The organism is Aquabacter sp. DMC10 (genome assembly GCF_056314145.1).
Genome location: NZ_JBQUYX010000001.1, coordinates 448796 through 561276 on the forward strand (window position 1 = coordinate 448796; position 112481 = coordinate 561276).

The 112481-nt window shown below is 68.3% G+C and carries 102 protein-coding genes, 2 tRNA genes and 2 riboswitches (2 of these 106 running past the window's edge); of the genes, 52 read left to right on the top strand and 52 right to left on the bottom strand.

Translation table 11 applies throughout. The features are described from left to right. From ACT54L_RS02085 to ACT54L_RS02130, 10 genes are all read left to right on the top strand, one after another. Positions 1-177 carry the 3' portion of an HK97-gp10 family putative phage morphogenesis protein gene (locus ACT54L_RS02085; RefSeq protein WP_476083877.1) on the top strand. The gene continues 216 nt to the left of window position 1, outside the view, so only the last 177 of its 393 coding nucleotides appear in the window; its start codon lies off the left edge, out of view; it ends in the stop codon at positions 175-177. A gap of 3 nt (positions 178-180) precedes the next feature. Then, positions 181-642 (top strand): phage tail tube protein, encoded by a 462-nt coding sequence (locus ACT54L_RS02090; RefSeq protein ID WP_476083878.1) that lies wholly within the window; start codon positions 181-183, stop codon positions 640-642. Next, entirely contained in the window at positions 642-983 is a 342-nt protein-coding gene (locus ACT54L_RS02095) for a hypothetical protein (protein ID WP_476083879.1), read from the top strand. Before ACT54L_RS02090 ends, ACT54L_RS02095 begins: the two co-directional genes overlap by 1 nt. Before the next feature lie 2 nt (positions 984-985). After that, entirely contained in the window at positions 986-1216 is a 231-nt protein-coding gene (locus ACT54L_RS02100) for a hypothetical protein (protein WP_476083880.1), read from the top strand. Further along, positions 1213-1614 carry a DUF3168 domain-containing protein gene (locus ACT54L_RS02105; protein WP_476083881.1) on the top strand — a complete coding sequence of 134 codons (402 nt, stop codon included), beginning with the start codon at positions 1213-1215 and terminating at the stop codon, positions 1612-1614. The genes ACT54L_RS02100 and ACT54L_RS02105 overlap by 4 nt, the downstream gene beginning before the upstream one ends. After that, positions 1611-1940 carry a head-tail adaptor protein gene (locus ACT54L_RS02110; RefSeq protein WP_476083882.1) on the top strand — a complete coding sequence of 110 codons (330 nt, stop codon included), beginning with the start codon at positions 1611-1613 and terminating at the stop codon, positions 1938-1940. Before ACT54L_RS02105 ends, ACT54L_RS02110 begins: the two co-directional genes overlap by 4 nt. Positions 1941-2054: 114 nt before the next feature. Next, complete coding sequence (locus tag ACT54L_RS02115) at positions 2055-2459, top strand: phage terminase small subunit P27 family (RefSeq protein WP_476083883.1); 405 nt, start codon at positions 2055-2057, stop codon at positions 2457-2459. Further along, positions 2428-4026 carry a terminase large subunit gene (locus ACT54L_RS02120; RefSeq protein ID WP_476083884.1) on the top strand — a complete coding sequence of 533 codons (1599 nt, stop codon included), beginning with the start codon at positions 2428-2430 and terminating at the stop codon, positions 4024-4026. Before ACT54L_RS02115 ends, ACT54L_RS02120 begins: the two co-directional genes overlap by 32 nt. Further along, complete coding sequence (locus ACT54L_RS02125) at positions 4026-5888, top strand: phage tail tape measure family protein (protein WP_476083885.1); 1863 nt, start codon at positions 4026-4028, stop codon at positions 5886-5888. The genes ACT54L_RS02120 and ACT54L_RS02125 overlap by 1 nt, the downstream gene beginning before the upstream one ends. 162 nt (positions 5889-6050) lie before the next feature. Continuing rightward, complete coding sequence (locus tag ACT54L_RS02130) at positions 6051-7346, top strand: hypothetical protein (RefSeq protein WP_476083886.1); 1296 nt, start codon at positions 6051-6053, stop codon at positions 7344-7346. 143 nt (positions 7347-7489) lie between these two features. On the opposite strand, the gene ACT54L_RS02135 is transcribed toward ACT54L_RS02130, so the two are convergent. The 6 genes from ACT54L_RS02135 to ACT54L_RS02160 form a co-directional block, all read right to left on the bottom strand. Next, positions 7490-7566: transfer RNA gene (locus tag ACT54L_RS02135), tRNA-Arg, on the bottom strand. 183 nt (positions 7567-7749) lie between these two features. After that, the gene (locus ACT54L_RS02140; protein WP_476083887.1) at positions 7750-8430 is read right to left on the bottom strand and encodes a potassium channel family protein; all 681 of its coding nucleotides are present in this window, start codon (positions 8428-8430) and stop codon (positions 7750-7752) included. Positions 8431-8624: 194 nt separating this feature from the next. Further along, positions 8625-11861: a hypothetical protein gene (locus tag ACT54L_RS02145; RefSeq protein WP_476083888.1), complete on the bottom strand. Its 3237-nt coding sequence runs from the start codon at positions 11859-11861 to the stop codon at positions 8625-8627. 275 nt (positions 11862-12136) lie between these two features. Further along, positions 12137-13798 (bottom strand): OFA family MFS transporter, encoded by a 1662-nt coding sequence (locus tag ACT54L_RS02150; RefSeq protein ID WP_476083889.1) that lies wholly within the window; start codon positions 13796-13798, stop codon positions 12137-12139. A gap of 336 nt (positions 13799-14134) precedes the next feature. Further along, positions 14135-16159, bottom strand: coding sequence for a sensor histidine kinase (locus tag ACT54L_RS02155; protein ID WP_476083890.1), 2025 nt, complete (start codon positions 16157-16159; stop codon positions 14135-14137). Then, entirely contained in the window at positions 16143-17546 is a 1404-nt protein-coding gene (locus ACT54L_RS02160; protein WP_476083891.1) for a sigma-54-dependent transcriptional regulator, read from the bottom strand. The genes ACT54L_RS02155 and ACT54L_RS02160 overlap by 17 nt, the downstream gene beginning before the upstream one ends. A 182-nt stretch (positions 17547-17728) precedes the next feature. Between ACT54L_RS02160 and ACT54L_RS02165 the strand changes: the two genes are divergently transcribed. The 4 genes from ACT54L_RS02165 to ACT54L_RS02180 all read left to right on the top strand — a co-directional run bounded on the left by ACT54L_RS02165 (position 17729) and on the right by ACT54L_RS02180 (position 20501). Further along, positions 17729-19048, top strand: coding sequence for a diguanylate cyclase domain-containing protein (locus tag ACT54L_RS02165; protein ID WP_476083892.1), 1320 nt, complete (start codon positions 17729-17731; stop codon positions 19046-19048). A gap of 125 nt (positions 19049-19173) precedes the next feature. Further along, positions 19174-19326 (top strand): hypothetical protein, encoded by a 153-nt coding sequence (locus ACT54L_RS02170; RefSeq protein WP_476083893.1) that lies wholly within the window; start codon positions 19174-19176, stop codon positions 19324-19326. A gap of 14 nt (positions 19327-19340) precedes the next feature. Continuing rightward, complete coding sequence (locus ACT54L_RS02175; RefSeq protein ID WP_476083894.1) at positions 19341-19871, top strand: flavin reductase family protein; 531 nt, start codon at positions 19341-19343, stop codon at positions 19869-19871. A gap of 69 nt (positions 19872-19940) precedes the next feature. After that, positions 19941-20501: a hypothetical protein gene (locus tag ACT54L_RS02180; protein ID WP_476083895.1), complete on the top strand. Its 561-nt coding sequence runs from the start codon at positions 19941-19943 to the stop codon at positions 20499-20501. Between the two features lie 111 nt (positions 20502-20612). Here ACT54L_RS02180 and blaOXA read toward each other — a convergent pair whose 3' ends face one another. The 3 genes from blaOXA to ACT54L_RS02195 all read right to left on the bottom strand — a co-directional run bounded on the left by blaOXA (position 20613) and on the right by ACT54L_RS02195 (position 22956). Further along, entirely contained in the window at positions 20613-21410 is a 798-nt protein-coding gene (gene blaOXA, locus ACT54L_RS02185; protein ID WP_476083896.1) for a class D beta-lactamase, read from the bottom strand. A 78-nt stretch (positions 21411-21488) separates the two neighbouring features. Continuing rightward, positions 21489-22316 carry a 3-methyl-2-oxobutanoate hydroxymethyltransferase gene (panB, locus tag ACT54L_RS02190; protein WP_476083897.1) on the bottom strand — a complete coding sequence of 276 codons (828 nt, stop codon included), beginning with the start codon at positions 22314-22316 and terminating at the stop codon, positions 21489-21491. 70 nt (positions 22317-22386) lie between these two features. After that, positions 22387-22956: an NnrU family protein gene (locus ACT54L_RS02195; RefSeq protein WP_476083898.1), complete on the bottom strand. Its 570-nt coding sequence runs from the start codon at positions 22954-22956 to the stop codon at positions 22387-22389. A gap of 428 nt (positions 22957-23384) precedes the next feature. Between ACT54L_RS02195 and guaB the strand changes: the two genes are divergently transcribed. The 5 genes from guaB to ACT54L_RS02220 all read left to right on the top strand — a co-directional run bounded on the left by guaB (position 23385) and on the right by ACT54L_RS02220 (position 29926). Beyond that, positions 23385-24905 (top strand): IMP dehydrogenase, encoded by a 1521-nt coding sequence (guaB, locus tag ACT54L_RS02200; RefSeq protein ID WP_476083899.1) that lies wholly within the window; start codon positions 23385-23387, stop codon positions 24903-24905. A gap of 243 nt (positions 24906-25148) precedes the next feature. Continuing rightward, entirely contained in the window at positions 25149-26141 is a 993-nt protein-coding gene (locus ACT54L_RS02205) for a Bug family tripartite tricarboxylate transporter substrate binding protein (RefSeq protein ID WP_476083900.1), read from the top strand. Between the two features lie 92 nt (positions 26142-26233). Further along, positions 26234-26704: a tripartite tricarboxylate transporter TctB family protein gene (locus ACT54L_RS02210; protein ID WP_476083901.1), complete on the top strand. Its 471-nt coding sequence runs from the start codon at positions 26234-26236 to the stop codon at positions 26702-26704. Positions 26705-26712: 8 nt separating this feature from the next. Beyond that, complete coding sequence (locus tag ACT54L_RS02215) at positions 26713-28212, top strand: tripartite tricarboxylate transporter permease (protein WP_476083902.1); 1500 nt, start codon at positions 26713-26715, stop codon at positions 28210-28212. Between the two features lie 106 nt (positions 28213-28318). Beyond that, a complete protein-coding gene (locus ACT54L_RS02220) occupies positions 28319-29926 on the top strand; it encodes an ATP-binding protein (RefSeq protein ID WP_476083903.1) in 1608 nt (535 codons plus the stop codon). Positions 29927-29980: 54 nt separating this feature from the next. Here the strand turns inward: ACT54L_RS02220 and metH are convergent, their stop codons facing one another. Genes metH through ACT54L_RS02235 form a run of 3 tightly spaced genes read right to left on the bottom strand, consistent with a single transcriptional unit; the run spans position 29981 to position 35718 of the window. Next, positions 29981-33709 (bottom strand): methionine synthase, encoded by a 3729-nt coding sequence (metH, locus tag ACT54L_RS02225; protein ID WP_476083904.1) that lies wholly within the window; start codon positions 33707-33709, stop codon positions 29981-29983. A gap of 45 nt (positions 33710-33754) precedes the next feature. Then, positions 33755-34672, bottom strand: coding sequence for a methylenetetrahydrofolate reductase [NAD(P)H] (gene metF / locus ACT54L_RS02230; protein ID WP_476083905.1), 918 nt, complete (start codon positions 34670-34672; stop codon positions 33755-33757). Next, positions 34672-35718, bottom strand: coding sequence for an ArsR/SmtB family transcription factor (locus ACT54L_RS02235; RefSeq protein ID WP_476083906.1), 1047 nt, complete (start codon positions 35716-35718; stop codon positions 34672-34674). The genes metF and ACT54L_RS02235 overlap by 1 nt, the downstream gene beginning before the upstream one ends. A gap of 262 nt (positions 35719-35980) precedes the next feature. Between ACT54L_RS02235 and ACT54L_RS02240 the strand changes: the two genes are divergently transcribed. The 3 genes from ACT54L_RS02240 (at position 35981) to ACT54L_RS02250 (ending at position 38798) form a co-directional block, all read left to right on the top strand. Beyond that, the gene (locus ACT54L_RS02240) at positions 35981-37261 is read left to right on the top strand and encodes a L,D-transpeptidase (RefSeq protein WP_476083907.1); all 1281 of its coding nucleotides are present in this window, start codon (positions 35981-35983) and stop codon (positions 37259-37261) included. A 160-nt stretch (positions 37262-37421) separates the two neighbouring features. Then, complete coding sequence (locus tag ACT54L_RS02245; protein WP_476083908.1) at positions 37422-37994, top strand: HdeD family acid-resistance protein; 573 nt, start codon at positions 37422-37424, stop codon at positions 37992-37994. 27 nt (positions 37995-38021) lie between these two features. Further along, positions 38022-38798 (top strand): SGNH/GDSL hydrolase family protein, encoded by a 777-nt coding sequence (locus ACT54L_RS02250; RefSeq protein ID WP_476083909.1) that lies wholly within the window; start codon positions 38022-38024, stop codon positions 38796-38798. Between the two features lie 9 nt (positions 38799-38807). Here ACT54L_RS02250 and dapB read toward each other — a convergent pair whose 3' ends face one another. The 6 genes from dapB to ACT54L_RS02280 form a co-directional block, all read right to left on the bottom strand. Next, positions 38808-39623: a 4-hydroxy-tetrahydrodipicolinate reductase gene (gene dapB / locus ACT54L_RS02255; protein WP_476083910.1), complete on the bottom strand. Its 816-nt coding sequence runs from the start codon at positions 39621-39623 to the stop codon at positions 38808-38810. A gap of 64 nt (positions 39624-39687) precedes the next feature. After that, positions 39688-40326 (bottom strand): DUF1330 domain-containing protein, encoded by a 639-nt coding sequence (locus tag ACT54L_RS02260; RefSeq protein WP_476083911.1) that lies wholly within the window; start codon positions 40324-40326, stop codon positions 39688-39690. A gap of 20 nt (positions 40327-40346) precedes the next feature. Next, positions 40347-41081 carry an orotidine-5'-phosphate decarboxylase gene (gene pyrF, locus ACT54L_RS02265; protein ID WP_476083912.1) on the bottom strand — a complete coding sequence of 245 codons (735 nt, stop codon included), beginning with the start codon at positions 41079-41081 and terminating at the stop codon, positions 40347-40349. Continuing rightward, positions 41078-41659 (bottom strand): histidine phosphatase family protein, encoded by a 582-nt coding sequence (locus tag ACT54L_RS02270; protein ID WP_476083913.1) that lies wholly within the window; start codon positions 41657-41659, stop codon positions 41078-41080. The genes pyrF and ACT54L_RS02270 overlap by 4 nt, the downstream gene beginning before the upstream one ends. Before the next feature lie 55 nt (positions 41660-41714). Continuing rightward, the gene (locus ACT54L_RS02275) at positions 41715-42317 is read right to left on the bottom strand and encodes a class I SAM-dependent methyltransferase (protein ID WP_476083914.1); all 603 of its coding nucleotides are present in this window, start codon (positions 42315-42317) and stop codon (positions 41715-41717) included. Between the two features lie 118 nt (positions 42318-42435). Then, the gene (locus ACT54L_RS02280; RefSeq protein WP_476083915.1) at positions 42436-43332 is read right to left on the bottom strand and encodes a UTP--glucose-1-phosphate uridylyltransferase; all 897 of its coding nucleotides are present in this window, start codon (positions 43330-43332) and stop codon (positions 42436-42438) included. A 262-nt stretch (positions 43333-43594) separates the two neighbouring features. On the opposite strand from ACT54L_RS02280, the gene galE reads away from it, so the two are divergent. Beyond that, positions 43595-44590, top strand: coding sequence for a UDP-glucose 4-epimerase GalE (gene galE, locus ACT54L_RS02285; RefSeq protein ID WP_476083916.1), 996 nt, complete (start codon positions 43595-43597; stop codon positions 44588-44590). A gap of 45 nt (positions 44591-44635) precedes the next feature. Here galE and ubiG read toward each other — a convergent pair whose 3' ends face one another. The 4 genes from ubiG to murJ all read right to left on the bottom strand — a co-directional run bounded on the left by ubiG (position 44636) and on the right by murJ (position 49312). Further along, positions 44636-45379, bottom strand: coding sequence for a bifunctional 2-polyprenyl-6-hydroxyphenol methylase/3-demethylubiquinol 3-O-methyltransferase UbiG (gene ubiG / locus ACT54L_RS02290; RefSeq protein WP_476083917.1), 744 nt, complete (start codon positions 45377-45379; stop codon positions 44636-44638). Between the two features lie 142 nt (positions 45380-45521). Continuing rightward, a complete protein-coding gene (gene trpS, locus ACT54L_RS02295) occupies positions 45522-46556 on the bottom strand; it encodes a tryptophan--tRNA ligase (protein WP_476083918.1) in 1035 nt (344 codons plus the stop codon). A 240-nt stretch (positions 46557-46796) separates the two neighbouring features. Next, positions 46797-47660 (bottom strand): alpha/beta fold hydrolase, encoded by an 864-nt coding sequence (locus ACT54L_RS02300; RefSeq protein WP_476083919.1) that lies wholly within the window; start codon positions 47658-47660, stop codon positions 46797-46799. A 92-nt stretch (positions 47661-47752) separates the two neighbouring features. Beyond that, entirely contained in the window at positions 47753-49312 is a 1560-nt protein-coding gene (gene murJ / locus ACT54L_RS02305; protein ID WP_476083920.1) for a murein biosynthesis integral membrane protein MurJ, read from the bottom strand. Positions 49313-49586: 274 nt separating this feature from the next. Between murJ and ACT54L_RS02310 the strand changes: the two genes are divergently transcribed. Continuing rightward, positions 49587-50840: a D-amino acid dehydrogenase gene (locus ACT54L_RS02310; protein WP_476083921.1), complete on the top strand. Its 1254-nt coding sequence runs from the start codon at positions 49587-49589 to the stop codon at positions 50838-50840. Between the two features lie 99 nt (positions 50841-50939). Continuing rightward, positions 50940-52163, top strand: a complete 1224-nt coding sequence (locus ACT54L_RS02315; protein WP_476083922.1) for an extensin-like domain-containing protein — start codon at positions 50940-50942, stop codon at positions 52161-52163. A gap of 143 nt (positions 52164-52306) precedes the next feature. On the opposite strand, the gene ACT54L_RS02320 is transcribed toward ACT54L_RS02315, so the two are convergent. Next, entirely contained in the window at positions 52307-53197 is an 891-nt protein-coding gene (locus tag ACT54L_RS02320; protein ID WP_476083923.1) for a LysR family transcriptional regulator, read from the bottom strand. A gap of 107 nt (positions 53198-53304) precedes the next feature. Between ACT54L_RS02320 and ACT54L_RS02325 the strand changes: the two genes are divergently transcribed. Continuing rightward, positions 53305-53715, top strand: coding sequence for a DoxX family protein (locus ACT54L_RS02325; RefSeq protein ID WP_476083924.1), 411 nt, complete (start codon positions 53305-53307; stop codon positions 53713-53715). A gap of 65 nt (positions 53716-53780) precedes the next feature. Here the strand turns inward: ACT54L_RS02325 and gcvPB are convergent, their stop codons facing one another. The 14 genes from gcvPB to ACT54L_RS02395 form a co-directional block, all read right to left on the bottom strand. Beyond that, on the bottom strand, positions 53781-55361 hold the full coding sequence (gene gcvPB, locus ACT54L_RS02330; RefSeq protein WP_476083925.1) for an aminomethyl-transferring glycine dehydrogenase subunit GcvPB: 1581 nt from the start codon (positions 55359-55361) through the stop codon (positions 53781-53783). After that, positions 55358-55495: a hypothetical protein gene (locus ACT54L_RS02335; protein WP_476083926.1), complete on the bottom strand. Its 138-nt coding sequence runs from the start codon at positions 55493-55495 to the stop codon at positions 55358-55360. The genes gcvPB and ACT54L_RS02335 overlap by 4 nt, the downstream gene beginning before the upstream one ends. Further along, positions 55492-56835: an aminomethyl-transferring glycine dehydrogenase subunit GcvPA gene (gene gcvPA / locus ACT54L_RS02340; RefSeq protein ID WP_476083927.1), complete on the bottom strand. Its 1344-nt coding sequence runs from the start codon at positions 56833-56835 to the stop codon at positions 55492-55494. The genes ACT54L_RS02335 and gcvPA overlap by 4 nt, the downstream gene beginning before the upstream one ends. Before the next feature lie 22 nt (positions 56836-56857). After that, a complete protein-coding gene (locus ACT54L_RS02345) occupies positions 56858-57331 on the bottom strand; it encodes an OsmC family protein (protein WP_476083928.1) in 474 nt (157 codons plus the stop codon). 36 nt (positions 57332-57367) lie between these two features. Continuing rightward, positions 57368-57745, bottom strand: coding sequence for a glycine cleavage system protein GcvH (gene gcvH, locus ACT54L_RS02350; RefSeq protein WP_476083929.1), 378 nt, complete (start codon positions 57743-57745; stop codon positions 57368-57370). Between the two features lie 3 nt (positions 57746-57748). Next, the gene (gene gcvT / locus ACT54L_RS02355; RefSeq protein ID WP_476083930.1) at positions 57749-58906 is read right to left on the bottom strand and encodes a glycine cleavage system aminomethyltransferase GcvT; all 1158 of its coding nucleotides are present in this window, start codon (positions 58904-58906) and stop codon (positions 57749-57751) included. Between the two features lie 57 nt (positions 58907-58963). Beyond that, positions 58964-59066, bottom strand: a riboswitch (glycine riboswitch). A gap of 2 nt (positions 59067-59068) precedes the next feature. Then, positions 59069-59177: riboswitch (glycine riboswitch) on the bottom strand. Positions 59178-59319: 142 nt separating this feature from the next. Beyond that, the gene (locus ACT54L_RS02360) at positions 59320-60273 is read right to left on the bottom strand and encodes a hypothetical protein (protein WP_476083931.1); all 954 of its coding nucleotides are present in this window, start codon (positions 60271-60273) and stop codon (positions 59320-59322) included. A gap of 146 nt (positions 60274-60419) precedes the next feature. Next, on the bottom strand, positions 60420-61715 hold the full coding sequence (locus ACT54L_RS02365; protein ID WP_476083932.1) for a M16 family metallopeptidase: 1296 nt from the start codon (positions 61713-61715) through the stop codon (positions 60420-60422). A 131-nt stretch (positions 61716-61846) separates the two neighbouring features. After that, positions 61847-63217, bottom strand: a complete 1371-nt coding sequence (locus ACT54L_RS02370; RefSeq protein WP_476084401.1) for a M16 family metallopeptidase — start codon at positions 63215-63217, stop codon at positions 61847-61849. 159 nt (positions 63218-63376) lie between these two features. After that, positions 63377-64039: a hypothetical protein gene (locus ACT54L_RS02375; RefSeq protein ID WP_476083933.1), complete on the bottom strand. Its 663-nt coding sequence runs from the start codon at positions 64037-64039 to the stop codon at positions 63377-63379. Between the two features lie 143 nt (positions 64040-64182). Continuing rightward, on the bottom strand, positions 64183-64683 hold the full coding sequence (lspA, locus tag ACT54L_RS02380; RefSeq protein WP_476083934.1) for a signal peptidase II: 501 nt from the start codon (positions 64681-64683) through the stop codon (positions 64183-64185). Positions 64684-64685: 2 nt separating this feature from the next. Next, positions 64686-67706 (bottom strand): isoleucine--tRNA ligase, encoded by a 3021-nt coding sequence (gene ileS / locus ACT54L_RS02385; protein WP_476083935.1) that lies wholly within the window; start codon positions 67704-67706, stop codon positions 64686-64688. A gap of 1656 nt (positions 67707-69362) precedes the next feature. Further along, a complete protein-coding gene (rpoH, locus tag ACT54L_RS02390; RefSeq protein WP_476083936.1) occupies positions 69363-70265 on the bottom strand; it encodes an RNA polymerase sigma factor RpoH in 903 nt (300 codons plus the stop codon). A 177-nt stretch (positions 70266-70442) separates the two neighbouring features. Next, a complete protein-coding gene (locus ACT54L_RS02395) occupies positions 70443-71528 on the bottom strand; it encodes an RluA family pseudouridine synthase (RefSeq protein WP_476083937.1) in 1086 nt (361 codons plus the stop codon). On the opposite strand from ACT54L_RS02395, the gene ACT54L_RS02400 reads away from it, so the two are divergent. The 4 genes from ACT54L_RS02400 (at position 71527) to ACT54L_RS02415 (ending at position 74384) form a co-directional block, all read left to right on the top strand. Next, positions 71527-71871, top strand: a complete 345-nt coding sequence (locus tag ACT54L_RS02400) for a hypothetical protein (RefSeq protein WP_274778109.1) — start codon at positions 71527-71529, stop codon at positions 71869-71871. The genes ACT54L_RS02395 and ACT54L_RS02400 overlap by 2 nt on opposite strands. Before the next feature lie 66 nt (positions 71872-71937). Beyond that, complete coding sequence (locus ACT54L_RS02405) at positions 71938-72666, top strand: SDR family NAD(P)-dependent oxidoreductase (protein WP_476083938.1); 729 nt, start codon at positions 71938-71940, stop codon at positions 72664-72666. Between the two features lie 3 nt (positions 72667-72669). Then, positions 72670-72843, top strand: a complete 174-nt coding sequence (locus tag ACT54L_RS02410; RefSeq protein ID WP_476083939.1) for a DUF2256 domain-containing protein — start codon at positions 72670-72672, stop codon at positions 72841-72843. Then, a complete protein-coding gene (locus ACT54L_RS02415; protein ID WP_476083940.1) occupies positions 72840-74384 on the top strand; it encodes a cryptochrome/photolyase family protein in 1545 nt (514 codons plus the stop codon). The genes ACT54L_RS02410 and ACT54L_RS02415 overlap by 4 nt, the downstream gene beginning before the upstream one ends. Positions 74385-74404: 20 nt before the next feature. Here ACT54L_RS02415 and ACT54L_RS02420 read toward each other — a convergent pair whose 3' ends face one another. Both ACT54L_RS02420 and trxA read right to left on the bottom strand, forming a co-directional pair. Continuing rightward, the gene (locus ACT54L_RS02420) at positions 74405-75079 is read right to left on the bottom strand and encodes an LON peptidase substrate-binding domain-containing protein (protein ID WP_476083941.1); all 675 of its coding nucleotides are present in this window, start codon (positions 75077-75079) and stop codon (positions 74405-74407) included. A 9-nt stretch (positions 75080-75088) separates the two neighbouring features. Continuing rightward, positions 75089-76015 carry a thioredoxin gene (trxA, locus tag ACT54L_RS02425; protein WP_476083942.1) on the bottom strand — a complete coding sequence of 309 codons (927 nt, stop codon included), beginning with the start codon at positions 76013-76015 and terminating at the stop codon, positions 75089-75091. A gap of 331 nt (positions 76016-76346) precedes the next feature. Here trxA and smc point away from each other — a divergent pair, with 331 nt between their 5' ends. The 7 genes from smc (at position 76347) to ACT54L_RS02460 (ending at position 84454) form a co-directional block, all read left to right on the top strand. After that, positions 76347-79799: a chromosome segregation protein SMC gene (smc, locus tag ACT54L_RS02430; RefSeq protein WP_476083943.1), complete on the top strand. Its 3453-nt coding sequence runs from the start codon at positions 76347-76349 to the stop codon at positions 79797-79799. 347 nt (positions 79800-80146) lie between these two features. Next, positions 80147-80347 (top strand): AtpZ/AtpI family protein, encoded by a 201-nt coding sequence (locus ACT54L_RS02435; protein ID WP_476083944.1) that lies wholly within the window; start codon positions 80147-80149, stop codon positions 80345-80347. A 61-nt stretch (positions 80348-80408) separates the two neighbouring features. Further along, positions 80409-81161, top strand: a complete 753-nt coding sequence (locus ACT54L_RS02440) for a F0F1 ATP synthase subunit A (RefSeq protein ID WP_476083945.1) — start codon at positions 80409-80411, stop codon at positions 81159-81161. Positions 81162-81208: 47 nt separating this feature from the next. Next, positions 81209-81436, top strand: a complete 228-nt coding sequence (locus ACT54L_RS02445) for a F0F1 ATP synthase subunit C (protein WP_476083946.1) — start codon at positions 81209-81211, stop codon at positions 81434-81436. A gap of 188 nt (positions 81437-81624) precedes the next feature. Then, positions 81625-82230, top strand: a complete 606-nt coding sequence (locus ACT54L_RS02450) for a F0F1 ATP synthase subunit B (RefSeq protein WP_476084402.1) — start codon at positions 81625-81627, stop codon at positions 82228-82230. Positions 82231-82294: 64 nt separating this feature from the next. Next, positions 82295-82789: a F0F1 ATP synthase subunit B family protein gene (locus ACT54L_RS02455; RefSeq protein ID WP_476083947.1), complete on the top strand. Its 495-nt coding sequence runs from the start codon at positions 82295-82297 to the stop codon at positions 82787-82789. A 372-nt stretch (positions 82790-83161) separates the two neighbouring features. After that, entirely contained in the window at positions 83162-84454 is a 1293-nt protein-coding gene (locus ACT54L_RS02460; protein ID WP_476083948.1) for an SGNH/GDSL hydrolase family protein, read from the top strand. A gap of 193 nt (positions 84455-84647) precedes the next feature. Here ACT54L_RS02460 and ACT54L_RS02465 read toward each other — a convergent pair whose 3' ends face one another. Further along, positions 84648-85133, bottom strand: coding sequence for an Hsp20 family protein (locus ACT54L_RS02465; RefSeq protein ID WP_476083949.1), 486 nt, complete (start codon positions 85131-85133; stop codon positions 84648-84650). A gap of 318 nt (positions 85134-85451) precedes the next feature. Between ACT54L_RS02465 and ACT54L_RS02470 the strand changes: the two genes are divergently transcribed. Together ACT54L_RS02470 and ACT54L_RS02475 are read left to right on the top strand one after the other, a co-directional pair. Next, complete coding sequence (locus ACT54L_RS02470) at positions 85452-86000, top strand: hypothetical protein (protein ID WP_476083950.1); 549 nt, start codon at positions 85452-85454, stop codon at positions 85998-86000. A 136-nt stretch (positions 86001-86136) separates the two neighbouring features. Then, complete coding sequence (locus ACT54L_RS02475) at positions 86137-87177, top strand: alpha/beta fold hydrolase (protein ID WP_476083951.1); 1041 nt, start codon at positions 86137-86139, stop codon at positions 87175-87177. A gap of 46 nt (positions 87178-87223) precedes the next feature. Here ACT54L_RS02475 and hisN read toward each other — a convergent pair whose 3' ends face one another. From hisN to ACT54L_RS02490, 3 genes are all read right to left on the bottom strand, one after another. Then, complete coding sequence (gene hisN / locus ACT54L_RS02480; RefSeq protein WP_476083952.1) at positions 87224-88009, bottom strand: histidinol-phosphatase; 786 nt, start codon at positions 88007-88009, stop codon at positions 87224-87226. A 930-nt stretch (positions 88010-88939) separates the two neighbouring features. Continuing rightward, on the bottom strand, positions 88940-89185 hold the full coding sequence (locus tag ACT54L_RS02485) for a hypothetical protein (protein WP_476083953.1): 246 nt from the start codon (positions 89183-89185) through the stop codon (positions 88940-88942). Between the two features lie 529 nt (positions 89186-89714). Next, entirely contained in the window at positions 89715-90602 is an 888-nt protein-coding gene (locus ACT54L_RS02490; protein WP_476083954.1) for an N-formylglutamate amidohydrolase, read from the bottom strand. 287 nt (positions 90603-90889) lie between these two features. Here ACT54L_RS02490 and cpdR point away from each other — a divergent pair, with 287 nt between their 5' ends. Together cpdR and ACT54L_RS02500 are read left to right on the top strand one after the other, a co-directional pair. Then, positions 90890-91249, top strand: coding sequence for a cell cycle two-component system response regulator CpdR (gene cpdR / locus ACT54L_RS02495; RefSeq protein WP_209098765.1), 360 nt, complete (start codon positions 90890-90892; stop codon positions 91247-91249). A gap of 125 nt (positions 91250-91374) precedes the next feature. Beyond that, positions 91375-91449: transfer RNA gene (locus ACT54L_RS02500), tRNA-Val, on the top strand. A 99-nt stretch (positions 91450-91548) separates the two neighbouring features. On the opposite strand, the gene ACT54L_RS02505 is transcribed toward ACT54L_RS02500, so the two are convergent. From ACT54L_RS02505 to ACT54L_RS02520, 4 genes are all read right to left on the bottom strand, one after another. Continuing rightward, positions 91549-92397 (bottom strand): SDR family NAD(P)-dependent oxidoreductase, encoded by an 849-nt coding sequence (locus ACT54L_RS02505; protein ID WP_476083955.1) that lies wholly within the window; start codon positions 92395-92397, stop codon positions 91549-91551. Between the two features lie 69 nt (positions 92398-92466). After that, the gene (locus ACT54L_RS02510) at positions 92467-93270 is read right to left on the bottom strand and encodes a heme ABC transporter ATP-binding protein (RefSeq protein WP_476083956.1); all 804 of its coding nucleotides are present in this window, start codon (positions 93268-93270) and stop codon (positions 92467-92469) included. Continuing rightward, on the bottom strand, positions 93267-94346 hold the full coding sequence (locus ACT54L_RS02515) for a FecCD family ABC transporter permease (RefSeq protein ID WP_476083957.1): 1080 nt from the start codon (positions 94344-94346) through the stop codon (positions 93267-93269). The genes ACT54L_RS02510 and ACT54L_RS02515 overlap by 4 nt, the downstream gene beginning before the upstream one ends. After that, positions 94343-95296 carry a heme/hemin ABC transporter substrate-binding protein gene (locus ACT54L_RS02520; protein ID WP_476084403.1) on the bottom strand — a complete coding sequence of 318 codons (954 nt, stop codon included), beginning with the start codon at positions 95294-95296 and terminating at the stop codon, positions 94343-94345. The genes ACT54L_RS02515 and ACT54L_RS02520 overlap by 4 nt, the downstream gene beginning before the upstream one ends. Before the next feature lie 337 nt (positions 95297-95633). Here ACT54L_RS02520 and ACT54L_RS02525 point away from each other — a divergent pair, with 337 nt between their 5' ends. The 4 genes from ACT54L_RS02525 (at position 95634) to ACT54L_RS02540 (ending at position 100485) form a co-directional block, all read left to right on the top strand. Next, positions 95634-97829: a TonB-dependent hemoglobin/transferrin/lactoferrin family receptor gene (locus tag ACT54L_RS02525; RefSeq protein ID WP_476083958.1), complete on the top strand. Its 2196-nt coding sequence runs from the start codon at positions 95634-95636 to the stop codon at positions 97827-97829. A 49-nt stretch (positions 97830-97878) separates the two neighbouring features. Further along, positions 97879-98208 carry a heme-degrading protein HmuQ gene (gene hmuQ / locus ACT54L_RS02530; protein ID WP_476083959.1) on the top strand — a complete coding sequence of 110 codons (330 nt, stop codon included), beginning with the start codon at positions 97879-97881 and terminating at the stop codon, positions 98206-98208. Positions 98209-98468: 260 nt separating this feature from the next. Further along, positions 98469-99563: a ferrochelatase gene (hemH, locus tag ACT54L_RS02535; protein ID WP_476083960.1), complete on the top strand. Its 1095-nt coding sequence runs from the start codon at positions 98469-98471 to the stop codon at positions 99561-99563. A 466-nt stretch (positions 99564-100029) separates the two neighbouring features. Beyond that, positions 100030-100485 (top strand): acyl-CoA thioesterase, encoded by a 456-nt coding sequence (locus ACT54L_RS02540; RefSeq protein ID WP_476083961.1) that lies wholly within the window; start codon positions 100030-100032, stop codon positions 100483-100485. A 32-nt stretch (positions 100486-100517) separates the two neighbouring features. Here ACT54L_RS02540 and ACT54L_RS02545 read toward each other — a convergent pair whose 3' ends face one another. The 3 genes from ACT54L_RS02545 to ACT54L_RS02555 all read right to left on the bottom strand — a co-directional run bounded on the left by ACT54L_RS02545 (position 100518) and on the right by ACT54L_RS02555 (position 103378). Further along, positions 100518-100922: a (deoxy)nucleoside triphosphate pyrophosphohydrolase gene (locus tag ACT54L_RS02545; RefSeq protein ID WP_476083962.1), complete on the bottom strand. Its 405-nt coding sequence runs from the start codon at positions 100920-100922 to the stop codon at positions 100518-100520. Next, on the bottom strand, positions 100919-102160 hold the full coding sequence (gene argJ / locus ACT54L_RS02550; protein ID WP_476083963.1) for a bifunctional glutamate N-acetyltransferase/amino-acid acetyltransferase ArgJ: 1242 nt from the start codon (positions 102158-102160) through the stop codon (positions 100919-100921). The genes ACT54L_RS02545 and argJ overlap by 4 nt, the downstream gene beginning before the upstream one ends. Before the next feature lie 252 nt (positions 102161-102412). Beyond that, on the bottom strand, positions 102413-103378 hold the full coding sequence (locus ACT54L_RS02555; RefSeq protein WP_476083964.1) for a peptidylprolyl isomerase: 966 nt from the start codon (positions 103376-103378) through the stop codon (positions 102413-102415). 412 nt (positions 103379-103790) lie between these two features. On the opposite strand from ACT54L_RS02555, the gene rpmF reads away from it, so the two are divergent. The 3 genes from rpmF (at position 103791) to ACT54L_RS02570 (ending at position 106759) form a co-directional block, all read left to right on the top strand. Next, on the top strand, positions 103791-103976 hold the full coding sequence (gene rpmF, locus ACT54L_RS02560) for a 50S ribosomal protein L32 (RefSeq protein ID WP_274776185.1): 186 nt from the start codon (positions 103791-103793) through the stop codon (positions 103974-103976). 389 nt (positions 103977-104365) lie between these two features. Continuing rightward, complete coding sequence (locus tag ACT54L_RS02565; protein ID WP_476083965.1) at positions 104366-104770, top strand: hypothetical protein; 405 nt, start codon at positions 104366-104368, stop codon at positions 104768-104770. A 297-nt stretch (positions 104771-105067) separates the two neighbouring features. After that, complete coding sequence (locus ACT54L_RS02570) at positions 105068-106759, top strand: EAL domain-containing protein (protein WP_476083966.1); 1692 nt, start codon at positions 105068-105070, stop codon at positions 106757-106759. Positions 106760-107008: 249 nt separating this feature from the next. On the opposite strand, the gene phaR is transcribed toward ACT54L_RS02570, so the two are convergent. Further along, positions 107009-107605, bottom strand: coding sequence for a polyhydroxyalkanoate synthesis repressor PhaR (gene phaR, locus ACT54L_RS02575; RefSeq protein ID WP_476083967.1), 597 nt, complete (start codon positions 107603-107605; stop codon positions 107009-107011). Positions 107606-107836: 231 nt separating this feature from the next. Between phaR and ACT54L_RS02580 the strand changes: the two genes are divergently transcribed. The 4 genes from ACT54L_RS02580 to leuB all read left to right on the top strand — a co-directional run bounded on the left by ACT54L_RS02580 (position 107837) and on the right by leuB (position 112181). Then, complete coding sequence (locus ACT54L_RS02580) at positions 107837-109015, top strand: acetyl-CoA C-acetyltransferase (RefSeq protein WP_476083968.1); 1179 nt, start codon at positions 107837-107839, stop codon at positions 109013-109015. A 174-nt stretch (positions 109016-109189) separates the two neighbouring features. Continuing rightward, positions 109190-109912 (top strand): acetoacetyl-CoA reductase, encoded by a 723-nt coding sequence (gene phbB, locus ACT54L_RS02585; RefSeq protein ID WP_476083969.1) that lies wholly within the window; start codon positions 109190-109192, stop codon positions 109910-109912. A 138-nt stretch (positions 109913-110050) separates the two neighbouring features. Continuing rightward, positions 110051-110944 (top strand): aromatic amino acid exporter YddG, encoded by an 894-nt coding sequence (gene yddG, locus ACT54L_RS02590; protein WP_476083970.1) that lies wholly within the window; start codon positions 110051-110053, stop codon positions 110942-110944. 133 nt (positions 110945-111077) lie between these two features. After that, positions 111078-112181, top strand: a complete 1104-nt coding sequence (gene leuB / locus ACT54L_RS02595; protein WP_476083971.1) for a 3-isopropylmalate dehydrogenase — start codon at positions 111078-111080, stop codon at positions 112179-112181. 60 nt (positions 112182-112241) lie between these two features. On the opposite strand, the gene ACT54L_RS02600 is transcribed toward leuB, so the two are convergent. Then, positions 112242-112481 carry the 3' portion of a (2Fe-2S) ferredoxin domain-containing protein gene (locus tag ACT54L_RS02600; protein ID WP_476083972.1) on the bottom strand. 123 nt of this gene lie beyond the right edge of the window, so only the last 240 of its 363 coding nucleotides appear in the window; its start codon lies off the right edge, out of view; its stop codon occupies positions 112242-112244.

The window sequence follows — 112481 nt, forward strand, 5'->3', positions numbered from 1 at the left end:
ATCACCGTTGGCGACAGCGACACCCGATACCCCCACTTGGTCGAGTACGGGACCAAGCGCAGCAAGGCCCAGCCCTTCTTCTGGCCAGCCTTCCGCCTGGGCCGAAAGAAGGCCGCCCAATCCATCCAACGCGCCATTTCCAAAGCCGTCCGCAAGGGCGCCAATTCCGGAGTTTGATCCATGGCCACCAGCACGTCCGCAGGTGCGAAGTTCTACATCGGCACCACCACCGCCGCCGAAACCCTCGCGCAGTTCCAGGCAGACACCTATGTCCGTGTGCATGAGATCGAGGATCTGGGGGAGTTCGGCGACGAAGCCACTGAAGTGTCCTTCAGTACCCTGGATGACAATCGCATCCAGCGCCGCAAGGGCTCGCGCGATGCGGGCATGTTGACGCTCACCTGCATCCGCGACCCCAAAGACACGGGACAGAAAGCGATGCTCGCTGCGACCAAGTCCGACAGCGAATACAACATCAAAATCAGTGCCGATGACGTTCCTGATGGCGGAACGCCCACCGTCTTTTACGCCCGCGCAGTCATCATGTCTGGAAAGGTCAACTTCTCCGGCGCGGATGATCTTACGCGGGTGGTGTTTCAGATCGCTATCAATTCCGAGATCCTGGAAGTGGAGGCGACCTGATGCTTGAAGGGCACGTCTCCATCACGCTTGCCGGTGCGCCCGCCACCCTGGCGCCCACGCTGGGGGCCGCGCTGCACCTCACGGCCTTGCACGGCAACTTCGGCTCGCTCCTGGCCAAGCTGGAGGCTTACGACCTCAAGGCGGCGTCTGACGTTGTGCACCACGGCCTCGGCCGCACCGATGCCGAGAAGCCCCGCACCACGGAAGAGGTGTTCAGCACCGGCTTGGTGGGGCTCACGCCCGACCTGATCGGCTACGTGATCCGCCTCGCCAACGGCGGGAAGCCCCTCTCCGATACTGAGGAGGGTGTCGGGAATGGCGACGCCCCTTTCGGCGTGTGACCATGGCCGAGTATTTCGAGCACCTGTTCAAGATGGGCACGGGCTGGCTTGGGTGGGCTCCTGCCGTGGTGCTGGGGACGCCCATTCCGCAGCTTGAGCTTGCCATCACCGGCCGGCGCGAGCTCCTGCAATCCATCTTCGGCGGGCCTGAGAAGAAGGTGCCCCTTGGCCGGAAGGTGCGCGGCATCCTCGGCATGCGCGGAACCACCAAGGTGAAGGGCGAACAGCCATGACACCGGACCTCGCCTTGCAGCGCGCCTTGATCGCCAGGCTCACGGCCACCACCGACGTGACGGCCCTTGTCCCTGCATCGGACATCATAGACGGCCTGCCCACGCCTGCCCGCTTCCCCTCCATCCTGATCGGAGAAGGGCAAGTGGTGAGGGAGGCGAACACCCTCGCTGCGAACCACCGGCGCGTCTATGCCACTCTTCACGTTTGGGCCAAGGCCATGCCGCAAGCCCGTGCCATCGCAGGCGCCATCACATCGGCAGTGGAGCACCAGCCCCTTACGCTCGCCACGGGCTATCGCGCCATATCAGCCGTGATCGCCTCTGCCCGCTTCATGCGTGATGAGGAAGAAGCCCATGGTGTCGTGACCGTGGATAGCCTGGTCGAGGTGACAGCATGAAAGCCGGGAGCCTTGATCGCATCATCACGGTGCAGCGCTTCACCGAGGAACGCGATGACCTCGGACAGGTGACGGCCACATGGGCAACCATCGCCACCCTGCGAGCGCAGAAGATCCAGGCGAGCACAACGGAATACCTCAAGGGCGAAGGCTTCAAGGGGGAAGCCGCAGTCGTCTTCCGCGTGCGCTGGCTGGACGGGCTCACGGTGAAGGACCGCGTGCTCTCCGATGGCATCGCCCACGACATCAAGGAGCTCAAGGAGATCGGCCGCCGCAAGGGCCTGGACATCCGCACCGTCGCCAGCGGCGCCACGGCGCCAGCCTGACCCCGGGGGGTGGTTGCCGACTTGCCCGAGTGGCCTGGGGACCGGCGGAGGGGTTTTGCGCGTGATGGAGCCCTCACAGCCTTTTCAGGCCCAAACGGTAACAGAGGAAGCATTATGAAGGGCCGCAAGCCGAAAGAGACCCTCCCCGGTTCCTCCCCGGTGACGAGCCTTCCGACGCCTCCCGCCTGGTTGTCGAGGGATGCGAAGGGCGAATGGCGCCGCGTCGCGCCCATCCTGATCAACGAGCGCCGGACGCTGACCGTGGCGGACCTGGCCATGCTCGAAAGCTACTGCACCGCCGTGGGGCTGGTGGCCGAGGCCTCCCGGATCATCGCGAAAGAGGGGCTTATCTACATGAGCGCGACCGGGCCGAAGAAGCACCCGGCCGTTGCGATCCGCTCCGATGGCATGACGCAGGCGCGGCAGATCGCTTCCGAGCTCGGCTTGACGCCGGCCAGCCGCTCGCGCCCCGCCGTGAGGAACGATGATGACCAAGACGCACCCGACCTGGATCTTTGACGGCTCGCCGATCCCCGATCCGTTCGGCTATGGCGATCGGGCGGTGCGGTTTCTGCGGGCGTTGAAGCACCCCAAGAGCACCGTCCCCGGCCACGCCTTCCGGCTCGATCCCTGGCAAGAGCGCATCGTGCGCCGCATCTATGGGCCGCGCCACGAGGACGGCACGCGCATCGTGAAGACCGTCCCCATGCTTCTGCCACGCGGCAACCGGAAGACCTCGCTCGCCGCGGCCCTGGCATTGCTTCACACGGTGGGACCGGAACGGGTCCCCGGCGGCGAGGTGATCAGCGCGGCCGCGGATCGAAAGCAGGCCCGGCTTGCCTATGTGGAGGCCGTTGGCATCGTGCGCGCCACGCGGGCGGTGTCCAAGGTGTCGGCGCTCCAGGACTACAAGAACCGGCTGGTGAGCACCCGGCATGCCAGCTTCTATGAGGCGATTTCCTGTGACGCCGGCACGCAGCACGGGCGCACGCCGGCCTTTGTCCTCGCCGATGAATTGCACGCGTGGAAGAAGCGCGACCTCTGGGATGTGCTCCGGTCCGGCCTTGTGAAGACGCCCGGTTCCCTCCTGGTGGTGGCCACCACCGCCGGCCGGGGACAGGAGAACATCGCGTGGGACATCATCGACTATGCCCGGAAGGTGGCACGCGGCGAGATCGATGATCCCTCCTGCCTGCCGATCCTCTTCGAGGCGGATCGCGATTGCGATTGGACGGACGAGGCCGTGTGGCGCGCCGTCAATCCGGGCCTTGCCCACGGCTATCCCGACATTGCTGGCCTGCGGCAACTGGCACGGGAGGCGAAGGAACGCCCTGGCGACCGGGAGGCCTTCCGGCAATTGAACCTGAACATCTGGCTCGATCACTCGGCCGATCCGTTCGTGGATATGGCCGTCTATGACGCCGGCGCCGGCCCGGTGGACCTCGAGGCGCTAGAAGGCGCGCCGTGCTGGCTTGGTGTGGACCTGTCTTCCACGGGTGACCTCACCTGCATCGTGGCCGCCTGGCGCGACGGGGAAGACGGCTATTTCGTCCACCCCTGGTTCTTCTGTCCCGAGGACAACCTTCGCGCCCGGGCCGAGCGGGACGGCGTGCCCTATCCCACGTGGGCGGAACAGGGCTTCATCACGCCCACGCCTGGCAACGTGGTGGACTATCGCCACGTCGAGACGGTGGTGCGCGACCTTTGCCAGCGCTTCGAGGTGCGCGAGATCGCCTTTGATCCGTACATGGCGCGCAACACCCTGAACAACCTCCTGGAGGACGGCCTTCCCGCCGTCGAGATGCGGCAGGGCTGGGTGACCATGGCACCGGCCGTGAAGGAACTGGAGCGCGCCATTCTCGGCCGGCGCTTCACGCACGGCGGCAACCCGGTGCTGCGGTGGAACTTCGACAACATCGCGACCCAGAAGGACAGCGCCGGGAACCTCTTCTTCAACAAGGGCAAGAGCCGCGACCGCATTGACGGCGCCGTGGCCTGCGCCATGGCCGTTGGCCGCGCCAGCTTCGGCGAAGGCGGCTCCATCTACGATAGCGACGACTGGTCGCCCGAACTCATGGTGATGTGATGGCCGCAGCCGCAGAGGAACGCCTTGTCGTCGCGCTCGAAGCCCGCATCCGCGACTTCGAAAAGAACATGGCGAAGGGCCGCAAGATCGCCAATGACAACCTGCGAGCCATCGAAAAGCGGGCGCAGGAATCCGCGCCGCGCCTCGAAGCCGCAATGGCCAATGCTGGCAAGGGGCTGGCGGCGGGCCTTTCTGCGGGGTTGAACGCAGTCGGAATCGGTGGCGCCGGTATCGCGGGCGTTCTCACCACCATCAAGCAGGCCGTCAGCGAAGTGGCTGAGATGAGCGCGGAAGCCAAACGCGCCGGACTTGGCGTCGAGGCCTTCCAGGAACTCAAGTTCGCTGCGGAACAAGCCCGCGTTGGCGTGGACGGCCTGACGGACGGCATCAAGGAGATGCAGCTTCGCGCGGACGAATTCATTGTCACCGGCGCCGGCGGCGGCGCGGAGGCCTTCCAGCGCCTGGGCTACACGGCGGACGAGCTCAAGAAGAAGCTGAAAGACCCGGCCGCCCTGTTCGGCGAGGTGATCGAGCGGCTTCGCGACCTGGACAAGGCTTCGCAGATCCGCGTGTCTGATGAGATATTCGGCGGCACCGGCGGAGAGCAATTCGTGCGCTTCCTGGAAATGGGCCGCAACAGCATCGAACGCATGCGGCAAGAGGCGCGCGACACCGGCGCCGTGCTGGACGCTGAAATGGTGAAGCGGGCCGAAGAGATAGACCGGCGCTTCCAGGCGCTCGCCACCACCATCGGCACCAAGGTGAAGGGCGCCATCCTTGGCATTATCGAGCTTCTCCAGGAGATGCAGAAGCACCTTCCGACGCCCGACGAACTGCCGCAGCGGTCCCCCGCATCGTCGCAGGCGCAGCCGCAGCCCACGCCTCGCACCCGCGCCACCACCTTCGACGTGGGCTTGCCCTCTGGAAACACCGCTTCCGCCACCGTACCCTTACCCACGCCCCGCCCGGCTGGGCTCGCCGGTCAAGGCGATTTGAGCAACGTCAAGCGCGCGGGCGAGACCCTGAAGCGTGGCTATGCCGACCTCCAGGCGGCGGCACAGCAGCGCATCGCCGACCTCCAGACGGAACAGGCCGCGCTCAGCATGACGACGCAGGCGGCCGAGGCCTATCGGTTCAAGCAACAGGCCATTGCCGAGGCGCAGCGGATGCAGATCACGTTGACGCCGGCACAGACGCAGCAGCTTGATGACCTGGCCGAGCAATACGGCACCCTCTCGGCCGCGCTCGAAACGGCCTATGCCGATCAGCAGCGGCTCAATCAGGCACAGCAGGAACTGGGCAACATCGCCTCCAGCACCATTTCCGGCCTGATCGACGGGACGCAAAGCTGGGGCGAATCGCTTGCCAACATCACCAAGCGCCTCGCCGACCTGGTGCTTCAAGCCGCGCTTCTGGGGGACGGCCCGCTGGGTGGCTTGTTCGGCTCCGCTGCTTCCGGCGGCAAGGCGGGTGGCCTGATCGGTTCGCTCTTCTCCATGTTCGGCTTTGCCGAGGGTGGCGTGATGACGGCGCAGGGGCCGCGCCGGCTGAAGCGCTACGCCAACGGCGGCGTGTCGCGGACGGCGGCCATCTTCGGCGAGGCGGGCCCGGAAGCCGCCGTGCCCCTGCCGGACGGAAGACGCATCCCGGTTGACCTGCGAGGCGGTGCGCCGGCTGCGCAACAGAAGATCACGGTGGCGCCGGTGCTCCAGATCGACGCGCGCGGGGCCTCGATGACAGAGGATCAGGTGCGCACCCTGGTGGCGCCCATGCTGCAACAGACGACCCGCGAACTGGTGCGCCAGATGCCCGGCATCATCGAGCAAGCGCGCTCCCGCTCAATCCGTGGACAGAGGACATGAAACGATGACGGAATTACCCAACAGCACCAACGACCCAGCTCCGCAGGCAGAAACGATGCCAAGTGCCGATGATCTGGAGAAGCTCGGCATCCTTATCCGGCCCGGACCGGGGTGTGAGATCGACCTAGCCAGGGGCTTCACTCTTATCGTGAGCGATCCGAAATGAGTACACCGCGCCTCATCATCGGAAAGTTCGATGGCATCGGCCGGGTGCGGTTCTCCAAACCCGGCTATGACGTCACGGACCTGGATCTGACCAACGAGCAATTGGTGTTCGATAGCGCGTGGTCCGAGATCCTGGGCGTTCACAAAATGTCCTATGACACGGGCGACCTGAGCGTGACGCTCCGCACATATGGGAGCTATCGTCGCTTTACAGCGGACGTGTCATTCCCCACGCTCCCATTTGCACCGCTCGCCCTGGCCTGGAAGGTTGACTATAATATAAAGAACTCCTTCCAAGACTTGGTATATCTAAAAAGATATATGCCGGCATGCGTTTGCACATCCCCCAATTACATCAGAATGACAAGCCCGTCCGATAACTATTCGGCCTCTAAATTTGCATATTACGTTTTCAATAAGCCGATCTTCGGCGCTGACCCCCGGGAATTAGACATGGGAGGCGGCAATTCGATGATCATGGGGAACCACCCCTCCAGACCTTCGGGCCTTTACATTTCCCGACGCGGCGCGAACGTGCTCACCTGCGGCGACGACGATCTGACGCTGTCCACGCTTCGCCCCATGCTTCAGGTGGCCGAAAGCGGGGTGGCGTCGGGTTATGTGAGAGTCAGCAATTTCGCCAACCATCTGGTGGGGGAAATCGTCACCGCGCGGAGCTATCCGCATCGGCCGCCGGTGCTAATGCGCGGCGCGACCCAGCCTTGGGGCCTGGGCAATGCAAGCGCCATCGCCACCAGCGAGTACGGATGGCGAAGCGACAACACCATCCACTTCGAGCTGACCGGCGGCGGCACTGCGGATCCGCTGCACTGGACCATTCTCGACTACGACAGCACCTATGTCCCTGGCGCTGACCTCGCCCCAACGCCGAGGGTAGAGCTCAAGGATGGCGTACTGAAAATCTCACAGAAGAACATCGATGTGCGGACAGCCGACGAAAGCAGCCTCTTGCTGCGCACGGATCGCTCGGTGCTTCACGTCAAAGACCGCGTGTACAAGGCCTTCCTGCCAGGCGCTGCGGCGGGAAATATCCCTTTGTCCACCAACATCAGCGCACCGCCCATCGTCATTTTCGGGCTGAACTGGAACGGCGAAAACTATTGCCGGCCGGTGGGCGTGAACACCACACCGCTGAACACGGATTGGCGCATAACGGGGGTGAACACAGCCGACAACGTGAGGGCCAACGCCACCAACTCGAATCAGATCAGCTTCCTCGGCACTGCGGCGGCGGGCGACAACTTCTATGCTGCGGTGATCGAGCATAGCTAGGCGAAGGTGGGGAATTTCGCCGCGCGCCCCATGTTCGGAGTTTGTGTCGCCCGGAACGGTGGGAATTTCCCACCTTTGCTTCCTATGTGCTTCCTGCTGGTCGGAAGCAGAAAGAAGCGAAGCATCTAAGTGATTGAAAAGACTGGCGCACCCGGCACGATTCGAACGTGCGACCTTTGCCTTCGGAGGGCAACGCTCTATCCAGCTGAGCTACGGGTGCCTAGTCGATGTTGCCTCTCCTACCCCATCGGCCGGCGCCTGACAATCCGGGGGAGAAGGATTGGGCCTGGCCGTGCACAGGGGCGGGGGGACCGCATGGGGCGGGCAGGATGGCTTGCGGGAGCGGCGGGAGGATGGGCGGCGGCGGGCATCGAAGCCGGAGCCAGGGGCGGCGGGGGACGGGTCAGTCGGCGGGGGGCGCGTCGGGGGCGTAGAGATTGGTGAGGCGCGCCACCAGGATGGCCACATAGAGCACGCCGACCATCTGCTCCACGATGGCGAAGGACTGCACCTGGTGGGAATTGGGCACGATGTCGCCATAGCCGGTGGTGGTGATGGTGGCGTAGCTGAAATAGAGGAAATCGTAGAAGGGCACGGTGGCCCGCTCGATGGTGCTGTCGAAGCGGAAGGACCGGGGCTCCAGCACATAGAGCGCGCGATAGATGAGCGCCCAGAACAAGGCCATGGTCATATAAGCGGTCAGGGATGCAAAGATGCGGTCGAGCGTGATCCGGCCGGGCGACAGGACGTATTTCAGCATGTTGTAGATGGCAAAGAGGACGAAGCCGCAGAAGAAGAGCGAGGAGAGCAGCAGGAAATTGCGCTCCGGGGAAAACACCGCGTAGAGATCGAGCACCACCGCGGCCACGCCGAGCAGAACCAGGGGCATGCGGTGCCAGCGCCGGCGCACGGAGCCGGTGGAGACCATATGAATCGCCAGAAGCATCATGGCGAGATCCAGGAGCGTGAGGGCCGCAACGCCGCTGCTGATATTCTCGATGGCCGGGAAGACCAGGATGGACCCCAGCATCAATATGGTCATCTTGATGTAGAAATGCCGATAAACGCTGAAAACGACCCTCATTCGCTCCGCCCGGTCCGCTGGACTGTCGATTCCAGCATCATAGAGCAGTTTCGGTGAACTCCCCTTCACCAAACGTGCGCCAACTCTTTGTTTCAACCCAATTCCGACGCGAACCCGGCATCCCCTTTCGCAGGAACTGCTCTATACCAAACGACCGTCCCCGGTTGGCCCGGGCCGAACGCGCCCCTTGCCCCTCAGATGTGGGGCACGAGGCGCATGACCATGTCGTTATAGTCGAAGTCCGAACCCTCGGCGGCGCTGAGATCCTCAAATCCGAAGGTGTTCTCGCCGAAGATGTGGATGTATTCCTGCCCGCCCGCATTGCCCGCGCCGGGCAGGAACACCTGCCCGGAGGGGGTGACGAGGACCGGGGCGTAATAGCCGTCGGAGCCGGCGACGGTCCAGGCAGAAGAGGCCTGGAAGGTGCCGCCGCCATGCTGGGCCAGATAGCCCGCATCAAGGCTGGCCAGCACCGCGGCGTGAAACTCCGGCGTGTCGCCATATTCTACCCCGCCGACGCTCCAGCCGCCGGTCGCCGGGTTCACGTCGATCTTCACAAAGGCGAGTTGGTTGGTGTTGGCGCAACTGCCGCCCACGTCCACCTCCAGCGTGGCGCCGTGGGTGAGATAGGTCAGAGCCTCGTTGGAGGCACGCTGCGGGGTGGCCAGTTCCGCCCCGTCGGACAAGGTGTTCTCCACCATGGCAGACAGGTGCACGCCCCCCACCTGGAGCGCCACGCTCCCCGCCCCGGTGGAGGTGGCGGACACGGCGGGCGTGACATCGACCGCATTGGCGCCGGTCTGGAGGGCGAACCGCAATTCCTGGCCAAGGCCCAGATAGACCATCTGCGACCCGTTGAACAATGTGGCCCCGGTGTCGGACACGGCGGCACCCAGCGTCCCGATCACGGCGTCGTCCAGCGTCACGTCGGCCCCGGCGTGGCCATCGCGCGCCACCAGCTCGCCCTGGGCGTTCACCACATAGAGCAGCACGCTGGTGGACTGGGGCAGGCTGGAGGCCTGCACGGCAAAGCGCAGCCAATTGCCGGCGGTGGCGGAAGCATCGTCCAACAGGGCCAGCCCATGGCCGGCGGTGGCCTGGACCTGCAGGTCGGACAAAGCGACGGTCAAGGTCAGGGCCGTGCTTTGCGGCCCGAGCGGGGTGGCAAAGCCGGTATCGGCCTGCGCATATTCGGTCATGGTGACCGCATAGGTCCCATTGCCCAGGGTCGCGGCGGCGGAGATCCATTGCCCGTCGATGTCGGCCGCCGCGCCGAGCGGCGCGAAGGGAGTGCCGCCGCCGGCTTCCACCACCGACAGCACGCCCCAGTTCAGGGCGCCCACCTTGTTGGTGTAGCCCGAGATCCAGGAAGGGGTGCCGGCGGCGGTGTTGGTACCGGTCCAGCCGAAGGCGATCGCCCCCTCGGACACCGTGATGGCATTGGTGGTGGGCGTGTCCTGGTCCGGCGCGGCGGTGAAGACCGTGCCGCTGAGCGTGCCCGCCACGGGGGCAAAGGGCACCGGCCGGGTGCTCACATAGGTCCCTGCGGTGTTCTGCTCCAGCAGCGCGGCATCGAGCGAGGTGGAGGCGCCATAAAGGAAGCTGATGGAGAAGGTGGAAATGGTCTGCGCGGTGGAGGCGGTGGGGGTGGCAAGTGCCAGGCCATCAATGGCAAGGCTCCCCTCCTGGCCCGCATAGGCCGGGTTTTCCAGTTCGCCGCCGGTGACATTGGCATAGAGGTTATAGGTCTTGGCCGCCGCGCCCGTGCCCACCACGATCTGATACCAGGCGGTCCCAGTCTCGGGCTTCGGCAGGTTGTTCACCAGAAGCGTGCCCACCGGCTGCGATGAGCCGGAGACCGGGCTCGCCGCATAAGTGCCGGCGCCGGCGTCATAGGTGATGTTCCAGTTCTGCCAGAGCGAGACGCCGGATGCGGCCTGGAGCGTCACATCCTGCCACTGAGCCACCCCCGCATTCATGCCGGCATAGATGCGCAGCACGATGGGCGTGTCCTCCACCAGCACCATTTCCTGGTTGGCGAAGGTCATCACCACATTGGTGCCGTCGCCGCTATAGGTGGGCACCCCATAGCTGCCGCCGACGGGCGCGATGTAATTGTAGAGGACCGGGGTGGTATAGCCGGTGGGCTGCTCGGTGTCGTCGAAGATGGTCAGCGCGATGGTGGTGACATCGGTGCCGAGCTGGGAATCCCACACCGAGATGAGAGGCCCGCCGACACTGTATTGCCGCATCAGATTGTCGGAATAGCCCGACCCGTAGGAATTGGAGTTATAGAAATAGATCTGCGAATAGGGGTCCATATAGACCGGCTGCGCCGAGGTCAGGTTGTGGCCGAAGGCGTAGGTGGGGTCCCAGTTCCAATTGGCATTGAGGTCGACCGGCGTGGTCACGGCCGAATTGGGGGAGGCGCCGGCGGTGGCGTAATAGCCGGCGGTGAAACCGGTCAGGAACTGGGTAAGCACCTCGCCCCATTGGTTGTTGAGGCCGGTGTTCATCTCCGGCGAGGTGCTGCCGAGGATCTGGTAAGGCGTGGCGTCGGTCTGGTTGGTATAGATTTCCACCGTTCCGAGCGTCGAATAGATGCTATCCGCCAGATTGTCGGGGGTGATCTTGATATAGCCCTGGACATTGCTGCTGGCCGTGGGCGCCAGCCAGAAGACGCTTTGCGTCGCGTCCCATTGCAGCTGGTAGGAGAAGAAGGCCTCGTTGTGATAGATGCCATTGGCATCGGCCCCGCCGTTGAAATAGCCGGCCAGCGTGACGGCGGAAGCGGCGGAGGTGGTTTCCAGGCTCTGGATATAGGCGTCCCAGTCGGAGGCCTGGAAGGCGGGATTGGGCGGCGTGAGGCCTACCGCCTGCGAGGGCGAGATGCCCGCCCGGTGGTCCCCGGAGAGCGGCCCGGACGTATAGTCATAGACATAGGTCTTTGAGGCATCGATGGCGGCGATCTGCTGGAACACCGCGCTGCCGGTGATGCCATAGCCGACCGAGGCACTGGTGCCGTTGGAATAAGTGATGCCCACCGACATGGGCAGGCCGAAGCCTTCCACGGAGGTCAGATTGCCCGCATCGCCGGGCGCGCTCAGCAGCGAGACCTCGAAACTGTCGTAGCGGAAGTCGTAGCTCTGAGCGCTCGACCAATTGATGTTCTGCTCGCCGGTAATCAGCGTGGTCAGATCATAGGGCTGCGAGGGATCCTGGCTCTGGATCAGGAAATAGACCTTGCCGCCGTTGAAGCTGGTGGGCAGGGCAATGTCGAGCGCGCCGGCCGTGGTCTGAAGCACGCCATTTTCCACCAGCGGGTTCCAGACCGGGGATGCGCCGTCGAAATAGACGGCATAGGCCCAGATGCCCTGCTGCTGCAGCGTCGTCTGCAAGCTGGACGTGAGATTGACGTTGAGGGTGGTCATTTTTCTATCTCTTCCCGCGCAGACGCAACCTTAGCGGTCGGAGCTTTCGGGAAGGCGGCTACCCCATACCTTCCGGTGGGGAATGACCGGTCTTTTCGTGCCCATTTGGATGAGGTTCTACAGGCCCCGGGGGGAGAGAACGTCCCTCCCCCGCCGCCGCAGCGCTCTGTCTCCTTGCTTCAGCGCATTTTCTTCACGCGCGCCGATCCCCCCGTCGCTTGCACATGCTCCGGTCGGGCGCGCCGCCGGGCACGCCCGACCGCTCGGCGCTGGGATCAGCCGGCGCGGAACAGGATGGCGGCGCTCTGCAGCGTGATCCACACGCCCCACAGCATGGGAATGCCCACCGCCGCCCAGGCCAGCGCCGCCTTCAGGTCGAGCCCGCCCCGGCCGATGCCGAACGAGCCGGACGGACCCTTATGAGCCGCCGCGCTCTTGGCCTGGAGGGCGGCTTCCTCCGCCTCGCTCATGTACCAGCGCTCCGGCAGCGGACGCACCAGGGCATTGGCCAGGAGGCCCAGCACCAGCATGCCGGCGAGGATATACATGGTGAAGTCATAGACCTGCGCCCGCGGGATGCCGGCATTGAGCTGCGCCTCGCGGATATAGTTCACCACCACCGGGCCGATGATGCCGGCGGTCGCCCATGCGGTCAGCAGCCGGCCATGGATGGCGCCCACGAAATGGGTGCCGAAAATGTCGGCCAGATAAGCCGGCACGGTGGCGAAGCCGCCGCCATACATGGACAGGATAACGCAGAAGATGGCCACGAACGCCACCTGGCTGCCCATGTGCGCCGCCGTGGGAGCGAGCGCATAGAGGGCGATGCCGAGGATGAAAAAGGTGTAGTAGGTGTTCTTGCGGCCGATGCGGTCCGACAGGGAGGCCCAGAAGAAGCGGCCGCCGATGTTGAACAGCGACAGCAGCCCCGCAAAGCCCGCCGCGATGGCGGCGATGGCCGCCTTCTGGGAGGCGTCCAGCTGATTGAAGGTGAGGTCCGGCAGGCCGATGAGGCGGCCGGCGAAGATCTCCTGGAGCATGGGCGAGGCCATGCCGATGACGCCGATGCCAGCGGACACGTTGAGGCACAGCACCGCCCAGATCAGCCAGAATTGGGGTGTCTTGTGGGCATCGCGCAGATGCACGTTGCGATGGGTGATGAGGGCGGACTTGGCGGCCGGCGCCGTCCAGCCTTCCGGCCGCCAGCCGGACGGGGGCACCCGATAGCCGAAGGCGCCGGCCATCATGAAGACGAAATAGCCCGCCGCCATCACCAGGAAGGTCTGCCACACGCCCACCGTCTCGGCGGTGCGGAAATGGGTCATGAGCAGGTTGGCGAGCGGGGCGCCGATCATGGCGCCGCCACCGAAGCCCATGATGGCCATGCCGGTGGCCATGCCGCGCCGGTCGGGGAACCATTTGATGAGGGTTGAGACGGGGGAAATGTAGCCGAGGCCGAGGCCGATGCCGCCGATCACGCCGGCGCCCAGCCACATCAGCCACAATTGATGGATGGCGACCCCCAGCGCCGCGAGCGCGATGCCGCCGCACCAGCACAGGGCCGCCACCACGCCCGCCTTGCGCGGGCCGGCCTTTTCCAGCCAGCCGCCCCAGATGGCGGCGGAGGAGCCCAGCAGCACGAAGAAGAGGGTATAGATCCAGCCGAGATCCGCCACGCGCCAGTCGCAGCTGCGGGTGAAGAGGGCGCCCACCAAGGTGAGGTCGGCGCAGGCCACCGACTGGGAGACGCCCAGCGAGCGCGTCAGCGGCAGCCAGAAGACGGAAAAGCCGTAGGCCATTCCGATGCACAGGTGGATGGCCAAGGCGGCCGGCGGCACCATCCAGCGGTTGAAGCCGGGACGGGCGATGATGCGCTCCCGGTCCAGAAGCCCAGCCTCCTTGGCCGCGCCGTGATAGGTCTCGATACCAGCAGTCATGCGTTTCCCCCGAGAGTGCCCTCGATGTGATTGATGCCGTGCGCCGCCGGCCTGAAGCCGCGCGGGGCACGATTGAGCTTTCGTGAATGCCGGCTCCGCGTCCGCGCCGGCCATGACGGCCGGGAACGCGGAGAAGCGGGGCTTTTGCGGACGTGTCCTCCGGTTTTTTCTGCGTTTTGTCCGGGACACCTTCCGCAAGCGCCGTGCCACATGCCGCACGCGGGGAAAGATCAGTGTTTTCAATCACCCGACGGGAATGACCGCCCAAAGGCGGGCGGCCGCGCGGGACATTTCGTCCGGCGCGCGGGACAAATTGTCCAAACGGGCGGGAAAGGCTCAGTTGGCCTCGGGCAGAAAGATGGAGAAGGTGGTGCCCTCCCCCGGCGTGCTGCGCACGTCGATGGCGCCACCCTGCTGGGCGATGAGCTTCTGGGTGATGGACAGGCCGAGGCCCGTGCCCTGCTGGCGCTTGGTGGTGAAGAAGGGGTCGAAGATGCGCGCCAGCACCTCCTGGCTCATGCCCACCCCCGTATCCTCCACCTCGATGCGGATGCCCGGGCGCCCCTCATGCTCGGCGTCCTCAGTCCGCAAGGTCAGGCGCCCGCCCTGGGGCATGGCGTGGACCGCATTGACGATGAGGTTCACCAGCACCTGCTGCAATTCGGTGCGGTTCATGACGATGAGCCGGGTCGCCGCGTCCTGCCGCGCCAGCGTGATGGCGGAACGGTTCAGAAGGTGCTGGACCAAGGGCAGGCAGTCGGAAATCACCTCGGCGGGGGCGTTGGTCTCCACGAAGCCGGCATATTCCTCGGGCCGGGCGAATTGCAGCAGCTTGTTGACGATCTGGGTGATGCGGTCGATCTGCTCGTCAATGAGCCGGAACTCCGTGCGCCCCCGGTCGGGATGATCGGCCAGGACATCGCGCAGCACATCCAGATTGCCCTGGATGACGGCGACGGGATTGTTGATCTCATGGGCGACGCCCGCCGTCACCTCGCCGATGGCGGCCAGCTTCTCCGACATGATGAGCTGGCGCGTGGTGGCCTCGATCTGGCGGTTGGCGATCTCCAGGTCGCGGGTGCGCTCGGCCACCTTCACGTTCAGCTCGTCGTTCCAGCGCACCAGTTCGCGCTCGCGCTCGGCCAATTGGTCGAGCAGATGGTCGAGATGGAGCGCCACCCGGCCGATCTCGTCGTCGGCATGCTTCAGGCCCGTGCGCGCCTCGCGCTCGCCGGTCTCCACCGCCGCGATGGTGGCGTTCATGCGTTCCAGCGGCCGGAAGATGCCCCGCGCCCAGCGCAGGAAAAGCGGCACGCTCGCCGCCGCCACCACCAGGAAGGCCAGCACCACGGAGAGCACGGTGGAGAGCTTGGCCTCGAAGAAGGGCCGCTCCAGGAAGCCCACATAAAGCATGCCCACGCGCGCCCCGAAGCTGTCGGTGATGGGCTCGTAGGCGGACATGTACCAGTCGTTCACCACGAAGGCGCTGCCGAGCCAGATATGGCCCTCCTCCAGCACCTGGGTGCGCACCGCATTGGAAACGCGGGTGCCCAGCGCCCGCTTGCCCTCGAACAGGCGCACATTGGTGGAGATGCGCACGTCGCCCAGGAACAGCGTCGCCGTGCCCTGGCTGCCCTCCGGCAGGCTGGCGGCGCGGTAGACAAGGTCGTTGATGGTGTCGATGAAGACGAGGTTCTGGTTGAGCAGGATGCCGCCCACCAGCGCCCCCACCCGCCCATCCTCGAACCGCACGGCGGCGGCGGAATGGACGACCATGCCGGAGGTTTCCGCCGCCCGGTCCGTGGGCCGGGCATTGGGGGTGGGCACCAGTTCGATGCGCGCCCGCTCGGCCATGTGCGGGGAGAGCGCCTCCAGCTCCGGGCCGGAGAAAATGTCGATGGCGGTGCGCAACTCACCGCGCAGGGCCGCCTCGATCACCGGCCAGTCGGCCTTGAGCGGGAGACCCGTGGCGGGCGGGGCTGCGGCGGAAACCTCGCCGCCGGGGTCGATCACATAGAGAAAGTCTAGCCCCAGCGCGCGCCGCCGCGTCTCCAGCAATTCCGAGAGGTCGCTGTCCTGCCGCCCCGCCGCCACGTCGCGAAACAGCGCGGAGAGGCCGAGCGCCTGCACATGGTCGCCGGTGATTTCCAGCAGGCGGGCGAGATATTGGTGGGCGATGGTGAGGTCGCCATGGACCTTGGAGGCCAGCAGCGCATCGAACTTGGCGTTCCAGCGGGCCATGGTGGCGCCCAGCAGCAGCGGCACGACCACAAGGGTGGGCAACAGCGCGATGGCGAGGAGCCGGAAGCGGACGGAGCGCCCGCGCGGGCGCGGCCCCGCCCCTTCAAGGCTCACGGACATTCCAGCGCGCGCATTTGCGGTCGATGGTCTTGCGGGAAATGCCGAGCCGCCGGGCGGCCTCGGTGCGGTCGAAGCCGCAGGCCTCCAGCACGGACAGGATGTGCCGCTGCTCCACCTCGTCCAGGCTGTTGCCCAGCGCCTCGCGCCGCAGCGGCGCGCGGCCGGGGAAATCGTCCGGCAGGCGGCCGAGGATCAAGGTGCGCTCGATGACATTGCGCAATTCCCGCACATTGCCCGGCCAGGCATAGCGGGCGAGCGCGGCGGAGGCGGCGGCATCCAGCGGCACCGGCGGCACGCCCAGCTGGCGCGACAAGGTGCGCATGAACATGGCGGCCAGCTCCGCCACGTCTTCGCCACGGGCGCGCAGCGGCGGCAGGTCGATCTTCATCACATTGATGCGGTAGAAGAGATCGGCCCTGAAGCGCCCCTCGCGCACCTCCCGCTCCAGATCGCGATTGGTGGCGAAGACGAAGCGCAGGTCCACCGGCACCTCGCGCTCGGCCCCCACCGGCCGCACCCGGCGGTCCTCCAGCACGCGCAGGAGCTTGGATTGGGTGGCGGGGGGCAGTTCGCCGACCTCGTCCAGGAACAGCGTGCCGCCATTGGCATGGAGGAAGAGCCCGTCCCGGCCCGCCAGCGCGCCGGTGAAGGCGCCCTTCAGATGGCCGAAGAGTTCGCTTTCGATCATGTCGGGGGGAATGGCGGCGCAATTGACCGGCACGAAAGGCTTTTCGGCGCGCTCCGAGAGCGCATGCAGCGAGCGCGCCGCCACTTCCTTGCCGGTGCCCGATTCCCCGGTGATCAGCACCGTGGTGGGCAGGCGGGCGACGCGGGAAAGGGTATCGCGCACCTGGGCGATCAGCGCGGATTCTCCGATCAGCCGATCCCGCAGCACGCCATGATTGGCGCTGAAGCGCAATTCGTGCTGGAGCATGAAATTCTCGTGCTGGAGCCGGATGCGATCCAGGCACCGCGCCACCGCATTGAGGATCTGGTTGGAGCGGAAGGGCTTCAGCACGAAATCCACCGCCCCGGCCCGGAGCGCTCGAATGGCAGTCTCCAGGTCCGCATAGGCGGTAATCAGGATGGCGTCGGCGAACAGGCCCACCGAGCGCTGCTCGGCCAGCCACTCCACCCCGCTCTTGCCGGGCATCACATTGTCGACGATCACCACGTCGAAATGCTGGGCATCGAGCTTGGCGGAGGCTTCCTGCGTGTCCGCCGCCTCCTCCACCAGCTTGCAGCGGGGCGCGAGGGTGCGGACCAGGAAGTTGCGGATGCCCGGCTCGTCATCCACCACCAGGATGGAGGCCTGGGCCAGCCAGGGGCCGAATTCGGGATGGCTCGATGCGTCCCGCAGCCGACGCGCCGCTGCTTCCGACTGCACCGATGATCCTCCCGCTTCTCTTGGTTGACGCGATTATGACGGCCCGCACGCGGCCTGTCGATGGCGGCACATGCCTACCCATCGGGCCGCGTCCCTTCCGCGCCCGCCACATCCTGGGGTTCAGCGCTTGCGGCGCCAGGACAGCTCGGGAATGGTACCTTCGGAGCGAGGGATTCGCGCAGATGGGGCAAGAGGTGGGCCGGACCGAGAGCGGAGACGCCAGCGCGGCGGACCTTGCCCGCGCGCTGTGCGCCACGGCCCGCCTCACGCTCGGTGCGGAGCTGGCCGGCCTGCTGACCGAGGGCGCGCCGGTGCTGGAGGGGGGCGGCGTCGACGCCCTGGCCCGGCTCACCGCGCTTCTGGCCCAGCTTGACGCCAGCGAAGCCCCCCTGCCCTTCACGATGCCGATCGATGCGTCCGGCCTCTTTGTCGGGCGCGCCTTGCGGGCGGAAGACGGCACCCGCCTCGGCCACTTCTTCCTCGTCCGCCGGACCGCCGGGGGCCTCTCCGAAGCGGAGGAGGCGGTGTTCACCGGCTTTGCGGAGATGGCGCAGGCTCACGCCCGCATGCGTTACGCGCTCGACGCAGCCACCCGGCAGGCGGCGCTCTATCGGCTGTTGGCGGACACCACCACGGACACCATCGTGCGCGGCACGCTGGATGGGGTGCGCACCTATATCTCGCCCTCCGTGCGGACCTTGCTGGGCTATGAGCCGGAGGAGATGATCGGCCGCCGGGCGGCGGAGATCGTTCATCCCGACGATGCCGAGGCGTTCGGCCGGCTGATGGCCGACATGCGGGCGGCCCGCATCGGCGTGGCGGTGAGCGAGATGCGCCAGCGCCACCGGGACGGCTCGTGGGTCTGGATGGAGGCCTTCGTCAAGCTCACCTATGACGCGACCGGCAAAGCCGACGGCTATGTCACCTCGGTCCGCGACATCTCCCGCCGCAAGGAAGCGGAGCTGAAGCTCCTGCATATGGCCTCCCATGACAGCCTGACGGGGCTGCCCAACCGCGCGCTGCTCAAGGCCCGCCTGGAAGACTGCCTGTCGCGCGGGGCCGCGGTGCCGGGCTTTGCCCTGCTGTGCGCCGATCTCGACCATTTCAAGCGGGTGAATGACGCCTCAGGCCATGCGGCCGGCGATGCTCTGCTATGCGCCATGGCGGACCGTTGCCGGGCCGAGCTGGGGCCGGACGACCTCATGGCGCGGCTGGGCGGCGACGAATTCGCCATCCTGCACACTGGCGCCCGGGCCGGCGAAGAACCGGGCATCGTGGCCTCCGCCAGCCGCCTCGCGGAACGCCTGATTGCAGCAATGGCAATGCCTTTCGAGCTGCCGGCGGGTCCCGCTCAGGTGGGGCTGTCGGTGGGCATTGCCCTACCGCCCGCCGGCTCCGCGGATGACCTGCTGCGGCGGGCCGACCATGCCCTTTATTGTGCAAAGCGGCAGGGCCGGGGCACGCTGGTGATCGCGGAGCCCGAACCGCCTGCGACCGTTTGACCTTGCGATTTTGATGCAGCGCAACAAAAATAGGGGAAATCGGGCCTCTGATTGGCCCGTTCGCTAAGCGTCCTACCGCACTGCAGCAGGACGCGCCGGCAAGGTTTGCCGGCAAGGAGAGTGTCATGTCCCCGCTTGTTCTTTCCATCGTCGGCTTCACCGCAGCCTTCACCGCAGGCCTGGCGGCCTTTGAGCAGATCGCCGTGGCCCTTCTGGCCCCCTCGGCCTCGTGGCTCCCCCGCTCCCGCACCATCCAGGCCCAGCGCCCGCAGGGGTGAAGCCTGAAGGCGCCATGAAGGTCCTGCCGCTCGCTGAGGTCTACCAGCTCATCGAGCCCGGTCCCGTGGTGCTGCTGGCGACCAGCGGCAGCACCGGCGACAATGTCATGACGCTGTCGTGGCACATGATGGTGGAGTTCACGCCGCCCCGCATCGCCTGCGTGGTGTCGGGCGGCGACTTCAGCTTCACGGCCCTGCGCGCCAACCGCGCCTGCGTCATCGGCATTCCCCCGCTGGCCATGGCCGAGCGGGTGGTCAAGATCGGCAATTGCTCCGGCCGGGACGTGGACAAGTTTGCCACCTTCGGCATTGCCAGATCCCCGGCCACGCAGGTGAAGGCGCCGCTCATCGGCGGCTGCCTCGCCAATCTGGAATGCGTCGTCATCGACACGCGCCTCGTCAACCGCTTCAACCTGTTCGTGCTGGAAGTGGTCGCGGCATGGCAGGACCCTGCCATCACCGACCGGCGCACCATCCACCACCAGGGCTACGGCCGCTTCGCCGTGGATGGCGACCAGATCACGCTGCCCTCCCGCATGCCCTGAGGCCCCGCTGGCAGGCGCGCGCAAGCTGTGCCATTCCGGTCCGATAACCAAGCGCTTGGGAGGCAGGCCATGAGCGGACCATCCAGCGGCGTCACGCCGGACATTCTCCAGATCCGCATCGGCCAGACGGCCCAGATGTTCAACATGCTGGACCCCTGCCCCTTCGGCGAGCGGGATCTCGACCCGGCGGCGGAAGCCTATCTGGTGGAATGGGTGGAGGAACTGCCCAAGGCCAGCCCGCTGCGCCTGGTGGTGCGCATGCCCGCCGAGGAGGCGGACACCCCGGAGGCCGGTGCCCTGCCCGATGCCGTCCGCAACTATTTCGCCGGCCGCGCGGCGGAGATGACCCGCGAATTGCGGGAGTTGTTCCGCCTCGGCCGCATCTCGCTGCTCATCGGCCTGTGCGTGCTGGGCGCCTGCCTGCTGCTGGCCCAGGCCATTTCCGGGCGGTTTGGCGAGGCGCGGTTCGTGACCTTCATCGAGGAAAGCCTCGTCATCGTCGGCTGGGTGGCCAATTGGCGGCCCATCGAGATCTTCCTGTATGACTGGTGGCCCCTGGTGCGCCAGCGCCGCACCTTCACCCGCCTCGCCCAGGCGGATGTGGAGGTGCGTGCCGAGGCGGACGACTGAGGCCGCCTCCGAGAGCATTTCCGAGCAAAGCGGGAACCGGTTCGCGTGAAGGAAATGCGTGAGAACAAAGAGATAGAGCGTTTCAGTGTTTCCATGAAACTCTGAGACGCTCTACTTCTCCTGCGCCGCCAGGATGGGCTCCAGCGCCTTCACCGCCTGCCGCCGGGCCAGGGGGCCGAGCGGCTCGGGCGGGTTGTAGTCCAGCGTGAGGAAGCGGGCGAAGGCGAAGCGCCGGTCGCCTTTCTCCGCCCAGCCGATGAACCAGCCGAAGGGGCGCTGCCGGTCCGGCGAGCCGTCCGCCAATTGCTGGAAGCCAGTGCCCGTCTTGCCATAGAGATCCCAGCCGGCCGGGCTCTCGGGCACCTTCAGGATGGTGATGGTCTTGTCCACCGCCTCGGGCGAAACGGGCAGTTCCCCCTTCAGCATGCGGCGCAGGAAATCCACCTGCTCGCGGGGCGAGATGCGCAGGGAAGAGGAGAGCCAGGCGCGGGTGAGGCCATTGTCCTTGCCGGGATCGCCGGAGAGGTTCTGGTTGCCATAGTCGAAGCCGCGCACATAGGCGCGGAAGCGGTCCATACCCAGCTCCTGGGTCAGGAGCTGGGAGTACCAGACCACCGAATATTGCATCCAGCTCTTGGGGGTCTGCGGCCCCTTCCACTGCTCCATCCAGTCGGGCATCCCCGCCTTGGAGGTCCAGACGGGCGCGTCCGGGCTTTTCAGGATACCGGAATCAAAGCCCATCAGGGCCAGAGGCACCTTGAAGGTGGAGGCCGGGGACTGGCGCGTGGCGCACAGCCCCTGCTTGGCCGCCACTTGCCCGGTCTTCACCTCCGCCACCAGAAAGCATTCCTCCACCGCGCGGGCGGGCGCGGCGGCAAGGAGCACCGCCGCCAGGGCCGGAACGGCCAAGACGGCCAGAACGGTCCGGCGGACCCATCGGGGGGAGTGACGCAGGCGCGCCGCGGGACGCAAGCCGACCGTCACCGCTCAGGCCTTCGGCGCCTTGGGGGCATAGACATGCTCGGGCCCCGGGAAGGTGCGGGCACGCACCTCGTCCGCATAGCGGCCCACCGCCTCCTCGATGGCCGGGCCCAGCTCGGCATATTTCTTCACGAACTTCGGCACCCGCTGGCCGAGGCCCAGCATATCCTCCAGCACCAGGATCTGGCCGTCGCAGGCGGGGCTGCCGCCGATGCCGATGGTGGGCGGGGCGACCTCTTGCGTGATCCGGCGGGCCACCGGCTCGGCCACCGCCTCCACCACGATGGAGAAGGCGCCCGCCTCTGCCACCGCGCGGGCATCGTCGAGAATGACTGAGGCCTCGCCGTCGTCGCGGCCGCGCGCCTTGAAGGAGCCGAGCGTGTTGATGGCCTGGGGAGTGAGGCCCACATGGCCCATCACCGGCACGCCGCGCTCCACCAGGAAGCGGACCGTATCGGCCATGCGGCGGCCGCCTTCCAGCTTGACGGCGCCGGCGCCGGTCTCCTTCAGCACGCGGGCGGCGGTGTGGAAGGCTTCCACGGGGCTGGCCTCATAGCTGCCGAAGGGCAGGTCCACCACGATGAGGGCATGCCGGGTCCCGCGCACCACGGCGCGGCCGTGCACGATCATCATTTCCACCGTCACCGGCACCGTTGTTTCCAGGCCGTGCATCACCATGCCCAGGCTGTCGCCCACCAGGATCACATCCACATGCCGGTCCAGGAGCTGGGCGGTGTGGGCATGGTAGGAGGTCAGCGAGACGATGGGGGTGCCGCCCTTGCGCGCGCGGATCTCGGGCGCCGTGATCCGGCGCACGTCGGACTGGATGGACATGATGCGTTCCTCGATGTTCTGTTTTGGTTGGTTATGACTGGGCCGGGCGCTTTCGCCCCGCCGCTCCGGCTCAGCCGATGACCGGCACGCCGATGATGTGGGGGTGGAACCAGAAGGCCAGCACCCCGTAAAGAACGAGCCCGCCCACCACGGCGATCATATCGCCGCCATAGCCGGCCGGGGCCGGCGGCACCGGCGCGCCGCGCCGCTTGGCCATGATGCGGGCAAAGACCGCCCACACCAGGATGGAGCCGAACAGCACCATGGAGGCGGCATCCCCATTGGCCAGGAGATGGCCGAGCGCCCACACCTTCACCGCCGCCAGCAGGGGATGCTTGAGAAAGGTGCGGATGTGGCTGGGCACATAGGCCGCCACCGCCGCAATGGTGACGAAGACCATCAGCAGCAGCACCAGATGGCGCAGCCCCATGGGCGGGTCCCAGATGGGCGCGGAGCCGGCCGCCCGCCACAGGGCGAAGCCATAGGCGGTGAGCCCCACCCCCGCCACCGACAGCAGCGAGAAGAAGCCCTTGTACTGCCCCTCGCCCAGCGCGGCGATGAGCTTCGACCGCACGCCGCGCAGGCTGGCGATGAGATGCACGCCCAGAAACACCACAAGGCCGATCAGCATCACCACCATGGTCGTCCCGCCTCCGCCAAACGCCCGCGTCCGCGCCACCCCGTGCCAGGGGCCGCTCCGGGCGGGGCGACTTTAGAGCAAGTCGAGGCGTGGAGTCGACCCGCAATTGCGCCGCACCAAATCCATAACACAATGATATATCTGTGTTATTTTTTGCAACTGAGGATCGCCGTCGGCCCATGTGTCCCGCCGCGCCACCGCTCCCGGCGCGCACGGCCCCAAAATCCCGCCTTGCCCTGCGCAGCTTCGGCCTGCCTCCCCTGCGCCCGACGCATGCCCAAGACCGATGCCGGGTCTTCTAATCGTCGTGTGCCCATGGTATGGGCCACCGCCAACTCGAAACGCCGGCCGCACATGCTCCGGCGCGGATTCGATCACTGCCGGCGGACACTTCTACGCCAGTCCGCAAGGCCATAAGGGAGTTGGCGATGTCGACCCTCAATCCGTCCGGCGCGATCCCCCCTTTCTCCGGTTCGCCCTTCCGTGAGGCCCTGACCTTCGACGACGTGCTGCTGCAGCCCGGCCCGTCCGAAGTGATGCCCGGCCAGGTGTCGCTGGTCAGCCGCCTGACCAAGACCATCAATCTCAACCTGCCCATCCTGTCCGCCGCCATGGACACGGTGACGGAATCCCGCCTCGCCATCGCCATGGCCCAGGCCGGCGGCATCGGCGTCATCCACCGCAACCTGACGCCCGAGATCCAGGCCGAGCATGTGCGGCAGGTGAAGAAGTTCGAGTCGGGCATGGTGGTGAACCCCGTCACCATCCACCCCGACGAGACCCTGGCCGACGCCCTCGCGCTCATGAAGCGCTTCGGCATTTCCGGCATCCCGGTGGTGGAACGCGGGCCCAATGGCCGCGCCGGCAAGCTGGTGGGCATCCTCACCAACCGCGACGTGCGCTTCGCCAACGACCCCAATCAGCCGGTCTCCGACCTGATGACCAAGGACCGGCTCATCACCGTCAATGAGAGCGTGAAGCAGGACGAGGCCAAGCGCCTGCTGCACCAGCACCGCATCGAGAAGCTGCTGGTGGTGGATGCCGACTATCGCTGCGTCGGCCTCGTCACCGTGAAGGACATCGAGAAGGCGGTGGCCAATCCCGACGCGGCCAAGGACGAGCAGGGCCGCCTGCGCGTCGCCGCCGCCACCACCGTGGGCGATGACGGCTATGAGCGCACCGAGCGCCTCATCGATGCGGGCGTCGATCTCGTGGTGGTGGACACCGCCCACGGCCATTCCAAGAAGGTGCTGGACCAGGTGGAGCGCATCAAGCGCCTGTCCAACGCCACCCAGATCCTGGCCGGCAACATCGCCACCGCCGAGGGCGCCAAGGCGCTGATCGGCGCCGGCGCGGACGCCATCAAGGTGGGCATCGGGCCGGGCTCCATCTGCACCACCCGCATCGTCGCCGGCGTGGGCGTGCCCCAGCTGACCGCCGTCATGGACGCGGTGGAGGCCTGCGCCGCCACCGACACCCCGGTGATCGCCGATGGCGGCATCAAGTTCTCCGGCGACCTGGCCAAGGCGCTGGCGGCGGGTGCGTCCTGCGCCATGGTGGGCTCGCTGCTGGCCGGCACGGACGAGAGCCCCGGCGAGGTGTTTCTCTACCAGGGCCGCTCCTACAAGGCCTATCGCGGCATGGGCTCGGTGGGCGCCATGTCCCGCGGCTCGGCGGACCGCTACTTCCAGGCGGAAGTGCGCGATGCGCTGAAGCTGGTGCCGGAAGGCGTCGAAGGCCAGGTGGCCTATAAGGGCCCGGTCTCGGCGGTGCTGCACCAGTTGGCCGGTGGCCTGCGCGCCGCCATGGGCTATGTGGGCGGCAAGGATCTGGTCGAGTTCCGCCAGAAGGCCCGCTTCGTGCGCATCTCCTCCGCCGGCCTGCGCGAGAGCCATGTGCACGACGTGACCATCACCCGCGAGAGCCCGAACTATCCCTCCGCCGTCTGAGGCACGGGCACCGCTTGAAACCAAAGGCCCGCGCCCTCCGGCGCGGGCCTTTTTCATTGGCGCAGGCGGCGCAATCACATGCCGCTAGGGAAGCATAATTGACGTTAAAAATCAGGCGGATATGACCTAACGCCACTTCCTTCCGGCAGCGGAAGCCGGCAAGCTCCCTGTTCAAGGTCGCAACGCCCCGGCGCAAGACGGCCACACGGACGTCTCAGCGATCCGATCAGGGAAGGAAGCCATATGTCGCCCCATCGCCTTGCCCGCCCCACCCGCCGGCTGGTCGCCGGCCTCGGCCTTGCCTTGCTCGCGGCCCCGCTGGCCCTGACGCCCGCCGCCGCGCAGATGGCCGAATTGAAGATCATGGCGCCCGCCTCGCCCGGCGGCGGATGGGACCAGACCGCGCGCTCCATGCAGCAGGTGCTGGTGTCCTCGGGCATCGTGCGGAGCGTGCAGGTGACCAATGTCACCGGTGCCGGCGGCACCATCGGGCTCGCCCAGTTCACCACCGGCGCCAAGGGCGATCCCAACCAGCTCATGGTCATGGGCTTCGTCATGGTGGGCGCCATCCTGACCAACAAGGCACCGGTGAATCTGGACCAGGTGACCCCCATCGCCCGGCTGACGGAAGAGACCGAGGCCATCGCCGTGCCCGCCTCCTCCCCCATCAAGACCATCCAGGAGCTGGCCGCCGCCATCAAGGACAACCCGGCCAAGGTCACCTGGGCCGGCGGCTCGGCGGGCGGCGTCGACCATATTGCGGCGGCTCTGTTCGCCCAGGCGGCGGGCGCCGATCCGGCCAAGATCAACTACATCCCCTTCTCCGGCGGCGGCGAGGCGCTGGCCGCCGTGCTCGGCGGCAAGGTGACGGCGGGCATTTCCGGCTATGGCGAGTTTGAGAGCCAGGTGAAGGCGGGCAAGCTGCGCGTCCTGGCGGTGACCGCCGCCGAGCGCCTGCCGGGCGTGGACGCCCCCACCCTCAGCGAGGCCGGCATCGCGCTGAAGATCACCAATTGGCGCGGCGTCGTCGCCCCGCCCGGTATCACGCCGGCCCAGCGCGACACGCTCATCGCCACGGTGGAGAAGATGGCCAAGTCTCCCGCCTGGGCCGAGGTGCTCAAGCAGAAAGGCTGGGACGATGCCCTGGTGACGGGCGATGCCTTCGCCACGCTCCTGAAGCAGGAAACGGCGCGCACCGCCGACGTGCTGAAGACGGTGGGGCTGGTGAAGCCCTGAGCGGCACGGGAAGCCTTGGGGGGCGCCGCGCGGCGCCCCTTTTCGTCTGGCAGGGATGCACCCGGTTGGGGGGAGCCATTGGGGGGAGCCACATGGACAGCAAGGTGAAGGGGCCGGACAAGGCGGGCATCGCGATCGCCGCCGCGCTTGCCGGCATTGCCGGCGTCATCTGGTGGGACGCCACCAAACTGAGTGCCCTCTCCCCCTATGGCCTCGGGCCGGATGCCGCGCCCAAGGTGGTGGCGGCGGGGCTCGCGGTGCTGGCGGTGGCCAATTTCATCAATGCCTGGCGGGGCACCATGCCTCACCGGGAGCCCGGTGACCTCGGTGCCATCCTTTGGATCGTGGGGGGCCTTGCGGCGCTCATCGCCCTCATTGCCTTCGGCGGCGGCTTCATCATCGCCACCGCCGTGCTGTTCGCCGCCACCGCCCGCGCCTTCGGGCGGCGGGCGCTGCTGGTGGATTTCGGCATAGGTGTGGGGCTGGGGCTCGTGGCCTACCTGCTCTTTGCCAAGCTGTTGTCGCTCACCTTGCCCACCGGTCCCCTCGAACAGCTGATCTGAGGCCCGCCATGGACACTTTTGCCCAGCTTCTCAATGGCCTCAGCTTCGCCATTGCGCCCTCGAACCTCCTGTTCGCCCTCATCGGCGTGCTGCTCGGCACGGCGGTGGGCGTGCTGCCGGGCATCGGGCCGGCGCTGACCGTGGCCCTGCTTTTGCCGGTGACCTACAAGCTCGATCCCACCGGCTCGCTCATCATGTTCGCCGGCATCTATTATGGCGGCATGTATGGCGGCTCCACCACCGCCATCCTCATCAACACGCCCGGCGAGAGCGCCTCCATGGCCACCGCGCTGGAAGGCAACAAAATGGCCAAGGCCGGCCGGGGCGGGCCGGCGCTGGCCACCTCCGCCATCGGCTCGTTCGTGGCCGGCACCATCGCCACGCTCGGCCTGACCTTCCTGGCGCCCACCTTGGTGGAGATCGCGGTCAAGTTCGGGCCGGAGGATTATTTCGCCCTCATGTGCGTGGCCTTCGTCACGGTGTCCGCCACCTTCGGCGATTCCCCCGTGCGCGGGCTCACCAGCCTGTTCATCGGCCTCGCTTTGGGCCTCGTCGGCATCGACAAGCTCACCGGGCAGGCGCGGCTCGGCTTCGGGGTGCCCGAATTGCTGGACGGGGTGGAAATCACCACCCTGGCCGTGGGCCTGTTTGCCGTGGGCGAGGCGCTGTTCGTCGCCTCCCGCCGCCAGCACGCCCCCGAGGAAGTGCTGGCGGTGAAGGGCTCGCTCTGGATGAGCCTCGACGACTGGCGCCGGTCCTGGAAGCCGTGGATTCGCGGCACCTTCCTGGGCTTTCCCATCGGCGCCTTGCCGGCGGGCGGCGCGGAAATCCCCACCTTCCTATCCTATGCCATCGAGCGGCGCCTCACCAAGCACCCGGAAGAGTTCGGCAAGGGCGCCATCGAGGGCGTTGCCGGGCCCGAGGCCGCCAACAACGCCTCCGCCGCCGGCACCTTGGTGCCGCTGCTGACGCTGGGCCTGCCCACCTCCGCCACCGCCGCCATGATGCTGGCCGGCTTCCAGCAATATGGCCTCAATCCCGGCCCGCTGCTGTTCGCCGACCATCCGCAGCTGGTGTGGGGGCTCATCGCCTCGCTCTATATCGCCAATGTCATGCTGCTGGTGCTGAACCTGCCGCTGGTGGGCCTGTGGGTGCGCCTGCTCGCCATTCCCCAGCCCTGGCTTTATGCGGGCATCCTGGTGTTCGCCACCATGGGCACCATAGCGGCCAAGCCCTCGGTGGTGGAACTGAGCATGCTCACCGCCTTCGGCATCCTGGGCTACCTCATGCGCCGGTTCGACTATCCCATCGCCCCGGTGGTGGTGGGGCTGATTCTCGGCCCGGTCGCGGAGGCGCAATTGCGGCGGGCGCTCTCCATCAGCCTCGGCGATCCCATGGTGCTGGTGGAAAGCCCCATCTCCGCCACCCTGCTGGCCATCGCCGCCCTGGCCCTCGTCGCGCCTTTCTTTCTCAAGGGTCTCGACCGGTTCAAGGCGGAGGAGGACTGAGCCCGAACCGCCAAATGGCCAGTTTGTGAAGTGGTTTGGGTAGCCGGTTTTCCTTCTGCGGCGTTATCATCTCCGTCCCATCTCGCATGGAGCCGGAAGATCAAGAATGGGCCGCCGGCCGATCCCCGCCCAGCCCAAGCTGGACCCTCAAAGCCCCCTCGCCGCTCTGGGAACCGAGCAGCAATTGCGCATCCTCTTCGAGGGGGTGAGGGATTGTGCCATCTTCATGCTCGACGCCAACGGCCGGGTCTGCACCTGGAATCCGGGGGCCGAGCGCATCAAGGGTTATACCAGCGCCGAAATCATCGGCGCCCCCTATGCCCAGTTCTTCACGCCGGAGGACGTGGCCGCCGACGAGCCGGACCGGGCGCTCGCCACCGCCGCGCTCACCGGCAAATATGAAAAAGAGGGCTGGCGCGTCCGCAAGACCGGCGAGCGCTTCTTCGCCTCCGTGCTGCTGGATGCGGTGCGCGACAAGGACGGCGTCCTCATCGGCTATGCCAAGGTCACCCGCGACATCACCGAGCGGCGCAATGCCCAGCTGGCGCTGGAGGAGACCCGCGAGGCCCTGTTCCAGGCCCAGAAGATGGAGGCGGTGGGCCAGTTGACCGGCGGCATCGCCCACGACTTCAACAATGTGCTGGCCGGCATCATGGGCTCGCTGGAATTGTTGCGCGCCCGGATCGCCGCCGGGCGCATCGCCGAGGCGGACCGCTATGTGGAACTGGCGCTCACCGCCGCCGAGCGCGCCGCGCGCCTCACCCAGCGCCTCCTGGCCTTTGGCCGCCGCCAGCCCTTGAAGATGCAGGCGGTGGACATGAACGCCACGCTGGTCTCCATGCAGGACATGCTCGCCCGCACGCTGGGCGAGAGCATCGCGGTCACGCTGCGCCTCGCGCCCGATTTGCCGCTCGCCTGGACCGATCCAAACCAGCTGGAAAATGCGGTCCTCAACCTCGCCTTGAATTCCCGCGACGCCATGCCCGCCGGCGGCCGCCTCACCATCGAGACGGCGCTGGAGACCGAACGGGACGGCAAGCCGGATATCATCGCCCTCACCATCGCCGATACCGGCCAGGGCATGAGCCCGGACGTGCTGGCGCGGGCGGTGGAGCCTTTCTTCACCACCAAGCCGTTCGGCCAGGGCACCGGGCTTGGCCTGTCCATGATCCACGGCTTCGCCAAGCAGAGCGGCGGCAACCTAACGCTGGCCTCAACCACCGGCGAAGGCACGCGGGCCGTGCTGCATCTGTGCGTGGCCGAGGCCGGCACGGCGCGCCCGGCACCGGTGCCGGCCGGCGCCCATCAAGGCCATGGGGAGCGCCTCCTCCTGGTGGAGGACGAGCCGCAGGTGCGCCATCTGGTGTCGGAGATCCTGACCTCGCTCGGCTATGATCCCATCGCCGCCGAGGACGGGCCGGAGGCGCTGGCGCTGCTGGGCGACGGCCTGAAGGTGCGCGCTTTGGTGACGGATATCGGCCTGCCCGGCGGCATGGACGGCCGCCAGCTGGCGGATTTCGTGCGCCAATTGCGACCGGGCCTGCCGGTCCTGTTCATCACCGGCTATGCGGCCGATGCCGCCCAGCGCCCGGATTTCATCGCCGAGGGCATGGACCTGCTGGTGAAGCCCTTCACCACCGACACTCTGGCCGCCCGGCTCCATGCCCTGCTGGCGGAAAAGTCCCTGCTGGCGGAAAAGGGCAGCGGGCGATAGGCCTCCCGCTGTCGTTTTGACACCCGACCCGCCGTGGGACGGCGGACGGTCTCCTCACTCCGCCGCGGCGCGGCGGGCGGGGTCGTAATTGAGGATGGGGGCGAGCCAGCGCTCGCCCTGCTCCACGCTCCAGCCCTTGCGCACGGCATAGTCGGCCACCTGGTCGGCCTCGATGCGCCCGACGCCGAAATAGGCGCTCTCGGGGTGGGAGAAATAGAGCCCCGACACCGCCGCGCCCGGCCACATGGCATAGCTCTCGGTCAGTTCGAGGCCGATCTTGTTGGTGGCGTCCAGCAAGGTGAAGAGCGTGCCCTTCTCCGTATGGTCGGGCTGGGCGGGATAGCCGGGCGCAGGACGGATGCCGCGATAGCGCTCGGCGATCAGCTCCTCATTGCCGAGGCCCTCGTCGGGAGCATAGGCCCACAACTCCTTGCGCACGATCTGGTGCATGCGCTCGGCGAACGCCTCGGCGAGGCGATCGGACAGGGCCTTCAGCAGGATGGCGGAATAATCGTCATTGGCCGCCTTGAAGGCGTCCGTGCGCGCCTGCTCGCCAATGCCGGCGGTGACCGCGAAGCCGCCCACATAATCGGGCAGGCCGCTTTCCACCGGCGCCACAAAGTCAGAGAGCGCCAGATTGTGGCGCCCCTCCCGCCGCGCCAGTTGCTGGCGCAGGGTGTGCAGGGTGGCGAGCGGGGTCTTCCGCGTATCGTCCCGGAACAGGATGATGTCGTCGCCTTCCGCATTGGCGGGCCAAAAGCCCACCACCGCGCGGGCGGTGACCCACTTCTCCTCCACCATACGCTTCAGCATGGCCTGGGCGTCCGCGAACAAGGCCCGGGCGGTGTGGCCCACCGTGGCGTCGTCAAGGATCTGCGGATAGCGCCCCGTCAACTCCCAGGAGGCGAAGAAGGGCGTCCAGTCGATATAGGGAACGAGGTCGGCGAGATCATAATCCTCGAACACGCGGGTGCCGAGGAAGGTGGGCTTGGGCGGTTGATAGCCGGCAAAGTCCAACTTCAGCCCGTTCTCCCGCGCCTTGGCCAGCGGCACCCGCTGCTTGGCGGCATCGGCGCGGGCATGGGCGTCGGCGAGCTTCACATATTCCGCCTTCAGGTCGGCCTTGTAGGCGTCGCGGGTGGCGGGGTTGAGCAGGTTGGAGACCACGCCCACCGCGCGCGAGGCATCGGTCACATAGACCGCCTGGCCGCGCTCATAGCGGGGGGCGATCTTCACCGCCGTATGGACGCGCGACGTCGTCGCCCCGCCGATGAGAAGCGGCACGTCGAAGCCCTCGCGCTCCATCTCGGAGGCGACGCCCACCATTTCGTCAAGCGAGGGCGTGATGAGGCCGGAGAGGCCGATCACGTCCACCCTCTCCTTGCGGGCCACGTCCAGGATCTTGGCGGTGGGCACCATGACGCCGAGGTCGATGACCTCGTAATTGTTGCACTGCAACACGACGCCCACGATGTTCTTGCCGATGTCGTGCACATCGCCCTTCACCGTGGCCATGAGGATGCGACCGGCGGCCGAGCGCTCGGACCCGCCATTGGCGGCCTTCTCGGCCTCCATGTAGGGCATGAGATAGGCCACCGCCTGCTTCATGACGCGGGCGGACTTGACCACCTGGGGCAGGAACATCTTGCCGGCGCCGAACAGGTCGCCGACCACGTTCATGCCGGCCATCAGCGGCCCCTCGATCACATGCAGCGGACGTTCGGCGGCGGCGCGGGCCTCCTCCGTGTCCACCTCCACAAATTCGGTGATGCCGTTGACGAGGGCATGCTCCAGGCGCTTTTCCACCGGCCAGGTGCGCCAGGTGAGGTCTGCTTCCTTCTTTTCCTTGCCGGCGCCGCCCTTGAAGGTCTCGGCCAGAGCCAGCAGCCGCTCGGTGGCGTCCGCGTCGCGGTTCAGCACCACGTCCTCGCAGGCCTCGCGCAAAGCGGCGGGGATCTCGTCATAGACGGCCAGCTGGCCGGCATTGACAATGCCCATGTCCATGCCCGCCTGGATGGCGTGGTAGAGGAACACGGCGTGCATGGCCTCGCGCACCGGCTCGTTGCCGCGGAACGAGAAGGACAGGTTCGACACGCCGCCGGAAATATGGGCGTGGGGCAGGTTCTGCCGGATCCAGCGGGTGGCCTCGATGAAGAAGACGCCATAGGGGGCGTGCTCCTCGATGCCGGTGGCCACCGCGAAAATGTTGGGATCGAAGATGATGTCCTCGGGCGGGAAGCCCAGTTCATTCACCAGGATGGCATAGGCGCGGGCGCAGATCTGGGTCTTGCGCTCGAACGTGTCGGCCTGGCCCTGCTCGTCGAAGGCCATCACCACCACGGCGGCGCCATAGCGGCGCACGAGGCGCGCCTGGGCGCGGAAATTCGCCTCGCCTTCCTTCAGCGAGATGGAATTGACGATGCCCTTGCCCTGTATGCACTTCAGGCCGGCCTCGATGATGTCCCACTTGGAGCTGTCCACCATCACCGGCACCTTGGCGATGTCCGGCTCGGAGGCGACCAGGTTCAGGAACGAGACCATGGCCGCCTGGGAATCCAGGAGGCCCTCGTCCATGTTGATGTCGATCACCTGGGCGCCGCTTTCCACCTGGTCGCGGGCAACCGCGAGGGCGGCGGGGAAGTCCGCATTGGTGATGAGCTTGCGGAAGCGGGCGGAGCCGGTGACGTTGGTGCGCTCGCCCACGTTCACGAACGGGATTTCCGGCGTCAGCTCGAACGGCTCCAGGCCCGAGAGGCGCAGGCGCGGGACGAGGGTCGGGATCTCGCGCGGCGTGTGGGGTGCCACCGCCTGCGCAATGGCGCGGATATGGGCGGGCGTGGTGCCGCAGCAGCCGCCGACAATGTTCACGAGGCCGGAGGCGGCGAACTCGCCCACCAGCGCGCCCATGGCCTCCGGGCTTTCATCGTAAAGGCCGAACTCGTTGGGCAGGCCGGCATTGGGATAGGCGCACACCAGCGTATCGGCCACCCGGCCGATCTCGGCGATATGGCCGCGCATCTCCTTGGCACCGAGCGCGCAATTCAGGCCGATGGAGAAGGGCTGCGCATGGCGCAGCGAATACCAAAAGGCGGTGGGGGTCTGGCCGGAGAGGGTGCGGCCGGACAGGTCCGTGATGGTGCCGGAAATCATCACCGGCACGCGATAGCCCAGTTCGTCGAACAGGCCCTCGATGGCGAAGATGGCCGCCTTGGCGTTCAGCGTGTCGAAGATGGTCTCGATGAGGATGAGGTCGGAGCCGCCGTCGAGAAGGCCGCGGGCCTGCTCGCCATAGGCGATGGCCAACTCATCGAAGGTCACGGCCCGGAAGCCGGGATCATTCACGTCCGGGGAGATGGAGGCGGTGCGGTTGGTGGGGCCGATGGCCCCCGCCACGAAGCGGCGGCGTCCATCCTTCTCCTGCGCGAGCTTCGCCGCCGCCTTGGCCAGGCGCGCGCCCTCCACGTTCAGCTCATAGGCCAGCGCCTCCATGGCATAGTCGGCCTGGGCGATGGTGGTGGAGGAAAACGTGTTGGTCTCGACGATGTCGGCACCGGCGAGGAAATATTCCAGGTGGATGTCCCGCACCGCGTCCGGCTGGGTGAGGTTGAGAAGGTCATTGTTGCCCTTCACATCCCGGTTCCAGGACGCAAAGCGCGCCCCGCGATAGCCGGCCTCGTCCAGCTTCAGGCCCTGGATCATGGTGCCCATGGCCCCGTCGAGCACCAGGATGCGCTCGCGGGCGGCGGCGGTGAGGGCGGCGAAGGTGTCGGTCTCGCGGGTCATGGCAGGCTCGTCTTGGCCGGTGCGCCGGCGGAACATGAAGGGATACTAGACCGCCACCGCTTGCGGCGGAGCCGCCGGCCGGTCGCGCAGGCCCAGCAGGTGGCAGATGGCATAGACCAGGTCGGCGCGGTTGAGCGTATAGAAATGGATCTCGCCCACGCCGCGATCAACCAGATCCGTCACCTGATCGGCGGCCACCGCCGCGGCGATCAGCTTGCGGGTCTCCGGGTCCCCGTCCAGCCCCTCGAAGCGGCGGGCGAGCCAGGCGGGCATGGAGGCGCCGGTGCGGGCGGCAAAGCTCGCGGCCTGCTTGAAATTGGTCACGGGGAGGATGCCGGGCACGATGGGAATGGTGATTCCGGCGGCCCGCACCTTGTCCAGATAGCGGAAATAGACATCGTTCTCGAAGAAGAACTGGGTGATGGCGCGGGTGGCACCCGCATCCACCTTGGCCTTCAGATAGTCGATGTCGGCGTCGATGGAAGGGCTTTCCGGGTGCTTCTCGGGATAGGCCGAGACGGAGACCTCGAAATCCCCTTGCTTGCGGATGCCCGCCACCAGGTCGCAGGCATGGGCATAGCCCTCCGGGTGCGGCTCATAGGCGGTGCCCACCCCGGTGGTGGGATCGCCCCGCAGCGCCACGATATGGCGCACGCCCGCCCGCTTATAGGCCTGCACGACATCGTCGATCTCCGCCCGGCTGGCGGCGACGCAGGTCAGGTGCGCGGCGGGCTGGAGGTCGGTCTCCTCCACTAGGCGGGCCACGGTGGCATGGGTCCGCTCGCGGGTGGAACCGCCGGCGCCATAGGTGACGGACACGAACTTCGGCCCGAGCGGGGCGAGCCGGGCGATGCTCGCCCACAGATTGCGCTCCATCTCCTCCGTCTTGGGCGGGAAGAATTCGAAGGAGACGCTCACGGGGCTCCTGCCCAGTTCTCGGCTGGCCCGGATGGGGGTGGTCATCAGGCGATTTCCTTCTTTTCTCGGGCGGTCTTGTCCATGTCGGCGGGCCGGTTCACCGCCGGCGGCAGGGCACGGCCCAGCCAGAGCGAGACGGTGAGCGTGTCGGCGCCGCCGCCGGAGGGAGCGAGGGTGCGGTGAAGCGCGGGCACCAAGCCGGCCTGCGCCATCCAGCCCGCCACCGTATCGGCGGAAAACCCCAGGCGACGGTGGGCATGGGCCTCACGCAAAAACTCAAGGTCGTGGGGTGCGAAATCCACCACCAGGAGGCGGCCGCCCGGCCTCAGCAGGCGCGCCGCCTCGCGCAGCGCGCGGGCGGGCTCGTCCAGAAAGTGCAGCACCTGGTGGATGATGATGGCGTCAAAGCCCCCCTCGGCGGCCGGCGGGGCATAGATGTCGCCCTGGCGGACCGAGCAGTTGCGGATGCCCGCCTTCTCCAGATTCACCCGCGCCACCCCCAGCATGTCGGGCGACAGGTCGATGCCGAGCCCCCGGCCGATGCGCGGCGAGAAGATCTCCAGCATCCGGCCGGTGCCGGTGCCCAGATCCAGGAGGGTGCCGATGGGCTCGGGGCCGAGCGCCTCAAGGATGGCGCCTTCCACCTGGGCCTCGGGCACGTGCAGGGAGCGGATGGCGTCCCAGCGGTCCGCATGGGCGGTGAAATAGGCCTGGGCCTGGGCGGCGCGCTGGGCGCGCACTTCGGCAAGGCGGGCCCGGTCGCGGGCCACCACGGGATCGGCGGGGTCCAGCAGATCCAGCAGCCGGGCCGCCACCTGCCCGCCCGGCCCGGTTCCGGCGCGGCGATAGAACACCCAGCTGGCCTCCCGGTGCCGCTCCACCAGCCCGGCTTCCGCCAGCAGCTTGAGATGGCGGGAAATGCGCGGCTGGGACTGGCCCATGATCTCGGTCAGGTCGGTCACCGTCAGCTCGGCGGCATCCAGCACCGCCAGCAGGCGCAGGCGCGTATCCTCGCCGGCGGCCTTGAGGCCGTCCAGCAAGGCGGAATAGGAGAGCGGCGCGGGGCGCTCGAAGGACCGGCCTAAAGACATAAAGATATGTTTATATTCATTCGGACCGCGATTCAAGCGCCGCCTTTCTGCAACGTGTCCTGACAAAATCGCGATGTGGCGCCCTGCGCTTCGCCACCGCGTTGCACCCCTCCCCCCAGAGGTTTAAGGGTGCCTTCAGGAACGCACGGCAATTGGGCTGAACGGAACCCAAATGGGCCGCGAGAGCTTGACGCCAGCAAGGCGGAAAAAAAATCGCAGGCCGTTTCCAATTTCGTCACGTTTCAGGATTAGCACCGAGTCCATGATGCTGCGCACCACTCTCTTCACGGCCCTCGGGGTCTCTGTCCTCGCGATGTCCGCCCACGCCCAGTCGCGTGTGCCGTATAACTACAGCACGTCGACCGTGCAGGCGCAGGCGGACGAGGAAGCCACCGGCACCATCACGTCCGAATCTCCCGGCGCCACCGGCGTCGTGCCGTCCGGCTCCGTGCCGGGCTATAACGACCCTTACGCCCGCGACCCCTATTCCCGGCAGCAGGCCGTGCAGAGCGCGCCCATCGCGCCGCCGGCCGGCGTGCAGGGCCAGGTCCAGGGCAGCCAGGGCAGCCAGAGCGGCTACGTGCAGCCCGGCTATGGCTACCAGCCCGGCGCCCAGCAGGCGGCCGCGCCCAGCAACCAGCCCATGGCCATCACGCCCCCCGGCGCCACCGGCTCCATCCCGGCGCAGCAGCCGGCGGGCTATCAGGGCCAGGGCGGCTACCAGCAGGCCCAGCCGTCCTACCAGCAGCAGCCCGCCTATCAGGCGCAGCCCGGCTATGCGGCGGCCCAGCCCGCCGAGCCGCCGCCGGCCGGCGGCTATGCCGGCTCCTACCAGCAGGACCAGCTGCTCCAGCAGGCGCGCGCCGGCCAGCAGGCGGTGGCCCCGGCTCCGCAGGGCGTCTCCTATGCGCCGGGTGGCTATGTGCGTGATGCCGCCCCGCCCGCCGGTGGCTCCTATGCCTCCAACGCCCCCGTGGTGCCCGGCACCACCCAGGCCCCGTCTGGCCCCCGCATCGAGAATGTGGACCCGAGCGAGCCGGTGGATGCCCGCTTCCGCCGCCAGACGGTGGACTATGTGACCAGCCAGCCGGCCGGCACCATCATCATCGATACGCCCAACACCTACCTCTATTACGTGCTCGGCGGCGGCAAGGCCGTGCGCTACGGCATTGGCGTCGGCCGCGAGGGCTTCACCTGGCAGGGCACCGAGAAGATCACCCGCAAGGCCGAATGGGCCGATTGGCGTCCGCCGGCGGAGATGATCGAGCGCCAGCCCTATCTGCCGCGCTTCATGGCCGGCGGCCCCGGCAATCCGCTGGGCGCGCGCACCATGTATCTGGGCAGCACCATCTATCGCATCCACGGCACCAACGAGCCGCAGACCATCGGCAAGTTCGTGTCCTCCGGCTGCATCCGCATGCTGAACGACGACGTGGAAGACCTCTACGAGCGCGTGAAGGTGGGCACGAAGGTGGTCATCATGCCGAAGTCCGGGTCCCAGTCCGCGTCCGCCCAGACCGGTACGCCCACCGCGCAGCGCTGAGCCCAGCCAGCTTTCCGTTTCGATCAGGGCGCCCCTTGGGGCGCCCTTTTCGTTGGGGGAGCGGCCACCGGCTGCAGGGGGAGGGCGCCAATTTCCTCCCGGCCCTGACGGGAATGTGATAGCAAGGCGAACAGCTTCCCTGCCGTTCGGAGTTCCCTCCATGCCCACCACCATCCCGACGCCCGGCTCAGCCACGCGTGACCAGCTCACCTCCATCAAGGCCGGCTGGGGCTGGTTCGTCGCGCTCGGCGTCGCCTTCGTGATTCTCGGCTTCGTGGCGCTGGGGCATCTCCTGGCCAGCACGGTGGCCACCGCCCTTTATGTGGGCGCCATGGTGCTGGTGGGCGGCGTGGTGCAGGTGCTCCATGCCTTCCGGGTGCAGAGCTGGGGCCGCTTCCTGTTCTGGGCCCTGGGCGGCGCGCTCTATGTGATCGCCGGCGCCCTCATCATGTACCAGCCGCTGCTGGCGGCGGGCATCATCACCCTCTTCATCGGTGTGTCCCTGGTGATCGGCGGCATCTTCCGCATCTTCGCCAGCTTCGGCGCCCGCCCGGCCAAGGGCTGGGGCTTCCTGCTTTTCTCCGGCATCATCACGCTGCTTCTGGGCATCGAGATCATCGCCGGCTGGCCGGTGAACTCGGTCTTCATCCTCGGCCTGTTCCTGGGCCTCGACCTCATCATCAACGGCGTGGCCACGGCCGTGTTCGGCCTCTCGCTCAAGAACCACGGCTGACCCTTCAGACCACGCAAGGACCCGATCATGGCGGCGCGGACCTTCGGCTTTCCCCTCGGCGGCGCGGCGATGTGCGCTGCGCTGGTGTTCACGGGGCCGGCCGTGGCCCAGCAAGGCCAGCCGGCTTGCGTCACCACCCCGGCGGAGGCGGCGCTATCCGTGCCGCACGCGGCCGAGGTGCTGGCCAAGCAGAAGAAGCTGACCATCGTGGCCATCGGCTCCTCCTCCACCACGGGGGTGGGCGCCTCCAGCGCGGAGCGGACCTACCCGGCCCAGCTCCAGGCGGACCTGCGGGCCCGTTATCCCGGCGCCGACATCACCGTCTATAATCGCGGCGGCAATGGCGAGGATGCGCCGGAAAACCTCTGGCGCTTCGAGCGGGACGTGCGCGACCTGAAGCCGGACCTGGTGCTCTGGCAGGTGGGCACCAATTATGCGCTGCGCAGCCTGGGCGTCGGGCGCTTTGCCGAGCCGCTGAAACAGGGCATCGACCTCATCCGCTCCTGGGGCGCGGATGTGGTGCTCATCGACCTGCAATATTCGCCCTGGGTCAATCTGGACGCCGACACTCCCGCCATGGTGGCCACCATCGCCACCGTCGGACGGGAGGAGAAGGTCTCCGTGTTCCCGCGCTACAAGGTGATGAAGCGCTGGGTGGAACAGGACAAGGTGCCCATGTCCTCGGTCATCATCCTGGACGGCCTGCACCTGACCGACTGGGCCTATGCCTGCTTCTCCAAGAGCCTGGCCATCTCGCTGGCGGCGGGCCTCGGCTCGGGCGGCACCAAGGCGGCCGCCCGGTAAGCGGGCGGCTCAGATGGCGGCAATGTCCAGCACATCCGCCATGGAATAAAGGCCCGGCGTCTTGCCCTTGCCCCAGCGCGCCGCCGTGAGCGCGCCATTGGCGAAGATGCCCCGATCCTCGGCCTTGTGCACCAGTTCGATGCGCTCGGACGGGCCGGCGAAAATCACCACATGCTCGCCCACCACCGAGCCGCCCCGCAGCGAGGCGAAGCCGATGTCGCCCGGCCGACGGCTGCCGGTATGGCCGTCGCGGCCGCGCGCGCTGTGGCTTTCAAGGTCCACCCCGCGCCCGTCCGCGGCCGCCTCGCCCAGCAGAAGCGCGGTGCCCGAGGGGGCATCCACCTTGCGGGAATGGTGCATCTCGACGATCTCGATGTCGAACTCGGTGCCCAGCGTCGCCGCCACCCGGCGGGTGAGCGCGGCGAGCAGGTTGACGCCGAGGCTCATATTGCCCGAGCGCACGATCACGGTGCGCTGCGCGGCCACGGCGATGTCCTGGAGATCGGCACTGGAGAAACCGGTGGTGCCGATCACATGCACCACCCCGGCCTCCGCGCAGGCCCGCGCCATGCGCACCGAGGCGGCGGGGGAGGAGAAGTCGATGAGCGCATCGGCCCCCTTCAAGCTAGCCGCCACATCCGCGCTGACCTCGATGCCATTGGCGCCAAGGCCGGCGAGAAGGCCGGCATCCTCGCCCAGATGGGTGCTGCCCTCGTGTTCCAGGGCGCCCACAAGGCGCAGGCCCTCCCCATCCATCACATTGCGCAGCAACACCCGGCCCATGCGGCCGCCGGCCCCCGAGATGACGATGCGAAGATCGGACACGGTGTCTCCTTGCGCCGCGCGGCGCGGTTTCCTGTGCGCCGGAGCGCGGATGGGCGGTGCGGCGTCAGCCGGGCTGGGGTCCCTCATAGCCGGGAATGAGCAGCAGATCGACCTCCGTCGCCCCCTGGCGCAGCGCAACGGCGCGCTGATAGTCCGGCGCGTTGTAACAGGCGAGGGCCTGCGCCACATCGGTGAAGGCCAGCACCACCTGCCGCGCGCGGCCGCTGCCTTCCACCTGCTCCTGCCGTCCGCCCCGCACCAGGAAGCGCGGCTTATAGGCAGCGGTGCCGCCGGCAGCCGCATAGGCGCGATAGCCCTCCGGGTCGATCACGTCGATGCCCATGATCCAATAGCCGGGCGCGGGCACACCTGCCGCCGGCGCACCTGGCTCGGCCACTGGCGCGGGCTCGCGCGCATCCGCGCCTTCCACCACCACCAGGTCCGCCACCGCCACCGGCTGGCGCAGCGCCACGGCGGCCTGGTAGCCGGGGCTGCGATAGCAGGCGATCGCCGCCTCGAAGGAGGGGAATTCCAGCAGCACATTGCGCGCGCGGGTGCGCCCCTCCAGCGCCGTTACCGGCCCGCCGCGCACCAGGAAGCGCCCGCCATGGGCGGCGATGGGCGCCGCATTGGCCGCCACATAGGCCTGGTAGGCCACCGGGTCGGACACATCCACCCGGCCGATCCAATATCCCCTTGGCATGTTCCCCTCCCCGCTCGCCTTCACAGGAAGGGCTTGATCTCGTCCAGGATGGCCCGCGCCGCCGCGCCGGGATCGGCGGCGGCGATGATGGGCCGGCCCACCACAATGCCGTTGGCGCCGGCCGCGAAGGCATCGGCGGGGGTGGCGAAGCGCTTCTGGTCACCCACCGCAGAGCCGGCCGGGCGGACGCCGGGCGTCACCACCAACTGTCCGGGCGCCAGAAGGGGCCGCACCCGCGCCGCGTCCGTGGGGGCGCAGATGACGCCGGCCACCCCGGCCTCGCGCACCTGGCCCGCGCGCAGGAGGACCGTCTCGTCCACCGAGCGGGCATAGCCGGCAGTGGCAAGGTCGGCATCGTCATAGGAGGTGAGCACCGTCACGCCCAGCACGTTGAGCGCACTGCCGGCCGCGCCCCGGGCGGCGGCCGCCAGCGTCTTGGGATAGGCATGGACGGTCAGTATGGTGAAGCCGCGCTCGGCGGCGGCCGCGGTCGCCCGCTCCACCGTATTGTCGATGTCGTGGAGCTTGAGGTCCAGGAACACCTTCTTGCCCGCGCCGATGAGATCGGCGGCCAGATCCAGCCCGCCGGAGACGGTCAGTTCCAGGCCGATCTTATAGAAGGTCACGGCGTCACCCAGCTGCCAGACCATGGCCTCGGCGGCGGCAATGGAGGGAAAGTCCAGCGCCACGATGAGGCGGTCGCGTGGATCGGGACCGAACGGAGAGGGCGGAAGGATCGGGGCGGATGCACTCATGGGTTCGGGCCTTCCTCCATGGCGCGCCATCGATCGGGCGGCCGGCTATTGGTCCAACCATACCAGCAGCCGCCGCCGACGGGGGGCTGATCGTGGACGCGGGAAATGGGCATGTCAGCCAGATGGCACAGCAGCAGCGTCCCAACCCCGCCATGGCCGACGAAAATGGTCGGCGCGTCCGGCGCGCGGGCGATTTCCTCGGTCACGGCGCGCACGATCCGAGCCTGGGCGTCGCGCGCCCGCTCCCAGCCGCGCACGCTCGTTTCGGGATCGGCGAAGAAGGCGTCGGCGACCGCCTGGAACTCGGCCTCGGGCAGGAAGCCGGTGGCGGAGCGGTCATTCTCGTGCATGTCGGCGCGCACCTCGACGGGCACACCGAGCACCGCAGAGAGAAGGGCCGCCGTCTCCTTGGCCTTGCATTCGTCGCTGGAGATGATTCGCGCCGTCCCGGCCAGATCGGCCCGGCCGGCGAAGGCGGCGGCGCGGGCACGGCCGACGTCGGAAAGCCCCCAGTCCGGCACGGGAACCTTCGGGTCCACCTTCACCTGGGGATGACTGACATAAAGGAAGGCGGTCACGGCCGGCGCTCCCCCCTTGGGGCGGCGGGCAGCCTCCCCCTTGGGAGGCGCGCGATCACGGCCGGCGATAGGCCCAGACCCGGGCGGGGGGCAGGTTCAGCCACACGCGGGGGGACCGCTCGCCATGGATCTGGCCGGGCTTCAGCGGCACCGGAGAGACCACGGCATAGGTGAACTGCACGAAGGGCGCGTTGGGCACGGACAGGTCGAAGGCTTCCTCCACCATGCGCTCGCGATCCGCCGGCGAGCGGGTGAAGAGCGGCAGGGAGGAGATGACGCCCACGGCCGGCCCGGGCAGGCGGCCCTTCAAGGTGTCGGCCATGGCATAGGCATCGCCATGCAGCACCGTCACGCCGGGATAGCGCAGGCGCAGCAGCGAGCAGAACTCGCGGTTATATTCGATCAGGAACAGGCGCTCGGGGGCAAAGCCACGGTCAAGCAGGGCCTTGGTGACGGGGCCGGTGCCCGGCCCGAGCTCGATGACCGGGCCGGGAATGGCCGGATCGAGATAGGAGGCCATCATCTTGGCAAGGGCCCGCCCGGAGGGCGAGACCGCGCCGGTCTTCAGGGGGCTCTGGAACCAGGACTGCAGGAACCGGATTTCATCGTCGAACTTCGGCTTCGCAGGCGCGTAGTGACGATCTTGGGACTGCAGCATGCGGTCGACTCCACTCCTGGGGAGGACAGGTGGGTCGGCGATTAGACGGGAACGGGGGCTGGGTCAAGGCGCGCGGCCCCGCCAGAGCGCCTTCCCCCCGCCCCTTCCCTTCGGTCTTTCAGTCGCCGTTACCGCTCTGCAACATCTCGCCGAGCGCCGTGCGGAACTCGGGCGCGATGTCCGGGCGGGACAAAGCATAGGCCACATTGGCCATCAGGAAGCCGATCTTGGAGCCGCAGTCATAGACCGGACCGCCGAAGGTGACGGAGAAAAAGCGCTCCCGTTCCATCAGCTTGAGCATGGAATCGGTGAGCTGGATCTCGCCGCCCGCGCCGCGGTCCTGCCGGGCAAGCAGGTCGAAGATGGTGGGCTGGAGGATGTAGCGGCCGGAAATGGCCAGATTGGTGGGGGCGGTGCCGAGCGCCGGCTTTTCCACCATCTGCACGATTTCGTTCACGCCGCCGGCGGCCGGGGCCGTGCCGACGATGCCGTACTGGTTGGTCTGGTCCTCCGGCACCTCATAGACCGAGATGACGTTGCCGCCGGTGCGGTTATAGACCTCCACCATCTCCGCAAGGCAGCCCTTGCCGCCATTCTTGGGCAGATGGAGCATGTCGGGCAGCAACAGCGCGAAGGGCTCGTCGTCGATCAGGTCGCGCGCGCACCATACCGCATGGCCAAGGCCCAGCGGCAGTTGCTGGCGGGTGAAGGAGGTGGTGCCCGCCTTCGGGGTGTCGCGGTCGAGCTGTTCCAGCTCCTTGGTCTTGCCGCGGTCCGAGAGGGTCTTCTCCAGCTCGAACTGGCGGTCGAAATGGTCTTCGATGACCGCCTTGTTGCGGCCGGTGACGAACACGATGTGCTCGATACCGGCGGCGCGGGCCTCGTCCACCACATGCTGCACCACGGGGCGGTCCACCACCGTGAGCATCTCCTTCGGCACCGCCTTGGTCGCGGGCAGGAAGCGCGTGCCGAGACCGGCGACCGGGAGAATGGCTTTACGCAAAGGCTTGGGCATCGATGCTCACCAATCTTGTGACGTCCGAATTTCCCTAAAGCCCCGGCGCTCTCAAGGGAAGCGCCAAGGTGAAGGTGCCACCGCTCCAAAAGTCGCGGTTCGCGGCTTCAGCGCAGCCATGACAAAAAAGATACAGCCCCACCCGGCGGAAGCATGGCCGGGCCGTGTCGCGGTGAGGAACGCTGCAGGCCCTGGATTGTTTCTTCGCATTGACCAGGCGGCATGCCTGCTCCAGGGTCTGGCCGCACACGGAGACGGGAAGATGGCGGTTCTGGTGACGGGTGGCGCTGGCTATATCGGCAGCCACATGGTGCTTGCGCTTCTGGATGCGGGCGAAAAGGTGGTGGTGCTGGACGACCTGTCCACCGGCTTTCGCTGGGCGGTGGCGCCGCAGGCCACCTTCATCCTGGGCGATGTGAGCGACCCGGACCTCGTGGCCCGCATCGTCGACGAACATGCCATCGACGCCGTCATCCATTTCGCCGCCCGCATCGTGGTGCCCGATTCGGTGGCCGATCCGCTTGGCTATTACCTCGCCAACACGGTCAAGACGCGCGCGCTGCTGGCGAGCGTCGTGAAGGCGGGCATTCCCCACTTCATCTTCTCCTCCACCGCCGCCGTCTACGGCATGGTGGGCATCGACCCGGTGGCTGAGGACGCGGTGCTCTCGCCCATCTCGCCCTATGGCCGTTCCAAGCTCATGAGCGAGTGGATGCTGCAGGACACGGCGGTGGCGACGCCCCTGCGCTATGTGGCGCTGCGCTATTTCAACGTGGCAGGGGGCGATCCCAAGGGGCGCACCGGACAGTCGACGGCGGGGGCGACCCATCTCATCAAGGTCGCCTGCGAGACCGCGCTGGGCAAAAGGGCCGGCATCCAGGTCTATGGCACCGACTATGAGACCCCCGACGGCACCTGTCTGCGGGATTATATCCATGTGGCCGACCTGGTGGCGGCCCATCTGGACGCCCTGCGCCATCTGCGGGCGGGCGGGGAGAGCGGCACCTATAATTGCGGCTATGGCCGCGGCTATTCGGTGCTCGAGGTGCTGAAAGCCGTGAAGGAGGCCTCCGGCGTTGACTTCAAGGTGGACTATGCGCCTCGCCGGGCGGGCGACCCGGCGGCCGTGGTGGCCAAGGCCGACCGCATCCGCGCCGCGCTGGGCTGGACGCCCAAGCTGGACGACCTGCCCACCATCGTCGCCCACGCGCTCGCCTGGGAACGGCAGTTGGACGATCGTCTGCGCACGGTGGCGTGAAACAGCCAAGGCCGGCGGTCAGCCGGCCGTCTCAGCCGCGAGATGTCAGGCGGCCTTCTCGGCCGCCAGGAAATAGTTCACGTCCATGTCCGGCGAGAGGCTCCAGGACCCCGACAGGGGATCATAGACGAAGCCGATCATCTCCACCGGGGAGAAGCCGCAGGCGGCGAGCCCGGCTTCCATCTCGGCCGGCGTGACAAATTTCTGCCAGCTGTGGGTCCCCGGCGGCAGCCAGCGCAGGATGTATTCCGCGCCCACAATGGCGAGCGCGAAGCTCTTGCCCGTGCGGTTGAGGGTGGAAAGGACAATCACCCCGCCGGGCGCCACCAGCGCGGTGGTGGCGCGCAGGAAGGCCGCCACGTCCGACACATGCTCCACCACTTCCAGCGCCAGCACGGCATCGAAGGTCTCGCCCGCATCCGCCAGTTCCTCGGCGGTGGCGGCGCGATAGTCGATCTGAAGCCCGCTCTGCTCCGCATGGAGGCGCGCCACGTCCACATTGCCGGGCGCGGGATCAACCCCCACCACATCCGCGCCCATGCGGGCCAAAGGCTCGGACAGGAGCCCGCCGCCGCAGCCGATGTCCAGCAGGCGCAGGCCCTTCAGGGGCCGCATGGACTTGGGATCGCGGCCGAAGCGGCGCACCAGCAGGTCGCGCAGGAAGGCAAGGCGCGCCGGGTTCATGCCATGGAGGGGGGCCATCTTGCCCTTGGGGTCCCACCATTCGGCGCCGAGCGCCTCGAAGAAGGCGACCTCAGCGGGATCGACCGTGGTGCGCGCCTCGTTCATGGCTCTCTCCAATGTGCCGGCCCCTTCCACCTAGGGAGGCGCGGACGGCCCGGCAAGGGCGGCGAAGCGGGGCGTTTCGCCCCGCCTTGAAGGCACAGCGGCCCGCACCCGCATTGCGCTGGGCAAGATCGCCCCGCGCGTCTCAGCGCACCATGCCGACGATGTCCTTCACGTCGCGGATGGTGGCCTCGGCAATCACGCCTGCCCGCTCGGCGCCATCCCGCAGAATGGCGTCGATGGCGGAGGTGTCGGCCATGAGGCGCTGCATCTCGCCGCCGATGGGGCCGAGCTTGGCCACGGCCAGATCAACGAGCGCCGCCTTGAAGGTGGAGAACTGGGCGCCGCCATATTCGGCCAGCACCTTCTCCTTGGTGGCGTCGCTCAGCGCCGCATAGATGCCCACCAGATTGTCCGCCTCGGGACGGGTCTTCAGGCCGGCTTCCTCTGAGGGCAGCGGCTCGGGATCGGTCTTGGCCCGGCGCACCTTGCCGGCGATGGCGTCCGCATCGTCGGTGAGGTTGATGCGCGAGAAGTCGGAGGCATCCGACTTGGACATCTTCTTGGACCCGTCCCGCAGGCTCATGACGCGGGTGGCGGGGCCGGCGATGAGCGGCTCGGTCAGCGGGAAATAGCCGTCAGTGTGGCCGAGGGCCGCGATGGACGGGGCGAAATCCACGTTGAACTTCTGCGCGATGTCGCGGGTCAGCTCCAGGTGCTGCTTCTGGTCCTCGCCCACCGGCACATGGGTGGCGCGGTAGAGCAGGATGTCGGCGGCCATGAGGGTCGGGTAGGCGAACAGGCCCACCGAGACATTCTCGCGGTCCTTGCCGGCCTTCTCCTTGAACTGCGTCATGCGGTTGAGCCAGCCCATGCGGGCGACGCAATTGAAGATCCAGGCCAGTTCGGCGTGGCCGGACACCTGGCTCTGGTTGAAGACGATGTGCTTCTTGGGGTCGATGCCGCAGGCGATGAAGGCGGCCGTGACCTCGCGGGTGTGGCGCTTCAGCTCCTCGGGCTCCTGCCAGACGGTGATGGCATGCAGGTCCACCACGCAATAGATGCAGTCGTGGCTCTGCTGGAGCTCCACGAAGCGCTTGATGGCGCCGAGATAATTGCCGAGATGCAGATTGCCGGTGGGCTGAACACCGGAGAAGACGCGTTCCGCGACCGCCGCCATGGCGACCTCCTCAGGGACGGCGCTCCCCTGCGGAGCAGACCGTCCGACACGACGGGACGCGGGCGAGACTGCCCACGCCCAACAGAAGATGCGGGCGCGCCGCGCCGACGCCGATGGCGCACCGCGCAACGCCCGCTTGGACGAGCCGCCTCATGCCACGCCCGATGGGGCGCGGCAAGGGGCGGCATGCGGGGAGACGCGGCGGACGCTTAGCCGGCGGGCGCGCGGTGCTGCCGGCCGTCAGACCGCCTCTTCGATCCGCGCAAGGAAATTGGCAATCACCTTGTGGCTGCGCGCATCCCACAACAGCGGAGCATGGCCCTGGCCGTCCACGGTGTAGACCTCCGTTCCCCGGTGCCGGTCGGCCATGGCCTCCACCGTGGCGGAGGACAGCACATCGGACAGGGCGCCGTGAATGACCAGGAGCGGTTTGTCGGCCAGGGCGTCGAAGCCCTCCCAGAAGGCGGGCAGCGGCTTGGTGGGGTCGAATTCCTTGAAGGCCTCGGCAATGGCCGGGTCATAGGCGAGCTTGGGCACGCCGTCATGGTCGGCATAGATCTGCCGGGCATAGCGCTCCCATTCCTCGGCGGTGAGGCGGGGAAAGAGCGCGCCCTGCTCGGCCTTCAGCCGGGCGATCAGGTCCGGCCAGGCGGGGGGCGGCGGAGCGCCCACATAGCCGGTGATGCGGGCGATGCCGGCGGTTTCCACCACCGGGCCGATATCGTTGAAGATGCAGCCCCCCAGCAGGTCCGGCGCGGTGAGCGCCAGCACCATCATGACAAGGCCGCCCCGCGACGTGCCGAGGAAATGGGCGTTGGTGATGCCGAGGCTGGCGAGGCCCTTCACCGTGTCGCGGGCCTCCTGGGCCACATTATAGGTGGTGAAGGGCGCATAGGCCGACCCGCCCCGGCCGCGAAAATCCAGCGCCACCACTTGCCGGCCCCGCTCGGCCAGCGCCTCGGCGAGGGCCTCGAAATCGGTGGAGGAGCGCGTCAGACCGGGCAGGCAGACGAGCGGGGTCTCCTTGCTCTCCTCGCCCCAGCGGCGGCCGAACAGAGCGTGGGCATCGTCGCTGGCATAGGCGAAATAGCTGCACGTGGTCATGGCGCCATCCTTGGTGCGAGAGGGGGAACGGCCGCGCGGCCTGCCCCTGCCCATCGATAAAGCCCGCCGCCCGCCCTGCAAAGCCTTCGGTGTCATTGTCTGGAAACCGCGTGATCCTTAGCCTTGGAAAGCACCACCCGGCCCAGAAGCCAGACGCCGCCATAGGCCGCCATGCCCAGCAGGACGAGGCCGCCGAGCCGCAGCAGCCCGGCCAGCGTGCCCGCCGCCGGCGCCGGCCAAGCCGCCGCGCCCGCCGCCACCAGGCCGGCCATGGCGCCGCCCGCAAGCAGCAGCGTCGCGCCCTGCCGAAGGATTGCCCCGGTCAGCGCCAGATGCCCCCGCCGCACCAGAAGGGCGAGCATGGCCAGCGCCGAGGCGAAAGCGGAGGCGGCCACCGCCCCTGCCGCCCCCTCGGGCCCGAACAAGTGGAAGGCCGGCACGGCCAGCCCCAGCGCCAGCACCAGGGAGGCGAGGCCGATGCGCTCCACGGGCTTTTCCAGGCCATGGCTCATGGCGGTGGCGCACAGCACCCGCTCCAGGCCCTGGGCGGGCAGCGAAAGCGCCAGCATCTGCAGCAGGCCGGCGGTCAGCAGCGTATCGTCCGCCGTGAAGCTCGCCCGCTGGTAGAGCACGGTGACGATGGGCTCGGCCAGCATCAGCAGGCCGAGGCCGGCCGGAAAGGCCAGGGCGAAGGCGGCGAGCGCCGCGCCGGTGGCATGCTGGGCCTTGTCATCCTTGGCGGCGCCGGAGGCGAGCAGCGGCACCAGCACCGCCCCGGCGCTCGCACCCACCAGGCCCAGCGGCAGGTCCACCAGGCGCTGGGCATAATTGAGCGCCGCCACCGAGCCCGGCACCGAGGACACCACCGCCGCCGCCAGCAGCAGGCGCACCTGCGACAGGCCGGCGAACAGCAGCGCGGGCGCGGAGGCCCGCAGCACGCCAAGACTGGCCCGCCACTGAGGACGGGCCACCCTGCCACCGGGCGCCGCCGGGGCCCCTCGCGCGGCGCGGATCATCAGCACGAGCTGGGCGATGCCGGCCAGAACCGTGAAGCCGGCCATGACCAGGGCCGCCTGGGAGGTCGCCACAAGACCTGCGGCAAGCAGCCCCACGATGGCCACCAGCACCACCGCATTGGCGGTCAGGGGCGCGAGCGCCGGCAGGAGGATGCGGTGCGCGCCATTGGCCACCGCCCCATAGACCGCCGCCGCCCCGGCCAGCGGCAGATAGAGAAGGGCGATCCGCCCGCAGGCGATGGCCAGATCCGCCCGCTCGCCCCCCAGGCTGAAGCCGGGCGCCAGCACCTGGATGAGCCAGGGCATGAACACCGCGCCCGCCACCGCAAGGCCCGCCAGCAGGCCCGTGAGGAGGAGCAGGGACGCCCGCGCCAGCCGCCGCCCGCCGCCGGTCTCCGCGCCTTCGGCACGGGACAAAGCGGGGATAAGCGCGGCATTGAATGCCCCTTCCGCCAGCAGCCGCCGCGCCAGCAACGGCACGGACAGCGCGGCCATGAGCGCGTCCGCCAGCGGCCCGGCGCCCAGCACCGCCGCCGTGCCGGCATCCCGCGCAAAGCCCAGGACCCGCGAGCCCAGGGTGGCGGCGGAGACGGTGGAGGTGCGGGCGAGGAGCGACATGGGCGAAAAGCGATACATCCTTGGCCATCTCCGGGGATGACCCGTCAGGCGAAGCCGCCCGCGCCGCGTCGATAGGCCGTGTCGGCCCCAGGAGCAAGGCGGGGATCAGGAGGATGCGGGATCGCCCCGCCCAAGGGGGCCCGGCGGCGCGCGGGCACGCACGTCACGCCGGCCACCATTGTGCGGCGCACCATCACCCCTTTCCCCGGAGCCCGAAACGCGCCTAGTCTGAAGCGGTGCGGTGGCGCGGGCGATGATCGCGCCGCGCCGCCGGCTTTCGGGGAGGCCCGTCATGCGCATCGTCATTCTCGGCGCCGGCGTCATCGGCACCACGCTCGCTTATTACCTGGCCGAAGAAGGCCATGAGGTGGAGGTGATCGAGCGGCAGGCGGGGGCGGGGCTGGAGACTTCCTTTGCCAATGCGGGCGAGGTTTCGCCCGGCTATTCCGCCCCCTGGGCGGGGCCGGGCCTGCCCCAGAAGGCCATCAAATGGCTGCTCATGTCCCACCCGCCTCTGGTGGTGCGCCCGCGCCTCGACCTGGACATGATCCGCTGGGGCCTGCACTTGCTCGCCAATTGCACGGAAAGCCGCTACGCCCGCAACAAGGGGCGCATGGTGCGCCTTGCCGAATATAGCCGCGACTGCCTGATCGCCCTGCGCCAGCGGACCGGCGTGCAATATGACGCCCGCATGCAGGGCACGCTGCAACTGTTCCGCACCCAGGCCCAGCTGGACCATGTGGGCTCCGACACCGCCGTGCTCGACCGCTTCGGCGTGCCCTATGAGATCCTCGACCCCGCCGGCTGCGTCGCCGTGGAACCGGCGCTGGCGCGGGTGGCGGGCAAATATGCCGGCGGCCTGCGCCTGCCCGGCGACGAGACCGGCGACTGCTTCAAATTCACCACCGCCCTGGCGGCGCTGGCCGCAGAACGGGGCGCCGTCTTCTCCTATGGGCGGACCATTGCCGGCATCGAGACGGCGGGAGACAAGATCACCGGCGTTCGCACCGACCGGGGGCTGGCGACGGGGGATGTCTATGTGGCGGCGCTCGGCTCCTATTCCACGGCGCTTTTGAAGACCATCGGGCTGTCCGTGCCGGTCTATCCGGTGAAGGGGTATTCGCTCACCGTGCCCATCACCGATGCGGCCGGGGCGCCGGAATCCACCGTCATGGACGAGACCTTCAAGGTGGCGGTGACCCGCCTCGGTGATCGCATCCGGGCGGGCGGCACGGCGGAACTGGCCGGCTTCGACCTCACCTTGCGCCCGAGCCGCCGGGGCACGCTGGAACATGTGGTGCGCGATCTCTTCCCCGATGGCGGCAAGGTGGAGACCGGCACCTTCTGGACTGGCCTTCGCCCCATGACGCCGGACGGCACGCCGGTGCTGGGACCGACCCGCTATGCCAATCTGCACCTGTCCACCGGCCACGGCACGCTGGGCTGGACCATGGCGGCGGGCACCGGGCGGGTGATGGCCGATCTCATCACCGGGCGGAAGCCGGAGATCGACATGGAGGGCCTCACCCTTTCCCGCTACCGCTGACGCCGCAAGGGTTGGCGGCCTGATTTTCCCGTCCGCCCCCCTGCGGCATTAACGCCATTTCAATCTCCCCGCCCCATGCTCCCGAGCATGACGCGCGGAGTGTTCAGGTATCTCGTAGCCCCGCTCGTCTGCGTGGGGCTCCTGTCGGGCTGTCGGTTCGGACTGTTCGACCGACGGGAGCCCTGGCGCGCCGAGGCGGAAGAGCAGTGCATCGCCCAGAAGGGCGTCACCGTCTCGGCCTATGTGGAGCCGGCCTCCGCCATCAACGGCCCCGGCGTCTGCGGCATGGAGCATCCCTTCCGCATCAGCGCTTTCGAGGACGGCCAGGTGGAGGTGAAGCCCCGCGCGGTGCTGGCCTGCCCCATGGTGCGCAACGTCAACCTCTGGCTTGAGGAAGTGGTGCAGCCGGCCGCCATGGCCTGGATGGGCGCGCCGGTGGTGGGCATCACCCAGATGTCCTCCTATTCCTGCCGCGGCATGAATGGCGACCCCACCGCCAAGATTTCCGAGCACGCCTTCGGCAATGCCCTGGACATTGGCGGCTTCCGCTTCGCGGACGGGCGCGAGATCACGGTGAAGAACAATTGGCGCGGCCCCAATGAGGCGCGCGGCTTCCTGCTGCAGGTGCAGGCGGGGGCGTGCGACGTGTTCACCACCACGTTGGCTCCGGGCTCCAACATCTTCCACTACGACCATCTGCATGTGGACCTGATGCGCCACGCCAAGAACGGCACCATCTGCAAGCCCAAGCCCACCCCCATGCCGCCCCCCGTCATGGCGCGCCAGCAGATGCCCTTGAAGGCGCCGCAGGGCAATCCGATCATCGCCCCGCCCTCCTTCCCCTATGGCAACCCGCCGCCCGCCGCCGCGCCCGAGCCCATGCCGCAGAAGGCGCCGGGCGCCGGCTATGGGGTACCCATGTCGAGCCTGCCCCCCGCCGCGCCGGACTATGGCGCCCGGGGCGCGGGGGCGCCCATGGACATCTCGCCCCATCCTCAAGGCATGGTGCAGGGCGCGGCGCCCCAGGCCGAGCCGCCGGCCCAGGCCGGTTATCCGCCGCCTTATGTGAAGGCGGCACCGCCGCCGAGCAACGATCCCTTCCAGCGCGTGCTCATGCCGCCCGGAGCGGTGCCGCAGCCTTCCACGCTCCGGCCGCCCGGCCCCATGTCCTATGCGCCCACGTCCAACACGCCCCTGTCCTATGCGCCAGCCCAGAGCGGACCGGAGGAAACCGGCTCGGTGCCGCAGCGCCGCTATTATTCCGTGCCCCTCCCCCAGGCCTCCCCCATCCCCCTGCCTCCGGCCGAGGCGGGGGCTGACTGAGCCGTCCGGCTCGGCCCTGACCGAGGTCCGGGCAAGACCCTTCGCGCCACGAGGGCGGGGCTAGGGGGCCAAGGGCCAAGGGCCAAGGGCTAGGGGCCAAGGGCTAGGGGCTAGGGGCCAGGGAGACCATGGGGGCGGCGGGCTCAGGCCGCGTCCCCTCCTCCCGTGACGAGATCGATGAAGGCCCGCACCGGTCTCGGCACGAAGCGCTGAGCGGGATAGACGAGGAAGACGGGCGCCGGCGGGGTGGCATAGGCGGGCAGCACCTGCACCAAGGCCTCGCCGGTGACGAAGTCGGGCAGAAGGCCGATGCCAAGGCCCTTCGCCACGCAGGCGCGCACCGTGTTCATGTCATCGCAGGCGAGCCGCGCCGATGGCGCGATCTCGACCGGAACGCCGTCCGGCCCCCACAGCTCCAGCCGCTCCGGCAGCACGGACAGTCCGACCCAATCATGCTGCGCCACCTCGGCCGGCGTCCCCGGCACGCCACGCCGGGCCACATAGGCGGGAGAAGCCCAAATCTTGAGGCGACCCATCATCCAGCGCCGCACCACCAGGGACGAATCCGGCAGGCCCCGGCTGGCGCGGATGGCCAGGTCGATGCCCTCAGCCAGCAGGTCCAGCTTGGCATTGGTGACGATGAGCTGCACCCGCGCCCGCGGATGGGCCGCCAGATAAGCGGCGACGACGGGAACCAGCGCGGTGGCGGCGAGGTCGGAGGGCGCGGTGAGGCGGAGCACGCCGGCGACCTCCTGCACCGTCTCGGTGAGCTCCCGCTCGCCCTCCGCCACTTCGGCGAGCGCGCGGGCGCAGCGCTCATAATAGGCCTGCCCGGCGGGGGTGACATGGAGGCGGCGGGTGGTGCGCTGGATCAGCGTGATGCCAAGGCGGGCCTCCAGCCGCGCAATCCTGGCGCTGACCGTCGTGGTGGGCATGCCCAGGCGGCGGGCGGCGCCAGAGAAACTGCCGGCGCTCACCACTTCCACGAACACCTCGATGCCGTCCAGCATCCGCGCCTCGGGAGGATTATGCAATCATCTGCATAGTCCTTCCCTTTTATCCTGGATAGTGGATTTTCTCGGAGACGCTAGCGTAGCGATATGGCGCTCCGGCTGGTGCGCCGCCTTCCCGGAGATCCTCCATGACCGCCGCCGCTGCCGCCCCCCGCCGTCGCAATGTCCTTCTCATCGGCCTGTGGACCGTCCAGATCCTGCTCGCGCTCTTCTATGGCGGCGTCGGTCTGATGAAGTTCTCCCAGCCCATCGCGGCCCTGGCCGCCAGCATGAGCTGGGTCAGCGTCTTCCCCGCCTTCATGGTGCGCTTCATCGGGCTCGCGGAACTGGCGGGCGCCCTCGGCCTCATCTTGCCGGTGCTCACGGGCATCCTGCCGCGCCTCACCGTCTATGCGGGCCTCGGGCTCACGGTGCTGCAGATGTGCGCCATGATCTATCACCTGGGTGTCGGGGAGTTCATGGTCCTCCCCTTGAACCTGGTGCTGCTGGCGCTGGCCGCCTTTGTCTTCTGGGGCCGCGCGCGTCTCATTGCGGCCTGAGCGCAAAACAAAAGGGGGCGGCCGCCGGCCTATGCCGATGGCCGCCCCCTTTTGGGTATGGAACCTTATTCCGCCGCTTGCGGCAGCGCCGCCGGCTTTGTCCAGCGCAGCACCGGGGAGCGGGCGGCGCGGGTTTCGTCCAGGCGGCGGCGCGGGGCGTAATGGGGCGCGCCGAGGAAGCGCTCCTTGTCCCCCGCCTTGGCGGCGAAGGCGAGATCGCGCAGGGCACCGATGAATAGGTCCAGGGTGGCCTTGGACTCGCTCTCGGTGGGCTCGATCAGCATGGCGCCGTGCACCACCAGCGGGAAATACACCGTCATGGGGTGGTAGCCCTCGTCGATCAGGGCCTTGGCCACGTCCAGCGTGGACAGCCCCGTGCCGGCGAGCCAGGCATCGTCGAACAGCGCCTCATGCATGGCCGGCCGCTCGCCGAAGGGCACGCTCATCACGTCCTTCAGGCTGGCGCGGATGTAATTGGCGGAGAGCACCGCATCCTCGGAAGCCTGCCGCATGCCGTCGGCTCCGTGGGAGAACATCCAGGCCAAGGCGCGGACAAACATGCCCATCTGGCCGTGGAACGCGCTCATGCGGCCGAGCGCCTGCTCGGCGCCCGCATCGCCTTCCGCTTCCACGAGGCGCAGGCCATTGCCGTCCGCCACCAGCGCCGGCACCGGCGCGAAGGGGGCAAGGGCCTTGGACAGCACCACCGGCCCCGCCCCCGGCCCGCCGCCGCCATGGGGCGTGGAGAAGGTCTTGTGCAGGTTGATGTGCATGGCGTCGACGCCGAGATCGCCGATCCGCACCTTGCCGAGGATGGCGTTGAAGTTCGCCCCATCCGCATAGAAATAGGCGCCCGCTGCGTGGACGGCGGCGGCGATCTCCACCACGTCGGCCTCGAACAGGCCGCAGGTGTTGGGATTGGTCAGCATGAGCGCCGCCACCTGCGGGGTGAGCGCCGCCTTCACGCTTTCCGGGTCCACCGTGCCGTCCGGGCGGGCGGGGATGGACTTCACCTCATAGCCGATCAGGGCGGCGGTGGCCGGATTGGTGCCGTGGGCACTCTCGGGCACCAGCACGATGTGGCGCTTCTGGCCGGACGCCTCGTGGGCGGCCTTGATGGCCATCATGCCGCACAACTCACCGTGCGCCCCCGCCTTGGGGGTGAAGGCCAGGCCGCTCATGCCGGTGAGCGTCAGCAGCCAGCGGCTGAGTTCCGAGATGACGCCCAGCGCCCCCTGCACTGTGGACTGGGGCTGGAGCGGGTGCACATCGGCAAAGCCGGGAAGACGCGCCATGCGCTCGTTCAGGCGCGGATTGTGCTTCATGGTGCACGATCCCAGCGGGAACAGGCCGCTGTCGATGCCGTAATTCATGCGCGACAGGCGCACATAATGGCGCATGGCCTCCGGCTCGGAGAGGCCGGGCAAGCCGAGGGGGGCGGTGCGCTCCAGCCCGCCGAGGCGGGGCGTGAAGGGCGCGGGCTCGTCGAGATCGACGCCGGTGACCTCCGCGCGGCCGACCTCGAACAGCAGGCCCTCTTCCAGCTCAAGGGCCCGGTTGCCGGTGAAGGTGTCGGGGCCGGCGGCGGGGCTCGCGGCTTGGGTGATCTGTGCGGGCGTGGTGGCGCCGCGTCCTTCGCGATTCATGAGCGCACCTCGAACAGTCGGGCGGCAGCCGCCATGGGCGCCGCAATCCCCTCTCCCGCGAAGCGGGGGAGGGTGAGGGAGGGGGACACGCGGGAGAGGGAGCGCGTCGCGCGAATGGAGATGGCGGCGGTCATGCCAGCACCTCGTTCAGCGCGGCCGCATAGGCGGCGCGATCCTCGTCCGTGGTCACCTCGGTGGCGGCCACCAGGATCAGGTCATCAAGCCCCGCCTTGGGCGCGAGGCGGGAATAGGGCACGCCGCCGAGAATGCCCTTCGCGGCCAGCTTCTCCACCACTTCGGCCGCATTGCCGGCGACGCGGATGGTGAATTCGTTGAAGAAGGAGGCGTTCACCACCGCCACCTTGTCGAGGGCGGCGAGCTTGTCGGCCAGATCGCAGGCGGCCGCATGGTTGATGCGGGCGAGCCGCGTCAGGCCGGCTTCGCCCAAGAGCGAGAGATGGATGGTGAAGGCCAGCGCGCACAGGCCGGAATTGGTGCAAATGTTGGAGGTGGCCTTCTCGCGGCGGATGTGCTGCTCGCGGGTGGAAAGCGTCAGCACAAAGCCGCGCCGGCCTTCCGCATCCACCGTCTCGCCGGCGAGGCGCCCGGGCATCTGGCGCACGAACTTGGCGCGGGTGGCGAACAGGCCCACATAGGGCCCGCCGAAATTCAGGGCATTGCCGATGGACTGGCCCTCGCCCACCACAATGTCCGCGCCCTGGGCGCCCGGAGGCTCCACAAGGCCCAGCGACACCGCCTCGGTGAAAACAGCCACCAGGAGCGCGCCGGCCGCATGGGCCTTCTCGGCGATGGGTTTCAGATCCACCAGATTGCCGAACACGTCGGGGCTCTGAACGACCACGCAGGAGACGGTTTGGTCGATGGCCGAGAGGATGTCCTCGCCCCCCGCCGGAACCGGGGCCAGGCTCTCCAGCGGCAGGTCCGCATAGCGGCTCACCGTGGCGATGGTCTCGCGATAATGGGGGTGCAGGTTCCCCGCCAGCACCGCCTTGCCCCGCTTGGTGAGCCGATGAGCCATCAGCACCGCCTCGGCGGCGGCGGTGGAGCCGTCATACATGGAGGCGTTGGCCACCTCCATGCCGGTCAGTTCCGCCACCTGGGTCTGGAACTCGAACAGATATTGCAGCGTGCCCTGCGCGATCTCGGGCTGGTAGGGCGTGTAGGAGGTCAGGAACTCCGAACGCTGAATCAGATGGTCGACCGTCGCCGGCACATGGTGGCGATAGGCGCCCGCGCCCACGAAGAAGGGCACCGAACCGGCCGGCACGTTGCGGGCGGCGAGGCGCGAGAGCGCGCGCTCCACCTCCATCTCGCCGCGGCGCAGCGGCAGATCGGGGAGCGCCGTCTGGCGCTTGTCGGCGGGGATGTCGGCGAACAATTCGTCCACGGCGGAGACGCCGATGCGCGCCAGCATGTCGGCGCGATCCTCTGGCGTCAGGGGCAAGTATCTCATGTCAGGCTTCCTGGCACCCGCCTCAGGCGGGCGGCAACACGGGGGAAATGACGATGTCCGCGCGCAGGGAATGCCCCACATAGCATTCCTCATGGGCGCGGTGATGAAGGGCGGCGATGTCCTCGGCCGAGGGGAGCTTCTCGCCGGAGAAGCGGGCATCGGGGTTCAGCGTGATGCGCGCCACATAGAGCTTGCCGGCGGCGTTCGGGCCCATCTCGCCCACTGCGGCGTCGGCATAGCTGTCCACCACGAAGCCGGCCCTGCGGGCGAAATCCAGGAAGAACAGCATGTGGCAGCTGGCGAGCGCCCCCACCAGCGCCTCCTCCGGGTCGATGGCGTCCTCCCGCGAGAGCGGGGGACGCACCACCAAGGGCGAGGAGGAGCCGGGGAAGGAGAGGCCGTCAAAGGCCCACACATGGCCCCGGCTATAGCGGCCGTCGGAAAAGACAGCCTCGCCCCGGCTCCAGGAGATGGTGGCGTGATAGGCGTGGGCCATGGGTGTCCCCTCAGGTATGGGCGGCGATACCGACCGTCAGGCGATGGTTTCGAGGAAGGCCTTGTAGTCCGCCTCGGTCATAAGGCCGTCGAACTCGGCGGGATTGGTGAGCTTCAGCTTCAGGAACCAGCCTTTGCCTTCCGCATCCTCATTGACGGTGGCGGGGGCGGCCTCCAGCTCGGAATTGACTTCCACCACCTCGCCGGAGAGCGGCGCATAGACTTCGCTGGCCGCCTTCACGCTCTCGACCACGGCGGCTTCCTTGCCCTGCTCCACGGTCTTGCCGATCTCGGGCAGTTCCACATAGACCACGTCGCCCAGCGCGTTCTGGGCGTAGTCGGTGATGCCGACCACGACCACGTCGCCTTCCAGGCGGACATATTCGTGATCCTTGGTGTAGCGGGTCTCGGTCATCGGTCAGTTCCCCCGGGGAGCGGTTGGGCGGGCATAGCGGTTCGGCACGAACGGCAGTGTGACGACGGTGGCGGGCAAGGCCTTGCCGCGCACCAGGATTTCAAGGGCGGTGCCGGGCGCGGCGAGCGCGGGCGGCACATAGCCCATGGCGATGGGCGCATTGAGCGTGGGGGCAAAGCCGCCGGAGGTGATCTTGCCGACCACAGCGCCGTCCTTGGCGATCTCGGCGCCCTCGCGGGCGGGGGCGCGGCCCTCCAGCTTGAGGCCCACGCGCACCCGCGCAGGTCCCTCCTTCAACTCGCGCTGGATGCGCGCCGCGCCGGGAAAGCCGCCCTCCTCCCGCCGCCGCTTCTGCATGGACCAGACGAGACCGCCTTCCACCGGCGAGGTGGTGGGGTCGATGTCATGGCCGTAAAGGCAGAGGCCGGCTTCCAGGCGCAGGGAATCGCGGGCACCGAGGCCGATGGGCTTGACCTCCGGCTCGGCGAGCAGCGCCTCCCACACCTTCACCGCCTCGGCGGCGGGGATGGAGATTTCATAGCCGTCCTCGCCGGTATAGCCGGAGCGGGAGATGTGGGCATAGGCGCCGGCCACCGTGGTGGGGCTGGCGCTCATGAAGGTGAGGGCCGCCGCCTCGGGGCTGAGGCGCGCCAGCACCTGCGCGGCCTTGGGACCCTGCAGCGCCAGGAGCGCGCGGTCCTCCTGCACGTGAAGGGCAACGCCCTCCGGCAGGTGGGCGCGGATAAGGGCATAGTCGGCATCCTTGGTGGCGGCGTTCACCACCAGGATCAGCTTGCCGTCCATCTGCGGATCGAGCGGGCGGGTGACCATGAGGTCATCCAGGATGCCGCCATCCTCCCCGAGAAGCTGGGAATAGCGCTGCTGGCCGAGCTTCAGATTGAGGAAGTCCGCCGGGCACAGAGCTTCCAGCGCCCGCGCGGTGGTGGCGTGGTCCGGCCCCACCAGGAGCGCCTGGCCCATGTGGGAGACATCGAACAGGCCGGCTTCCGCGCGCGTCCAGGCGTGTTCCGCCAGTATGCCCTGCGGATATTGCACCGGCATCTCATAGCCGGCAAACGGCACGAGGCGGGCGCCGAGGGCGGCATGGGCCGCGTGAAGGGGGGTGTGGAGAAGGGGGGCGTCGTCGTGAGCCTGCGCCATTCCGAGATCCTGAGGGTCGCGCCAAAACAAACGGGCCTTTCGGCCCGCGCGGCGCCCCCTCTGTCACCGGAACCTGAGAGATTTCACCGCGCCCGGTGGAACGGGCACGGATTACTCCTTCGGTGAGACGCAGGTGTGACCCCCGTCTGCTTTCCAGAGGCTCGTCCCCCTGCGGCCCTTTTGCCTGAGCGGTTCCGGGGCGGTTGCGCCTTCGGCGCCGGCGCTGGATCCGCCCGATGCGGAAACGGCCGGTCTCTCCCGCAGGGATCGTCCGATTGCCGGCAGAATCCTCCGCCAGCGGTCGCGAGCATAGAGGATCGCGGCGCCGCGTCAACGCGGCGCACAAAAGCAAAGGGCGGGCCGGGGCGCTCAAACGCCCCGAACCCGCCCGTTTCAGGCCCGAGCCGCCCGCCTCACTGGCTGGGCGCGGGGGCGAAAGTGCCGGGAGGCGGGCCGAAGGTGGCGCCGCCGCTGCTGCTGTTGGAGAAGCCGCCCGTGCTGCTGGAACCGCTGCTGCTGGGCGGCGGGGCAAATCCGCCACCGCTGGAGGTGCCGGACGAGCTGGAGCTGCTCGACGAGCCCGAAGAGGTGGTCGACCGCGACGAACCGGACGTGCTGGAGGACGCGGCCGCCGGAGCCGTGGCGGCAGGCGCGGCGGCGGCGGGCGCCGTGGCAGCGGGCGTTGCCGGGCGCGGCTTGGACGTGGTGGTGCGCGGACGGCTCGTCTCCGTGCCGCCCTTGGGGTCGAAGCCCACATAGACCACGTATTTTTCCACGTCGGCGGGATTGCTGAGCGGGAAGGACAGCTGGTCCTCCACCACCGAGAACAGCAACTGGTTCTCGCCCGCCGGAATGTTCAGCGGCACCGTGAAGAATTTGGAGGTGATGGTCTTGGGGTTCGGCCCCTCCTGCACCACCGCGATGCGGATCGGCACCGACAGGCCGCCCGGCGTGCCCTTCTCTCCGAGCACGACGCGGCCCTCGATGCCCACCTTCATGGTCATGGTGGTGCCGTTGATGGCGCATTCGCGGGCGAGGGTGGCGATGGTGGCCTGGTATTTCAGGCCGCCATTGCCCGGCACTTGCCAGATGCCGGCGCCGGTGCGCACGTCCAGCACCGGGCAGGAATAGTCCACGGCATTGGCGCCGGTGCCCACGGTCAGGTTGGGCGGGGCGGCGGACGGTCCGCCGACGCCGGCCACCGCCTGGTCGGAGATGCGGGTGCCGACACCCGGCTCCACATCCACGGCGGGGGCGCCGAACGTCCCCTGGGAGTTCCCGCCGCCGGCGCAACCCGCCAAGGCCAGGGACAGTGCGGCAGGCACAAGCAAGCGCACCGGCCAGGTCGCATTGAAGGGCATAGGCATCAGGCTGCTCCCATCCTCCTGCTTTTTCGCGCAAATCTATAACAGAATGTTAAGCCGGCGTGCGAGGCCCGCCCCGCTTCCGAACCGAGCGGGCGCCAACTATCGCAAAGCATGGTTACCGGCGGGGGCTTTGCCGCCCGCCCGCCTCAGCCGCCCGACAGGCCTTCAGGGCGCCCCACCACCACGGTGAGGGCCTTGCGGGCGTCGGTGAGGCGGCGCGCCACACGGGCGAGGTCCTCCAGCGTCACCGCCTCGATGAGCGCGTTGCGCTTGTCGATATAGTCGATGCCCAGCTGGTCGATCTGGATCTGGAGCAGTTGGCCGGCGACCTTGGACGAGGTGTCGAAGCGCAGCGCATAGGAGCCGGTGAGATAGCTCTTGGCTTCCTTCAGCTCCTCGGCGGTGGGCCCCTTGTCCAGGATAGTGGCGAACTCCTCGCCGATGATGCGGATGGATTCGCCCGCCCGCTCGTTCTTGGTGGCGGTGCCGGCGAACCACAGGCCCGCATGGTCGAGGGCCACCTGATAGGAATAGACGGAATAGGCAAGCCCGCGGGCCTCGCGCACCTCCTTGAAGAGGCGGGAGGAAAAGGCGCTGCCGCCGAGGATGTGGTTGAGCACATAGGCCGGGATGAAATCCGGGTCCTTGCGCTCCAGGCCCACGGTGCCCATCAGCACCACCGACTGGGGCACCGCCAGGGGGATCACGTCCACCGTGCCGATGCCCTTGGGGGCCACATCCGCCACCGGGGTCAGGTCCGCCTTGTCCGGCAGGGCGCCGAACACCTTGTCCAGTTCCTGGCCGAGTTCCTCGGGCGTGATGTCGCCGACCACGGCGATGCGCAGGTTGGAGCGGGCGAGCGTGCGCTTGGCAAAGCCCTGGAGATCGGCCCTGGTGATGGTGGGCACGCTCACCAGCGTGCCGTCCACCGGCCGGCCATAGGGATGGTTCGGGAAGGCGATGGAGAACCAGCGCTCGCTGGCCAATGCATTGGGATCGGTGGAGCGGCGGCGCAGGCCGGCGAGCTGTGCGGCGCGGATGCGCTCCACCGCCTCGTCGTCGAAGCGCGGCTGCGTCACCGACAGGCGCAGCAGGTCAAAGGCCGCGTCGCGGTTCTCCGACAAGGTGCGCACCGAGCCGCGCACCTCGTCGCGATTGGCGTCGAAATGCAGCTCGATGGCCTTGTCCGCCAGAGCGCGATGGAACGCCTCCGCATCCATCTCGCCGGCGCCCTCGTCCAGCAGCGAGGCGGCGAGGCTGGCGACGCCGGGACGATCGGCCGGGTCCTGCGCGGCGCCGCCGAGGAACGCAAATTCCATGGCGATGAGGGGCAAGGTGGTGTCGCGCACCAGCCAGGCCTCAATGCCGCCGGGGCTCACCACCTTGGCAATGCGGGTGGTCTTGGACTGGGCTTGGGCGGTGGTGACGAGGGAAAGGGTCATGGCTACCAATAAGAAGAGACCGGCAAGACCCGCAAGGGCATAGTTTCCCGCCGACAGGCCGGCCGGGAAGCCGGCGCGGCGCGCGGCGGAAGGGAAAGGCGCGGAAGACACCGCAGAGGCGCGGGCGCGCCTCACGAACGATTCTCCTTGGGCGGAGTGGGCGCCGCCCCGTCCTTGGCCGGGGCCGGCGGCTGGGTGAGATAGCCGGTCACCGCGCGGTCGAGGGTCAGGTAGCGCTGCATGGCCGCCTTCACGTCGTCCGCGGTCACCGCCTTGATGCGGTCCGGCCACTGGTTCACGTCGTCCACCGAGATGCCGGTGGCCCAGGCCGCCCCATAGATGCGGGCGAGCGTCGCCTGGTTGTCGCGGGCATAGATGGCGTCCGCCGTCATGCGGGTCTTGGCGCGGGCCAGTTCCAGCTCGTCCGGCCCCTCGGTGGCGAGCTTGGCCACCGCCGCGTCCACCGCCTGCTCCAGGGTTTCAAGGGTCACGCCCGGGCGGGGCGAGGCGGACACGCCGAAGCGGGTCGCGTCATAGGCCGTGCTCTGATACCAGGCGCCGGCACCGGCCGCGAGGCCCTTGTCCACCACCAGGGTGCGATACAGCCGGCCGGTCTGGCCGCCGCCGAGGATCTGCGCGGCCACGTCCAGGGCCTCCGCCTCGCCGGGCTTGGCGGTACGGTAGGACGGCACGAGATAGGTGCGCTGAAGGCTCGGCTGGGCGACGCGTGGGTCGGCCAGGGAGACCCGGCGATGGGCCTGCGGCTCGGGCTCCTGCGGCCGGTTGCGCGGCGGCGTGTCGGCCCGGGCGACCTTGCCATAGGTCTTTTCGGCGAGCGCCAGCACGTCCTTGGGCTCCACATCGCCCGCCACCACCAGCACCGCATTGTTGGGCGCATAGAAGCGCCGATAGAAGGCGAGCGCGTCGGTGCGGTTGAGCGCCTTGATCTCGTGCTCCCAGCCGATGATGGGATGCTGGTAGGGATGGTTCACATAGGTGGCCGCCTGCAGCGCCTCGGCAAGGCGCGCGCCGGGATCATTGTCGGTGCGCATGCGGCGCTCTTCCAGCACCACGTCGCGCTCGGGCAGCACCACCTCGTCGGAGAGCTTGAGGCCGGTCATGCGGTCGGCCTCGAAGGCCATCACCTTCTCCAGGTGCTCCTTGGCCACCCGCTGGTAATAGGCGGTGTAGTCCTGGGAGGTGAAGGCATTCTCCTGCCCGCCGAGCCGCGCCACCTCGGCCGAGAACACGCCGGGGGCGTTCTTCTCGGTGCCCTTGAACATGAGATGCTCAAGGAAATGGGCGATGCCGGACTTGCCGGGCTGCTCGTCCGCCGAGCCCACCTGGTACCAGACCATGTGGGTGACCACCGGCGTGCGGTGATCGGGAATGACCATCACCTTCAGGCCGTTTTTCAACTCGAACTGGCTCACCTCCGGCCCGCCGGCCAGAGAGGTCTGGGCGGTGGCGGCGGCGGTGCCCGCGGCGATCAGAACGGCCATGGCGATGCGTCTCAATGTCACGATGAAAATCTTTCCGGGCGGTTCAGCGGGCGGGCCGGAACGGCCGCCCGGACGCGTCGGTGCTACGCTTTCAGCCGGAAGCGGGGGCGGCAGAGGCCGCCGCGCGGGTCACAAACGGACCCGCGTGCCGCCGCAGCCTTACTTGGAACCGGTATTCTGGAGGTCGAAGAAGCTCGGCAGCTTGAACGGCTCCTCCTTCTTCTCCACCGTGCCATAGGGCGCGTTGGGCGCCGGGGTCTGATAGCCGGGCGGGGGCTGGGTCAGCGCCTCGCGGGTGGGCTCGCCATTGAACACCAGCGGCTTGTCCTGCTCGCCGGTGAAGGCGCCGAGGTTCCAGCCCTTGAAGCCCAGTTCGCTCGGCATCAGCTCGTCACGCGCCCGGCCGGTGTTCGGCTCGGTGACGCGATTGGAGGCCTGGGGCTTGAACTTGGGATTGTTGAGCTGGGACGGCAGGATCGGGTTGCCGGGATCATCGCGCCGCAGCGGGGTCTTGTCGTCGGCCTTGGCGGCCTGGGCGCGCTGGAGATCGTAATCCTTCGGCCAATTGGGATTGGTGGTCGCGGCGCTCGGCTTGGGCGCGGGCAGCGTATTGGCGGACTGGCCGGGCGGCACCACCAGCGGGGGACGCTCGCGATACTGGATCTCGGGCTTATCGCCCTCCGTGATGCCGACCACGGCCAGGATGTTCTGGAAGAAGTCTCCATCATCCGCCCGCGCCGCGGTGCCGGGCAGGGCCAGACCCGCCGCCAGCGCCACCGCCGGCAGGAGGGAGGCCTTCACGCCGGCGCCAAACGGGGACACGCGAGAGGGGGCCGTCCGAGAAACGGACGCCCGAAACCCGTTCCTGGCGCGATCGCGCGTCTTCTCGGAAGGTCTCGTGCTCGGTCGCATGGACATGTCCTCTAGGCTTTCTTCCACCCGCGGTGCCCGTGAAGGCCCCAGGGTCACTCCCTAGGGCTGGCCCCTGAGGGCGGCGTTTTTGAGGCACGCGCAAAGAGGGCATCATAAAGAAGCAGGGCCACGCCCACAACGACCGCCACATCGGCGATGTTGAACACGTACCAGCGCAGGCCGAAGGCGTGGAGCGAGATGAAGTCGAACACCGCCCCATAGACCAGCCGGTCCACCGCATTGCCGATGGCCCCGCCGATGAGCAGGCCCAGCGCGAAGGCCTCAAAGCCGCGCCGGGTGCGGGCCAGCCACACCCCGAACAGCACCGCCGCCGCCGCATTGATGGCCACCAGCACCCAGCGCCCGGCCTCTCCCTGGGGGAAGAGGCCGTAGCTGATGCCGGTGTTCCAGATGGCGACGAAGTCCAGGAACGGCGTCACCGTCACCAGCCGCTCGGTCCAGGTCTCCGACCAGTGGAGCACGGCCACCTTGCTCGCCTGGTCGAGGACCAGGGAGGCGAGCGCCGTGAGAAGGCCGAGCCGCAGCGCCGACATGGTCAGGCTGCCTTCGCCGCCGCCAGTTCGCGCAGCGCCTGCGCGTCCCGGGGGGTGACATCGGGATAGTCGGGGTCGGCGCCCACCTCGGTGGACACCTTCCAGGAGCGGGCGCATTTGGTGCCCACCGCCGGCACCGGCTCCACCGCAACGCCCGGCACGTCCTCCAGGCGGAAGGCCTCCGCCGGGCCTTCGTCCAGCAGCACCACGGCGCCGGAGGTGATGCACACCTCCGCCATGTCGACGCCGGCGAGGGCGGCGGCAAGCTCGGGATTGCTCACATGGATGCGGGGCGCGGCTTCCAGCGAGGAGCCCATGCGCTTGGCGGCGCGCTCCACCTCCAGCGCGCCCAGCACCACCCGGCGCACCGAGCGGATCTTGCGCCAAGTCTCGGCCAGGGCCTCGTTGCGCCATTCCGCCGGGGTGGCGGGGAAGGTCAGCAGGTGCACCGAGCCCTCCTGGTCACCCGTGCGGGCGATATAGGCCTCCTCGCAGGTGAAGGGCAGGATGGGCGCGAGCCAGGTCACCACGCGGTTGAAGGTCTCCTCCAGTACGGTCAGGCAGGCCCGGCGCGTCAGCGAGGAGATGGGATCGCAATAAAGCGCGTCCTTGCGCACGTCGAAATAGAAGGCGGACAGCTCGGTGGTCATGAAGTTGGTGACCAGCGCGTGCACCTTCTTATAGTCGAAGGCCACATAGGCAGCGCGCACCTGGCCGTCCAACTCCTGCAGACGATGGAGGACGAGGCGCTCCAGCGCCGGCATGTCGGCGAACGCCACCTTCTCCGCCGCCCGGTAATGGTGCAGCGAGCCCAAGAGCCAGCGGATGGTGTTGCGCAGCTTGCGATAGGTGTCGGCGGTGGTCTTCAGGATTTCCGGGCCGATGCGCAGGTCATCCGAATAGTCGGAGGCGCAGACCCACAGGCGCAATATGTCGGCGCCGGACGCCTTGATGACCTCCTGGGGGGAGACCACGTTGCCCAGCGACTTGGACATTTTGCGCCCGTCCTCGTCCAGCACGAAGCCGTGGGTGAGCACGGCGTCATAGGGCGGGCGGCCGCGGGTGCCGCAGCTTTCCAGGAGCGAGGAATGGAACCAGCCGCGATGCTGGTCCGAGCCTTCCAGATACATCACCCGGTCGGGGCCGTTGGGGGCGCGGTTGGCCTTCAGGTCGGCGCGCTTTTCCAAGGTGAAGGCGTGGGTCGATCCGGAATCGAACCACACGTCCAGGATGTCGTCCACCTTCACCCAGCCCTCGGCGGCGCGCTCGGCCAGGAAGCGCGCGCGGGCGCCTTCCTTGTACCAGGCGTCCGCGCCTTCTTCCTCGAAGGCGGCGACGATGCGGGCATTGACGGCGGCGTCTTTCAGGATCTCCACCGCCCCGTCGCCCTTGTCCTTCACGAAGACGGCAATGGGCACGCCCCAGGCGCGCTGGCGGGAGACCACCCAGTCCGGCCGGTTGGCGATCATGCCGGTGATGCGGTTCTCGCCCACCTCCGGCACCCATTGCACGGTCTTGATGCCCGCCAGCGCCCGCTCGCGCAGGGTGTCCGGCACATTGCCCGGCAAGGTGGCGGGGCGCGGCGCGGGGCGGCCGTGCTCATCGCGGATGTCCTGGTCCATGGCGATGAACCATTGGGGCGTATTGCGGAAGATGACCGGCTTCTTGGAGCGCCAGGAATGGGGATATTGGTGCTTCACCCGGCCGCGCGCCAGCAGCGTGCCGGCTTCCACCATGGCCTTGATGACCGCCTCGTTGGCGTCGCCCTTCTCGCCCTTCTCGGTGATGACGCGCTTGCCCGCGAAGCCGGGGGCCTGGGCGGTGTAGAGGCTGTCCTCGTCCACCGTATAGGGAATGGCGGGATTGATGCCGCGCTCCTCCAGCCAGCGGCGATGGGCCACCCACACCTCGAAGTCCTCGCGGCCATGGCCGGGGGCGGTGTGCACGAAGCCGGTGCCGGCCTCGTCGGTGACGTGGAAGCCGTCGACCATGGGCACGGTGAAGTCGTAGCCGCCAAGGTTCAGGCTTGCCAGCGGATGGTTGAGCAGCGTGACGGAGAGTTCCTCGGCGCTCACGTCGCACACGCGCCGGAAGGCGGTGACGCGGGCGGCCTTGAAGACCTCATCCGCCAGCTTGTCGGCCAGCACGATCTGATCGCCCGTGCGGGTCCAATTCTCGGCCGGGGCGTCGGTGACCTCATAGAGGCCATAGGCGATCTTGGGGGAATAGCAGACCGCGCGGTTGCCGGGGATGGTCCAGGGCGTGGTGGTCCAGATGGCGACCGAGGTGCCGGCGAGCGGCCCACCGCCCTTCACTGGAAACTTCACCCACACCGTATCCGACGTGTGGTCGTGATACTCCACCTCCGCCTCGGCCAAGGCGGTCTTCTCCACCACCGACCACATGACGGGCTTGGAGCCGCGATAGAGCAGGCCGTTCTCGGCGAACTTGATGATCTCGCGGGCGATCTGCGCTTCGCCGAGATACGACATGGTGGTGTAGGGGTGGGTCCAGTCGCCCTCCACGCCCAGGCGCTTGAATTCGGTGCGCTGCTCGTTCAGCCAGTGCTCCGCATAGGCGCGGCATTCCTGGCGGAAGGCGATCATGGCCGCGCTGTCGGTCAGGTCCGGCTTGGCCTTGCCCTTCTTGCGGTAATTTTCTTCCTCGATCTTCCACTCGATGGGCAGGCCGTGGCAGTCCCAGCCGGGCACATAGTTGGAATCGTGGCCCAGCATCTGCTGCGAGCGCGTCACCACGTCCTTCAGGATCTTGTTGAGCGCGTGGCCGATATGGATGTTGCCATTGGCATAAGGCGGGCCGTCATGCAGCACGAAGCGCGGGCGACCATGGCCTTCCTCGCGCAGGCGGCGATAGAGGCCGAGCCGCTCCCAGCGCTCCAGCAGCTCCGGCTCCTTCTTGGGCAGCCCGCCCCGCATGGGGAATTCGGTCTGCGGCAGGAAGAGCGTGGCGGAATAATCGGGGGCGCTGGCGTCTGCGGTCTTGTCGGCGGTCTTGTCGGTCATGGTCAGGCTCGATAGGGGTCCGTGCTGCGCGATGGGCGTTGGAGCGTCGGGCCGGGGGTCACGCGGGGCAACCCGATCCCGGCATGCGCCTTGATCCCGGCCGGCCCGCGCGCGCGTCAGGCGCGCCCAGGGGCGACCGGGCCGGTAATTCGCGCGGCGATGAGCGGGCGCGGGATCGCGCGCAGGGACGAAAAACGCATGGCCGGCTTCTATCAGGCCCCGCCCCGCCGGGAAAGCCTGCCGTGAACGTGGCGTCCAAACGCGGCGTCCAAACGTCGCGTCCATGCGCGCGTCAAGAGGAACGGGGCGCGTTGGGGGCGGGGAGACGGCGCGGGCGCAGGTGAGCCTTCCTTGAGCCTTCCTGTCGCCGCTGCCGCATCGCCCCATTCTCCCATTGCACGGGGCCGCTGACCCCTCTTCGCTAAGACCTGCCCCACCGGGCGCCTCGCCCCCGCGCCCCCTCCCCCACCCTCCCCCGCTTTGCGGGAGAGGGAGCCTGTCTCGCCCGGGGAGAGGTCTGGATGGTAGACGCCCGTGACGGCAGAACCACCGCCCCGACCGGGCGCACGGAAGTCCCCTCTCCCGCGAAGCGGGGGAGGGTTAGGGAGGGGGCAGGGCCAGAGCTCCAAATTACCCGGATTGAGAAAAATATCCTATAATATATTCCTATTTCCGTGAACCTCTGCTATGGTGTCCTCACCTGGCACCAAGGAGGGGCGCGTCCGGAGCGGCCTGACGGGTGATGTTAGGGGCGGGTGTCCGACGGGACGGGGCTTAACGCCCCCCGAACCGTTAGCAGAGGAGGCTGAAGGCCCAGGCGCACCGATCCGGCAATGGTTCGGCCGGTGCTGATGGGAGAACCTGTGGCCCACGCGGCGCGGGGCCGAGGCCACAAATCCCCGCGCGGGGGCGGACGGAGCGAGGCTCCACCTCATCCCACACTTCTACGGCGCGCCAGCCGCGCGCCGGCCGCTCCCGCATCCCTCCACCCCTGCCATCGGCGGGGATGTTGGTGCTGGGCGCGTCATAGGGGCGCGCAGGGTGTTGGCGTTGTGTCCTTGCCCCCTCCCCCACCCTCCCCCGCTTTGCGGGAGAGGGGGCCTGTCCCGCTGGCGAGAGGCCGAGATGCCGACGCCGGGGCAGAGCAGAGCCACCGCACCATCCAGGCGCGCCAAAGTCCCCTCTCCCGCAAAGCGGGGGAGGGATAGGGAGGGGGCGAGACAGGGGCGAAATGCGCAGGGGGCGAAGGAGAGGGGCCGGCCCTGGGCCCTCGCGCGGCGAAGGAGGCCGGTGCCCCCCTGCGATCACTACCGCTGTTTGAAATGTAGCATTCAGCGCAGACCGGCCAAGGAACTGCCCGGTGGGACGATCAGGCGGGCGCGCCCTCCCCGGCTGTCATGCCCGGGCTCGTCCCGGGCATCCACGCCTCTCCCTTAGCTTCGTCCTTACGGAGCCCCGTGGATGGCCGGAACCCGCATGTGTGCGGGTTCCGAGACGAGGGGCGCGAGTCGTCAACAGACGACGTGCGGGACAAGCCCGGCCATGACGGTGAGGCGAGCGCGTGGCGCCGGTCTTGACCCGGAGGCGCCGACACCCGCGGACGCGCAGTGCCATCGCAGCCACGCCCATGCCAAGCCAACCCGACCGCCAGCCCAATCAGGCCGGCTCGGTCTCCGCCGTGGGCTCTTCCAGGGAGCGGACGCGGTCCACCACCGCCTTCTGCACCTTCTCGAAGGCGCGCACCTCGATCTGGCGGACGCGCTCGCGGGAGACGCCGAATTCGGCGGCCAGTTCTTCCAGCGTCACCGGGTCCTCGGCGAGGCGGCGGGCCTCGAAGATGCGACGCTCGCGGTCATTGAGCACGGACAGCGCGCCGGCCAGAGCCGTGCGGCGATTGTCCATCTCCTCCTGCTCGGCGAGCGCGTTTTCCTGGTCATCGCGCTCGTCCACCAGCCAGTCCTGCCACTCGCCGCTGTCGCCATCGTCGCGCAGCGGGGCGTTCAGGGAGGCGTCGCCGCCGAGGCGGCGGTTCATCTCCACCACCTCGTCCTCGGTGACGCCCAGCTTGGTGGCGATCTGCTTGACCTGGTCGGGGCGCAGGTCGCCCTCCTCCAGCGCCGAGATCTGGCTCTTGGCCTTGCGCAGGTTGAAGAACAGCTTCTTCTGCGCCGCCGTGGTGCCCATCTTCACGAGGCTCCACGACCGCAAGATATATTCTTGAATCGAGGCGCGGATCCACCACATGGCATAGGTGGCCAGGCGGAAGCCCTTGTCGGGCTCGAACCGCTTCACCGCCTGCATGAGGCCCACATTGCCCTCGGAGATCACTTCGGAAATGGGCAGGCCATAGCCGCGATAGCCCATGGCGATCTTCGCCACGAGGCGCAGATGGCTGGTGACGAGCCGATGGGCCGCATCGCGATCCCCATGCTCGCGCCAGCTCTTGGCCAGCATATATTCCTCCTGCGGCTCCAACATGGGGAACCGCCGGATCTCCTCAAGATAGCGCGACAGACCGCCCTCTGCGGACGGAATGGGCATGTGGCGTGCCTGGGCCATGAAAGGCCTCCTTCCCTCGTGGCCCTCGACGCGAGCAGCCACACACGCCGCCGCGAAACGCCGGCAGCGAAAGCGCATCATATCTTTCATAACGGCAATGCGAAAGATTGGATCCCCGGCGCCGCGAGACCCCTTTCGTTCACGTCGACGCGACCTGGAGCGGTAGCGGGAGGCGCCTCACCCGGCCCGCAGCGCCGTCTCCAGGGCGGCGAGATCCGCCGGCAATTCGCTATCGAAGCCCATCACCTCGCCGGTGGCCGGGTGGGCAAAGCCCAGATGCGCGGCGTGCAGCGCCTGCCGGTCCAGCGCTTTGAGCATGGCCTGCGCCGCCTCCGGCAGACGGGACGTCTTGGTGCGGAAACCCGCCCCATAGACCTCGTCGCCCAAGAGGGGATGGCCGATGTGGGCCATGTGGACGCGGATCTGGTGGGTGCGCCCGGTCTCCAGGTGGCACTCCACCAGGCTCGCCACCACCTCGCCCGAAGCATCAAGGAAGGTCTCGATGAGCCGCCAATGGGTGATCGCCTCCCGCCCGGAGGCCCGCACCGCCATCTTCTGGCGGTTGGTGGCATGCCGGTCGATGGGCGCGTCCACCGTGCCGCGATGCTCCGGCGCGCCCCAGACGAAGGCGAGATAGGCGCGGGTCAGGTCGCCGGTGCGGCCATGGTCGGCGAACTGGGCGGCCAGGTGCTTGTGGGCGGCATCGGTCTTGGCCACCACCAGGAGGCCGGACGTGTCCTTGTCCAGCCGGTGCACGATGCCCGGCCGCCGCACGCCGCCAATGCCGGAGAGGCTCTCCCCGCACTGGTGCAGCAGGGCATTCACCAGTGTTCCGTCCCAATGGCCGGGCGCGGGATGCACCACCAGGCCGGCGGGCTTGTCGATCACGATCAGGTGGGCATCCTCGTGCACCACGTTCAACGGGATGTCCTGCGGCACCGGCTCGGCGGGCTCGGGCGCCGGCACGGCAACGGTGAGCACGTCGCCGGCATTGACCCGCTCGGCCGCGTCTCCTACCACTCGCTCGCCGTTCCGCACGCGGCCGTCCGCCACCAGCCGCTGGAGGCGGGTGCGGCTGAGGTCCGGCAGGCGGCCGGCAAGGAAGCGGTCCGTTCGGGACCCCGCATCGGCGGGCTCGACCGTAACCGCGACGGTCTCCGCTCCGGCGGCTTCCCCGTCTTGTGCGAGGTCGCAGGCGAAGTCATCGTCCGCGTCGAAGCCGGGTCCACGCGCCACAGGTCCACTCACGTCAGGCTCTTTCATGTTCAACCGTCCGCTCGAACCCGACACCCAGGAGCCCCTCACGCCTGACCAGGAGCGGGTGCTGCGCAAGGTGCGCCGCTTCTCCATGGTCTCGGGCCTGATCATGGTGCTGGGTCTGGCATCCGTGTTCGGCGTCATTGCCTATCGCATGCTCCGCGACAAGGTGGCCAGCCCCGGCGAGATCACCACCACCTTGCCCAAGGGCGCCGAGGTGGTCTCCACGGCGGTCAGCGGCGATACCCTGGTGCTGACCCTGAAAGTGGGCGGCACGGTGGAAATCCGCACCTTCCGGCTCGACACCCTCGCCCCGACCGGCCGCCTGAAGTTCGCCGTGGAGCCCTGAACCAAAGCCCCACCTGCGCCGTAACTGCCCTCACCCGGCCCGCTTGAGGCCGCATGAGGGCTGGCGATGGCAGGCAAGGTGCTCATTTATGGCGGCAGCGGCGGCATTGGCGCGGCCCTCGCCCGGACGCTGAAGGCCAAGGGCTTCGGCCTGCATCTGGTGGGCCGGGACGCGGCGCGCCTCGCCGCCGTGGCGGATGAGACCGGCGCCACCACCACGCAGGGCGACGTCACCGACGAAACCCTCTTCGCCCGCGCCGCAGCGGAGGCCGGGTCGGCGCTGGCCGGCCTTGCCTATGCGGTGGGCTCCATCACCCTGAAGCCCCTGCACCGCGTGTCGGCGGCTGACATCAAGGCCGACTTCTGGCTCAATGCGGGCGCCGCCGCCCTCGCCGTCCAAGCGGCCCTGCCCGCGCTCAAGGCTTATGAGGGCACGGCGAGCGTGGTCCTCTTCTCCTCGGTCGCCGCCCGCCAGGGCTTCGCCGCCCATGTGTCGGTGTCGCTGGCCAAGGGCGCGGTGGAGGGCCTCACCTTGTCTCTGGCGGCCGAGCTCGCCCCCAAGGTGCGGGTGAACGCCATCGCGCCCTCCCTCACCAAGACGCCGCTGGCGGCCTCGCTCACCTCCAGCCCGCAAATGGCCGGCGCCATTGCCGGCCTCCATGCCCTGCCCCGCCTGGGCGAGGCGCAGGACAGCGCGGGACTCGCCGCCTTCCTCCTGTCGCCGGAGGCGGACTGGATCACGGGCCAGGTCATCGGCGTCGATGGCGGGCGCTCCACCTTGCGTACCAAGGGCTGAGCCATGCCCGGCCCGCGCCCCAAGAGGGTGGCGAAGGCGGACCTGCCCACCCGCATCTGCGCCACCTGCGGCCGCCCCTTCGCCTGGCGGCGCAAATGGAAGGCGGTGTGGGACGAGGTGCGTTATTGCTCCGACCGCTGCCGGGGCAATCGCAAAAGCCGGACGGGCGCGCCATGAGCGGCACCTTGCGCTTCCTCCTGGGCGACCAGCTCACGCGCGGCCTCACCGCGCTCGACGGCCTCGACCGGGAAAACGACGTGGTGCTGATGGTGGAGGTGGACGAAGAAGCCACCTATGTGCGCCACCACAAGCAGAAGATCGTCTTCCTGCTCTCCGCCATGCGCCATTTCGCGGCCGAGCTTCAGGCGGAAGGCATCGCGGTGGACTATGTGCGGCTCGACGACCCCGCCAATGGCGGCACCTTCGGCGCCGAGCTGGAGCGGGCCATCGCCCGCCATGCGCCCGCACATATCGTCATGACCGAGCCCGGCGAATGGCGGGTGCGCGAGATGATGGAGACTTGGCGCGACGAGCTGGCCGTGCCGCTGGAGATCCGCCCCGACACACGGTTCCTGGCCTCGCACGACGACTTCGCCGCCTGGGCCGGCACCAAGCGCCAGCTGCGCATGGAATATTTCTACCGCACCCTGCGCCGGCGCACCGGCCTGCTCATGGACGGCGATGAGCCCGCCGGCGGGCGCTGGAACTTCGACCCCGAGAACCGCCGCCGCCTGCCGGACAACCTGCCGCTTCCCGGCCGCCGCCGCTTCGCCCCGGATAGGGTGACGCAGGAGGTCGTCGCCCTGGTTGAGGCGCGTTACGGAAATCATTTCGGGACGCTGGAGGGCTTCGGCTGGGCGGTGACGCGGGCGGATGCCCTCCAGGCGCTGGACGATTTCATCGCCACTGCCCTGCCCCGCTTCGGCGACTATCAGGACGCCATGAAGGCCGGGGAGGACTTCCTCTTCCACGGCCTCCTCTCGCCCTATCTCAATGCCGGCCTCCTCACGCCCCTTGAGGTGTGCCTGCGGGCGGAGGCGGCCTATCGGGGAGACGCGGCGCCCCTCAATGGGGTGGAGGGCTTCATCCGGCAGATCCTGGGCTGGCGGGAGTTCGTGCGGGGCCTCTATTGGCACGACATGCCCGCTTATGCGGACACCAACCATCTCAACGCCCAGCGGGACCTGCCCGACTTCTACTGGACCGGCGAGACGGACATGGCCTGCCTGCGCGCGGTGGTGGATGTCACCCGCCGCACCGCCTATGCGCACCATATCCAGCGCCTGATGGTCACCGGAAACTTCGCGCTTCTGGCGGGCATCGCGCCGCGCCAGATCGAAGCGTGGTACCTGGCCGTCTATGTGGATGCGTTCGAGTGGGTGGAACTGCCCAATGTCCACGGCATGGTGCTGCATGCCGACGGCGGGCGGCTTGGCTCCAAGCCCTATGCGACTTCGGGCGCCTATATCAACCGCATGTCGGACTATTGCCGGGGCTGCGCCTATGACCCGGACATCAAGGAAGGACCGGGCGCCTGCCCGTTCAACCTCCTCTATTGGACCTTCCTGATGGACAATGCCGACGCGCTCGCCGGCAATCCGCGCATGGCCATGCCCTATCGCACGCTGGAACGCATGCCCCCGGAGCGCAAGGCGCGCCTCAAGGCGCAGGCGGACGCCTTCCTCGACAGCCTGCCCGCCACGGGACAATGGTCATGAGGCGGCGTGTCGCCGGCGGATCACTGGAGGGAGGATTCCCCGTCATCGCCGGGCATGCGGGCGAGCAGCATCTGGGTGATGGCCACCAGCATCTCCGCCCGCTCCTTCAGCGTTCCCGCCTCCAGCAGCGCTTGCTTCTCCAGGGCGCCATAGGGCGACATGACGCACAGCGCGTTCACCAGCGTCTCGGTGCCCGCCTGCTGGATGCCGTCCCAGTCCGCCGCCAGATGGTTGGCCTCCAGGAAGGCGGCCAGCGCCGAAAGCAGCGCGCTGCGGTCCACATCCTCCTCGCCGGCGCTCTCGTCGAAATCGGCGCCGAACGCGGAGGCGTCGATGGCGAAGCGCCGATAGGGGGTGTCGGTGGTCTCCTCGGCCCCCATCCGCACCCGGCAGATGCCGGTCAGGGTAATGAGATAGCGCCCGTCGCCGGTCTCGGCGAACTGGGTGATGCGGCCGATGCAGCCCACCTTGAAGACGGCAGGCCCGTGCGTGGTCTCGGGCTTGGTCTCGTCCGGCTGGACCATGACGATGAGCCGGTCGCCCGCGAGCGCGTCGTCCACCATCTCCAGATAGCGGGGCTCGAACACGTTCAACGGCAATTCGGCGCGCGGCAGCAGCAGCGCGCCGGACAGCGGGAAGACCGCGGCGGTGCCGGGCACGTCGCCCGGCGCATGATACGAACGGCGGTTAGCCACGATGCTCCTTCAGGCGAACAGGATCGCCGAAAGCTTCTTACGTCCCGAAATGGTCAGCGGATCGGTGGGGCCCCAGGCCTCGAACAGCTGGAGGAGCTGCTTGCGCGCCGCATCCTCGTTCCAGCTGCGATCCCGCTTGACGATGTCGAGCAGATGGATGAGCGCCTGCTCGCGACGGCCACGGCCATTAAGGCCGAGAGCGAGGTCGAAGCGGGACTGATGATCCAGGGGGTCGATGTCGACCTTGGCCTGGAGGGTGGCGAGATCGCCAAGCGCGGCGGCCTGCTCGGCCAGATCCAGGGCGGCCTTGGCAGCGGTGATGGCGCTGTCGCCTTCCTTGCCGGCCGGCACCATCTGAAGGGTCGCCTTGGCCTGGTCGAGGGCGCCGCCCGCCACCTGGGCGCGGACGAGGCCGCCCAGGGCCTTCAGATTATCGGGCTCCTGGGCCAGCACATGGGCGAAGATCTCCGCCGCGCCGGCCACATCCCCTTCCGCCAGCGCCGCGTCGGCGGCGGCCAGCACTTCGGCGATGTCGGCGTCCGCCGGGCCGCCCATGAGGCGCTCGATGAAGGCCTTGATCTGGCTCTCCGGCAGGGCGCCCATGAAGCCGTCCACCGGCTGGCCGTTGACGAAGGCATAGACGGTGGGAATGGACTGGATGCGCAATTGCTGCGCCACCGCCGGATGCTCGTCGATGTTCATCTTGACGAGCTTGACCTTGCCCTTGGTGGCCGCCACAGCGCGCTCGATGATGGGGCCCAGCGTCTTGCAGGGGCCGCACCAGGGGGCCCAGAAGTCCACCAGCACCGGACGGCGACGGGATTCCTCGATCACATCCGCCATGAAGGTCTGGGTGGTGGTCTCGGTCACGTCGTCCGCGCCGACCTGCCCGCCCGGAGCCGCCGCCTGGGCCCCGCCCGCCTGCTTGAACAGCATGGTTCTGGTCCTTAAAAGCTGTGCCCGGTCGCGGTCATGCGCCACGGGCCTGCCCCATAGATGGGAGCCGGGCGCGCGGGCGCAACCGCCGTGAACACGCTTCTAGAGCGCGAACGGGTGACGGGAAAGCCCAAATGCGCGGCCGCCACCTCCCGCCCCGCCGACGACGGGGAAAGGTGGTTGCCGGCCACCCACCGGCGGCAAAACGGGCGGGAAGCGGTGGACAGGGCCGCGAGGAGTGTGGACGCAGGCCGCCACGCCCTTGCGGGCCGCAAGCCCCCAGCCCAGGCTGATTTGACGGACCTTCAAAGGAAGGGCACACCCCGCCGCAATGAAATTCAACCGCCTTCGGCTGACCGGCTTCAAGACCTTCGTGGAGCCGACCGACCTCCTGATCGAACCCGGCCTCACCGGCGTCGTCGGGCCGAACGGGTGCGGCAAGTCGAACCTGGTTGAGGCCCTGCGCTGGGTCATGGGGGAAAGCTCCCACAAGGCCTTCCGCGCCCAGGACATGGATTCGGTCATCTTCGCCGGCACCACGGCGCGCCCCGCCCGCAACACCGCCGAGGTCGCCCTCCAGCTGGACAATACCGACCACACCGCGCCCGCCGCCTTCAATGGGGACGATGTGATCGAGGTGGTCCGGCGCATCGAGCGCGGGGCGGGCTCGAACTATCGCATCAATGGTCGCGACGTGCGGGCCCGCGACGTCCATCTCCTGTTCGCCGACGCCTCCACGGGCGCCCGCTCGCCGGCCCTGGTGCGGCAAGGGCAGATCGGCGAGATCGTGGGCGCCAAGCCGGCGGCCCGGCGGCGCATCCTGGAAGAAGCCGCGGGCGTCGCCGGCCTCCATGCCCGCCGGCACGAGGCCGAACTGCGCCTGAAGGGCGCCGAGCAGAATCTCCTGCGCCTGGAGGACGTGCTCACCCAGCTCGCCACCCAGGTGGACAGCCTGCGCCGCCAATCCCGCCAGGCGGTGCGCTATCGCGCCGTGGCCGAGGACATCCGCCGTCAGGAGGCCACCTTGCTCTGGCTGCGCTGGCGGGAGGTGACGGCAACCTTGGCCGACGCTCAGCGCCAGATGGAGCTTATGGCCGGCGAAGGCGCCGCCCGCACCCGCGACCAAGCGGAAGCGGCTCGCCTCCAGGCGGTGGCCGCCCATGTGCTGCCCGCCCTGCGTCAGGCGGACGCGGAGGCCGCCGCCCGGGTGCAGCGGCTTGTCCATGCCCGCGAGGAGCTGGACCGGGAGGAGGCCCGCCTTGCGGTGCGCAGCCAGGAACTGGAGCGCCGCCTTGCCCAATTGGCCCAGGACGTTGCCCGCGAGCATGCCCTCTCGGCGGACGCGGAAGGCGTGCTGGAGCGCCTCGCCGAGGAAGCGGAGGGGCTCGCCGCCCAGCAGGAAGACGCTGTTATCGCCGAGGAGGATGCCGCCATCGCCCGCTCGGAGGCGGAGGATCGCCTGGCGGAGGCCGAATCCATGCTGGAGGAACGGACCCAGGCGTTCGCGGATCTGGGCGCCCGGCGCGGCGTGCTGGACGGCCAGATGCGCGACGTGCGCACCCGCCTCATGCGCGCCGCCGCCGAGCATGCCTCGGTGGAAGCGGAGGAAGGGCGGCTGCGGCGGGAGGCGGGCACCGAGGGCTTGGAGCGCCTGCGCGAAGCATCCGCCACCGCCCGCGAGCGGCTCGATGCCGCCGAGGACATGACAGCTCTGGCCGAGGCCGCCCACGGGGAGGCCCGCGCCGCCGCCGAGGCCCTGCGGCCGACGCTGGCCGAGGCCGAGCGCCGGTTCGGCCGCCTCGACACCGAGGCGCGCACCCTCTCCAAGCTGCTCCAGTCCGCCGACCGGCGCTTTCCTTCCGTGGCCGATCTCCTGACGGTGGAGAAGGGCTATGAGGTGGCGCTGGGCGCCGCCTTGGGGGACGATCTGGATCTGCCCGTAGATGAGCGCGCACCCGCCCGCTGGGCCGGCGCCGACATCGTGGCCGGCGATCCGCTGCTGCCGGCCGGGGCCGAGCCCTTGGCCGTGCGCGTCTCCGGCGTGCCGGCCCTTGCCCGGCGCCTTGCCCAAGTGGGGGTGGTGGCGCAGGCGGACGGGCCGCGCCTTCAGGCCGCCCTGCGGCCCGGCCAGCGCCTGGTCTCGCGCGAAGGGGATCTGTGGCGCTGGGACGGCCTGGTGGCCGCCGCCGACGCCCCCACCGCCGCCGCCCGGCGCCTCGCCGAGCGCAACCGCCTCGCCGACCTTACCGCCGAGGCGGAGGAGGCGCGCCATTGGGTGGAGCGCCTGCGAGCCGAGGCGGCCTCTCTCGACCAGCGGGTGCGCGCCGAAGGCCACGCGGAGGCCCAGGCCCGCGAAGCCCGTCGCGCCGCCCAGCGCGCCGCCGAAATGGCGCGGGAAGCGGAAGCCGCCGGCGAGCGCCGCGCCGCCCAGCATGCCGCCCGCCTGTCCGCATTGGGGGAGGCCCGCGCCCGAATCACGGCGGCCCGCGCCGAGGCGGAGGCGGCGGAGCGTGCCCTCCAGGCGGAACTGGCGAGCCTCGAATCACCCGCCCTCATGGAGGCGAGCCTCGCCGAGGCCCGCGCCCAGGCGGCCCAGGCCCGCGCCCGGCTCGCCGAAACCCGCGCCCAGGCCTCGGCGCTCGACCGCGAACGAGCCGCCCGCCTGAGGCGCCTGGAAGCCATAGCCGGGGAACGGCGCTCCTGGACCGAGCGGGCGGGCGGCGCGGGTGCCCGCATCGCCGCCCTGGAAGCCCGCCGCGACGAGGCCCAGGCGGAACTGGACGGCCTGGCCGACGCCCCCGCCGAGATCGTGCTGCGCCGCCGCCGGCTGCTGACCGAAACCGAGCAGGCGGAAGCCACCCGCCGCGCCGCCGCCGACCGCCTGGCGGAAGGCGAGGCCGCGCTGGCGGCGGCCGACCAAGCGGCCAAGGACGCGCTCGCCGCCCTCTCTGCCGCCCGCGAGGAAGCCGCCCGCTGCGAGGCGCGCCTGGAGGCCGCCCGCCAGCGGCGCGACGATGTGGCCCGCGACATCGCCGATGCCCTCGACGGACCGCCGGAGACCGCCTTCACCCTCTCCGGCCTCACCGCCGATGCCGAGCCGCCGCCCCTCGACGCAGTGGAAGCCGCCCTTGAGCGGGCTCGGCGCGAGCGGGACCGCCTCGGGGCGGTCAATCTGCGGGCCGAGGTGGAGCTTGAGGAAGCGGACGGGCGGCTGGAGACGCTGACCCGCGAGCGCGACGATTTGGTGGAAGCCATCCGTCGCCTGCGCTCGGGCATCCAAAGCCTGAACCGCGAGGCGCGCGAGCGCCTTCAGGCCTCCTTCGCCGTGGTGGACGCCCATTTCCGCAAGCTGTTCGACACGCTGTTCGGTGGCGGCGAGGCGCAATTGGTGCTGACCGACGCGGATGACCCGCTGGAAGCCGGCCTCGACATCATCGCCAAGCCACCGGGCAAGAAGCCGCAGACGCTCTCCTTGCTCTCCGGCGGCGAGCAGGCGCTCACCGCCATGGCACTGATCTTCGCGGTGTTCCTGACCAATCCTGCGCCCATCTGCGTGCTGGATGAGGTGGACGCGCCGCTGGACGACGCCAATGTGGAACGCTTCTGCGTGCTGATGGACGAAATGACGCGGCTGACCGACACCCGCTTCCTGGTCATCACGCACAATCCCATCAGCATGGCGCGCATGGACCGGCTGTTCGGCGTCACCATGGCCGAACGTGGCGTGTCACGACTGGTGTCTGTGGACCTGCAGCATGCCGAGCGCTTACGCGAGGTGAGCTGATCGGTGCCAAGAGCTTGAGTTCACTGTCGTTTTTCGCGTGTTTTCAGGCAGTTAAATCGCTCCGCGCTTTTCTTGACACTCAAATATGCCGCAACTATGGTGCCGCGCGGTTTCGGGGGGCCGTGATCGCCTGATCCACAACCCGCGAAGCCGGAGTTCGTACCATGTCGAAACGATCGGATTCCGATCCTCGGAAGACGGGCCAACGGCAAGCGGACCAAGAACCAGGGGTGGGTGATCCCGGACTTGCGGATCGGCTTCAGCGTCTCAATGCCGCGCTTGACAAGGCGCGGCCAAAAGACCAATCGCAGCCGACGGGACCGCAACGCAACAACACCGCCTCGGGCATGGCTTTGGCCTTTCGCCTGGGATCGGAGTTCGTGGCGGGGACTCTGGTGGGGGCCATGATCGGCTGGGGCATCGACACCGTCTTTTCGGTGTCGCCCTGGGGCATCATCCTCTTCACCCTGATCGGCTTTGCCGCCGGCGTGCTCAATATGATGCGCGCGGCCGGCGAGACCGGTGGAAAGAAGCCTCCGCAGGGATGAGCCCCGCAGAGGACGTGGAATTGTGGCGGCGCAAGCCGCACGGAACAGGGGCGCGTGTCGGATGAACATCGATCCGATCCACCAGTTTGAAGTGCAGCGTTATGTAGAGCTGCTGCATGTCTCGGGCGTCAGCGTCTCGTTCACCAATTCCGCCGCCTTCATGGTGGGCATCGTCGCGGCCATCTTCCTGTTCCTGACCTACGCCACGCGCGGCCGCACCCTGGTGCCAGGCCGCATGCAGTCGGTGGCGGAGATGTCCTACGAATTCATAGCCAAGATGGTACGGGACTCGGCCGGCAGCCAGGGCATGGTGTTCTTCCCACTGGTCTTCTCCCTGTTCATGTTCGTGTTCGTCGCGAACGTGGTGGGCCTCATCCCCTACACCTTCACCATCACCGCCCACATCATCGTCACCGCCGCCTTGGCGCTCCTGGTGATCGGCACCGTGGTGGTCTACGGCTTCTTCAAGCACGGCACCCACTTCCTGCACCTGTTCGTGCCGTCGGGCGTGCCCTCCTTCCTTCTGCCCTTCGTGGTGCTGATCGAGGTGGTGTCCTTCATCTCCCGCCCGATCTCGTTGTCGCTGCGTCTGTTCGCCAACATGCTGGCCGGCCATATCGCCCTGAAGGTGTTCGCCTTCTTCGTGGTGGGCCTGGCCTCGCTCGGCGTCGCCGGCTGGTTCGGCGCGGTGCTTCCCTTCTTCATGATCGTGGCGCTGACGGCGCTCGAGCTGCTGGTCGCGGTGCTGCAGGCCTATGTGTTTGCGGTCCTCACCTCGATCTATCTCAACGATGCGGTGCATCCGGGCCACTGAGCCCCGCCCTCATCTGAACCCTCACGTGTTTCTCAAGGAGCAGTACTATGGACGCGAACGCTGCTAAGTTCCTGGGCGCCGGTCTCGCCTGCCTCGGCATGGGTCTCGCCGGCATCGGCGTCGGTAACATCTTCGGAAACTTCCTCTCCGGCGCCCTGCGCAACCCCTCTGCGGCCGACGGCCAGTTCGCCCGCGCGTTCATCGGCGCGGCGCTCGCGGAAGGTCTCGGCATCTTCTCGCTCGTCGTCGCTCTCGTTCTGCTCTTCGTGGCCTGATCGGCGCGACATAAGCGGTGGCTTCCGGGTGCGCCCGGGAGCCTGATGGACGAAGGACGGACAGGCGAGCCATGACCAAGACATGGAAGCTGACAGTTGCTGCGGCTGTGACGGGATGCCTGCTGATGGCAGGGCCGGTGACGGTGGTGGCCGGCAGCGATACCGCACCTGCGCGGGTGTGGAACACGATGACCTCCTTCGTCGTCGCCGAGGCCCACGCGGCCGCTCCGGCTTCGGGCGAACTTGCCCATGCGGTGCATGGCGACAAGGCGGCGGGTGGTGAGCACGGCGGGGGCTTCCCGCCGTTCAACCCCACCCATTTCGCCTCCCAGCTGTTCTGGCTGGCGCTGACCTTCGGCGCGCTTTACTTCCTGATGAGCCGCGTGACGCTTCCGCGCATCGGCCGCATCCTGGAAGAACGTCATGACCGGATCGCCCGCGATCTGGAAGAGGCGTCCCAGCGCCGGGCGGAGAGTGAAGCGGCCCTGGCCGCCTACGAGAGGGCTCTGGTAGAGGCCCGCAACAAGGCCAATGCCATTGCCGGTGAGGCGCGCAACCGCCTTGCCGCCGAGACCGAGACCAACCGCAAGAGCCTGGAAGCGAGCCTCGCCGCCAAGCTTGAAGAGGCGGAACGTCGCATCGGCGCCACCAAGACCGAAGCCATGTCGCATGTGCGCGGCATCGCCGTGGACACGGCCAGCACCATCGTCACCCGTCTCGTGGGCACGTCCGCTCATGCCGGCGACGTGGAGCAGGCGGTGGATGCGGCTCTCGCCCAGAAGACGGGCGCGTGATTTTCCCTGCCGCCCCGCGTCGAGCGCGGGGGCGGCGACCTGATACCGGCGATCGAGGACTGCCATGAACGAGATGCAATTGGCCGAGCTCTGGGTGGCCATCGCCTTCCTGCTGTTCGTCGCCATCCTGCTCTATTACGGCGTCCACCGCACCATCGCCGCGGCGCTGGACAATCGCGGTGCCCGCATCGCCGCCGAGCTGGACGAAGCCCGCCGCCTCAAGGAAGAGGCGCAGAAGCTGGTGGCCGAATACAAGCGCAAGCAGCGCGAGGCGGAGACCGAGGCGGAATCCATCGTGACCGCCGCGAAGGCCGAGGCCGAGCGCCTGGCCTCCGAGACCCGCGCCAAGCTGGAAGACTTCGTCGCCCGCCGCACCCGCATGGCGGAAGAGAAGATTTCCCAGGCCGAATCCCAGGCCGTGGCCGACGTGAAGGCGGTAGCTGCCGACGCAGCGGTGAAGGCGGCCGAGCGGCTCCTGTCCGGCATCGCCCGTGACGCCGCCGTGGGTGAGCGCCTGGTGGGCTCCGCCATCTCCGACGTGAAGGCGAAGCTGAACTGAGGCCTCGCGCGTCGCCCCTTCCGGGGCCGCATCGAAGCCCGATGGATGTTGAAGACGCCGCCGCGCCCCCGGGCCGGCGGCGTCTTCCGTTTCAGGGCCGCTCTCCCGCGTCGGCCGGCGCCCGCGTGACGCCTGAAGACCGAGGCCGGTCGTGCGTCCCGGCGAACCCCCTCGGAGGTCGCACCCGCGGCACCACGCCTCTGCCCACGCGTGCGCCCATGCCACGCCGACACGCGCGCCCTGTTGGCCCGCCCTTTCCTGCGGCCCGGCGCGCCCTCCCCTCCCAACGGGCACCCCGCGGCGGCGGAGGACACGCCTTGTAGGTCGCCATGCCGTCTTGAAACCGCCGGCAAGGTCGGCCATTGCTTGGGCATGATGCCTGCCGCCCTCTTACCGCCTCACCCTTGGGCGCGCCTGCCCAGCGCCGCGCGCTGGACGGCGGTTCGGACGTGGCTGGCCGCGCTGGTCCTGTGCCTCGCGGCGCTGGTCACCGCCGCCCAGGCGCAGGATCTGCGGCCGCCGGGCAGCATTCCCCGTCCCCCCGCCAATGTGGGTGGGGGCGGTGGAGGTGGCCTGTTCGGGGGCTGGAACCCGTTTGCGCCTTTCCTGCCTCCCCAGCAGCAGCAGCCCCAGCAGGCGCAGCCCCAGGTGCCCAAGCAGCCGCAGCCGCCGCCCGAGCCGGAAGGCACGGTCTATTCCTCCGCGGATGAGGCGGTGCAGGGCAAGAAGCAGCCGCCCACCAAGTTCGTTCTGGTGATCGGCGACCGCCTCGGCGCGCAGTTCGCCAAGGGTCTGGCCGACGCCTATGTGCCCGAAAAGGGCGCCCCCGCCGTGATCGCCCGCACCGACGACGACAGCGGCTATCTGCCGGGGGAGACGGCTGATATCACCGACTGGATGGCCAAGTGGCCCGATGCGGTCACCGCCGGCCGGCCCGGTGTCACCGTCATCGCGCTGGGTTCCAACGACATTCATCCCATCCGCGACGGCGACACCCTGGTGGAGCCCTTCACGGACCGGTGGACGGAACTCTATGGCAAGCGGCTGGACGACCTTCTGAATGCCGTGCGCGCCCGCGCCCGCAACGTGGTGGTGGTGGGTCTGGCCCCCGTTCAGACACCGGCGACCACGGCGGATTATGAGCGGCTGAACGACATTCTGAAGAGCCATGCGGCCAAGGCGGGCATCACCTTCGTGAATGTGTGGGACGGCTTTGTGGACGAGGAGGGCAAGTACAATGCCTCCGGCGCGGCCGTGGACGGCCAGAGGCGGCGCTTGCGCCAGAATGACGGCGTGCGCTTCACCCGCGCGGGCGCCCGCAAGCTGGCCTTCTTCGCCCAGAAGGACATTGCCCGCATTCTCGCCGAAACCGACCTGCTTGCCCAGACGGGCCCCGGCGCCGACGGGACGCGCGGCCCCATGTCCCTGAATGATCGCCCGCGTGGCGCTGGCGGCCTCGCCGGCGGCGGCGGGCCGCAGCCGGCTGCCGTGCCTGTCGCCGCCAGCGGGAGCGAATCGCTGAAAGCCCTCAAGGAAGGGCTGCCGCTCGCCCCGCCCGCCGGCCGTGCTGATGATTTTGCCTGGCCGCCCCGCACGCCCGCCGCAGCCGGCGCGTCCACGCCGGCTTCTGCTGCAGGAACAAGTCCGGCGGCAAGGGAGAAGTAACCTCGCCGGCTTGCGAAGGTGCGAGCCGTGCCCCGGGCTTTTCAGATCCCACGCCTTGGAGTGGGGGCACAAAAAAAGCGCCCCGCCGGAGCGGAGCGCCTGCCAGACGCCGGAGGCATGTCAGACGCCACGCCCCACGGCGCTGCACCTTCAGCGAGCGGGACGGCCGTGCGGCGGCCGCCCTTCCGGCCGATCAGGCGGCTTTGGCTTCGCTCGTCTCGCCCACCGACGTCACGCGGGGCGTCTCGGCCGGGGCGGTGGCGATGGCGATGGTGCGGGGCTTCTTAGCCTCGGGAATGTTGCGCACCAACTCCACATGGAGCAGGCCATTCTCGAGGCGCGCGCCGCGCACTTCCACATGGTCGGCCAGCTGGAACCGCCGCTCGAACGCGCGCGCGGCGATGCCGCGATAGAGCACCTGGCTGTGCTCCGCATTCTCCTGCGTGGCCTTCTCGCCACGAATGGTCAGGCCATTCTCCTTGCTCTCGATGGAGAGTTCCTCGGCGGTGAAGCCGGCGACCGCGACGGTGATTCGATAGTCGTTCTCACCGGTCCGCTCGATATTGTAGGGCGGATAGGTGGGCGCCGCGTCGACGCCGCCGACGGTGTCCAAGAGGGAGAACAGGCGGTCAAAGCCGACGGTGTTGCGATACAGAGGGGTCAGGTCAAAGCTACGCATGGCATATCCTCCTAAAGCGATACGCGTGAAGCATCCGGGACCGCCGAAGCCGGCCCCGGTTTGGTCGCGCCGTCAGAATGACCGGCGCTTCCAGGCATGTGGGAAGCCGGCTTTCGGCCGTCAAGATGGGGCCGGGCGGGATTCATGAACGGGCCGTGAATGACCGCGCCGCTCCCCATTCAGGCGCGATCCCTATAGTGCCGATCGTGATATCCGGCGGTTCCGGCGCACGTCCCGCGGGTGGTCTTGGGGCTGGCACAACGCGGAGACCTTGTTGTAACTCAACGCGTCCTGCCGCATCGGGCAGGGAGGCGGACCATGCGCATCGGCGCCGCAATCCTGGGCCTTTCACTGGCGGTCTGTGCCCCATCCTGCCAGAGCCCGCAGAAATGCCGGAGCTTGCAGGCGGTGATCGCGGCCGCCGCCGCCAGCGGCGCAAGCCAGGCGGATGAGGTCGATTGGAACGGCCCGCCAGGCAGCCTGGTTCGCATTTCCGCCCCCGAAGAACCCTTTCTGCCGCTCACCACGCCCCGCCCCGAGCCGGAGCTGGCGCCCCGCATCATTTCCGCGCCCGCCGTTCCGCCCGCCCATCCCAGCGACGGCCTCGCCCGCGCCTTCTTCACCGCCCCGGTGTTCTCGCCCTATTTCAGCCGCACCGCCGGAACCGGACCGCACACGCCCATGGAGATGGAAAGCCAATTGCGCGACCGGGGGTTCACCCAGATCTCCGGGCTGGAGCTGCGCGGGGAAACCTATCTGTGCGAAGCCACCGGGCCCCGGCGGGAGCGCGTGCGCCTGGTGATCGATGCGCGCTCGGGCGAAATCAGCGGCATGGAAGTGATCGGCTTCGACGGCAAGCGCTACTGAACGCGTTGGCGGCCCGCCCAGGCCGGGCTATAGGCTTTCGACCGGACCTCGTGCGCGCGGGATTGCAATGCGGGCGGGATTGCAAAAGGCGCGACGCCGGGCGCACTCTCACACTGAAATGGCCAATACGGGACCCATGCCCCCCTCGCACGCCCGCGCCGAGACCCTGCCGCTCTCCGCCCCTCCCGCAGCGGCGGACCTGCTGCGCGCCCTGCCGGAAAGCCCGGTTCCCGCGGGCGCCGTGAGCGGGTACCTGCAGTGCGCGGACGACGTGCGCATCCGATTCGCCCATTGGCCCCCCGCGGTCGGGGTGACCCGCCGGGGAACGGTGACCCTGCTGCCCGGACGGGCGGAGTTCATCGAAAAATATTACGAAGGGGTGCGGGATCTGACCGCCCGCGGCTTTGCGGTGGCAACCCTCGATTGGCGGGGCCAGGGGGGCTCGGACCGGCTCCTCGCCAATCCCAGGCGCGGCTATGTGCCGGACTTCCTGGACTATCAGCGCGATCTGGCCGCGCTCATGCGGCAGGTGGTCCTGCCCGATCGCCCGCCGCCCCATTATGCCCTCGCCCATTCCATGGGAGGCGCGGTGCTCCTCGATGCCCTCATCGCCGGTCATCGCTGGTTCGACCGCGCGGTGCTGGCGGCGCCCATGCTCGCCATCCAACTGGGCCCCATGACCGGCACGGCGCGCCTCATCGCGGCCGTCGGCACGGCGGTAGGCCTGGGGCGCGCCTATGTGCCGGGCGGCGGCGACCGGCCCATCAATTTCCGCCCCTTTCCAGTGAACCGCGTGACCTCGGACCCCGTGCGCTATGCCCGCGTCGCGCAGTTCATCAGCCAATATCCCGACCTGGGGCTGGGCTCGCCCACCCTCGCCTGGCTCACCGCCGCCTTCGCCGCCATGGCCCGCATCACGGCGCCCGAGGCGCTGCGGTCCATCCGCCTGCCGCTGCTCCTCATGGCGGGCGGGGCCGATCGCATCGTCTCCAACCGCATGATCGAGCATGTGGCCTCGCGCCTGATCGCAGGCGCGCAACTGGTGGTCCCCGCCGCACGACACGAATTGATGATGGAGCGGGACGCCCTGCGCAGCCAATTCTGGGCGGCCTTCGACGGCTTCATCCCGCCCACGCCTTTGCCCGGAGAGACCGGACGGACCGAGCCCGTCCTGTAAAGCCCTCCCGCGCGAAGGGGACACCGGTTCGCGTGAAGGAAACGCGCTAGGCGCCGGCCAGGATCTCCAGGGCGGCCGCATGGACGGCCTTGCTGCCCGCCGCAACCACGCGCCCACCCTGGGTGGCCGGGGCGCCTTCCCAGGTGGTGACCACCCCGCCCGCCCCCTCGATGATGGGGATGAGCGCGACGATGTCGTGATTCTTCAGGCCACTCTCGATAACGAGATCCACCAGCCCGGCGGCCACCATGCAATAGGCGTAGCAATCCCCGCCATAGCGGGAGAGACGCACGCGGTCTTCCACCTTGCGGAAGGCGGCCCGGTCGGTCTCGTTCATGAGCAGCGGGCTGGTGGTGAAGAGGATGGCCTCCTCGATGGCCGGGCACGGCCGGGCGGTCAGGCGCCGGTCGCCAGCGGGGCCACGATAGAAGGCATTGGCGCCGTCGCCGAAGAAGCGCTCCTTGATGAAGGGCTGATGCATCATCCCATAGACTGCCGACCCTTCCTTCAGGAGGCCGATGAGCGTGCCCCAGGCCGGCATGCCGGAAATGAAGGACTTGGTGCCGTCGATGGGATCGAGCGCCCACACATAGGGTGCCTCGATGTGCTGGTCGTCGAACTCCTCCCCGATGATGCCATGGTCGGGGAAGTGCTGCTGGATCAGCCGGCGCATCACCTGTTCGGCGGCGCGGTCAGCCTCGGTGACCGGATCGAACGCCCGGCCGTGACTCTTGTCCTCGACGCCCAGGCTGGTGCGGAAGAAAGGCAGGATGGCCTCGCCCGACACGGTGGCGAGCTGGTGGACAAACGTATCCAGGGCAACAGGGGTCATGGCAAGCCTTCCAGAAGCCGATCCGGGACGCCGGGCGGCGGCGCCTCCCTTCTCTAAATCAGGTCCGCCGCCGATGGCATGACAAACTGAAAGACACACTGAAACGGTCGGGCGCTCCTCCCGGGCTTCAGCGTGAGGCTGGAGGGACGGGCCCGATGGGTGAGCCGGCGCAGGAAGGGGCAAAACGTTTTAACCCGGCGCCCGGGGGTTAGGCGACTTGGCTGCAAGGTCATGTGACCAAAGGAAAGTTCGCTGATCCGCCGTGCCTAATATATCAGCACCGGCCAATCTTGTGGCAGAGGCCCCATCGGCGCATATTGATGCGGCGCGGCATTGCGTGCTGCAGTGCCGCTGCCCTCCTTGGGCGTTTCCTCCCTAGACTTGGGCCGCTCCGGCATACCGTGAGCGGCCCCTTTCTTTTTGGGCGCTGTTACGCCGATGGCCGGTCTTTGCCGTGCCTTTTTCGCCCCTCGCGAAATCAGCCTCAAGCGGGACGCGCCTCCTGGCCGCCCCCCCTGCTGCAGTGCGACAAACTCGCACTTGATGCGCGCAGCCTCCTTGCGGTATTGCTGCGATGCGGCACAGCGATTGGCGTCGCTCTGCCGCTGCCCTCCTTGGGCGTTTCCTCCCTAGACTTGGGCCACTACGGATATCCGTGAGTGGCCCCTTTCTTTTTAGACCGCCTGAACGGCGGCGCCCATTGGCGCGTCGGGAGGACCAAGACACCCCCGCCAGTTGCTCTTGCGATGCCCTGCCAGTCAGCGCCCCCCCTTCGCGCCTGGGACCAAGGCGCCCTTCGGACGTAATTCAGCACCTTCGCGATGATCGACCCAGAAGGAACGTAGGCCTTCAATGCGACCGCGCGACGCTCGACGAACCTCCATGAGGCATAGGCGAGAGGAATGACGATGATGGCGGCTAGTCCCGCGTTCAGGGGTCTATTCCATTTCCTGATATCAGGTAAGAATGACCAAACGAGACAGCAAGCCCCAAAATGATCCGGAGAAGCAGGAAGTTGTTATCTCTAGATCCATCGGAATCCGAAATAAACTTGAACCCACGATTAAAGTTCAAGACACTCAAGCAACGCCACATAACTTGCGCCCCGAAAATGCCGCAACCCTGTGCTTCCCACGCCATATCAAAATCCGGCAAGCGCGGCACTTCGCTGTTCACTCTCTCTTCCAGGCGTGCCCCAGCTCCATTCGCCCGTTTCTTGGCGGACGAGAACAGGTCCAGCCAAAGCGTCACGAGGAGCGGGAGCCGGAGTGTTCAGCCGTCTGAAAGCCCCCTGACATAAGGCGCCCACCCCTGGCCCTAAGGGCCACGCAGCCGTTGCAGACCAGCCATGCTTTCGCATCGCAAACCAGCACTTGATTTATGGCACCGCAATGGGCTATTGCTGCATTGCGACATGGCGATTGGCGTCGCTGTGTCGCTGCCCTCCTTGGGCGTTTCCTCCCTAGACTTGGGCCGTTCGCTTCGGCGGGCGGCCCCTTTCTTTTTTGGGCGACCGCTCGGGACAGACGGTCTGCACGCGGACCGCGAAGCAGCGATCCGCCCTGCGCAAATTCGTATATCTGCCATTCGGAAAACGCAAGGCCGTCACACATCGCGCCGTGCGCGAAGTTGCCGCGCCCGCGCGCTACCACCCAGGGCAGCGCGACGTGGGGGTCAGCACCCCGCTCCTCCTCGATCTTGCGGGCTATTCCGCCGCCGCGCGGCGGGGCACCAGGGCCTCCAGCGCCATGGCGTTGAGCCGCCCGGCCACCGCCTCCATGTCGGCCTGCACCCGCGCAAAGCCCCCGGCCCGCTGATAGCGGGTCTCGTCCATATAGAGGCCGCGGTTGATCTCGATCTGCACCGCATGCAGGCCGGCGACCGGGTTGCCATAATGCTCGGTGATATAGCCGCCCGCATAGGGCTTGTTGCGCACCACCGCATAGCCGCGCGCGATCAGCTCAGCCTCCAGGAGGTCGGTGACAAGCCCGGAGCAGCTGGTGGCGTAGCGGTCGCCAAGCACGATGTCGGCGCGGATGCCCTCTTCCCGCGCCGGGCCGGAGGGCATGGAATGGCAATCCACCAGCACCGCCACCCCGAACGCCCGATGGATGCGCGACATGAGCCGCCGCAGTGCCTGGTGATAGGGCTTGTAGAAGGTCTCGATGCGCTCCAGCCCCTCCGCCACCGAAAGCCGGCGCTGGTAGATCTCCTGCGATTCGCCCACCACTCGGGCGATGGTGCCGAGGCCGCCGGACACGCGGATGGAGCGGGTGTTGGCAAAGGCCGGCAGGCGGCCGTCGAACATGCGCGGATCGAGCTCATAGGGCTCGCGGTTGAGGTCCAGGAAGGCGCGCGGGAACAGCGCCCGCATCAGCGGCAGCCCCTGTTCCGCCACGCCCTGGAACAGCTCGTCCACGAAACTGTCTTCCGAGCGGCGTAGGGTGTCGAAGTCCAGCCGCACCTGATCCATGAAGGCGCGCGGATAGATTCGCCCCGAATGGGGGGAGTTGAACAGGACCGGCCCCCGCACCTCCTCCGGCATCAGGATCTCGAACGGCGGGTCGATGGTTTCGGCGAGGCAAGCTGTCATCGAGGCCCGTTCATCCCAGAGCGCGCTTGAAAGGACGGCGTCATGATGCCCAAGCGGGGACCCGCTTGAGAAGATGCAGAAAGGTTCACTCCGAATTTACCCGTTTTGAGGCAAGAAGCCTATGGAGGAACCGACGCGCCCTTTCGCGCGCGCTCCTCCGCGACGGGTTGATTTTCGTCCCGAACCGGCGTCATGAGCCGGACCGAGTTGGCTCAGCCGTGGTGGCGGCCTGGTGACCTGCCGGACGGGCACGGTGGCGGGATGCGGGCAATCGAGGGGTAAGAGGCGTGTCGAAGATCCTTTTGGCCGAAGACGACAACGACATGCGTCGCTTCCTGGTGAAGGCGCTGCAGAATGCGGGCTACAATGTAGCCTCCTACGACAATGGACGCTCCGCCTATGAGCGGATGCGGGAGGAGCCGTTCGAGCTCCTGCTCACCGACATCGTGATGCCGGAGATGGACGGCATCGAGCTGGCGCGGCGGGCGACGGAGTTGGACCCGGACCTGAAGGTCATGTTCATCACCGGCTTTGCGGCCGTGGCGCTCAATGCGGACGTGGAAGCCCCTTGCGAGGCCAAGGTGCTCTCCAAGCCCTTCCACCTGCGCGATCTGGTCAGCGAAGTGGGCAAGATGCTGGCCGCCTGAGGGGCGGTCCGGCTTTCAAGCGGCTGCGCCCCGGGGCGTCCAGCCTGGGGATGACGCAATTTCCCTTTTCAAGGCGCCTTGCTTCCGGCCGAACCAGCCGATATAGAGGCGTCCTCCTGGCGGATGGGCGCGTAGCTCAGCGGGAGAGCACTACGTTGACATCGTAGGGGTCACAGGTTCAATCCCTGTCGCGCCCACCATCCGCACCTCCCTCACATGATGAGCGAAGACCACCGGAACCGCCCTCCAAGGGCGATCCCGTGCGATCCCGCGCTTTTCCGTGACGCGCATGGGCGCGCCTATTTCTCCACGAACGCCTTGAACGCCTCCGCATAGTCGGGATGCCAGCGCGACAGAGGGGGGCGATTCTCCACAATGTCGCCGGCCGCCCACAGGATGCGGCGCTCGTCCAGCGAACGGGGCACGTCATTGTCGGGGCACAGGATGTAGAAATCCCCCGCCTCCAGCCGCTCCAGCATGAAGTCCACCGTCTCGTCCGGCGTCCAGGCGCCCGCCGGCTTCTCGCTGCGCCCGCGCGCGGTCAGGCCGGTGAAGACGAAGCCGGGAATCAGCAGGTGGGCGGAGACACGGCAGCCGGGCGTGTTGCGCAATTCGTGCTGGAGCGCCTCGGTGAAGGCCTTCACGCCGGCCTTGGCGACATTGTAGGCGGGGTCGCCCGGCGGGGTGGTGATGCCCTGCTTGGAACCGGTATTGATGATGAGGCCGGGCCGGCCTTGCGCGATCATGCCGGGGGCGAAAATCTGGCTGCCCTCGATCACCCCCCACAGATTGACCGCCATGATGCGCCGCCACTGGCGTTCGGTGTCGAACGTGGAGCTGCCCGGCTGGATGCCCGCATTGTTCATCAGCACGTCCACCGTGCCGAACGCGCCCCGCACCGTCTGCTCCAGATGCTCCAGCGCGCCGGGCTCTGAGACGTCGGTCGGCACCGCCAACACATGGGCGGCGCCGGGCGGGGCTTCCGCCGCCAGCGAGCGCTCCGCCTCCACCAATGCCTCGCCGGGCAGATCGGCGATGGCCACCTTCAGGCCGAGGCCGAGAAAGCGCCGGGCAGCCGCCAGGCCAATGCCGGAGGCGCCGCCGGTGACGACGGCCACATGGCCGGGGGTGAGAGCGGGATGGGTCATGACGGCTCCTGCGATCCTGCGAACAGCGAAGGCGGGAGGAAAGCCCGCCTCCACCGCCGCCGCAAGCCATCAACGCAGAGCCTGCGCCGGAGGTCCAAGCACGGACTGGGGCAGGACGAAGGGGCCGGCCGGCACCACATTCATGCGCGCCGCCACCCCGAAGACGCTGCGCAGCACCTCGTCCGTAAGCACGTCGGCGGGCGGGCCGGACGCGACGATGCGGCCCTTCTCCACCACCACCAGACTATCCGCCGCCATGGCCGCCAGATTCAGGTCGTGCAGGATGGCCAGAACGCCGCCGCCGGCCTGCGCGTGACGACGGGCCACCTCGAGCACGAGAAGTTGATGGGACAGGTCGAGCGAGGAGGTCGGCTCGTCCAGCAGCAGGAAGCCCGCCCCCTCCCCGCCGGCATCCAGCTGCGCCAGCACGCGGGCGAGATGCACGCGCTGCCGCTCGCCGCCCGACAGCTGCTCGATGCGCCGAGCGGCAAAGCCGGACAGGTCCACCCGCGCCAGCGCCTGTTCGATGCGCGGCTCGCCGCCGGCCCCGGCGCCCATCAGGCCGATGCCCACCACCTCGGCCACGGTGAAGGGAAAGGCCACCTCCGTGGACTGCGCCAGCACCGCCCGCCGCCGGGCCAGGAGAGCCGGCGGCACAGAGGCGATGTCCCGCCCCTCCAGCATGACACGGCCGCGCGCGGGGCGCAGTTCGCCGGCCAGCACCTTCAGCAAGGTGGACTTGCCGGCGCCGTTGGGGCCGATCACCACCGTGACCGTGCCGGGATGGAGGGCGAGGGAGACGCCGTCCAGCAGCCGCCGCCCGACGCGCTCCAGGACGATGTCCGCCATCTCATAGGTGCGCGCCGCGCTCATCCCAGCGCCCCCCGTCGTCGCATGAGCAGCCACAGGAAGAAGGGCGCGCCGATGAGGGCGGTGACGACGCCGAGCGGCAATTCGGCGGGCGCCGCCAGCATGCGGGCCGCCACATCCGCCAGGAGGAGCACGGCGGCCCCCAGCAGGGCGGAGGCGGGCAGCAGCACCCGGTGGGAGGGGCCGAGGGTGAGGCGCACCAGATGGGGCACCACCAGCCCCACGAAGCCGATCACCCCGCAGGCCGCCACCGCTGCCCCGACGCCGCCCGCCACCGCGAGGATGGCGATGCGCTTTAGCCGCTCCACCCGGATGCCCAGGTGGAAGGCCTCCGCCTCGCCCAGCGACAGCGCATCGAGCCCGCGGGCGATCAGCGGCATCACCAGGAGAAGGGCGAGCACGAAGGGCGCGGCCAGCGCCGCCTTGGCCCAGGTGGCGCCACCGAGGCTCCCCAGGGTCCAGAACAGGAACTCCCGCGATTGCTGCTCGGTGGAAAGGAACACCAGGAGCCCCGTGCCCGCGCTTGCCAGCGCGCCCAGCGCGAGGCCGGCGAACAGAAGTGTCGCCACCGAGATATAGCCCTCCCGCATGGCGAGGCGGCCGATCAGCAAGGTGGTGACCAGCCCGCCTGCGAAGGCGGCGACCGACAAAGAGAGCGGCCGCAGCGCGCCGGGCAGCATCAGCCCCACATCCCCCGCCAGCACGATAAAGGCCACCGCCGCCAATGCCGCGCCGGGCGAGACGCCCACCAGACCGGGATCGGCCAGGGGATTGCGGAACACGCCCTGGAGGATGGCGCCGGAGACCGCCGTGGCCGCGCCCGCCAGCGCGCCCAGCACGGCGCGGGGCAGGCGCACATCCAGCACCACCACCCGCTCGCGAATGCCATAGCCGGAGGGCGCGGCCGTGCCGGTGACCGCGTCGCGCAGCACCGCCCACAGGCGCTCGGGGGCGATGCTCACGGGGCCGAGGCACAAGGCGGCGGCAAAGGCGGCAAGCGCCAGCAGGGCGAGCACCAGCAGGCCAAGGCGAGCGGGCGGACGCGTACGACCGGCATGCCCCGGCAGGGCGAGGCTCACTTCCCGCCTCCCGCCCAGGGGCGCGGCGGCAGGGGCGGCAGGCTCTCGCCGGGGTGCAGGGCCAAGGCGAGGTCGCGGGCCGCCTGGGGCGCGCGCGGGCCAAAGCCCAAGAGATAGGAGCCGGGCAGCGCCACGAGGCGGCCGTCACGGGCGGCGGGTGTGCCCTTGAAGGCGGGCAGGGCAAAGATCACGTCGGCGGTCAGCTTCTGCCCGCCATCGGTCATCACCACCACGGCGTCGGGGTCGGCGGTGAGGGCCACCTCGTCCACCGCCGGCTTGAAGCCGGGGATGCCGGCCATGGCGTTGGTGACGCCGGCCAGGTGGAACATGGCGTCAGCGCTGGTGCCCGCCCCGCCCACCACGGGCGTGCCGCCGGAGGCGGAGAGCACGAAGACGGCGCGGGGCTGACCCTTCAGGCCCGCCACCCCTTGGGCCAGCGTCGCGAAATCCGCGCCCACCGCATCGGCCAGCGCCCGGCCCTTCTCAGGGACGCCCATGGCATCGGCGATCAGCGTGATCTTGCGCTCGACGCTCTCCGGGGTGTGGCCGTCGGGAATGAGGACCACCGGCACGGACGCCTGCTTGAGCACATCCAGCGTGGAGGACGGACCGGCGCCTTCGATGGCGAGGATGAGGCTCGGGCTGACGGAGAGCACGCCTTCGGGGGCGAGCGTGCGGGCATAGCCTACATTGGGGCGGGAGCGCGCCTCGGGGGGATAGGTGCTGGTCTGGTCGATGCCGATCACCCGGTCGCCGAGGCCGAGCGCGAACAAGATTTCCGTGACCGCGCCGCCGATGGCGACCACGCGGCTGGCATCCACCACCTCCACCTGACGGCCCACGGCGTCGGTCACCACATGCGGCGCGCCATTCTGCGCCCAGCCGCGTGTCGGGCCGAGCGCCGTCGTCACCAGGAGCACCAGGACCAGAGACTTCACCACGCTGCGCATCGGCACTTGCCTTCCCGAAAACCGACCGCCCCGGTGCCGTCATAAATCCAGATGGCGAATTCTCAAGTCATGCGACGCAGTTTGGAATTTGTAAAACTAAGACACCCCCCCCTTCTACTTGTTTGTAATATATCCAGTTCTATTTGCAACACTACGTATGATTCCGTAAGGTTAGACCTATTCAACTTGACCTCGACCACTCCATTTCGATAGGCGGAAAGAGAAGGCGCTTTTAAGGCGCCAGAGCGCCATCCCATAGGCGGATGCGGCTCACGGCCCGCAAAGCCCGGCTCCCCGGCCGGGCGGTAGCCAGCCCCAACCCGACTTGGAGGCTTTCATGACCCGCACCCCCGCGCGGCCGTCTGCGCGCGCCCTGAACCGTTCGGCTCTCCTGTGCGGCGTGGCGGGCGCGGCCCTTTTCCTGACGCCCTTGGACGCCCTGGCCCAAACGGCCGGCGCGTCGGCAAGCGCCCCCGCGAGCACCGGCAACGAAATCGCGCTGGATGCGGTGACCGTCATCTCCACCTTCACGGACCTGCCCACGGTTGACACGCTGGCCGGTGTCAGCGTGCTGCGTTCCGAGCAGATCGAGCAGCTGGACCCGGCGCGGGCGGCGGACCTGTTCTTCGGCATGCCCGGCGTCACCGCCATCCAGAACGGCAACTCCTCCCAGACCTCCATCAATATTCGCGGCCTGCAGGACTTCGGTCGCGTCGCAGTGTTCGTGGACGGAGCGCGGCAGAACTTCACCCAGCTGGGCCACGCCAATGCGGCCGGCTCCTTCTTCCTGGAACCTGCGCTCATCAGCGCGGTGGATGTCTATCGGGGCCCGTCGTCCAACCTCTATGGCACCGGCGCCATCGGCGGCGTGGTGGCTTTCCGCACCAAGGATGTTCAGGACATCCTGGCCCCCGGCCAGACCTGGGGCGTGGAGGGCACGGGCGAGATCGCCAATAACGGCCCCATGGGCTTCGGCTCCATCTTCGGCGCCGCCCGGGTGGGGCAGAATGTGGACCTGTTCTGGGGCGGCACCTATCGCAAGGCCGACGACTACAAGGACGGCAACGGCGACGTGGTGCCCGGCACCGCCTATGACACCTGGACCGGCATCGCCAAGGCCACCTTCCGCCCGGCCGACTATCACCAGGTGAAGCTCACCGCCATCAACTATAATTCCACCTACACCACCAGCAACGAGACCCCCACCGTCACCACCAGCCAGTATGGTACACAGGTCATCAACCAGACCCTGACCGCCAACTACAATTACATGAACCCCAGCGACAATCTGTTTGCCTTCGATGGCAACATCTATTGGAACCGGGTGAAGCAGGACCAGGTGAAAGTGGCGGGATCAGCCTCCACCATCACCGGCGCGGTGGGCAACCCCCGCTCCTTCACCATCGACACCGCCGGCTTTGACGCCAACAACACGTCGCGCTTCGAGTTCTATGGCCTGCGCAACGCCATCACCATTGGCGGCGACTATTTCCATGACGACGTGAACAACGTCGACAATTACGGCTTCGGCGATGGCTACAATCCCTCCGGCACGCGCGGGGTGGGCGGCGCCTTCGTGCAGTGGCAGGGCAATTATTCCAGCTGGCTCGAGGCCATCGCGGCGGTGCGCTATGACAGCTACAATCTGAGCGGCGACGGGGTGACCAATAGCGGCGACCATGTCTCGCCCAAATTCACCCTCGGCCTCACGCCCGTGCCGTGGTTCACGGTCTATGGCACCTATGCCCAGGCCTTCCGCGCGCCCGCCGTCACCGAGACGTTGGTGTCCGGCGCCCATCCCCCGGCCATTCCCATCGTCACCTGCCCCGACGGCTCCTATGGCGTGTTCTGCTTCGTGCCGAACCCGAATCTGGCGCCGGAAGTTGGCTCCAACAAGGAAATCGGCGTCAACATCAAGTATGATGACCTCTTCATGCGCGGCGACAAGATCCGCCTGAAGGCCAACGTCTATCGCAACGATGTGTCCGACTATATCGAACTCGTGCAATACGGCACCACCCGCTACGGCACCACGGCCTATGCGCAATACCAGAACATCGCCAATGCCAAGCTCACCGGCTTCGAGCTGGAGAGCATGTATGATGCGGGCGCCTGGTTCCTCGGGGTGAACGCCACCGTCACCAATGGCAAGAACACCTCCAACGGCCAGCCCCTGTCCTCGGTGATGCCCGACAACATCGCCACCACCCTCGGCCTGCGGCTGTGGGACAACAAGCTGACCATGTCGGTGCGCTGGATGGCGGTGGCGGCGGTGACGGCGGCGGACCTGCCCACCGACGGCGTCTATACGCCCACCCCCTCGTTCAACCTTGTCAATTTCTACCTGGGCTACAGCCCTTCGCCGAACGTGCTGGCCTCGTTCTCGGTCGAAAACCTGCTCAACGAGCAGTACACTCAATACCAGCAATTCCTGCCGAGCGCGGGGCTGACGCTGAAGGGTGCCCTGACCATCAAGTTTGGCGACGGCCAGCTTGCCTCGCTCTCGCCGACGCTGGCGGGGATCACCAAATAGGGGTGACCCGCTTTCCCCCTCCTCTCATTGGGTCCAAAAGGAGTTTGCCATGTTTATCGCCATGAACCGCTTCAAGGTGAAAACCGGATCGGAAGCCGAGTTCGAGCGCGTCTGGCGCGAGCGGGACAGCTATCTGGCCACCGTGCCCGGCTTCGTCGCCTTCAACCTGCTCAAGGGCCCCCAGCGGGAAGACCACGTGCTTTATTCCTCCCACACGGAATGGCGCTCCAAGGCGGATTTCGAGGCCTGGACCAAGTCGGAGGCCTTCCGCGCCGCCCATCGGGATGCCGGCACCAACAAGGTGAATTACATCGGCCCGCCGGAATTCGAGGGCTTCGAATCCGTCCTCGCCCTCACCCCCGCCGAGAGCGCCGCCTGACCTCCGCGACGCTTTTCTGCGGCAGACCGCCCGCTTCCCCCCGGAGGCGGGCGGCTTGCGTTTCAGCCCCTTGAGGCGGCGCATTGACGGAGCCGGCGGAAGAGGCCATGTGGCAGGGGAACAGGCGCGGAACGCCCAAAGCCGCAACTCAACTGGTCCAAAACTCGACTGGTCCAGGGGCGGGTTTCGCGCGTAGCCTTCCCTGAAGGGCCTTGCCGCCGCCGCGGCGGGCGCCCGAACCGGTGAGCCCTATCCCCGCCATGACAAGCCCCACCTTGCCTTCCTCCCCGTCCGTGACCCTGCCCGTCCCGCCCTCTCCGGTGGTTCCCGCCGCCCTGCCGAAAGACCACCCCAAGGTGGCGTTCGGGCGCATCGGCGTGCTGCTGGTCAATCTCGGCACGCCGGAGGCGACCGATTATTGGTCCATGCGGCGCTATCTGAAGGAATTCCTCTGGGACCGGCGGGTGATCGAGGTCAATCGCGCGGTCTGGTGGATGATCCTCAACGGCATCGTGCTGACGGTGCGGCCGGGCCCCAAGGGCAAGGACTATGACACCATCTGGAACAAGGAGCGGAACGAAGGTCCCCTGAAGACCATCACCCGCTCCCAGGCCGAGAAGCTGGCGGCAGCGCTGGCCGCCAGCGATTCCCGCATCGTGGTGGACTGGGCCATGCGCTATGGCAAGCCGCCCATCAAGGAGCGCATCGAGGCCCTCCAGGCGCAAGGATGCGAGCGCATCCTGCTGGTGCCGCTCTATCCGCAATATTCCGCCGCCACCACCGCCACCGTCTGCGACAAGACCTTCGATGCCCTGAAAGCCATGCGCTGGCAGCCCATCCTGCGTGTCGCCCCGCCCTGGCATGACGACCCGACCTACATTGATGCCGCCTGCACGTCCCTCGAGGGCCATCTGGCCAAGCTCGATTTCGAGCCGGAGGTGATCCTCGCCTCCTTCCACGGCGTGCCGCTCTCCTATCTGCACAAGGGCGACCCCTATCACTGCCAGTGCATGAAGACCGGCCGGCTCATGCGCGAGCGGCTCGGCATGAGCGCCGAGCGGTTCCGCATCACCTTCCAGTCCCGCTTCGGCAATGAGGAATGGCTCCAGCCCTATACGGACAAGACGGTGGAGGCCCTGGCCAAGAGCGGCGTGAAGCGGCTCGCCATCGTCAATCCCGGCTTCACCGCCGATTGCCTGGAGACGCTGGAGGAGATCGGCGGCGAGAACCGGGAGATCTTCGAGCACAATGGCGGCGAGAAGTTCGCGGCCATCCCCTGCCTCAACGACACCGACGAGGGCATGCGGGTGATCGAGACCGTGGTGCGCCGCGAACTGTCCGGCTGGGTGGGCTGACGCGCGCTGTCCCAGGCTGGGACAGGGTTTCTCATACGGGCAAAACGCAGCGGGAACGAAAGGCGCGCGAATCGCGAGCGGCGACATGTTCGCCGCCCGTTCCCGGCGCGATGCGCCTCTGCCCGCCTGTCCCGGACTGGGACAGACCTCGCCGAGAGGGGAAACGCAGCCGGAACGAAGGGCGTCCGAATCGCTCAAGAGGCGATGTTCCCGGCCCGTTCGCTCCCCGGAGCCATCGCCGGATAGAGGCAAAGCCGGTGTCCCGCCTTGGCACAGGCCGGCTCGCGCGTGACAAACGCAGCACGAACGAACCCTGTCCGAATCGCGTGCGGCCCGCTGTTCCCCACCTGTTCGCGACCCGCCGCGTCCGTCACCCCAAGCTCTGGCCGAAGGCCTCGCCTCAAGCTCTGGCCTTCTCGCACGCCGCCGTGCGAGAAGGCGCAGATCCTTCCACGCAGGGCCTGTCATGAGCGCTTCTTCCTCCACCGAACGCGAACGCCCCGGCTCCCAGGGCGACTATGCCCATATCCTGCCCATCACCACGCGCTGGGCGGACATGGACATCTATGGCCATGTGAACAACGTGGTCTTTTATTCCTATTTCGACACGGTGGTGAATGAGTATCTGATGGCGCAGGGCGTGCTCGATCCCGAGCAGAGCCCGGTGATTGGCCTGGTGGTGGAAACCCGCTGCGCCTATTTCCGTTCGCTGACCTTCCCCGCGCCGGTGCGGGCGGGCCTCAGGGTGGCCCGACTCGGCTCCAGTTCCGTGCGCTATGAGATCGGCATCTTCCAGGGCGCGGATGAGAGCGCCTGTGCCCAGGGCCATTTCGTCCATGTCTATGTGGATCGCCACACCCGCCGCCCGGTCTCCCTGCCGGAGCCGCTGCGCGCGGCGCTGCTGCCGCTGGTGAAGGGCTGAAGGCGCGCGGGGCTACGCCCCCCGCGCGGGCCTTACGGCCCCAGAAGGTCGATGAGCGGGGGAATGAGCGGCTCATCGGCGGGCGGCATGGCCAGTTCCCGCAGCTTGCCGGCGCGCACCCATTTCAGCGCCGTGTGTTCGCGCGCTTCCACGCGGCCCTCCCAGCGCCGGCAGATCCAGAGCGGCATCAGGAGGTGGAAGGTCTCATAGGCATGGCTGGCGAAGGTGAGCGGCGCGAGGCAGGCTTCCTTCACCGTGATGCCCAGTTCCTCGTCCAGTTCGCGGATGAGGGTGTCTTCCGGCCGCTCGCCCGGCTCCATCTTGCCGCCGGGAAATTCCCAGAGGCCCGCCAGCGCCTTGCCTTCCGGCCGCTGGGCGACGAGGACGCGGTTGTCCGCGTCCACCAGCGCGCAGGCGACCACAAGCGTGAGCTTCATGACCGGTAGTCGCCGTTGATGGCCACATATTCCTTGGTGAGGTCGCAGGTCAGCACCGTGTCCTTGCCCTTGCCGAGGCCGATGTCCACCGTCACGTCGATCACGTCGCCGGTCATGTATTGGGACACCACGCCCTCGTCATAGGAGGGGTCGCGCATGCCCTCCGCGGCGACACGGATGTCGCCGAACCAGATGGAGAGAAGGTCGCGGTCGGCCGGCTCGCCGGCCTTGCCCACCGCCATCACCACGCGGCCCCAGTTGGCGTCCTCGCCGGCCACCGCCGTCTTCACCAGGGGCGAATTGGCGATGGACATGCCGATGCGGCGGGCGGACTTCTTGGAGACCGCGCCGGTCACATGCACGCGCACCAGCTTGCGGGCGCCCTCGCCGTCACGGGCCACCTGCTCGGCCAGGTCGCCCAGGACCCGCCGAAGCTCCTTGCGGAACGGGCCGACGCGCGGATCGTCCAGGCTCTTGATGGGGGCGACGCCCCGCTCCTTGGCCACCCCGGTGGCGAACAGGAGCAGCGTGTCGGAGGTGGAGGTGTCGCTGTCGATGGTGATGGCGTTGAAGGTGTTCACCACCCCCTTGGAGAGCAGCGCCTGGAGCACGTCGGCGGCGATGGGGGCGTCGGTGAAGACGAAGGAGAGCATGGTCGCCATATCCGGCGCGATCATGCCGGCGCCCTTGGCGATGCCGGTGATGACCACCTCGGCCTCGCCCATGGGCACGGTGGCGGTGGACACCTTGGGGAAGGTGTCGGTGGTCATGATGGCGCGGGCGGCATCGATCCAGGGGCCGGGCGCGAGGCGCTGGGCGGTCTCGTCGAGGGCGCCGCGGAACTTGGTGGCGTCCAACGGCTCGCCGATGACGCCGGTGGAGGCCAGCAGCACCTCGTTGGGCTTGCAGCCCAGCACGCCGGCGGCGACCTCGGCCGTCAGCGCGGTGGATTCGCGGCCCTTCAGGCCGGTGAAGGCATTGGCATTGCCCGAATTGACCACCAGCGCCCGCGCCTTGCCCTTCTTGAGCACGGTGCGGCACCATTCCACCGGGGCGGACGGGCACAGGGAGCGCGTGGTCACGCCCGCCACCGTGGTGCCGCGCACGAAGGAGGCCATCAGCACGTCGGTGCGGCCCTTATAGCGGATCCCGGCCTCGGCGGTGGCAAAGGTCACGCCCGGCACGGGCGGCGCTTCCACCAGGACCTTGGGTGCGAGGGGAGAGACGGACGCGGACATGGAGGCCCCCGGGGCAAAGGTCGCCGCACAATCGGCGCTGTGGGTGTGCCGCACCTCGCCGGCCAAGGCAAGGGGCGGGGCGGGGAAGGACGTCCCCGGCCAGGCCTTCCGGCAGAAGGAAAGCCGGCAAAGGCCGGGGCGCGAGAAAACGGTGGACCGCGACACGGAAAAGGGCCCCGCCGGCAACCGGCGAGGCCCTTCAGACCCGTTCGGGCATGCAGGAGGCGGGCGGCCGATCGGCCGCCCCCGCCCTCAGTTCTTCGGCGCAGCCGGGGTGGCGGGCGCGGCCGGTGCGGCGGGAGCCGCAGGCGCGGCCGGGGCGGCAGCGGCGGTCTTTTCCACCTTGGCGTCGGCGCGCAGCTTGGTGACGAGCTCGGTCTGGGCCTTGCGCACCAGATACTGGTCGATCTGGTCCTTCACCTGGTCGTAGGTGGGGACGGGCTTCTGCCGCTTATCCTCGACCTTGATCACGTGATAGCCGAACTGGGTCTTCACCACGTCCGAGACCTGGCCCTTCTCAAGCTTGAAGGCGGCATCGGCAAATTCCGGCACCATCTGGTCCTTGGTGAAATAGCCGAGGTCGCCGCCATCCTCGGCGCTGTCCTTGGAATTTTCCTTGGCGAGAGTGGCAAAGTCGGCGCCGGCCTTGGCCTTGGCGTCGATCTCCTTGGCCTTGGCCTCGCTGTCCACCAGGATATGGCGGGCGCGCACTTCGATCTCGGGCTTGGTGGACTTCACGAATTCCTCGTAGGTGGCCTTCTTGGCCTCCTCGCTGACGGCCTTCTTGGCCTCGGAATTCAGCAGCGCCTCCATGAGGGCCTTGGTGCGCGCATAATTCATGCGCTGCTGGAAGTCGGCGGTCTGGTCCAGCTTCTGGGCCTCGGCCGCCTGGGCCAGCACGGTCATGTCGGTGAGGAAGGACAGCACATATTCGCGGCGCTGCGCGGGCTGGGCCTGGGGCAGGCCGGGGCCGATGTCTTCCTCGGCGATGGCCACCTCGCTGGCGCGGATCGGCGTGCCATTGACCGTGACGACCACGGGGTCGGCATCGGCGGCCTGCGCGGGCGCGGCGGCAGCGGCGGGCGCCGACGGGGCCGGAGCCGACTGGGCGGGCGCGGCCGCCTTGGGAGCCGCGGGGGCCTGAGCCAGCGCTTCACCGCCAAGAGCAAGAGCCGAGAGAGCCACCGCCAGGACTGCGGTGTGGGCGGGACGCATCATATCCTTTATCCTCAACCTTTCGTAGGCGCCCACCAAGACGTTGGGCGGGCCTGGGCTGGCCGGAAACGGGGGCTCGACGATCCGTGGGACCACGATCCATTGACTCTGCCCGTCAGGCGCGCGCACCCTTGCGCAGCTTTCCATCGGACACAAGGGGACAGTGAGGTGTCCCCATGGCCACTCCGCGGTGCCTTCGCGGCAAAGGTGGGGCAGGCCCCGCGTGAGGCGGGGCACCGCTTTTGGGCGGGCCGGGGGAGCGGCGAAGAATAGAGCGGAGAATCCTCCACCGGGGCCTTCCGCTTCTGCCCGCGAGCCTGTATAAGGCGCGCCTCCTATCGAGAAGACTGGTTTCGCTCGCCTGCGCGAACCTACGCGGCAGGAACACTGGCTTACGACGTTTCGGAGTTTGGACATGGCCGTCCCGAAGAGAAAGACCTCCCCGTCCCGCCGCGGCATGCGCCGTTCGGCGGACGCGCTGAAGCAGCCCACTTATGTGGAAGACAAGGATTCCGGCGAGCTGCGCCGCCCCCACCACCTGGACCTGAAGACCGGCATGTATCGCGGTCGCCAGATCCTGAAGCCCAAGGTGGAAGCCTGATCGCTTCCGACACGGCGCGGCACTCGCCGCGCCGGCGGGTTGGCGCGCTCCATCCCGGTGCGCGCGAGACCGGCAGGCAACAGCTGGGGCGGCATGTCCGTCCCTGGTGAAAGGCCGGGCGACCAGACCTCGTGTCCTGAACACCTATTGTTCTGAAGACCTTGTGTCCTGAAGTCCGCCTGTGTTGCGGACCGCGGCGCTCCCGCGCCCGGCGCCGGCTGTGAACCGCCGAAAGACGCCTCGCGCGCTTAAGCCTCAACAGCTTGATTTGACTGCGGATTGTCCCGCCTCTCCCAAGGGGGCGATGACAGGGGGCCGCGAATATGCCACCCATCCTGGCGTGACCTGCCGCCCTCGCGAGAGCGGCGCGCCGGACGAGAGGACTGTGCATGCTCACGCCCATCCCGCTGCTGATCGTGCCGCTGGCCGTCTACAACATCTTCGTCTTCCTCACCCCCGGGCTGGACTGGAACGCCGTCGTGGCGACCATTCCCATGATGTCGGGCGCGAGCTGGACGCTTTCCATTGCCGATGGCTTTCTCGCCTTCAGCCTGCTCATTCTGCTGGTGGAAGTGCTGAAGGCCACGCGCGTGTCCTCGCGCAACATTTTCGATCACATCCTGTCCGTGCTGCTGTTCGCCATCTCGGTGGGTGAATTCCTGCTGGTGGCCCAGGCCGGCACCTCGGTGTTCGCCCTCATGGGGCTCATTATGCTGTTCGACGTGATCGCCGGCTTCTGGATCTCGGTCCGGGTGGCCCAAAGGGATGTGGCGCTCGATTCCCGGATCGACTGAGGGCGACAGCACCCCACGGCTGTCCACAATCGGATTTGCAATGCGGCGCCCGGCCCCTCATCTTAGGCGCAAGGGCGAACCATCGATCCGTGTCGGTCCGCAAGGATCGGGCAGTGTCGCCGCCGAGAAGACACGGCCTTAGAACGTGCGGGACGTCGAGTGAGCCAGAAGCGCGGCAATGGGCGGACCCGACCGGGTCCGGGACCGGAGGCGGACCCAAGGCCGGTCGCGCCGCAGACGCCGGCCGCGTCCACCACGCCCCCGCCCGCTCCCCTAAATCTTGCGCCTCAGCCCGCCGTGGACGACGCCCTCGGCCTGCTCACCGCCGCCGGCTGCGTGGGCTACCGCTGGTGCATCGAGTCCGACGCCCTGGCCTGGACGGCCAATGTGGAGACCGTGCTCGGCGCAGGAGCCGCCGCCCGGTTCGCGACCGGCTCCGCCTTCCTGGCCCAGAGCCGGCTCGACCCGGCCATCCCCGGCAGCCTGCGGGCGGTGCTCGCCCGGGGCGACGCGGACACCGGGAACGGCGTGCCCTACGCCTCCTCGTTTCAATTGCAGGCGGATGCCGCCCGCCTCCTGTGGGTGTCCCATTCCGGCCGCTGGTTCGCCGGGCCGAACGGCCGGCCGTCGGTGGCGGCGGGCACCCTCCACGTGCTGGCCCCGGCGGAAGTGCCGCTTCACGCCCCCTTTGTCGGGCACATGGATGCCCTGACCGGCCTGCCCACCCGCAGCCGCCTGATGGACATTCTGGACCAGCGGCTCGCGGCGGAGGCCCACCGCCGGGCGACGGGCGCATCCCCGCGGGGGGACTGGGCGCTGTTCCTGGTGGGCATCGATCATCTCGGCCGGGTGAACGACACGTTCGGATTTGCGGTGGCCGACGAGATCATCGCCCACATGGCCGACCGCCTGCGGCTGACGGCACGGATCGGCGACGTGGTCGCCCGCTTCTCCGGCAACAAGTTCGCACTGCTGGCGGCGGACGTGCCGGCGGCGGAGCTGACCCATCACGCCACCGCCCTCATTGCCGAAATCCGCCGCGCGCCCGTCTTCACCAGCGCCGGCCCCATCCCCGTGTCCGTGACGGTGGGGGCCGTGGCCATGCCGGCGCAGCGCTCCACGGCCGGGGAAGTGATGGCCCGGGCGCAGGAAGCCCTCGACATGGCCCGCCGCCGCGAGCACGGGTCGGTGGTGGTCTGCGCCCCCCATTCGCCGAGCGAAATGCGACGCCAGCGCAATGTCCGCCTCGCCGACGAGATCATGCGGGCGCTGGAGGAAGACCGCATCCAGCTCGCCATCCAACCGGTGGCGGACACGCTGACCCGCGTGCCGGTCTTCCACGAGGCGCTCGCGCGCATCCTGCCGGCGCCGGGGCTTCAGACCCGGGCCACCGGGCGAATCGTGGAGGAGGCGGAGAAGCTCGGCCTGATGGGCGTGTTCGACCGTAAGATCCTGCGCCTGGTGACCGCCGCCATGCGGCGCGATCCCGAGCTGACGCTCTCAGCCAATGTGTCGCCCTCCTCCCTGGCGGACCAGGCCTGGCACGATCTGTTCGCGCGGGAGGTGACCCCGGACATCGCCGCGCGGCTCATCCTGGAGGTGACCGAATCGGCCGCGGTGCACGATTTCGAGGCCGCCCGCGACTTCGTGGCCGAGGCGCATCGGGTGGGCGCGCGGGTGGCCATGGACGATTTCGGCGCCGGCTTCACCTCGTTCCGCAACCTGCGCGGCCTGGGCGTGGACATGGTGAAGATCGACGGCAGCTTCGTCATGCACATGGCCCGCTCGCCCGACGACCGGACCTTCGTGGAGGCGATGATTCACCTCTCCCGCCAATTGGGCATCACCTGCGTGGCGGAATGGGTTCAGAACGAGCGCACCGCCCATTTGCTGGCCAGCGCCGGCTGCCACTATATCCAGGGCGCGCTCACCGGCCTTGCGCGGCCGCTGGAAAGCGATCCGGCCCGGAGATTGGACGCGGAAGGGTGACGGCCGTCCCGGCCGAGGTGGCCGGGCGCGGGAGAGGGCGGGCCTGCGGTGCGCGAGGCGCCACGTGGCCCAAGGCCACGGCCTCAAACCCCACCGGCCCCGCCCCGCGGCTCCGGTCCGCACCAGCAATTGGCGCCGCCCCGCGGCTCCGGTCCACACCAGCAATTGGCGCCGCCCCGCGGCTCCGGTCATCGGCGACAACCGGAGCCAGATGCGGCTCCGGTCACATCCGCCAAGGTCAGCCGGGTGTCACTGACCGTCCGGCTTGGAGACCAGCTTTTCCAGCTTCTGCTGCATGTCGGCCATCTGGCGCTTGAGCGCCTCCAGATCGTCCGTGGGCGTGGCAGCGGGTGCGGGAGTGGCCGGCGTCCCAGGGGTCGCGGCCTCGCCCTCGCCCTTGGGGAAGGGCAGGAAGATGTTGAAGGCGCGCTCGAACATTTCCATGTTCCGGCGCACATGGTCGTCGAAGCCGCCAAGGGGGGTTCCGGTCAGGGTCTTGGCCACCTGGTCGCGGAACTTTTCCTGCTCCTTGGTGAAGCTGTCGATGGACATTTCCAGGTAGCGCGGGACCATCATCTGCATGCTGTCGCCATAGAAGCGGATGATCTGCCGGAGGAAAGCAATGGGAAGCAGATTCTGCCCCTTGTTCTCCTGCTCGAAGATGATCTGCGTCAGCACAGAATGAGTAATATCGTCACCATTCTTCGCGTCAAAGACAACGAAGTCCTCGCCTTCCTTGACCATCGTGGCCAAGTCTTCCAGCGTCACGTAAGTGCTGGTGCCGGTATTGTAGAGCCGGCGATTGGCGTATTTCTTGATGGTGACTGGCTCTTGCGTCTTGGCCATTGTCCGGTCATCCGTTTCCTTGGGTTCAGGTCAGGTTAGGGGGTTTCCAGGCACAGAGCTACCCTTTTGTGCAGTGCATGTGCATCCGGTGCCCTGCAACCTCACATGGTCAAGCCGCCGTCATGCACCAGTCGTTGACATGGGTCATTGACAGGGCCGGGCTCACCAACCAACCATGCGCCTCAACGAGTGCGGCGCACGATATCAGCCGCCCGCCCGCAGGAGATCACCATGAAGGACGACGTCGTCATCGTCGGGGCTGCCCGTACCCCGGTGGGTTCGTTCAACGGAGCCCTGTCCACCCTGCCGGCCCATGCGCTCGGCGCCATCGCCATCAAGGCGGCCCTGGAGCGGGCGGGCGTTGCTCCCGATGCAGTCAGCGAAGTCATTCTGGGCCAGGTGCTCACCGCCGCCCAGGGCCAGAATCCCGGCCGCCAGGCCTCCATGGCCGCTGGCATCCCGATCGAGAGCCCGGCTTGGGAAATCAACCAGGTGTGCGGCTCGGGCCTGCGCTCCGTGGCGCTGGGCTTCCAGGCCATCCAGACCGGCGACAGCGATGTGGTCGTGGCTGGCGGCCAGGAATCCATGAGCCTGTCCGCCCATGCCGCCCACCTGCGCAACGGCCAGCGCATGGGCAATTTGGAATTCACCGACACCATGATCAAGGACGGCCTGTGGGATGCCTTCAACGGCTACCACATGGGCGTCACCGCCGAGAACGTGGCCCGCCAGTTCCAGATCACCCGCGACGAGCAGGACGCCTTCGCGGTGGCCTCCCAGAACAAGGCCGAAGAGGCCCAGAAGGCCGGCAAGTTCAAGGACGAGATCGTCCCCGTCACCATCTCCACCCGCAAGGGCGACGTGGTGGTGGACCAGGACGAATATATCCGCCACGGCGCCACCATCGACGCCATGGCCAAGCTGAAGCCCGCCTTCTCCAAGGACGGCTCCGTCACTGCCGGCAACGCCTCGGGCATCAATGACGGCGCCGCCGCCGTGGTGCTCATGAGCGCCAGCCGCGCCGCCGCCGAGGGCAAGACCCCGCTGGCGCGCATCGTCTCCTGGGCCCAGGCCGGCGTCGATCCCTCCATCATGGGCACCGGCCCCATCCCCGCCTCCCGCGCCGCCCTGGAAAAGGCCGGCTGGAGCGTGGACGACCTGGACCTGATCGAGGCCAACGAGGCCTTCGCCGCCCAGGCGCTGGCCGTGAACAAGGACCTCGGCTGGGACACCTCCAAGGTCAACGTGAACGGCGGCGCCATCGCCATCGGCCATCCCATCGGCGCCTCCGGCACCCGCATCCTGGTGACCCTGCTGCATGAAATGCAGAAGCGCGACGCCAAGAAGGGCCTCGCCACGCTGTGCATCGGCGGCGGCATGGGCATCGCCATGTGCGTCGAGCGGGACTGATTGCGTCGAGCGGGATTGATCCGCTCGACTTTGGTTGCGCGTCAGCACGACGCGCCAAACGCGCTCGAACCTCGCCGGGGCGTTTCGTAGAAGCGATCCGGGGATGGCCACATCCCCGGAGCGTGGATTGCGCGTCTTCGGCGAGGGCAGAGCCAAGACGGCAGGGAGGGTCAGATGGGGCGTGTAGCGTTGGTGACCGGCGGAACGCGCGGAATCGGCGAAGCCATTTCCGTGATGCTGAAGGACGCCGGATATAATGTGGCGGCCAATTATGCGGGCAATGACGCCGCTGCCGCCGCCTTCAAGGAGAAGACCGGCATTCCCGTCTTCAAGTGGGACGTGTCCGACTTCGAGGCCTGCAAGGCGGGCATCGCCCAGGTGGAAGCCGAGCTCGGCCCCGTCGAAGTGCTGGTGAACAATGCGGGCATCACCCGCGACGCCACCCTGCACCGCATGACGCTGGAGCAGTGGAACGCGGTCATCAACACCAACCTGAGCTCCGCCTTCAACATGTGCCGGAACGTGATCGAGGGCATGCGGGCGCGCAAGTTCGGGCGCATCGTGTGCATCTCGTCCATCAACGGTCAGAAGGGCCAGTTCGGCCAGACCAATTATTCCGCCGCCAAGGCGGGCGAGATCGGCTTCGTGAAGGCGCTGGCGCAGGAAAGCGCGGCGCTGGGCATCACCGTGAACGCCATCGCCCCCGGCTACATCGCCACCGAAATGGTGCGCGCGGTGCCCGAGGACGTGCTGAAGAAGATCATCGCCACCATCCCCGTCGGCCGCCTCGGCGAGCCGGAGGACATTGCGCGCTGCGTGAAGTTCCTGGTGGGCGACGATGCCGGCTTCATCACCGGCTCGACCCTCACCGCCAACGGCGCCCAGTACATCACCTGAGCGGTATCGCCGGATCGGCGTGGCGGGCATCCACCGCCATTTCCGCCAGAATCGGCTATCAGTGATCGGCCGGCCCCTCGGGCCGGCCGATTTCGTTCGGGCCGCAGCGTCCGGCCCCGCCCCATGGACGATCCGGCAATGACCGCCCCCACCGCCGCCCCCCGCTCCTCCCGCGCCGCCACCCGCATCGGCCTTGTGGCCATTCTGCTCTGGGCGACGCTGGCGCTCTCCACCGCCTCCACAGGCAAGGTGCCGCCCTTCCTTTTGACCGCCCTCACCTTCGGGGTCGGCGGCGCGGTCGGGCTCATCGCGGCGCTGCGCGGGCCGGGGCTGTCCGTGCTGCGGCAGCGGCCGGCGGCCTGGATCCACGGCATTGGCGGCCTGTTCGGCTACCACTTCTTCTATTTCACGGCCCTCAAGCTCGCCCCGCCGGCGGAAGCCGGGCTCATTGCCTATCTCTGGCCGCTCCTCATCGTGCTCTTCTCCGCCGCCTTGCCGGGCGGGGGTTTGAAGGCCGGGCACATTGCCGGCGCGCTGCTCGGGCTCGTCGGCACGGTGGTGCTGCTGCTGGGCAAGGGCGGGCTTTCCGGCTTCGAGATGCGCTATGCGCCGGGCTATCTGGCCGCCCTCGCCTGCGCCTTCATCTGGTCGCTCTATTCGGTGGCCTCCCGCCGCTTCGGCGATGTGCCCACCGAGGCGGTGGCGGGCTTCTGCCTCGGCACCGCCGTGCTGGCCTTCGCCTGCCACCTTCTCACCGAGCCCGCCATCTGGCCGGCGGGCATGGGCGAATGGATCGCCGTGCTGGCGCTGGGCATCGGCCCCGTGGGGGCGGCCTTCTATGCCTGGGACATCGGCATGAAGCGCGGCGACATCCGCTTTCTCGGCGTCGCCTCCTATGCGGCGCCGGTGCTCTCCACCTTGCTGCTGGTGCTGGCCGGCTTTGCCCCGGCCCATTGGACCCTGGCGCTCGCCTGCGCCCTCATCGTGGGTGGGGCGGCTCTGGCCTCCCGCTCTGGTCGACAAAATGCCTGAGCGCCAACGCGCGCTTGTCAGCGGCGGCGCGAGGTATTAGCACTCGCCGCGCCAATCCCATCCGGGCCTTTTCCACGGCCCGCACCAAGGCGCGCCGCAGTTCAGCGAAACGCCGCCACACAGGAACATGCCCATGGCCACGCACAAGCTCCTTCTTCTCCCCGGCGACGGCATCGGCCCGGAAGTCATGGCGCAGGTGAAGCGCGTCATCGCCGCCCTGGAGAGCCTCGGCCTTGCCTCCTTCGCGGTGGAAGAGGACCTGGTGGGCGGCTGCGCCTATGACGCCCATGGCGCCGCCATCTCCGAAGCCGCCATGGACAAGGCCAAGGCCGCCGATGCGGTGCTGCTCGGCGCCGTGGGCGGCCCGAAGTGGGCGAACGTGCCTTATGAGGCGCGCCCCGAGGCGGGCCTGCTGCGCCTGCGCAAGGACCTGGCCCTGTTCGCCAATCTGCGCCCGGCTTTGTGCTATCCCGCGCTCGCGGACTCTTCTTCGCTGAAGCGCGAAGTGGTCGAGGGCCTCGACATCCTGATCGTGCGCGAGCTGACCGGCGGCGTCTATTTCGGCGAGCCCAAGACCATCACCGACCTCGGCAATGGCCAGAAGCGCGCCATCGACACCCAGGTCTATGACACCTACGAGATCGAGCGCATCGGCCGCGTCGCCTTCGAGCTGGCCCGCACCCGCCGCAACAAGGTGACCTCCTCCGAGAAGCACAATGTGATGCGCTCCGGCGTGCTCTGGAAGGAAGTCATCACCGCCCTGCACGCCCGCGATTATGCGGACGTGGAGCTGGAGCATAACCTCGCCGACTCGCTGGCCATGCAGCTGGTGCGCTGGCCCAAGCAGTTCGACGTGATCGTCACCGACAATCTGTTCGGCGACATCCTCTCCGACATCGCCGCCATGCTCACCGGCTCGCTGGGCATGCTGCCCTCCGCTTCTCTGGGCGCTGTGGACGAGACCACCGGCAAGCGTGCGGCGCTCTATGAGCCCGTGCATGGCTCGGCCCCGGACATTGCCGGCAAGGGCCTCGCCAACCCCATCGCCATGATCGGCTCGCTGGCCATGGCGCTGCGCTATTCCTTCGGCCAGGGCGATGTCGCCGATCGCATCGAGGCAGCCATCGCCCAGGTGCTCGCCGACGGCAAGCGCACCGCCGACATCCGCACCGAAGGCTCCACCGTCATCGGCACGGAAGAGATGGGCTCCGCCATCATCGAGGCGCTGAAGGCCTGAGCCTTCGCCGTCCTTCGAGAGACCGCGACGGCCGGGGCCTTGCCCCGGCCGTTTGCGTTTTCAGATGCGCGGCACCACCACCAGCCGCTCCACCAGCGTGCCGCCCACCAGGTGCGACGTGACGATCTCGTCAATGTCCTCCACCGTGCGCGGCCGGTACCAGACGCCCGCCGGATAGACCACCATCAGCGGCCCCGCCTGGCAGAAGCCCAGGCACCCGGTGGCCGCCATGGCGATGTCGCGCTGGCCGGTGGCCTCCATGCGCCGGCCCAGATGCTCCCACAGCACCTTGCCCCCCGC

Excerpts from the sequence above, each read along its gene's own strand:
- ACT54L_RS02090 (WP_476083878.1), top strand. The coding sequence starts at position 181 with ATGGCCACCAGCACGTCCGCAGGTGCGAAGTTCTACATCGGCACCACC.
- ACT54L_RS02095 (WP_476083879.1), top strand. The coding sequence starts at position 642 with ATGCTTGAAGGGCACGTCTCCATCACGCTTGCCGGTGCGCCCGCCACC.
- ACT54L_RS02100 (WP_476083880.1), top strand. The coding sequence starts at position 986 with ATGGCCGAGTATTTCGAGCACCTGTTCAAGATGGGCACGGGCTGGCTT.
- ACT54L_RS02105 (WP_476083881.1), top strand. The coding sequence starts at position 1,213 with ATGACACCGGACCTCGCCTTGCAGCGCGCCTTGATCGCCAGGCTCACG.
- ACT54L_RS02110 (WP_476083882.1), top strand. The coding sequence starts at position 1,611 with ATGAAAGCCGGGAGCCTTGATCGCATCATCACGGTGCAGCGCTTCACC.
- ACT54L_RS02115 (WP_476083883.1), top strand. The coding sequence starts at position 2,055 with ATGAAGGGCCGCAAGCCGAAAGAGACCCTCCCCGGTTCCTCCCCGGTG.
- ACT54L_RS02120 (WP_476083884.1), top strand. The coding sequence starts at position 2,428 with ATGACCAAGACGCACCCGACCTGGATCTTTGACGGCTCGCCGATCCCC.
- ACT54L_RS02125 (WP_476083885.1), top strand. The coding sequence starts at position 4,026 with ATGGCCGCAGCCGCAGAGGAACGCCTTGTCGTCGCGCTCGAAGCCCGC.
- ACT54L_RS02130 (WP_476083886.1), top strand. The coding sequence starts at position 6,051 with ATGAGTACACCGCGCCTCATCATCGGAAAGTTCGATGGCATCGGCCGG.
- ACT54L_RS02140 (WP_476083887.1), bottom strand. The coding sequence starts at position 8,430 with ATGAGGGTCGTTTTCAGCGTTTATCGGCATTTCTACATCAAGATGACC.
- ACT54L_RS02145 (WP_476083888.1), bottom strand. The coding sequence starts at position 11,861 with ATGACCACCCTCAACGTCAATCTCACGTCCAGCTTGCAGACGACGCTG.
- ACT54L_RS02150 (WP_476083889.1), bottom strand. The coding sequence starts at position 13,798 with ATGACTGCTGGTATCGAGACCTATCACGGCGCGGCCAAGGAGGCTGGG.
- ACT54L_RS02155 (WP_476083890.1), bottom strand. The coding sequence starts at position 16,159 with ATGTCCGTGAGCCTTGAAGGGGCGGGGCCGCGCCCGCGCGGGCGCTCC.
- ACT54L_RS02165 (WP_476083892.1), top strand. The coding sequence starts at position 17,729 with ATGGGGCAAGAGGTGGGCCGGACCGAGAGCGGAGACGCCAGCGCGGCG.
- ACT54L_RS02170 (WP_476083893.1), top strand. The coding sequence starts at position 19,174 with ATGTCCCCGCTTGTTCTTTCCATCGTCGGCTTCACCGCAGCCTTCACC.
- ACT54L_RS02175 (WP_476083894.1), top strand. The coding sequence starts at position 19,341 with ATGAAGGTCCTGCCGCTCGCTGAGGTCTACCAGCTCATCGAGCCCGGT.
- ACT54L_RS02180 (WP_476083895.1), top strand. The coding sequence starts at position 19,941 with ATGAGCGGACCATCCAGCGGCGTCACGCCGGACATTCTCCAGATCCGC.
- panB (WP_476083897.1), bottom strand. The coding sequence starts at position 22,316 with ATGTCCATCCAGTCCGACGTGCGCCGGATCACGGCGCCCGAGATCCGC.
- ACT54L_RS02195 (WP_476083898.1), bottom strand. The coding sequence starts at position 22,956 with ATGGTGGTGATGCTGATCGGCCTTGTGGTGTTTCTGGGCGTGCATCTC.
- guaB (WP_476083899.1), top strand. The coding sequence starts at position 23,385 with ATGTCGACCCTCAATCCGTCCGGCGCGATCCCCCCTTTCTCCGGTTCG.
- ACT54L_RS02205 (WP_476083900.1), top strand. The coding sequence starts at position 25,149 with ATGTCGCCCCATCGCCTTGCCCGCCCCACCCGCCGGCTGGTCGCCGGC.
- ACT54L_RS02210 (WP_476083901.1), top strand. The coding sequence starts at position 26,234 with ATGGACAGCAAGGTGAAGGGGCCGGACAAGGCGGGCATCGCGATCGCC.
- ACT54L_RS02215 (WP_476083902.1), top strand. The coding sequence starts at position 26,713 with ATGGACACTTTTGCCCAGCTTCTCAATGGCCTCAGCTTCGCCATTGCG.
- ACT54L_RS02220 (WP_476083903.1), top strand. The coding sequence starts at position 28,319 with ATGGGCCGCCGGCCGATCCCCGCCCAGCCCAAGCTGGACCCTCAAAGC.
- metH (WP_476083904.1), bottom strand. The coding sequence starts at position 33,709 with ATGACCCGCGAGACCGACACCTTCGCCGCCCTCACCGCCGCCGCCCGC.
- metF (WP_476083905.1), bottom strand. The coding sequence starts at position 34,672 with ATGACCACCCCCATCCGGGCCAGCCGAGAACTGGGCAGGAGCCCCGTG.
- ACT54L_RS02235 (WP_476083906.1), bottom strand. The coding sequence starts at position 35,718 with ATGTCTTTAGGCCGGTCCTTCGAGCGCCCCGCGCCGCTCTCCTATTCC.
- ACT54L_RS02240 (WP_476083907.1), top strand. The coding sequence starts at position 35,981 with ATGATGCTGCGCACCACTCTCTTCACGGCCCTCGGGGTCTCTGTCCTC.
- ACT54L_RS02245 (WP_476083908.1), top strand. The coding sequence starts at position 37,422 with ATGCCCACCACCATCCCGACGCCCGGCTCAGCCACGCGTGACCAGCTC.
- ACT54L_RS02250 (WP_476083909.1), top strand. The coding sequence starts at position 38,022 with ATGGCGGCGCGGACCTTCGGCTTTCCCCTCGGCGGCGCGGCGATGTGC.
- ACT54L_RS02260 (WP_476083911.1), bottom strand. The coding sequence starts at position 40,326 with ATGCCAAGGGGATATTGGATCGGCCGGGTGGATGTGTCCGACCCGGTG.
- pyrF (WP_476083912.1), bottom strand. The coding sequence starts at position 41,081 with ATGAGTGCATCCGCCCCGATCCTTCCGCCCTCTCCGTTCGGTCCCGAT.
- ACT54L_RS02275 (WP_476083914.1), bottom strand. The coding sequence starts at position 42,317 with ATGCTGCAGTCCCAAGATCGTCACTACGCGCCTGCGAAGCCGAAGTTC.
- ACT54L_RS02280 (WP_476083915.1), bottom strand. The coding sequence starts at position 43,332 with ATGCCCAAGCCTTTGCGTAAAGCCATTCTCCCGGTCGCCGGTCTCGGC.
- galE (WP_476083916.1), top strand. The coding sequence starts at position 43,595 with ATGGCGGTTCTGGTGACGGGTGGCGCTGGCTATATCGGCAGCCACATG.
- ubiG (WP_476083917.1), bottom strand. The coding sequence starts at position 45,379 with ATGAACGAGGCGCGCACCACGGTCGATCCCGCTGAGGTCGCCTTCTTC.
- trpS (WP_476083918.1), bottom strand. The coding sequence starts at position 46,556 with ATGGCGGCGGTCGCGGAACGCGTCTTCTCCGGTGTTCAGCCCACCGGC.
- ACT54L_RS02300 (WP_476083919.1), bottom strand. The coding sequence starts at position 47,660 with ATGACCACGTGCAGCTATTTCGCCTATGCCAGCGACGATGCCCACGCT.
- murJ (WP_476083920.1), bottom strand. The coding sequence starts at position 49,312 with ATGTATCGCTTTTCGCCCATGTCGCTCCTCGCCCGCACCTCCACCGTC.
- ACT54L_RS02310 (WP_476083921.1), top strand. The coding sequence starts at position 49,587 with ATGCGCATCGTCATTCTCGGCGCCGGCGTCATCGGCACCACGCTCGCT.
- ACT54L_RS02325 (WP_476083924.1), top strand. The coding sequence starts at position 53,305 with ATGACCGCCGCCGCTGCCGCCCCCCGCCGTCGCAATGTCCTTCTCATC.
- gcvPB (WP_476083925.1), bottom strand. The coding sequence starts at position 55,361 with ATGAATCGCGAAGGACGCGGCGCCACCACGCCCGCACAGATCACCCAA.
- ACT54L_RS02335 (WP_476083926.1), bottom strand. The coding sequence starts at position 55,495 with ATGACCGCCGCCATCTCCATTCGCGCGACGCGCTCCCTCTCCCGCGTG.
- gcvPA (WP_476083927.1), bottom strand. The coding sequence starts at position 56,835 with ATGAGATACTTGCCCCTGACGCCAGAGGATCGCGCCGACATGCTGGCG.
- ACT54L_RS02345 (WP_476083928.1), bottom strand. The coding sequence starts at position 57,331 with ATGGCCCACGCCTATCACGCCACCATCTCCTGGAGCCGGGGCGAGGCT.
- gcvH (WP_476083929.1), bottom strand. The coding sequence starts at position 57,745 with ATGACCGAGACCCGCTACACCAAGGATCACGAATATGTCCGCCTGGAA.
- gcvT (WP_476083930.1), bottom strand. The coding sequence starts at position 58,906 with ATGGCGCAGGCTCACGACGACGCCCCCCTTCTCCACACCCCCCTTCAC.
- ACT54L_RS02360 (WP_476083931.1), bottom strand. The coding sequence starts at position 60,273 with ATGCCTATGCCCTTCAATGCGACCTGGCCGGTGCGCTTGCTTGTGCCT.
- ACT54L_RS02365 (WP_476083932.1), bottom strand. The coding sequence starts at position 61,715 with ATGACCCTTTCCCTCGTCACCACCGCCCAAGCCCAGTCCAAGACCACC.
- ACT54L_RS02370 (WP_476084401.1), bottom strand. The coding sequence starts at position 63,217 with ATGGCCGTTCTGATCGCCGCGGGCACCGCCGCCGCCACCGCCCAGACC.
- lspA (WP_476083934.1), bottom strand. The coding sequence starts at position 64,683 with ATGTCGGCGCTGCGGCTCGGCCTTCTCACGGCGCTCGCCTCCCTGGTC.
- ileS (WP_476083935.1), bottom strand. The coding sequence starts at position 67,706 with ATGACCGACAAGACCGCCGACAAGACCGCAGACGCCAGCGCCCCCGAT.
- rpoH (WP_476083936.1), bottom strand. The coding sequence starts at position 70,265 with ATGGCCCAGGCACGCCACATGCCCATTCCGTCCGCAGAGGGCGGTCTG.
- ACT54L_RS02400 (WP_274778109.1), top strand. The coding sequence starts at position 71,527 with ATGTTCAACCGTCCGCTCGAACCCGACACCCAGGAGCCCCTCACGCCT.
- ACT54L_RS02395 (WP_476083937.1), bottom strand. The coding sequence starts at position 71,528 with ATGAAAGAGCCTGACGTGAGTGGACCTGTGGCGCGTGGACCCGGCTTC.
- ACT54L_RS02405 (WP_476083938.1), top strand. The coding sequence starts at position 71,938 with ATGGCAGGCAAGGTGCTCATTTATGGCGGCAGCGGCGGCATTGGCGCG.
- ACT54L_RS02410 (WP_476083939.1), top strand. The coding sequence starts at position 72,670 with ATGCCCGGCCCGCGCCCCAAGAGGGTGGCGAAGGCGGACCTGCCCACC.
- ACT54L_RS02415 (WP_476083940.1), top strand. The coding sequence starts at position 72,840 with ATGAGCGGCACCTTGCGCTTCCTCCTGGGCGACCAGCTCACGCGCGGC.
- trxA (WP_476083942.1), bottom strand. The coding sequence starts at position 76,015 with ATGCTGTTCAAGCAGGCGGGCGGGGCCCAGGCGGCGGCTCCGGGCGGG.
- smc (WP_476083943.1), top strand. The coding sequence starts at position 76,347 with ATGAAATTCAACCGCCTTCGGCTGACCGGCTTCAAGACCTTCGTGGAG.
- ACT54L_RS02435 (WP_476083944.1), top strand. The coding sequence starts at position 80,147 with ATGGCTTTGGCCTTTCGCCTGGGATCGGAGTTCGTGGCGGGGACTCTG.
- ACT54L_RS02440 (WP_476083945.1), top strand. The coding sequence starts at position 80,409 with ATGAACATCGATCCGATCCACCAGTTTGAAGTGCAGCGTTATGTAGAG.
- ACT54L_RS02445 (WP_476083946.1), top strand. The coding sequence starts at position 81,209 with ATGGACGCGAACGCTGCTAAGTTCCTGGGCGCCGGTCTCGCCTGCCTC.
- ACT54L_RS02450 (WP_476084402.1), top strand. The coding sequence starts at position 81,625 with ATGACCTCCTTCGTCGTCGCCGAGGCCCACGCGGCCGCTCCGGCTTCG.
- ACT54L_RS02455 (WP_476083947.1), top strand. The coding sequence starts at position 82,295 with ATGAACGAGATGCAATTGGCCGAGCTCTGGGTGGCCATCGCCTTCCTG.
- ACT54L_RS02460 (WP_476083948.1), top strand. The coding sequence starts at position 83,162 with ATGATGCCTGCCGCCCTCTTACCGCCTCACCCTTGGGCGCGCCTGCCC.
- ACT54L_RS02465 (WP_476083949.1), bottom strand. The coding sequence starts at position 85,133 with ATGCGTAGCTTTGACCTGACCCCTCTGTATCGCAACACCGTCGGCTTT.
- ACT54L_RS02470 (WP_476083950.1), top strand. The coding sequence starts at position 85,452 with ATGCGCATCGGCGCCGCAATCCTGGGCCTTTCACTGGCGGTCTGTGCC.
- ACT54L_RS02475 (WP_476083951.1), top strand. The coding sequence starts at position 86,137 with ATGCCCCCCTCGCACGCCCGCGCCGAGACCCTGCCGCTCTCCGCCCCT.
- hisN (WP_476083952.1), bottom strand. The coding sequence starts at position 88,009 with ATGACCCCTGTTGCCCTGGATACGTTTGTCCACCAGCTCGCCACCGTG.
- ACT54L_RS02490 (WP_476083954.1), bottom strand. The coding sequence starts at position 90,602 with ATGACAGCTTGCCTCGCCGAAACCATCGACCCGCCGTTCGAGATCCTG.
- ACT54L_RS02505 (WP_476083955.1), bottom strand. The coding sequence starts at position 92,397 with ATGACCCATCCCGCTCTCACCCCCGGCCATGTGGCCGTCGTCACCGGC.
- ACT54L_RS02510 (WP_476083956.1), bottom strand. The coding sequence starts at position 93,270 with ATGAGCGCGGCGCGCACCTATGAGATGGCGGACATCGTCCTGGAGCGC.
- ACT54L_RS02520 (WP_476084403.1), bottom strand. The coding sequence starts at position 95,296 with ATGCGCAGCGTGGTGAAGTCTCTGGTCCTGGTGCTCCTGGTGACGACG.
- ACT54L_RS02525 (WP_476083958.1), top strand. The coding sequence starts at position 95,634 with ATGACCCGCACCCCCGCGCGGCCGTCTGCGCGCGCCCTGAACCGTTCG.
- hmuQ (WP_476083959.1), top strand. The coding sequence starts at position 97,879 with ATGTTTATCGCCATGAACCGCTTCAAGGTGAAAACCGGATCGGAAGCC.
- hemH (WP_476083960.1), top strand. The coding sequence starts at position 98,469 with ATGACAAGCCCCACCTTGCCTTCCTCCCCGTCCGTGACCCTGCCCGTC.
- ACT54L_RS02540 (WP_476083961.1), top strand. The coding sequence starts at position 100,030 with ATGAGCGCTTCTTCCTCCACCGAACGCGAACGCCCCGGCTCCCAGGGC.
- ACT54L_RS02545 (WP_476083962.1), bottom strand. The coding sequence starts at position 100,922 with ATGAAGCTCACGCTTGTGGTCGCCTGCGCGCTGGTGGACGCGGACAAC.
- argJ (WP_476083963.1), bottom strand. The coding sequence starts at position 102,160 with ATGTCCGCGTCCGTCTCTCCCCTCGCACCCAAGGTCCTGGTGGAAGCG.
- ACT54L_RS02555 (WP_476083964.1), bottom strand. The coding sequence starts at position 103,378 with ATGATGCGTCCCGCCCACACCGCAGTCCTGGCGGTGGCTCTCTCGGCT.
- rpmF (WP_274776185.1), top strand. The coding sequence starts at position 103,791 with ATGGCCGTCCCGAAGAGAAAGACCTCCCCGTCCCGCCGCGGCATGCGC.
- ACT54L_RS02565 (WP_476083965.1), top strand. The coding sequence starts at position 104,366 with ATGCTCACGCCCATCCCGCTGCTGATCGTGCCGCTGGCCGTCTACAAC.
- phaR (WP_476083967.1), bottom strand. The coding sequence starts at position 107,605 with ATGGCCAAGACGCAAGAGCCAGTCACCATCAAGAAATACGCCAATCGC.
- ACT54L_RS02580 (WP_476083968.1), top strand. The coding sequence starts at position 107,837 with ATGAAGGACGACGTCGTCATCGTCGGGGCTGCCCGTACCCCGGTGGGT.
- phbB (WP_476083969.1), top strand. The coding sequence starts at position 109,190 with ATGGGGCGTGTAGCGTTGGTGACCGGCGGAACGCGCGGAATCGGCGAA.
- yddG (WP_476083970.1), top strand. The coding sequence starts at position 110,051 with ATGACCGCCCCCACCGCCGCCCCCCGCTCCTCCCGCGCCGCCACCCGC.
- leuB (WP_476083971.1), top strand. The coding sequence starts at position 111,078 with ATGGCCACGCACAAGCTCCTTCTTCTCCCCGGCGACGGCATCGGCCCG.